Annotated in this window: 80 protein-coding genes and 3 pseudogenes (1 of these 83 only partly in view); 27 read left to right on the top strand and 56 right to left on the bottom strand. The window is 60.7% G+C overall.

Annotated elements, in window-relative coordinates; genetic code table 11:
* The first annotated feature begins 65 nt into the window (after positions 1-65).
* Positions 66-752 (top strand): response regulator, encoded by a 687-nt coding sequence (locus QEN71_RS35065; RefSeq protein WP_201651968.1) that lies wholly within the window; start codon positions 66-68, stop codon positions 750-752.
* Between the two features lie 2 nt (positions 753-754).
* Positions 755-1,846, top strand: coding sequence for an ATP-binding protein (locus QEN71_RS35060; RefSeq protein WP_201651970.1), 1,092 nt, complete (start codon positions 755-757; stop codon positions 1,844-1,846).
* Between the two features lie 64 nt (positions 1,847-1,910).
* On the opposite strand, the gene QEN71_RS35055 is transcribed toward QEN71_RS35060, so the two are convergent.
* The 8 genes from QEN71_RS35055 to QEN71_RS35020 form a co-directional block, all read right to left on the bottom strand.
* The gene (locus tag QEN71_RS35055; protein WP_201652043.1) at positions 1,911-2,888 is read right to left on the bottom strand and encodes a lysylphosphatidylglycerol synthase domain-containing protein; all 978 of its coding nucleotides are present in this window, start codon (positions 2,886-2,888) and stop codon (positions 1,911-1,913) included.
* 20 nt (positions 2,889-2,908) lie between these two features.
* Positions 2,909-3,763 (bottom strand): hopanoid biosynthesis-associated protein HpnK, encoded by an 855-nt coding sequence (gene hpnK, locus QEN71_RS35050; RefSeq protein ID WP_201651972.1) that lies wholly within the window; start codon positions 3,761-3,763, stop codon positions 2,909-2,911.
* Entirely contained in the window at positions 3,760-5,184 is a 1,425-nt protein-coding gene (gene hpnJ / locus QEN71_RS35045; protein WP_201651974.1) for a hopanoid biosynthesis associated radical SAM protein HpnJ, read from the bottom strand. Before hpnJ ends, hpnK begins: the two co-directional genes overlap by 4 nt.
* Positions 5,185-5,229: 45 nt before the next feature.
* Entirely contained in the window at positions 5,230-6,468 is a 1,239-nt protein-coding gene (hpnI, locus tag QEN71_RS35040; RefSeq protein ID WP_201651976.1) for a bacteriohopanetetrol glucosamine biosynthesis glycosyltransferase HpnI, read from the bottom strand.
* A 449-nt stretch (positions 6,469-6,917) separates the two neighbouring features.
* On the bottom strand, positions 6,918-9,221 hold the full coding sequence (bamA, locus tag QEN71_RS35035; RefSeq protein WP_201651978.1) for an outer membrane protein assembly factor BamA: 2,304 nt from the start codon (positions 9,219-9,221) through the stop codon (positions 6,918-6,920).
* A gap of 715 nt (positions 9,222-9,936) precedes the next feature.
* Entirely contained in the window at positions 9,937-11,592 is a 1,656-nt protein-coding gene (locus tag QEN71_RS35030; protein ID WP_233471920.1) for an efflux transporter outer membrane subunit, read from the bottom strand.
* An 8-nt stretch (positions 11,593-11,600) separates the two neighbouring features.
* On the bottom strand, positions 11,601-14,798 hold the full coding sequence (locus QEN71_RS35025; protein ID WP_201651980.1) for an efflux RND transporter permease subunit: 3,198 nt from the start codon (positions 14,796-14,798) through the stop codon (positions 11,601-11,603).
* An 8-nt stretch (positions 14,799-14,806) separates the two neighbouring features.
* Positions 14,807-16,099, bottom strand: coding sequence for an efflux RND transporter periplasmic adaptor subunit (locus tag QEN71_RS35020; RefSeq protein ID WP_201651982.1), 1,293 nt, complete (start codon positions 16,097-16,099; stop codon positions 14,807-14,809).
* 1,038 nt (positions 16,100-17,137) lie between these two features.
* Here QEN71_RS35020 and QEN71_RS35015 point away from each other — a divergent pair.
* From QEN71_RS35015 to QEN71_RS35005, 3 genes are all read left to right on the top strand, one after another.
* The gene (locus QEN71_RS35015; RefSeq protein WP_201651984.1) at positions 17,138-17,608 is read left to right on the top strand and encodes a hypothetical protein; all 471 of its coding nucleotides are present in this window, start codon (positions 17,138-17,140) and stop codon (positions 17,606-17,608) included.
* A gap of 414 nt (positions 17,609-18,022) precedes the next feature.
* A complete protein-coding gene (locus tag QEN71_RS35010; protein ID WP_201651986.1) occupies positions 18,023-18,730 on the top strand; it encodes a response regulator in 708 nt (235 codons plus the stop codon).
* A gap of 79 nt (positions 18,731-18,809) precedes the next feature.
* Entirely contained in the window at positions 18,810-19,952 is a 1,143-nt protein-coding gene (locus tag QEN71_RS35005) for an ATP-binding protein (protein ID WP_201651988.1), read from the top strand.
* 184 nt (positions 19,953-20,136) lie between these two features.
* On the opposite strand, the gene QEN71_RS35000 is transcribed toward QEN71_RS35005, so the two are convergent.
* The 3 genes from QEN71_RS35000 to QEN71_RS34990 form a co-directional block, all read right to left on the bottom strand.
* Positions 20,137-21,087, bottom strand: a complete 951-nt coding sequence (locus QEN71_RS35000; protein WP_201651990.1) for a hypothetical protein — start codon at positions 21,085-21,087, stop codon at positions 20,137-20,139.
* A gap of 40 nt (positions 21,088-21,127) precedes the next feature.
* On the bottom strand, positions 21,128-23,461 hold the full coding sequence (locus QEN71_RS34995; RefSeq protein WP_201651992.1) for a patatin-like phospholipase family protein: 2,334 nt from the start codon (positions 23,459-23,461) through the stop codon (positions 21,128-21,130).
* A 287-nt stretch (positions 23,462-23,748) separates the two neighbouring features.
* Positions 23,749-23,988 (bottom strand): hypothetical protein, encoded by a 240-nt coding sequence (locus QEN71_RS34990; protein WP_233471922.1) that lies wholly within the window; start codon positions 23,986-23,988, stop codon positions 23,749-23,751.
* Between the two features lie 477 nt (positions 23,989-24,465).
* Here QEN71_RS34990 and QEN71_RS34985 point away from each other — a divergent pair, with 477 nt between their 5' ends.
* Genes QEN71_RS34985 through QEN71_RS34975 form a run of 3 tightly spaced genes read left to right on the top strand, consistent with a single transcriptional unit; the run spans position 24,466 to position 25,598 of the window.
* Positions 24,466-24,690 (top strand): hypothetical protein, encoded by a 225-nt coding sequence (locus tag QEN71_RS34985; protein ID WP_201651996.1) that lies wholly within the window; start codon positions 24,466-24,468, stop codon positions 24,688-24,690.
* Between the two features lie 9 nt (positions 24,691-24,699).
* Complete coding sequence (locus QEN71_RS34980; RefSeq protein WP_201651998.1) at positions 24,700-25,236, top strand: glycoside hydrolase family 73 protein; 537 nt, start codon at positions 24,700-24,702, stop codon at positions 25,234-25,236.
* The gene (locus tag QEN71_RS34975) at positions 25,233-25,598 is read left to right on the top strand and encodes a hypothetical protein (RefSeq protein WP_201652000.1); all 366 of its coding nucleotides are present in this window, start codon (positions 25,233-25,235) and stop codon (positions 25,596-25,598) included. The genes QEN71_RS34980 and QEN71_RS34975 overlap by 4 nt, the downstream gene beginning before the upstream one ends.
* Here the strand turns inward: QEN71_RS34975 and QEN71_RS34970 are convergent.
* The 3 genes from QEN71_RS34970 to QEN71_RS34960 form a co-directional block, all read right to left on the bottom strand.
* Positions 25,595-27,145, bottom strand: coding sequence for a class I tRNA ligase family protein (locus tag QEN71_RS34970; RefSeq protein WP_201652002.1), 1,551 nt, complete (start codon positions 27,143-27,145; stop codon positions 25,595-25,597). The two genes, QEN71_RS34975 and QEN71_RS34970, sit on opposite strands and share 4 nt — an antisense overlap.
* Positions 27,146-27,367: 222 nt before the next feature.
* Complete coding sequence (locus QEN71_RS34965) at positions 27,368-27,712, bottom strand: antitoxin Xre/MbcA/ParS toxin-binding domain-containing protein (protein WP_201652004.1); 345 nt, start codon at positions 27,710-27,712, stop codon at positions 27,368-27,370.
* 20 nt (positions 27,713-27,732) lie between these two features.
* A complete protein-coding gene (locus QEN71_RS34960) occupies positions 27,733-28,386 on the bottom strand; it encodes a hypothetical protein (protein ID WP_233471923.1) in 654 nt (217 codons plus the stop codon).
* 170 nt (positions 28,387-28,556) lie between these two features.
* Here QEN71_RS34960 and QEN71_RS34955 point away from each other — a divergent pair, with 170 nt between their 5' ends.
* Together QEN71_RS34955 and QEN71_RS34950 are read left to right on the top strand one after the other, a co-directional pair.
* On the top strand, positions 28,557-29,465 hold the full coding sequence (locus QEN71_RS34955; RefSeq protein WP_201652006.1) for a hypothetical protein: 909 nt from the start codon (positions 28,557-28,559) through the stop codon (positions 29,463-29,465).
* A gap of 200 nt (positions 29,466-29,665) precedes the next feature.
* Positions 29,666-30,658, top strand: a complete 993-nt coding sequence (locus QEN71_RS34950) for a collagen-like triple helix repeat-containing protein (protein WP_201652008.1) — start codon at positions 29,666-29,668, stop codon at positions 30,656-30,658.
* A gap of 143 nt (positions 30,659-30,801) precedes the next feature.
* Here the strand turns inward: QEN71_RS34950 and QEN71_RS34945 are convergent, their stop codons facing one another.
* The 3 genes from QEN71_RS34945 to gcvA form a co-directional block, all read right to left on the bottom strand.
* On the bottom strand, positions 30,802-31,266 hold the full coding sequence (locus QEN71_RS34945; RefSeq protein ID WP_233471924.1) for a hypothetical protein: 465 nt from the start codon (positions 31,264-31,266) through the stop codon (positions 30,802-30,804).
* Positions 31,267-31,419: 153 nt separating this feature from the next.
* Positions 31,420-31,956 (bottom strand): lecithin retinol acyltransferase family protein, encoded by a 537-nt coding sequence (locus QEN71_RS34940; RefSeq protein WP_201652010.1) that lies wholly within the window; start codon positions 31,954-31,956, stop codon positions 31,420-31,422.
* A gap of 739 nt (positions 31,957-32,695) precedes the next feature.
* Positions 32,696-33,604 (bottom strand): transcriptional regulator GcvA, encoded by a 909-nt coding sequence (gene gcvA / locus QEN71_RS34935; RefSeq protein ID WP_201652012.1) that lies wholly within the window; start codon positions 33,602-33,604, stop codon positions 32,696-32,698.
* A gap of 131 nt (positions 33,605-33,735) precedes the next feature.
* Here gcvA and QEN71_RS34930 point away from each other — a divergent pair, with 131 nt between their 5' ends.
* Positions 33,736-34,347 (top strand): LysE family translocator, encoded by a 612-nt coding sequence (locus tag QEN71_RS34930; RefSeq protein ID WP_201652014.1) that lies wholly within the window; start codon positions 33,736-33,738, stop codon positions 34,345-34,347.
* 24 nt (positions 34,348-34,371) lie between these two features.
* Positions 34,372-35,313, top strand: coding sequence for a DMT family transporter (locus tag QEN71_RS34925; protein ID WP_233471929.1), 942 nt, complete (start codon positions 34,372-34,374; stop codon positions 35,311-35,313).
* Positions 35,314-35,427: 114 nt separating this feature from the next.
* On the opposite strand, the gene QEN71_RS34920 is transcribed toward QEN71_RS34925, so the two are convergent.
* The 6 genes from QEN71_RS34920 to QEN71_RS34895 form a co-directional block, all read right to left on the bottom strand.
* A complete protein-coding gene (locus QEN71_RS34920; RefSeq protein ID WP_201652016.1) occupies positions 35,428-35,706 on the bottom strand; it encodes a hypothetical protein in 279 nt (92 codons plus the stop codon).
* 202 nt (positions 35,707-35,908) lie between these two features.
* Positions 35,909-37,354: an IS1182 family transposase gene (locus QEN71_RS34915; protein WP_290468256.1), complete on the bottom strand. Its 1,446-nt coding sequence runs from the start codon at positions 37,352-37,354 to the stop codon at positions 35,909-35,911.
* A gap of 153 nt (positions 37,355-37,507) precedes the next feature.
* A complete protein-coding gene (locus QEN71_RS34910) occupies positions 37,508-38,377 on the bottom strand; it encodes a peptidylprolyl isomerase (RefSeq protein ID WP_201647992.1) in 870 nt (289 codons plus the stop codon).
* 7 nt (positions 38,378-38,384) lie between these two features.
* Entirely contained in the window at positions 38,385-40,214 is a 1,830-nt protein-coding gene (locus QEN71_RS34905; protein ID WP_201647989.1) for a ShlB/FhaC/HecB family hemolysin secretion/activation protein, read from the bottom strand.
* Positions 40,214-42,250: a two-partner secretion domain-containing protein gene (locus tag QEN71_RS34900; protein ID WP_201647987.1), complete on the bottom strand. Its 2,037-nt coding sequence runs from the start codon at positions 42,248-42,250 to the stop codon at positions 40,214-40,216. The genes QEN71_RS34905 and QEN71_RS34900 overlap by 1 nt, the downstream gene beginning before the upstream one ends.
* A 544-nt stretch (positions 42,251-42,794) precedes the next feature.
* Positions 42,795-50,834 carry a two-partner secretion domain-containing protein gene (locus QEN71_RS34895; RefSeq protein WP_201647985.1) on the bottom strand — a complete coding sequence of 2,680 codons (8,040 nt, stop codon included), beginning with the start codon at positions 50,832-50,834 and terminating at the stop codon, positions 42,795-42,797.
* A 644-nt stretch (positions 50,835-51,478) separates the two neighbouring features.
* Here QEN71_RS34895 and QEN71_RS44700 point away from each other — a divergent pair.
* Complete coding sequence (locus tag QEN71_RS44700; protein WP_201648109.1) at positions 51,479-51,928, top strand: ester cyclase; 450 nt, start codon at positions 51,479-51,481, stop codon at positions 51,926-51,928.
* Between the two features lie 379 nt (positions 51,929-52,307).
* On the opposite strand, the pseudogene QEN71_RS34885 reads toward QEN71_RS44700, so the two are convergent.
* From QEN71_RS34885 to QEN71_RS34855, 7 genes and pseudogenes are all read right to left on the bottom strand, one after another.
* A pseudogene (locus QEN71_RS34885) lies at positions 52,308-52,751 on the bottom strand (TIGR02594 family protein).
* Positions 52,748-53,431, bottom strand: a complete 684-nt coding sequence (locus QEN71_RS34880) for a M15 family metallopeptidase (RefSeq protein ID WP_233471655.1) — start codon at positions 53,429-53,431, stop codon at positions 52,748-52,750. The pseudogene QEN71_RS34885 and the gene QEN71_RS34880 overlap by 4 nt, the downstream one beginning before the upstream one ends.
* Positions 53,432-53,637: 206 nt before the next feature.
* Positions 53,638-56,421 carry an AAA family ATPase gene (locus QEN71_RS34875; RefSeq protein ID WP_201647983.1) on the bottom strand — a complete coding sequence of 928 codons (2,784 nt, stop codon included), beginning with the start codon at positions 56,419-56,421 and terminating at the stop codon, positions 53,638-53,640.
* Between the two features lie 164 nt (positions 56,422-56,585).
* Positions 56,586-58,436, bottom strand: coding sequence for a DUF3732 domain-containing protein (locus QEN71_RS34870; protein WP_201647981.1), 1,851 nt, complete (start codon positions 58,434-58,436; stop codon positions 56,586-56,588).
* A complete protein-coding gene (locus QEN71_RS34865) occupies positions 58,433-58,888 on the bottom strand; it encodes a three component ABC system middle component (protein WP_201647979.1) in 456 nt (151 codons plus the stop codon). The genes QEN71_RS34870 and QEN71_RS34865 overlap by 4 nt, the downstream gene beginning before the upstream one ends.
* Positions 58,885-60,081: a hypothetical protein gene (locus QEN71_RS34860; RefSeq protein ID WP_233471654.1), complete on the bottom strand. Its 1,197-nt coding sequence runs from the start codon at positions 60,079-60,081 to the stop codon at positions 58,885-58,887. The genes QEN71_RS34865 and QEN71_RS34860 overlap by 4 nt, the downstream gene beginning before the upstream one ends.
* A gap of 183 nt (positions 60,082-60,264) precedes the next feature.
* Positions 60,265-60,816 (bottom strand): hypothetical protein, encoded by a 552-nt coding sequence (locus QEN71_RS34855; protein ID WP_201647978.1) that lies wholly within the window; start codon positions 60,814-60,816, stop codon positions 60,265-60,267.
* Between the two features lie 799 nt (positions 60,817-61,615).
* On the opposite strand from QEN71_RS34855, the gene QEN71_RS34850 reads away from it, so the two are divergent.
* On the top strand, positions 61,616-62,209 hold the full coding sequence (locus QEN71_RS34850) for a hypothetical protein (protein ID WP_201647976.1): 594 nt from the start codon (positions 61,616-61,618) through the stop codon (positions 62,207-62,209).
* Positions 62,210-62,269: 60 nt separating this feature from the next.
* Positions 62,270-63,310, top strand: coding sequence for an HNH endonuclease (locus QEN71_RS34845; protein ID WP_201647974.1), 1,041 nt, complete (start codon positions 62,270-62,272; stop codon positions 63,308-63,310).
* A gap of 289 nt (positions 63,311-63,599) precedes the next feature.
* Here the strand turns inward: QEN71_RS34845 and QEN71_RS34840 are convergent, their stop codons facing one another.
* The 3 genes from QEN71_RS34840 to QEN71_RS34830 all read right to left on the bottom strand — a co-directional run bounded on the left by QEN71_RS34840 (position 63,600) and on the right by QEN71_RS34830 (position 68,641).
* Positions 63,600-64,121: a hypothetical protein gene (locus QEN71_RS34840; protein WP_201647972.1), complete on the bottom strand. Its 522-nt coding sequence runs from the start codon at positions 64,119-64,121 to the stop codon at positions 63,600-63,602.
* 180 nt (positions 64,122-64,301) lie between these two features.
* Positions 64,302-66,734 carry a hypothetical protein gene (locus QEN71_RS34835; protein WP_201647970.1) on the bottom strand — a complete coding sequence of 811 codons (2,433 nt, stop codon included), beginning with the start codon at positions 66,732-66,734 and terminating at the stop codon, positions 64,302-64,304.
* A gap of 179 nt (positions 66,735-66,913) precedes the next feature.
* The gene (locus QEN71_RS34830) at positions 66,914-68,641 is read right to left on the bottom strand and encodes a peroxidase family protein (RefSeq protein WP_201647968.1); all 1,728 of its coding nucleotides are present in this window, start codon (positions 68,639-68,641) and stop codon (positions 66,914-66,916) included.
* A 656-nt stretch (positions 68,642-69,297) separates the two neighbouring features.
* Between QEN71_RS34830 and QEN71_RS34825 the strand changes: the two genes are divergently transcribed.
* From QEN71_RS34825 to QEN71_RS34815, 3 genes are read left to right on the top strand one after another with little or no spacing between them, the layout of a single operon-like run.
* Positions 69,298-69,762: a hypothetical protein gene (locus QEN71_RS34825; protein WP_201647966.1), complete on the top strand. Its 465-nt coding sequence runs from the start codon at positions 69,298-69,300 to the stop codon at positions 69,760-69,762.
* Positions 69,762-71,600, top strand: a complete 1,839-nt coding sequence (locus QEN71_RS34820; protein ID WP_201647964.1) for an alpha-amylase family glycosyl hydrolase — start codon at positions 69,762-69,764, stop codon at positions 71,598-71,600. Before QEN71_RS34825 ends, QEN71_RS34820 begins: the two co-directional genes overlap by 1 nt.
* Positions 71,597-74,335 carry an L-type lectin family protein gene (locus tag QEN71_RS34815; protein WP_201647963.1) on the top strand — a complete coding sequence of 913 codons (2,739 nt, stop codon included), beginning with the start codon at positions 71,597-71,599 and terminating at the stop codon, positions 74,333-74,335. The genes QEN71_RS34820 and QEN71_RS34815 overlap by 4 nt, the downstream gene beginning before the upstream one ends.
* Before the next feature lie 126 nt (positions 74,336-74,461).
* On the opposite strand, the gene QEN71_RS34810 is transcribed toward QEN71_RS34815, so the two are convergent.
* On the bottom strand, positions 74,462-75,499 hold the full coding sequence (locus tag QEN71_RS34810) for an extracellular catalytic domain type 2 short-chain-length polyhydroxyalkanoate depolymerase (protein WP_201648105.1): 1,038 nt from the start codon (positions 75,497-75,499) through the stop codon (positions 74,462-74,464).
* 613 nt (positions 75,500-76,112) lie between these two features.
* Here QEN71_RS34810 and QEN71_RS34805 point away from each other — a divergent pair.
* Both QEN71_RS34805 and thrS read left to right on the top strand, forming a co-directional pair.
* Positions 76,113-76,361 carry a hypothetical protein gene (locus QEN71_RS34805; protein WP_233471670.1) on the top strand — a complete coding sequence of 83 codons (249 nt, stop codon included), beginning with the start codon at positions 76,113-76,115 and terminating at the stop codon, positions 76,359-76,361.
* The gene (thrS, locus tag QEN71_RS34800; protein ID WP_233471668.1) at positions 76,249-77,388 is read left to right on the top strand and encodes a threonine--tRNA ligase; all 1,140 of its coding nucleotides are present in this window, start codon (positions 76,249-76,251) and stop codon (positions 77,386-77,388) included. The genes QEN71_RS34805 and thrS overlap by 113 nt, the downstream gene beginning before the upstream one ends.
* A 171-nt stretch (positions 77,389-77,559) precedes the next feature.
* Here the strand turns inward: thrS and QEN71_RS34795 are convergent, their stop codons facing one another.
* From QEN71_RS34795 to QEN71_RS34770, 6 genes are all read right to left on the bottom strand, one after another.
* Positions 77,560-79,008, bottom strand: a complete 1,449-nt coding sequence (locus tag QEN71_RS34795) for a TniQ family protein (RefSeq protein ID WP_201647961.1) — start codon at positions 79,006-79,008, stop codon at positions 77,560-77,562.
* Positions 79,009-79,600: 592 nt separating this feature from the next.
* Positions 79,601-79,993 (bottom strand): hypothetical protein, encoded by a 393-nt coding sequence (locus tag QEN71_RS34790; protein ID WP_233471652.1) that lies wholly within the window; start codon positions 79,991-79,993, stop codon positions 79,601-79,603.
* Positions 79,993-80,547, bottom strand: a complete 555-nt coding sequence (locus QEN71_RS34785; RefSeq protein WP_201647959.1) for an HAD domain-containing protein — start codon at positions 80,545-80,547, stop codon at positions 79,993-79,995. The genes QEN71_RS34790 and QEN71_RS34785 overlap by 1 nt, the downstream gene beginning before the upstream one ends.
* 195 nt (positions 80,548-80,742) lie before the next feature.
* Positions 80,743-81,219: an HAD domain-containing protein gene (locus QEN71_RS34780; protein WP_201647957.1), complete on the bottom strand. Its 477-nt coding sequence runs from the start codon at positions 81,217-81,219 to the stop codon at positions 80,743-80,745.
* A 205-nt stretch (positions 81,220-81,424) separates the two neighbouring features.
* A complete protein-coding gene (locus tag QEN71_RS34775; protein WP_201647955.1) occupies positions 81,425-81,784 on the bottom strand; it encodes a hypothetical protein in 360 nt (119 codons plus the stop codon).
* A gap of 1,022 nt (positions 81,785-82,806) precedes the next feature.
* Complete coding sequence (locus tag QEN71_RS34770; protein ID WP_201647953.1) at positions 82,807-83,304, bottom strand: hypothetical protein; 498 nt, start codon at positions 83,302-83,304, stop codon at positions 82,807-82,809.
* A 469-nt stretch (positions 83,305-83,773) separates the two neighbouring features.
* Between QEN71_RS34770 and QEN71_RS34765 the strand changes: the two genes are divergently transcribed.
* A complete protein-coding gene (locus tag QEN71_RS34765; protein ID WP_201647951.1) occupies positions 83,774-84,019 on the top strand; it encodes a helix-turn-helix domain-containing protein in 246 nt (81 codons plus the stop codon).
* An 833-nt stretch (positions 84,020-84,852) separates the two neighbouring features.
* Here the strand turns inward: QEN71_RS34765 and QEN71_RS34760 are convergent.
* The 3 genes from QEN71_RS34760 to QEN71_RS34750 form a co-directional block, all read right to left on the bottom strand.
* Positions 84,853-86,883, bottom strand: coding sequence for a phage integrase family protein (locus tag QEN71_RS34760; protein WP_201647949.1), 2,031 nt, complete (start codon positions 86,881-86,883; stop codon positions 84,853-84,855).
* Positions 86,884-86,927: 44 nt separating this feature from the next.
* Positions 86,928-87,905: an ATP-binding protein gene (locus tag QEN71_RS34755; protein WP_201647947.1), complete on the bottom strand. Its 978-nt coding sequence runs from the start codon at positions 87,903-87,905 to the stop codon at positions 86,928-86,930.
* A 101-nt stretch (positions 87,906-88,006) separates the two neighbouring features.
* A complete protein-coding gene (locus QEN71_RS34750) occupies positions 88,007-90,832 on the bottom strand; it encodes a hypothetical protein (RefSeq protein WP_201647945.1) in 2,826 nt (941 codons plus the stop codon).
* On the opposite strand from QEN71_RS34750, the gene QEN71_RS34745 reads away from it, so the two are divergent.
* The gene (locus tag QEN71_RS34745; RefSeq protein ID WP_201647943.1) at positions 90,831-91,043 is read left to right on the top strand and encodes a hypothetical protein; all 213 of its coding nucleotides are present in this window, start codon (positions 90,831-90,833) and stop codon (positions 91,041-91,043) included. The two genes, QEN71_RS34750 and QEN71_RS34745, sit on opposite strands and share 2 nt — an antisense overlap.
* Before the next feature lie 754 nt (positions 91,044-91,797).
* On the opposite strand, the gene QEN71_RS34740 is transcribed toward QEN71_RS34745, so the two are convergent.
* A complete protein-coding gene (locus tag QEN71_RS34740; protein WP_201647941.1) occupies positions 91,798-93,267 on the bottom strand; it encodes a TniQ family protein in 1,470 nt (489 codons plus the stop codon).
* 552 nt (positions 93,268-93,819) lie between these two features.
* On the opposite strand from QEN71_RS34740, the gene QEN71_RS34735 reads away from it, so the two are divergent.
* From QEN71_RS34735 to QEN71_RS34725, 3 genes are all read left to right on the top strand, one after another.
* A complete protein-coding gene (locus tag QEN71_RS34735) occupies positions 93,820-94,890 on the top strand; it encodes a hypothetical protein (protein WP_201647939.1) in 1,071 nt (356 codons plus the stop codon).
* Between the two features lie 814 nt (positions 94,891-95,704).
* On the top strand, positions 95,705-96,841 hold the full coding sequence (locus tag QEN71_RS34730; RefSeq protein ID WP_201647937.1) for a hypothetical protein: 1,137 nt from the start codon (positions 95,705-95,707) through the stop codon (positions 96,839-96,841).
* Positions 96,842-97,065: 224 nt separating this feature from the next.
* Complete coding sequence (locus QEN71_RS34725) at positions 97,066-98,778, top strand: GmrSD restriction endonuclease domain-containing protein (protein WP_201647934.1); 1,713 nt, start codon at positions 97,066-97,068, stop codon at positions 98,776-98,778.
* Positions 98,779-98,964: 186 nt separating this feature from the next.
* On the opposite strand, the gene QEN71_RS34720 is transcribed toward QEN71_RS34725, so the two are convergent.
* From QEN71_RS34720 to QEN71_RS34665, 12 genes and pseudogenes are all read right to left on the bottom strand, one after another.
* On the bottom strand, positions 98,965-100,368 hold the full coding sequence (locus QEN71_RS34720) for a DUF1254 domain-containing protein (RefSeq protein WP_201647932.1): 1,404 nt from the start codon (positions 100,366-100,368) through the stop codon (positions 98,965-98,967).
* Positions 100,369-101,015: 647 nt separating this feature from the next.
* A complete protein-coding gene (locus QEN71_RS34715; protein WP_201647930.1) occupies positions 101,016-102,131 on the bottom strand; it encodes a zinc ribbon domain-containing protein in 1,116 nt (371 codons plus the stop codon).
* A gap of 43 nt (positions 102,132-102,174) precedes the next feature.
* Positions 102,175-102,447: a hypothetical protein gene (locus tag QEN71_RS34710; RefSeq protein WP_201647928.1), complete on the bottom strand. Its 273-nt coding sequence runs from the start codon at positions 102,445-102,447 to the stop codon at positions 102,175-102,177.
* A gap of 483 nt (positions 102,448-102,930) precedes the next feature.
* Positions 102,931-103,188 (bottom strand): hypothetical protein, encoded by a 258-nt coding sequence (locus tag QEN71_RS34705; RefSeq protein WP_201647925.1) that lies wholly within the window; start codon positions 103,186-103,188, stop codon positions 102,931-102,933.
* A 195-nt stretch (positions 103,189-103,383) separates the two neighbouring features.
* Positions 103,384-103,638 (bottom strand): PAAR domain-containing protein, encoded by a 255-nt coding sequence (locus tag QEN71_RS34700; protein WP_201647923.1) that lies wholly within the window; start codon positions 103,636-103,638, stop codon positions 103,384-103,386.
* Between the two features lie 15 nt (positions 103,639-103,653).
* On the bottom strand, positions 103,654-104,505 hold the full coding sequence (locus QEN71_RS34695) for a hypothetical protein (RefSeq protein WP_201647921.1): 852 nt from the start codon (positions 104,503-104,505) through the stop codon (positions 103,654-103,656).
* Between the two features lie 109 nt (positions 104,506-104,614).
* Entirely contained in the window at positions 104,615-107,128 is a 2,514-nt protein-coding gene (locus tag QEN71_RS34690) for a hypothetical protein (RefSeq protein ID WP_201647919.1), read from the bottom strand.
* 42 nt (positions 107,129-107,170) lie between these two features.
* Positions 107,171-109,348 (bottom strand): type VI secretion system Vgr family protein, encoded by a 2,178-nt coding sequence (locus tag QEN71_RS34685; RefSeq protein ID WP_201647917.1) that lies wholly within the window; start codon positions 109,346-109,348, stop codon positions 107,171-107,173.
* Positions 109,349-109,798: 450 nt separating this feature from the next.
* Positions 109,799-110,710, bottom strand: a complete 912-nt coding sequence (locus QEN71_RS34680) for a proline dehydrogenase family protein (RefSeq protein WP_201647908.1) — start codon at positions 110,708-110,710, stop codon at positions 109,799-109,801.
* A 389-nt stretch (positions 110,711-111,099) separates the two neighbouring features.
* Positions 111,100-111,168, bottom strand: a pseudogene (locus QEN71_RS34675) (barstar family protein); the annotation flags it as partial.
* Between the two features lie 151 nt (positions 111,169-111,319).
* Positions 111,320-112,024, bottom strand: a complete 705-nt coding sequence (locus QEN71_RS34670; protein WP_201647906.1) for a hypothetical protein — start codon at positions 112,022-112,024, stop codon at positions 111,320-111,322.
* 185 nt (positions 112,025-112,209) lie between these two features.
* Complete coding sequence (locus QEN71_RS34665) at positions 112,210-112,593, bottom strand: hypothetical protein (RefSeq protein ID WP_233471651.1); 384 nt, start codon at positions 112,591-112,593, stop codon at positions 112,210-112,212.
* A gap of 530 nt (positions 112,594-113,123) precedes the next feature.
* Between QEN71_RS34665 and QEN71_RS34660 the strand changes: the two genes are divergently transcribed.
* Both QEN71_RS34660 and QEN71_RS34655 read left to right on the top strand, forming a co-directional pair.
* Positions 113,124-114,314 carry a sterol desaturase family protein gene (locus QEN71_RS34660; RefSeq protein WP_201647904.1) on the top strand — a complete coding sequence of 397 codons (1,191 nt, stop codon included), beginning with the start codon at positions 113,124-113,126 and terminating at the stop codon, positions 114,312-114,314.
* A gap of 19 nt (positions 114,315-114,333) precedes the next feature.
* A pseudogene (locus QEN71_RS34655) lies at positions 114,334-115,343 on the top strand (cytochrome P450); it runs 375 nt beyond the window's last position.

Here is a 115,343-nt window from a genome sequence, read left to right as displayed (position 1 = left end):
GATCTGGGCGCGTCATCACACCAGGATGGCGATGTTCTGAACATCGCGTCGAAATATCCCGCTCCATGAATGCTCTCATCCTGATCGCCGAAGACGAACCGGAAATCGCCGAAATCCTCGATGCCTATCTCACCCGTGAGGGATTTCGCACCTATCGCGTCGGCAACGGTCAGTCGGCTCTGGACGTCGAGCCCGTACTGAAGCCGGATCTGATCCTGCTGGATATCAAGATGCCCGGTAAGGACGGATGGGAAGTGCTCACGGAACTGCGCCGTCGTAGCGACACGCCCGTGATGCTGATCACGGCGCTCGACAAGGATATCGATCGCCTGCAGGGCCTGCGCATCGGCGCCGACGACTATATCGCCAAGCCATTCAATCCCGTTGAGGTCGTCGCACGCGTTCACGCGATCCTCAGACGCACGGGGATGCATGGCGCTCGCAGCGTAATCAGGGTCGGGCGACTGCAGGTCGATACGGAAAGCTATGTCGCGCAGATCAGCGACAGCGATGCAAACACGACTGTCCTTCCGCTGACCCTGACCGAGTTCCGGCTGCTCGCGCATATGGCGAGGTCACCCAACCGGGTATTTACGCGCAGCGAACTGGTCGACGCATGCCTGCGCGGGGGCGACGCCCTTGAGCGTACCGTGGACAGTCACATCAGCAACCTGCGAAAGAAACTGGCGCGCGCGGGCGCGCCCGAGATCGTCGCGGTCGTACGCGGTGTCGGTTACCGCCTGGAAGAGTGACCATGAGCAGGCGCGCACGCCTCAGTTTCCAGATCGTCGTCTCGATGGGCCTGGTATCGGTGATTACGATGCTGATCGCGTTCGTGATCGGCCTCATCTTTTATGGCCTTTACTACACGTTCTGGCCACAGTTCACCGAGCCGGCCGTCCCGGAGAATCCCTACATCCCGGACCCCGCCGACTATCTGTTCCTGCTGATATCCGTGCTGTTTGGTCTGGTGGTTGCCGTGATCGTGGCGTTGCGCCTGGCCAAGCGGATACTGGTGCCACTCAATTCGCTCGCCGAGAACGCCCGTCGCATCGCCACGGGAGATCTGACCGCGCGTTCGGTGCCAGGCGATCGATCGCTCGGCGAGACGGCGCTGCTCGTCGACGATTTCAACGCAATGGCCGAGCGGCTCGAAGGCATGACGAGCGAAATGACCGCCTGGAATGCTGCGATCGCCCATGAATTGCGCACCCCCCTGACGATTCTGAGGGGGCGGCTGCAAGGCCTGCGCGATGGCGTGTTTGCACCCAGTGAAGCGCTTTTCGCAGGTCTGCTCGATCAGGTCGAAGGGCTGTCCCGGCTGGTCGACGATCTGCATATCGTGACCCTGAACGACGTCGGTCGACTCGAACTGCACCTCGAACCGACCCGGATCGACGTCACTGTCCAGCAGGCCGTGCTATCGGTTGAAAACGCGCTGCGCGACGCGGGCTTTAACATCCAGGTCGTCACCGTCCCGCTTCATCTGTATTGCGACGCGGCGCGCATCCGGCAGACGTTGCTCGCGCTGCTGGATAACGCACGCCGCTATGCCGTGCCCGGCGCCGTGCGCGTCGAACTGTCGGCGCACGGGCGCGGATTTCTGCTGGTCGTGGAAGACGAAGGCCCGGGCCTGAACGCCGACTTCGCGCGCCATGTCTTCGAACCCTTTAGCCGCGAGGACGCCTCACGCTCGCGCAGACTCGGCGGCTCGGGGCTGGGCCTGTCCGTGGTCCGGGCGATCGCCCGGGCGCATGGCGGCGAGGCCCGCTATCGTGCTTCGAGCCTGGGCGGCTCGGCGTTTGAGCTTGAGATTCCTGCCACTTTGCCCGGTCCCGTCGTCTAAGCCGTCACGCGCATTGCGCCTGACCATCTTATGCATCGTCTCGCGCGCCGCCCCACTCACCGCCTCACGCGCGCACGGCCCGCTTCGATTCAGCGTATTGCCACGACGCGAGTGCGGCGCAGCCCAACACCAGTTCGCGCCCCCGCCTGACGAGCGCGAGTGAGAGCGCCGCCGCTTCGTCGACGCCGAACAGCCGCGCGAGCAGCACGACAACGGCTTCCTGCACGCCCAGCGCCCCAGGCACGAAGAACGCGGCATGCCGCGCCGCCTGCGCAAGCGCCTCGACGGCAATCGCCCCGCCAGCCGACACGGGATGCCCCAGTATCCATAGCGCGACATACACCTCCGACGCGCCCAGCAGATAGCCCGCGAACTGCCAGACAAACGCCCGCAGCAGCAGGCGTGGCTTACGCACCAGCGCATCGATTGCGGCATCGAACCGAGCGCCGTCGATCCGAAGAGGCCAGCGCCCGCCCATCGGCAGAAGTTTGCACCAGCGCACGGCCCCCCGTTCGAGCGCGTGAAACAGCCCGCCACGCCGCAACACCACGAAGCCGACGACAGGTAGCGGCAACGACAGGACGAGCGCTGCGCCTACTGTCACGAGGAGCGCGTTGTGCCCCGTCTGGGCGACGATGATCACGAGGCCGAGCGCGGCGAACACGTACTGGACCGCCATCGTGACAAGGACTTCGACGATCACCGACGCGCCCACCACACCCGTGTCGTCGATCTTCCACCGCGCGAGCCGCACGCCGACGAATTCGCCGCCGACGCTCGCCACGGGCAACAGTCGGCTGACGGCTTCGCGCACCGTCGCCACCCACCACAGATACGTGAGTGAAACGCGCGAGCCGAGCAGCAGCCGCCACGCGTGCGCATCAGGCAGCAGCGTCATCGCGTGCAGTGGCACAAGCCACAGTAGCGCGAAACCCGCCGCGCCGATCGCATGCTGCACATCGCGCATGCCGGCGTGCAGCGCGAGCGCGACCAGCAGTGCGATACCCGCGGGCAGGCCCAGTCGCGTCAGCCACGTGGTCAGCCTGGGCCACTTCAGCCACTTCAACCGTCCTCTCCCCACTGTGCGAACACGTCCGCAAAGCCGCCCATGAACACCCCACTCGCAGCCATCGCCGAAGCAACGCGCCTGGAGCGGAGCGCAGCGAGTTCATCACCGTGACGGTATCGGGTCATGGTAGACGTGATTGGCCCGACGCCCGGCACGGCGGGATGGCAGTATATTTCGCCGACGCCCGGCGGCATCCGCGCGAGCGCGGTGAGTAGCGCCTGTTCGTCGAGGCGTCCCGTCTGCGACAGGCCGATCACGTAGTCGTTGTGCGCGATCCCCGCCTCATCGAGCTGCCGGCCTACGCCCGTTATCCACGGCCTGAGCCACATGGGCGCGCCGGGTTCATAGGGCAGCCGCATCGCCTTCATGCCGAAGTCGCGGCCCGTCTCGATAATCAGCGCCAGCACGGTCGGATGCAGATGAAAGTGCTTGTGCGTGTTCACGTGATCGAGCCGCAACCCCGTACGTGCGAACGCTTCAAACTGGGCGCGGATTTCAGCCTTCAGTTGCCGCCGCACTTCAGGCACGAGAAAGCGGAAGCTATCGCGCACCATCCTGTCGCCCAGGCGCCCGCGCCCGTCTACGAGCGCGGGGACCAGGTGTTTCGCCAGCATCGGCGAGCCATCAGTGAGCACGAGATGTAGACCGACGCGCAGCGTGGGCAGGCGCTGTGCGCACCGGATCGCTTCGGCGGCTGCAGGCGCCGCGACCATCAGGCTTGCCGCTGTGAGCACGCCATCCTGATGCGCACGTTCGACAGCTTCATTGATACGTGTATGCAGGCCGAAGTCGTCAGCGGTGACAATCAGTGCGCGTGCCGGCCTCGTTCGGGTCGCACGTTGCATCATGCCTCATGAGCCCGCAGGAAGCGGAAAAATTCGACGCCTTCGCGCAGACGGCGCTTCATCATCTCCCAGCTCACCAGCATCTCGCGCACGATTTCCCAGATCTTCGACGGGCGGAAATAGAACTGCCGGTAGAACTGTTCGAGGTGGTGATAGATCTCTTCGCGCGACAGATGCGGATAGCCGATCGCCGCCAGCTGCACGCCTTCCTTGCTGACGAGATTGATCACCTTGTTCTCTTCGAGCCAGCCGTTGTCGACGGCCTGCTTGTAGAGCGTCGTGCCCGGATAAGGCGCGGCGAGCGACACCTGGATGGTGTGCGGATTGATGTCCTTCGCGTACTCGATGGTCTTCGCGATCGTCTCTTTCGTTTCGCCCGGCAGGCCGAGAATGAACGTGCCGTGAATCTTGATGCCGAGCTTGCGACAGTCTTCGGAAAAGCGTCGCGCGATATCCGTGCGCAAGCCCTTCTTGATGTTCAGCAGGATCTGGTCGTCGCCCGATTCATAGCCGACCAGCAGCAGACGCAGCCCGTTTTCCTTCATGATCTTGAGCGTCGCGTACGGCACGTTCGCCTTCGCATTGCACGACCACGTCACGCCGAGCTTGCCGAGACCGCGCGCGATTTCCTCAACGCGTGGCTTGAAGTCGGTGAAGGTGTCGTCGTCGAACATGATCTCCTTCACTTCGGGCATGTTGTCACGAATCCACTTCACCTCTTCGAGCACGTTCTCGACGGAGCGCGTGCGATAGCGATGCCCGCCCACCGTCTGCGGCCACAGGCAGAATGTGCAGCGCGAACGGCAGCCGCGTCCCGTGTAGATCGACACATACGGATGCTTCAGATAGCCGATGAAATAGTTGTCGATCTTCAGATCGCGCTTGTAAACGGGCGCGACGAACGGCAACTCGTCCATGGTTTCGAGGATCGGGCGCGCTTCGATGTGTTCGATCGAACCGTCGGCGGCGCGATAGCTCAAGCCCTTGATCTGCGCGAACGGCAACCCTTCGGCGATTTCCTTGCACGTGAAGTCGAATTCCTCGCGGCAGACGAAATCGATCGCGTCGCTCGCCGTCAGCGAGTTATGCGGATCGACGGCGACTTTGGCGCCGACCATGCCGACCAGCACCTTCGGCGCGCGCGCTTTCAACTGCTCGGCGAAGAGCGCGTCCGTCGGAAACGATGGCGTGCTCGTGTGGATCACGACCACTTCATATTCCTGCGCGATGGCGAGCGATGCGTCGACGGACAAACCGTCGGCGGGCGCATCGAGCACACGGCTGTCGGGCACCAGCGCAGCGGGTTGCGCGAGCCACGTCGGATACCAGAACGAGCGGATCTCGCGCCTGGCCTGATAACGCGACCCCGCGCCGCCGTCGAAACCGTCATACGACGGCGCCTGCAAAAATAGCGTCTTCTTCATCTTCTTCCTGCACGGTTTATCGTCATCCGGACGCGGGCCGTGCCGTCACGGCCCGCGTCGGGCGTCTCCATCGACTATGCCGGGCACATCAGTGAGCCCGGACCGGAAACGGGTCGTCGGTCGCTGAGCTCCGTCGACACTCATGCGCACACCCCGCCACCTGACGGTGGAACCGGACAGTCCGGCGAGCCATTCCCCAACCAGCAGCAGGTCACGCACGGGCATCAACGCCAGCCCTGTCCAGAACGCCCTCCGTCCCGCGACGGTTAACGAGTGCAATGCGATGCGTGCCGACACGCCCATCGCCAGTGCGAAGGCAAGCGCAACCTGCAGACCGTAATAGAGACCGTCACCCAGCCAAACGGCAAGCCAGGCGCCACACAGGATCCAGGGCAGCGTGATGGTCACGAACAGGAACGAGAAACCCGCGCGGTTCACCGAGCGGATGGTGCGCAGCCAGCGCGTCTCCCGATCCCATAGCGCCGGGAGCGTGTCTTCTGTGACGTCCGTTTCTACGATAACGGGCGACAGCACTGTCTTCAGGCCCAGTTCCCGTACGTGTGCGGCAAGCCGGTAATCGTCGGCCAGCGTGTTCCTTAAGCGCTCGAATCCTCCTGCGCGCTCGAGCGATGCACGCCTGAGCGCGAGCGTCGCGCCGAAGCCAAAGCGCGTCGATCCGAACAGGTGGGCAACGCGGACGGACGGAACGAACCACGCGTTAATGAACTGCGCGCCCACCTGAGACCAGAACCCTGCAATGCCGTTCGCGCGATAAAGACACGTGACGACGCCAACCCGCGGATCGGCGAGCGGCGCGCAGATCCGCTCCAGATAATCGCGTCCAACGGCCACATCGCTGTCGGCGATCACGATGGTGTCGTAGCGCGCCGAACGCTGCAGGTTGATCAGGTTGCTCACCTTCCGGTTTGAGCCGTGAATGCATGGATCGATCACGAGCACGATGCGATGGCGGGGATACGTCGCCTGTAACCGCACGACTGCCGCCACGGCGGGATCGTCCGGGCTGCATACCCCGCAGATCAGTTCGAAACACGGATGCGTCTGCTCGCAGAATGTTGCGAGATTCTCGAAGAGTCGCGGTTCGTCGCCGCATAGCGGCTTGAGCACGCTAACCGCCGCACCGACGGGCACGCTGGTTCGCGCCTGCGCATTGTGACGCGCCGCGGCCGCGATGCGTGAACGCCACACAATCACCGCTACGACCGCGATGACGGCATACAGCGCAGCGCCCGATACGAGCGTCGTCAGTAACCAGATATGCATGGGTGGATATCCGTTCATGGTCAGTACTGTCTGTGGATGGCTAACGGGTGCCTGCGATCCAGCACCTGCGACCCGCCTCGCGAACCTTTGCTTGCCGAGCGTACGCGAGCCATGTAGATGTCGAATGGAGAACCCGCGGATAAATCAACGCCATCATCCATGCGCCTGACCGCCCGCATCACCCGATATCTGCCCAGGCGAAAAGGTCGTGCTGCAGTAAAAAAGCCGACCCGGGTCGGGTCGGCAAACTGACTCCAATCAGGGGAAGTCGAAGTCAAACGACACGTGCAGCAAGGCACCTTCTGGCGCTGAGCCTCACCACCACTGCATGGTGATCCGTCTGTGTCCAGCAACCATCGAGCTGGCGTCGAGATCTGATGGACGTGGCCGGCACCCGCACCATCTGTTCAACGCCCCGCTCGCACACACACCTTGCGGCAGCGCGCAGATCAGAACGCGGTGCCAATCTGAAACTGGAACTTCTGATACCGGTCGCCTGCATGCTTGACAAGCGGAAAGCCCAGACTCAGCTTGAGCGGACCGATGGGCGAAATCCATGCGAGGCCCAGGCCGTAGCCGTATCGCAACCCGTTTGCGCCGATGCTGTTGCCTTCGGTCCCCCAGACGTTGCCTGCGTCGAGAAATGTGAACACCCGCAGCGTACGGTCATAGCCCGTGCCGGGTAACGGAAAGGACAACTCGACGTTGCCGACGACCAGCTTCGAACCGCCGATCGGGTCACCCGACTTCGCGTCGCGCGGACCGAGTGAACCCGGTTCATAACCGCGCACAGAACCGATCCCGCCCGCGAAGTAGTTCTTGAAAATCGGGAACGGCTTGCCGCCCAGCCCCCCGCCGTAGCTGCCCTGCAGATTGAGGCCCAGCACAAAGCCACGTGCGAACGAGTAGTAGTACTGGGCCTGCAGGTCCGCCTTGTAGTACTGCGTGCCGGCGATGGGCGTGCCGTACTCGGCGTTCGCCTGTGCGAGGTAACCGCGGCCGGGTACGAGCGCACTGTCGCGCGAGTCACGCGACCAGCCCACCGTCACCGGCACGTTGTTCGACACGCGGCCGAAGCTCTTCACATAGTCAAGATAGCTTTGCGGCGTCCTGCTGTTCACGTCGAGCGTGTTCTGCTCGAAGCCCAGCCCGAAGTACACCGTGTCCACTTCGGAGAACGGGATGCCGAACTTCAGGTCGCCACCCAGCTTGACGATCCGGAAGGTTGAATCGCTCGCGGAAATCAGCGGCTGGTACGTACGGTAGTAGACGTCGGTAATACGCTTGATGCCGTCGACCGTGAAGTACGGGTCGACCTGCGTGACCGTCAGCGTGCGGTACGTCTTCGCGGTGTTCACGTTCACCGACAGGCTCGTACCCGAACCGAACACGTTGTCCTGCGACACGCCCGCCGACAGCACCACCTTGTCCGTCGACGAGAAGCCCGCGCCCAGCGTAATCGCGCCCGTCGGCTTTTCTGCGACCTTGACGTCGACGTCCACCTGGTCCGGCGTGCCTTCGACAGGCGCCGTCGTCACGTCGACGTCCGTGAAGTAGCCGAGACGGTTGATACGGTCCTTTGACAGCGCGAGGCGGTTCGAATCGAACCACGCGCTTTCGAACTGGCGCATTTCACGACGTACGACCTCGTCGCGCGTGCGCGTGTTGCCGCCCACGTTGATACGGCGCACGTACACACGCCGTCCCGGACTGACCTGCAGCGTCAGGTCAACCTCGTGACGTTGCGGGTCAATCTGCGGCTGCGCGTTCACCGTGGCGAATGCATAGCCGTATTCGCCCAGCCTGTCGACGATGGCTCTCGTCGTCGCCTGCAGCTTCTCCGCCGAAAAGCGCTCGCCCGGTTTGATCCCGACCAGCTTGTTCAGCTCGGCCTCACGCTCGAGCACGTCGCCGGCGAGCCGGATGCTTCTGATCGTGTACGGCTCGCCTTCGTGCAGCTTCACCGTCAGGTACATGTCCCTCTTGTCCGGCGTGATCGACACCTGGGTCGACTCGATGCTGAACTCGAGATAACCACGGTTCAGATAGTACGAGCGGACGTTCTCGAGGTCGCCGGTGAGCTTCTCTTTCGAATACAGGTCGTTCTTCGTGTACCACGAGAACCAGTTCGGCGTGGACAGCTGCATTTCGTCGCGCAGCGTGCCCGTGCTGACCGCCTGGTTGCCGATGAAGTTGATCTGACGGATCTTTGCGTTCGGTCCTTCGATCACGGCGAACAGGACGGCAACACGGTTGCGGTCGATCGGCGTGACCGTCGTCGTGACTTCAGCGGCGTAGAAGCCGCGTGTCAGATACTGATGCTTCAGTTGCTGTTCGGCCTTCCCGACCAGCGCCCTGTCAAAGTACCGGCCCTGGGACAGACCGACGGCGCGAAGCGCCTTGATCAGGTTGTCCTTCTCGAACTCGTGCAGGCCGGAAAACTCGATCGCGCCGATGGCGGGACGCTCGAGCACCTGAACGATCACCACGTCGCCTTCTGTGGCGATCTTCACGTCGTTGAAGAAGCCGGTTGCATACAACGCCCGGATGGCCCCAGACGCCTTCTCGTCGGTAAACGTATCGCCCTGCCTGATGGGAAGATAGGAAAACACCGTGCCGGGTTCGACCCGTCTGAGCCCTTCGATCCTGATGTCTCTTACGACGAACGGCGCGGTTGCATAAGCGACGGGGCCATGTGCGGCGACTGCCGCGGCCAGAACGATCTTGAAAACAAGGCGATGAAGTTTAAACAACGTATGTCCTCTGTGTTATGGCTGCATCGGGCCGGGCATTCGGCCGCGTGGACGTCGCCGGGCAAATCAGGTCGCGTCATCACGGGTAGGCTGGCCACGTTTGCTGGCCAAGTTTGCTGGCCACGGCTGAGTGGCGTTGAATTGCGTCCGGACGCAGTGCGACGGCAGGGAAAGCCTGGTCGGCAGGCGCACGCCGCACTCCCCGACGTCGCCGGGCAGCTCGCCCGTAGTCCCGGTCAGTGGACCGGGCAGAAACTGATCAGTACTCCGCCATGAAAGAAGGCGGCGGCAGGGCGTGTGGCCAGACGCCAGGCGCTACGATAGTGGGGGGGATTGGAGGATTACTGGAGATTTCTCGGGCGAATGATGAAGCCGGTCGGGCCGTCGCGCCCTGCATGCGGCACGAAGCCCGTCGGCCCTGTCGGGACGATGCGTGCGTGGCTGGACGCGTTCGCGAGGGCGCAGGGCTGGTAGAGAACGGTTGAAGGAGAACATGCGATCCCAGACGGATTCGCGTACGATCCATGCCAGCCGTTTGAGGCTCCTGATCGAGGGTGACGTCGGCGTTCCCGAGGTGAGTTCAGACCGGCGATCCCATCAGTCGTACGGTCACGCGCCGTCCGTCTGATGGGGATAACTGATCGGGTTAGGTGTTGGCGTCCGGCAGGCGGGACTCAGCCAACGGGGTATCGTGAGGCCGTATCTTCCACCATCATCATTCTGCAGTCCTGTGCACGTGGGGCCCGGTATGCGAGTCGATGACTTCGGGCGTGACGGTATCGATCTGTCCATCCCAGCCGCCGCCCAGCGCCTTGTTCAGCGCGATGTAGTCCGTCGTCACCGCGACCCGGCTCATCACCATCGCGTCTTCCGCCGAGTACAGCGAGCGCTCCGCCGTGAGCACCTCAAGAAAGCCCGTCGAGCCCGCGCCATACAGGGCGCGGGCGATGGTCAGCGCCTGCCGGTACGCATCGACCGACGCCTGCAGCGCCTGCCCCCTGTCCGTCTCCCGGGACAGCGCGACCGTCGCATTCTCGACGTCCTTCAGCGCCGTCAGCACGGCGGACTGGTACGCGATGAAATACTGGTCGCGCACGGCCTGCGCGACCTCGACCGCGGCCTTGAGCCTGCCGCCGTTGAAAAGCGGGATGGTGACGGACGGGCCGAACGACCAGCCGATCGACGAACGTCTTGCCAGATCGCCGAACTGCGTGCCCGAGGTCGTCACCGTGCCCGTGAGGCTCACGCTCGGGTAGCGGGCCGCCTCCGCCTGTCCCACCTTCGCGGTGTACTGCGCGTACTGGCGCTCGGCGAGTCGCACGTCCGGGCGCGCCAGCAGCACATCGGCCGGCACGCCGACGGGAATCGGCAGCGCGGGCGTGGGAATCTGTTCCACCCTGCTCATCTGTTCGAGCAGCGCTTCAGGTGTGCGCCCCGTCAGCACGGACAGGCTGTGCACCGCCTGCAGGTACGAGGTTTCGAGCGCGGGTATGGTGGCGAGCGTAGTCTGCGCCTGGCCCTCGGCGTTGGCGGGATCCAGCGCCGAGGACACGCCCGCTTCGTATTTCATGCGCGTGATCTTCGCGGTCTGCTCCTGGGAGGCGGCCGTGCCGCGTGCGAGCGCAATGCGCGCCTGATAGCCGCGCGCCTGGACATAGTAGGACGTCACATCGCCGACCAGCGTCAGCAGCGTTGCGCGCAGACTCCATTGCGCCGCATCCAGTCCATAGCCGGCCGACTCGAGCGCGCGGCGGTTCGCGCCGAACAGATCGAGCTCCCAGCTCGCATCCAGCCCGGCCTGGAAGATGTTGGCGGGACTCTGCGTCGACAGGGTCCGCGACGACGTCGTTCCGCCCGCGCTGCTGGAGCTGCTGGAGCCACTGGCGCCGCTCGAAAGCGCGTTCGAGCCGCTGCCCGAGCGCAAGGCGCTGCCCGTGGCCCGCAGCACCGGGTAGAGCGAACCGCCCGCCTGCTGGTAGGAGGCGCGCGCCTCGCGCACTTTTGCCCTGGCGGTCGCGACGTCGAGATTGCCGCTGACCGCCTCGTTCACGAGCGCGTTGAGCACCGGGTCGTTCAGCCGCTCCCACCACCGGGTCAGCTCCGGACGGGCCGTACGTTGCACGTTGTCCGCCGCGGTCCAGTTCCCGGGCACGTGCGCCGCCGGCTTCACAAAATCCGGACCCACCGCACAGCCGCCCAGCACCATCACACCGATGGCCGCACCGACTGTCGCGACCACGACCTTGACCCGTTCTATCCGCTTGATCTGCTTTATTCGCTTTATCGACTTCACCCGATTCACCATGAGATGTCCGTTCTGTTTGTCGCGCGTTTCCGGCTTCGCCCCCGCGCGTTTCACGATGCTTTGCATACCTGAGTTCATGACCGGCCGTCTGCGCCATCCGGCCGCGTTCGCGCGACGTCGCCATTGAAAGGGCCTGCTCCGGATTCCGTCTCATCACGGTCGGGCGACTTCCCCGGAAAGAGGCGGCGCACGGCGACAAACAGCAGGGGCACGAAAAACACTCCCAGCAGCGTGGCGGCGATCATCCCGCCCATCACCCCGATGCCGATCGCGTTCTGCGCACCGGAGCCCGGCCCCGTGGCCATCGCCAGCGGCGCGACGCCGAGGATGAACGCGAACGACGTCATCAGGATCGGGCGCAGCCGCTGTCGCGCCGCGTCGAGCGTCGCGTCAAGCAGGCCCGCGCCGTGCGCGATGCGCTCGAGCGCGAACTCGACGATCAGGATCGCGTTCTTGGCCGCAAGCCCGATGGTGGTCAGCAGACCCACCTTGAAATAGACGTCGTTGGCCTGCCCGAAGAGCAGCGCCGCGAGCAGCGCGCCCGCGATGCCCACGGGCACCGACAGCATCACGGCGAGCGGAATGGACCAGCTCTCGTAGAGCGCCGCGAGGCACAGGAAGACGACAAGCACCGAGATCGCGTACAGCGCCGCGGCCTGGTTGCCCGAGAGCCGCTCCTGGAAAGAGAGACCCGTCCATTCATGACTGAAACCCACCGGCAGCTTCGAGACGAGCTCGTCGATGCCGTCCATCGCCGCGCCCGAACTGGTGCCAGGCGCGCTCTCGCCCTGGATCTGGACGGCCGCCATGCCGTTGTAGCGTTCGAGGCGCGCCGGGCCGTACGTCCACCTGCCGCTCGCGAACGACGAGAACGGGACCATCGTGCCCGTCGCATTGCGCACGTACCACCCGTCAAGATCCTGCGGCTGCATCCGGAAGCGCGCATCCGACTGCACGTAGACTTTCTTGACGCGGCCGCGGTCGATGAAGTCGTTGACATAGTCACTGCCCCATGCGACCGACAGGGTCGTGTTCACGTCGGAGAGGTTCAGCCCGAGCGCGCTGGCTCTGCCCTGATCGATGTCGATTGCGAACTGCGGCGTGTATTCCTGGCCATTGGGCCGTGTGTTGGCCAGGCGCCCGTCGCCCGAGGCGGCACGCAGCAGTGCATCGCGCGCCGCCATCAGTTTTGCGCGCCCCAGCCCCGTCGCATCTTCCAGAAAGAAGTCAAAGCCGCTGGAGGTGCCCATCCCTTCGATGGCGGGCGGCAGCAGCGCGAAAACCTGTGCGTCCCGGATGCCGGCGAACGCCGCCGACGCGCGTTGCGCCACGGCCCCCGCCGACAGGCGCGAGGCGCGACGCGATCCGAAATCCTTCAGGCGGATGAAGGCCATGCCGACGTTCTGCCCGGAGCCACCGAAGCCGAAGCCCGACACCGTCATGACACCCTCGACGGCCTCCTTCTCCTGATCGAGGTAGTAACGGGTGACCTGCTCAAGAACGCGCTCGGTGCGCTCATGCATGGCGCCCGGTGGCAACTGCACCACGGTGACCAGGATGCCCTGATCCTCGGTGGGCAGGAACGATCCGGGCAGACGCGCGAACATCCACACGGTGGCCGCGACCAGCACGGCAAAGAGCATCAGGAAGCGGCGGCTGCGCGCAATGAGCGTACCGACACCCGTGCGATAGCGCGCCGAGTAACGGTTGAACGTGCGATTGAACCAGCCCGAAAAACCGTGCGTGCTGCCGTGGCCGCGCGCGTGATGGTCCGGGCGCTTCAGGATGGTTGCGCACAGGGCGGGCGTCAGGATGAGCGCGACCATCACGGACAGCAGCATCGCTGTGACGATCGTGACCGAGAACTGCCGGTAGATAACGCCCGTCGCACCGGAGAAGAACGCCATCGGCACGAACACGGCCGACAGCACGGTCGCAATCCCGATCAGCGCACCCGTGATCTCGCGCATCGATTTGCGCGTGGCCTCGCGTGGCGACAGGTTCTCTTCGGCCATCACGCGCTCAACGTTCTCCACCACCACAATGGCGTCATCCACCAGCAGGCCGATGGCCAGCACCATCGCGAACATCGTGAGCGTATTGATCGAATAGCCGAACGCCGCCAGCACGCCCAGCGTGCCGAGCAGCACGACGGGAATCGCCAGCGCCGGAACCAGCGTCGCGCGCACGTTCTGCAGGAACACCAGCATCACGACGAACACCAGCACGATCGCCTCGATCAGCGTCTTGACCACCTCATGGATCGAGAGCGTCACGAAGGGCGTCGTGTCGTACGGGTAGAAGACCTTCACGCCCGGGGGCAGCGTTCCCGAGAGCCTGTCGATGGCCTGCCTGACGGCGGTGGCCGTCGCGATCGCATTGGCGCCCGTCGCGAGATTGACGCCCAGACCCGAGGCCGGCATGCCGTTGTAGCGCGACACGAAAGTGTAGTTCTCCGCGCCCAGCTCGATGCGCGCCACATCCTTCAGGCGCACGACGGCGCCGTCGGTCGAGCTCTTGACGATCACCTCGCCAAACTGCGCGGTCGTCTGCAGACGGCCCTGCGCGATGACGGTGGCGTTCATCTGCTGGCCACCCGCCGCCGGTTGCGCGCCCAGTTGCCCGGCCGCGATCTGCACGTTCTGCGCTTTCAGGGCGGACTGCACGTCGCCCGGCATCAGCGAATACTGGGCAAGCCGCTCGGGATCCAGCCAGATCCGCATCGCGTAGCCGGCGCCGAACAGCTGCGTGTTGCCCACGCCCGGCGTTCGCTTGATCGTGTCGTTGAGCGTGCTGTTGACGTAGTCATCGAGATCGGTCGGCGTGAGCTTGCCATCCGTCGACGCAATGCCGATCACCATCAGGAAGCTCGACGAGGACTTCGTCACGGTCAGGCCCGTGCTCTGCACAATCGTCGGCAGTTGCGACGTCACCAGTTGCAGCTTGTTCTGCACCTGCATCTGGGCGACGTCCGCGTTGGCCGCATTGGTGAAAGTCAGCGCAATCTGCACCTCGCCCGTGGAACTGGAGCTCGCGCTCATGTACTGGAGATTGTCGAGTCCCGTCATGCCCTGCTCGATGATGCGGGTGACGGAATTCTCAACGGTCTGGGCGTCCGCCCCCGGATAGGTGGCCATCACCGAAATCGCGGTCGGTGCGATCTCCGGATACTGGGCAACGGAAAGCGTACGCAGCGCGAGCAGCCCCCCGAGCATGACGACGATCGCGATCACCCAGGCGAAGACGGGCCGTCTGATAAAGAATTCGGACATCGCGGCGCTCAGCTCCCGTGCTTCTGGTGATCAACGGGCGCCGACGACGACTTCTGTACGGGCGGCCTCGCGCCCGGGGTCGCCGGGAGCGCTGGCGTGGCTGGCGTGGCTTGGGCAGCCGGCGTTGGCTGGGCTGCCGGCAGCGCCCGTACGCTGCCCGTCTCGCTATCCACCGCGACCCTGACGGGGGTGACGGCATCGCCCTGGCGCACCTGCTGCGCGCCTTCCACAATGATCTGGTCGCCGTCTGTCAGCCCCGTCTGGACCAGCCAGTCATTGCCTACCGGCCGGGCGTCCGGCAGCACACGCTCCACCACCTTGCCGTTGCCCACCAGCAGCGCGGTGGCTTCTCCCTGCGCATTGCGGCTCACGGCCCTTTGCGGAACCAGAAACCCGTGCGGCACGATGCCCTCCTCGATGCGCGCGCGCACGTACATGCCAGGCAACAGCAGCCGCGCCGGGTTACGCAGCACGGCGCGCAGGGTGTAGGTGCCCGTCACCGCATTCACGGTGGACTCGGAGAACGCGAGGCTCCCCGCGAGCGGATACTCGGTTCCGTTCTCGAGTTTGAGCTTCACGCTGACGGTCCCGCCCGCCGTACGCAGCCGGCCGGCCTCGATGGCCTGACGCAGGCTGATCAGGCTCGCGCTCGATTGCGTCAGATCCACATACACGGTGTCGATCTGCTGGATGGTGGCGAGCGCCGTCGTCTGGCTCGCGGTCACGAGCGCGCCGGGCGTGAGCGATGAGCGTCCGATGCGCCCGGAAATGGGCGCGCGCACGGTGGTGAATTCGAGATTGATCCGCGCGGTCTCGACAGCCGCTTTCGCGACGGCGACGTTAGCCCGCGCCTGCGCCAGCGTATCCTTTGCGTCTTCAAAGTCCTGCCGGCTCACGGCGTTGTGCGTGACGAGATCCCCATAACGCGAGACCTTCGATTCGGCGCCCGGCACGGCGGCAAGCGCCTTCACCAGATTCGCCTGTGCGCTCTCGTACGCGGCCTCATAGGTGGCGGGATCGATCCGGTAGAGCGGCTGCCCCGCCCTGACCTCACTGCCCTCCTCAAAAAGCCGCTTCTGGATGAGGCCTGCAACCTGCGGCCGCACTTCGGCCTCAAGCGAAGCCACCACCCGTCCGGGCAACACCGTCGACACCGGCACGGGCCGGGCCTGCAGCGTGACGACGCTCACGGGCACGCCGGGCGCTACATTCGCTTCACTGCTTCCAGCCTTTCCCTTGCAGGCCGCGAGCGCCAGCACCATCGCCGCAGCCAGTCCTGTCATCTTTCCGTCGATTTTCATGTCGCTTTGTCTGTTGTCGGTCACCACCGCCGGCAACGGGTTTGTCGCGGATACGACGGGTCAGCCCGGCCAGCGTCGCCATCTTCGTCGTTGGCAATCCAGTGAATATCCAGAACATGTCGCGATTGGATGGAGCGTCTTTTCGCATGCCTTACAGAAATTATTGAGATCGCGTGCAGATACTGAAAGCATCGCGCCGATGGCGAGCGGCCACAGCGTGACGAGGGGCATGAAGGGGGCATGGAAGGTACGTGGCGCGGGTGCATGACGCAAACGCAGGGCGCAGATGTACGGCGCAGATGTACCGCCCTGATCTACGACGCACGGGCAGCAAATAAAAAACCGACCCCTGAGAGAGGGTCGGCAAACAGGCTACAGTCCGTTATCGCGCGCCGCTGAAGCCCCCAGGTTCACGGCGCACACACCGGTCCCTACTTCGGACCGTCGCCTGGACGGGTTATCCGCTGGCGCCTGACGACCTGGTCGTTTCTCATCCAGGAAACGCCCAGGGCGTGCGTGATGGTCTGGTCCATCACGTCCCTTCGGTCCTCAGGCGTCGCAACGGCCCACGTGTTGCCGCTGGCATCCCGCCAGCGGCTGGTCTCCCGGCTTCAACCACCAAGGCTGATCGACCTCTCGATCCTGCTTCAGAAAACACACGCGCCTTTCCCGCGGACGGGCCGCGTCCCGATGCTGTTTGCCGCGCGACCTCACGGATGCGGTCATCGCGGACATTGCTGTCATCTCCCTGGTACACCTGCCTGTCGTTGCGGCCCGTTGTTGCTGCCCGCGCCTGCTGCCTGTCGCGGGAAGCGGCACGGCGTTCACTCTGGCGCGAAAACATCCAGATCCCGTGGACGGACTGTGCAGACACGATCGAGTCACATGACGCACCCCTGCCGTGTTGATCGGGCCTTGATATGTTTAGCGGGCGCGCATACGCCGACGACAAAACACGACAATTCTCGAAATATCTCTACCCCACACGACGTAGCGCGCGGCTAGCATTGTCTGTCGCCATGCCTGTCGGAGCTCCACGTGACCGCACAACGAATCGACATGACCCGGGCCTTTCCGCCGTGGTTCATGAACATCGACCACGAAACCCGCTCACGCGAGGCGAGACAACCCGAAGGCCGTAACGGTGGCAATCGTGCCGGTGATGGCGATGGTGCTGGTCATGGCGATGATGGATCCCTTCTTCCACCATGCGGCGCCGTTCCGCTGCTCACGCAGGCCGGACTGGGCCGACGCCTTGCGCTGTCGATGTGCCTGGTGTCAGTGATCAGCGCGTTGCTCGCATTTTTTGCGCTCTCCTTCATGCACGGACAGTGCCATCGGCGCACGTCGCCTGCAGCGACGTCCTCCGTGCCGCCTTCAGCGACGTCCTCGGTGCCGACATCCGTGATGTCATCCGTCACGATCAGCAGCCCGAAGTCTTCGCCCGTCCCGTGCCCCGGTCAGCTCCGTCCGGTCCCGGCGCAGTGTCAGGTGGCTGGATCGCGCTGAACTGTCAAGGCCCTGAATTGTCGAGTTTTGTCGCGCCGTGTGGAGAACGCGCCACGGATCGGCTATGCTTGCGACCCGGCGCGCTGCATCGGGCGGCGTGCCGCACAATCCGTCTTCGCTGGCGGATCGCCGGGGGATCGCCTCACGCGCGCGCACGCGCTCCACGCGCGCGACACGGGCTGTATCATCGCCACAGGATTCCTGACCGATCGCTAAACGGTCCCTGCACGGCCGATGTGGCCGGCGTATATCCGGACCGGCCGCGGGACGGCGATCCCATACAGAAGTCACCATACAGAAGTCACCATACAGAAGTCACCATACAGAAGTCACCGTACAGAATTCAACGTACAGAACTCAACGTACAGAACTCAACGTACAGAACTCAACGTGCCCCGCCCAGGGCGATTCACCATGACTTTCCGGATCCTCCTCGTCGAAGACGATATCCGCCTCTCCGCGCTCGTCGCCGGCTACCTGCGCAAACACGACTATGAGGTCGACACCGTCCTGCACGGCAATGAGGCGGTGCCGGCAATCCTGAAGGGGCGACCGGACCTCGTGATTCTCGACGTCAACCTGCCAGGCAAGGATGGCTTCCAGATCTGCCGCGAGGCGCGTGAACGATACAGCGGCGTGATCATCATGGTCACCGCCCGCGACGAGCAGTTCGACGAGGTGCTGGGTCTTGAATTCGGCGCCGACGACTACGTTCACAAACCCGTCGAACCCCGGGTGCTGCTCGCACGGATCAAGGCCCAGTTGCGCCGTGCGGCGGCCCGCAACGCCGACGCGCCCGACGGGCAGGAGCGCTACAGGTTCGGCGGCTTCGAGATCAATCGCGTCACGCGCACCGTCACGCTGCCGGACGCAAGCCAGCCCGAACTGACCTCCGCCGAATTCGATCTGCTGTGGGCGCTGGCGAGTTGCGCGGGCGAAGTCGTCAGCCGCGACGAGCTGATGCGCCGGTTGCGCGGGATCGAATTCGACGGAATGGATCGCGCGATCGACGGCGGCATCTCGAAGCTGCGCAGAAAACTGCGCGACGATTGCGGTGGCCCGCAGCACATCAAGACAATACGCGGCAAGGGCTACCTCTTCAGCAAGCTGGCCTGGGAATGAACGCGTCCCTTCCGATGGCGTCCATCCTGAACGCGTCGGCCCGAGGGCGGACGCCGCGCCTCTGTGGCGACACACCGACATGACCACCACCGCGCAAAGACTGACTGTATTTCGCTACTGCAGATGGCGCTTTCTGCGCTTTCGCCGTTCATGGACCGACACGCGCGCCGACCGCGTGCCCAGCTGGTCCCGGCTCTATCTGCGCGTCTACCTGCGCCTGCTGTTCCTGGTGCTGCTGACGGCCGCCGTCCCGCTGCTTGCGCTGTGCTGGGCGCTATCGTTCGCGGTCGTCCTGCATGCGTTGAGCCCGGCCGTTCACGTCGCGCCGGTGCTCGGCGTCCTGGGCGTGCTTCTGGGCGCGCCGGCACTGGCCGCCTGGGGGTGGATGCGGCCTGTCTGGCTGGATCTCGTCATGGTGCGCGAGCGCGCGATCGATTTCACGGGCGGGCGCTTTAACACGCGCGCACGCGAATCGCACAGCGTCATCATCGGTCCGCTCGCACGGACGCTGAACGCCCTCGCCCAGCGCATGGAACGACTGATCGCAGCACAGCGCGATCTCACCAACGGCATTTCACATGAGCTGCGCACGCCGCTCGCGCGCATCCGCTTTGCACTGGAAAGTCTGCGCGAACCGTCATCCGCGCAAGAGCACGCCAGCGCGCTCGAGAGTATCGGTGCCGATGTGACGGAGCTCGACGAACTGATCGACATGAGCCTGACCTATGCGCGGCTTGAATACAGTTCGCTGCAATCGAATCTCGAACCAACCACGGTGGCCACCTGGTTCGACTCGCAGGTTCGCGACGCGACGCTCCTCTACGATGACAGGGAGATTGTCCGGCAGGTGAACATCGATCCCTCCCTGCGCGTGATCATGGACCGGCGGCTCATGTCCTACGCGATGCGCAACCTGCTGCGCAACGCAAGCCGGTACGCCCGCGCGCGCATCGTGGTGGGACTGTCGGTACGACACGGCAACGTCCACATCTTTGTCGAGGACGACGGCGATGGCGTGCCGGAAAGTGAGCGCCTGCGGATCTTCGACGCATTCGTGCGGCTCGACCGGAACACGGGCGGATATGGCCTGGGCCTCGCGATCACGCAACAGGTGTTGCGCGCCCACAAGGGGCGCATCGAGGCAACGGAACCCCAGATCCTGGGCGGCGCACGGTTCGAACTGAGCTGGCCCGCAAAGGGCGTCGTGGAGCGCGGGCGATGATCACGATGTGAAGATCGCGATGTGAAGACAGGGATATGAAACACGGACCGGACATTCATCGTCTCCCGTCACGGATTCATCGCCCACGTGATGCACGCTCAGGCAATCCCCTGCACGCTGTCAGGCTCCGATGTCAAGGCGCGCGGGGCCGCTGCCGTGTCGCCCGTATCGCAGCACGACGGGATTACTGATCCAGTTTTCTCAGCATGAATCCCGAGGACCACACGGGCGCCCAGTGGACGATCGCCTCCCACTGTTCGTTCGAGACCAGATTCTTGCTGACGATGGCCGAAACCAGCCCACCGTCAGGATGGAACACCAGTGGATGACCGTCGAGGCTGTGGATGAGAATCACCTGCGGCAGGCTACGGTCCTGCAGGTAACGGGGGTTCCGGCAAAGCACGACTTCTGACGCGTGCAGGTTGTCGCTGTTCGACAGGCGACGCGCGACGTTATCACCCGGGTATCCGCAGTCATCGAGTTGATAGAACCGCACGTTGTCCCCGTCGTACATCCTGACCCGTGCGGAGGTCTTGCCGTGTTCGTCGACAGGCAGGAACCGGATGTCGATGCGCGTCGAGTGTGTGTTCGGGTAGGAAAACTGGTCCACCACGCTGTAGCTGCCACTCATCTGCGACAGCACGGCTGGGTCCGAGGGGACGATGGCGCATCCAGCGAGGCTGGCAAGGCTGGCGAGGGCGCCAACGACAGATGCAAGGCGCGTCACATTCCGTATCTTCAAGGTCTTTTCCTGCGCAACGGGGATTTTTTCTGCGGAACGGGGATGCCCGGATCTGCAACCGGCTTGATGCCCCGGGACAGACAGGTGCCGGCGCTGGCTTTGCCCGGATTCTTTCGTCCCGGGTATCGTGCAGCGGACTCGCCGCGGCCCCGCTCCCTGAAGCCATGACATCGGCATGCGGGAGAAAAAATTCAGGCTGTTGCGGAAAAAAAACTGACATGCGGGTCGCCATCGATGCGCGGCTACCCCGAACATCGCCGGCGTACCCTCAGTCGACAGTTCCAGCCACATCCCCTCGCGAAGACTGCCGGCGACTGCGAGGCGCTCTTTGCCGGAACGTTGCCGGCCAGCCTGCGCCGATCCGAGACCCGGTGACACGTCGCGCGCTGCCATTGATCCCGTTCGCGCCACGATTCGCGCGCCAGTCCACGCGTCAGTACGTGTGCCCCAGCTGGATATAGAAATTGTTGCGCCCGCCCGGTGCAAACGCCGCCCCCACGTAGACGGGTCCAAACGAGGTCGTCGCGCTCATAAAAAAGGTGATGCTGCGCTTGAGCGGGCCGCCGCCATTCTGGATGTTGCCTTGCCAGACATTGCCCGCCTCGAGGCTCATCCCCGCAAACAGGCCGCGGATCGGCGAGGCGTCGAAGACGGCCAGCCGGTTCATGTAGGTGACCTGTCCGTATAGCATCGAATTACCCGCGAGCTGATCGGTCGCATACGCCGACAGGTGCTGGAACCCACCGAGGGTGAAGCCGAACGGATTGATGGGATTCACGCTGCCAAAGTCGTTCCCCGCCTCGATGCCCGCTGTGATGCTATGACGCCCGTAGCTCGCGGCAACAAGGCCTTTACCATACGCCTCCGTAAAGCTGTTGGTCTGCGTGAAGAGTGAGCGCTCCACCCGCAGTTCCGCAAAATAGCCCCTGCGCGGAAAGAGCGAATCGTCGAGCTGGTCGATCACGAGTCTCGCCCGCGCCGTCAGCTGGCGGCCATAGATATCCGGAAACAGCAGCGAGGTCGTCCCGTCGTCGTTCTCCTGCAGCGTGTTGTACTGCGGAGAGGAATAACCGTGCGCGTAGGCCAGCCCGATGCGGAAGTCACCCAGGTTCGACAGCGGCAATCCGAAATCGAGCCCCGCGCGCTCGGTCTGCTGCCGGTACTGGGTCAGCTTGACCCACGGATCGTCCTGGTAGATGTTGACGTAGCGGCGCTCGAACTCCACGTAGGGCGCAACGTAGTAGCCAAACGCCCCTGACAACGGTTGCCGCAGTTCTGCGTGCAGGCTGAGCCGGTCGCTGCCGAGCGTGGTGTCGATGCGCCCCTCGAGACCCGACGCGGTGAGCCACGGGCGGCGATAGCCGAGATGCAGCCGGAAGCTGCCGTCATCCGTCGAGCCCGTCGACAGGCCGAGTCCGAACAGCAGGAAATTCGGCCCCCATGATTTCTCGCGCGCGTCGATCACCAGTGTGTTGTCCGCGCCGTCGCTGACGAGCTTCTGTGTCACGGTGTCGAAGTCCCCCGACGTCGTGAGCGCGAGCAGATCCCGGTTGAGCGCGGTCGAATCGTACACGTCGCCCGCACGAACCGGCAACGCGTCGAGAATGCGCTGTTTCGGCACGGCGCCGTGGCCGCGAATCTCGATACGCGTGATGTGGATCTGGCGGCTGCCAGGCGAGCCATGCGCCGCGCGCCATGCGGCGTATTGCGCAGGCTGCAATGCCAGGCGCTGAAGCCTGGGCAGCGCCGCGCGCGCCGCGGCCTCGCCCGCTGCAATGGCCTGGTTTGCGTGCGCGAAATCGGTAAACGTCAGCGTGCCGAGCGCCGGTTCGATCAGCACGTCGCCTCGCGTGAGTTCCTTGCGCTGGCGTGCGACGTTCTGGTGAATCAGGATGCCGATCATCTGCTGCATCACGTCCGCAGGCGAGGCCATCGCATCGAGGGGCCGCAGCGGCGAGCCGATGTCCACGGCAATGATCGTTTTTGCGCCCATGCCGCGCGCCGTTTCGACGGGCAGGTTGCTCACGATGCCGCCATCGATGAGCGTGCGGCCATCGACCTCTGTCGGCGCAAAGAGTCCGGGCAGCGCGATGCTGGCGCGAATGGCCTGCGACAGCGAGCCGCGATCGAGCACGACCTTCTGTCCGGTCTGCAGATCGGTGGCGATCGCACGATAGGGAATCGGCAATCTGTCGAAGGACAGATCGCCCGGCACATCCGACGTCCAGTCCTGCAGCAGCGACTGCAGACGGTTGCCCTGCACGAGACCGGCCGGCAGCCGCAGACCATTGCTGCCGAAGCCGAGCGTCAGGCTGTTCACGTAGAGGCGTTCGTCCTCGCGCTGCTTTTGCGACAGGTCCGCGCGCTCGGTGACGTCAAACGCGATATCCGCGAGATTGATCCCTGCGAGATGATGTTCGATGTCCGTCGCCGTCATCCCGCTGGCGTACAGCCCGCCCACCACCGAGCCCATGCTCGTGGCCGCGATGCAATCGACGGGAATGCGGTTTTCCTCCAGCACCTTGAGCACGCCAAGATGCGCGTAACCGCGCGCGCCGCCGCCGGAGAGAACCAGACCGACCGACGGACGACCGGGCTCCGCCGTGCAGGCTGCTGCTCCGTTCGCGTTCGCATGCGCGCACAGCGTCAGGAGCAACCATACGGGGAGTTGCGTTGCACAGCGCAGCCGGGTGGCCAGTCGCGTCGTCAGTCGGGTGGTGAGTCCATGCCGCCTGGCAGGCCGCCTCCGGGCTCCTTGTTGTCGCATCGCCGCTGGCCACATCGGTCTTCTGGTTTTGAGAAAAGGTGGAAGTCTATACAGTTTGTGTGACCCGCGGAAGGCTCAGACGGGTCCGCAACAGGGCTGCCTGAGGGACCGCGCCAGCATGGCTGGTCACCATCCTTTCATTTGCCGCGGCAGATGACTTACAGGTTGATTCAGATTGGATTCCTATGTAATCCATCGGCCTCGCGTCAAGTGAACAGGTCGCGCCCGCCAGAAATAAAATTTCAACTCCGGGAGGTCGGCGAAGATGCCCACGCACACAGCGCACCCTATGGTGAATCCGAGCCCGGCCGCGCCGGCGGTGGCTGCTCCGGCTGTTCCGCGGCAGGCTCGTAACGGTCCCTGAAGTCCCGATCCTTCATCGGCCACGCCACGCCCGACACGTCCGTGACAATCCAGTCGCCGGGTTCCACCTCGCGCCACCCCTCAGGCGTCGCCATGACCCACCGGTTGTCCCGGCGCTCGACCAGCGCATGGTCGCCGGGCACGAGCCACCGGGTCGCATCCACCTCCGCACTCCGTTTCCGAAAACGCATTCCCTTTTCCCACACAAGCGGCCAGACGGCTTCCTGCCATGTTTGCCCCGATTCAGCTCGGGCATCGTGTTTCCCAGCACGCCAGACCGTCACGACCGGCGGCGCCACGCGCACTTTGTCGCGACTCCGTCCAGAATGTGTTGATTTATTGTGCAGATATGATGGAGTGGGGCCGCTGTCCGGGCCCCCCGCCCGGCCAGCGGCGGGCGATCCGCTCGCCTTTCCGTTCTATTGAAATGTTTTCAGCAGGACTCCTGCCGTTTAACACTTCGCGACCACGTGCCGGTGTGGCTCTGTCCAGCATTCGTCCAGAATGCGTTTAGCATTTGTGGACGCATTGTGTGCATCCGATGGAGTTGCTCCAGCGCCGCGTTCGTGGGCAGTTTCGCTCTTGCCTGCTGCGTTGGGATTGTGGCAATCTTGACTATCTTCTGACGATATGCGCCACGCATGAACCATCTCGCCACCCTGCCACCCAAACAACGCTTCCTCGCCGCGCTCGTCTGCCTGCCGCTCATGTACCTCGTCGTCAAGGCGCTCGCATTGGGACTGACCTGGGCCGCCACCCGCGACAGCATCCTGCCCGTTGTCCTGGTGGGCGTCGCGGGCATCCTCGCGCTCGTGAACGCGCAGCGCATCGCCGCGTCGATCGTCACGCTGTTCCAGCGTCAGTAGGCCCTCGCCATGCCGCCGCCGTCAACACCCCGTCATCACGCGAGCGCTCATCCGCCCCGCCATCCCCGGCAGCGTCGCGACCCGCCCGTCTACGTGCAGTCCTTTATCGACACGCATCTGGAGGCGGCGCAGTCCATCCAGCGCCGGTACCAGGTGCCCGCCGGCGTCCTGCTCGCGCAGGCAGCGCTCGAAAGTAACTGGGGCCGCTCGGTGGTGGGCAACGCGTATTTCGGCGTAAAAGGCCAGGCGCCTTCCGGCGCGAGCACAACCTTCACGACGCACGAGGTCGTCAACGGCCGCGCCATCACGATCAACGACGCGTTTCGCGCCTACGGCAGCTTCGAAGAGGCCGCCGAAGACTACGCAAAAATGCTCCGCAACAATCCCGCTTTCCGCACGTGCTTCCTGTACACCAGCAGTTCACAGTTTGCCGTGGCCGTCGCGCGCAACGGCTATGCGACAGACCCCGCCTACCGTGCCAAACTTAACGCCATCATCCGCGCGCACGACCTCGATCAGTACGACAACCGCCGGGCGGACCGATGATACGTCGCGCACTTGACGCCGCACGCGCGGCCGCACTTTTTGCGTTGCTGGCAGGCGCGCACGTCTGGGCGGCCGGCACCGCCATCGATTCGGGCGATGCCGCCGCCACCCGGGCCGCTGACATCACGCGCGACTACGGTCTGTCGAAGGACAAGACCGAATGTCTGCTGTTCGACACGGCCGACAAGGGACGCTACTTCCTTGTCCGCGTGCGCGAGAATCATTCCGCATCCTGTGGCGGTGAGCCGGGTGTGTCGCCAGTGCTGTTCTTCCTCAGGATTCGCAAGCGCGATGGCTACACCGTCACCACGGCCTATGACGGTGAGCGGTATCGACCGCTGAAGGCGCGCAGCAACGACTAGCGCGACATCGTCGGGCCAGCGACGCCCGCCTCGCGTCGCTTCGGAAACAGGATCCCCTGTCTCACGCCGGCGCCCGCGGTCACACCCTCGCCCCAAGGTACGTTCCACCCCGGTTCACCGCCATCGCCCAGCAGCGCACGCAGTTGCCCCATGCTCGCCGGCATCACCGGCGACAGCAGGCTGGACACCGCGTGCAGCCCCTCGAGCAGCGTATGCAGTACGGTATCCAGCCGCTTCGCGAGCGCTGGATCTTTCGCCAGCGTCCACGGCGCGCTGGTCGCGACATAGCCGTTCAGCGCCGTCACAAACGCCATCACCTGCTCGACGGCGCGCCCCAGCTTCATCTCTTCGACCAGCATCAGCACGACCTCAGGCAGCGACGCCGCGCGGGCCATGATCGCCTCTTCGCCCGCCGTGTATGCGCCTGGCGCAGGCACAATTCCGGCGCGATACCGATGCACCATCGCGAGCGTCCGGCTCACGAGGTTACCCAGATCGTCCGCCAGATCCCGGTTCAGGCGCTGTTCAATAACCTCGTTGGTGATGATGCCGTCGAAGCCGAAACTGACTTCGCGCACGAGTGCGTAGCGCAGCGCGTCCACGCCAAAGGTCTGCGCCGCCGCCAGCGGATCGACGCCGTTGCCCAGCGACTTGCTCATCTTGCGCCCGTCCGCGCCGAGCAGGTGTCCCGACACCAGCAGACGCCGGTACGGCGTGATCCCCAGCGCGTGCGTCATGGCCAGCCAGAACAGCGTGTGCGTGCGCAGGATGTCCTTGCCGATCACATGCGTGGCCGACGGCCAGTAGTGCGTAAAATCCGCGCCGTCCGGGTAGCCCAGCGGTGACACGTAGCTGAGCAGCGCATCGAACCAGACGTAGGTCACGTGCGAAGCATCCCACGGAATCGGGATGCCCCATGCGAGTCGCTCTACCGGTCGCGAGATGCTCAGATCACCGATCGGCTCCTCTAGCAACCTCAGGATTTCGTGACGGTATTGCGCGGGCTGGATAAGGTCCGGCGTGTCCCGCAAGAGCCGCCTCATCCACTCGCGATGCACCTCCATCCGGAAAAAGTAATTCGACTCGCGACGCACAACGGGCGGCTCACGGTCCTCGGGCAGTTTGCCGTTCACCAGTTCCTTCTCTGTCACGAACCGCTCCTGGCCCACCGAGTACAGCCCTTCGTAGTCAGCCAGATAGATCTCGCCCGCCTCGTACAACCGGGTCAGACACGCCGACACCACCCGCGAGTGCGCCGCGGAACTCGTGCGCACAAACACATCCGACCCCACCGCCAGGCGCCGCCATGCGTCTTCAAAGCTGCGTGCATGGCGTTGCGCGAATGCGTCCGGCGCCTCGTTCGCCTGCATCGCCGCCTTCGCGATCTTCTCGCCGTGTTCGTCGGCACCTGTGAGCAGCACAACCTGATGGCCCGCCGCACGCAGGTAGCGCGCCATGATGTCGGCGTGGATGCTCGCGTACGCGTGTCCCAGGTGCGGCCGGTCGTTCACGTAGTAGATCGGCGTCGTGATGTAACGATACGTCATGACGTTTTCCCCTCATCAAGCAAAAAGGGACGCCCCGTGGCGTCCCTTTTATGGATAAACAAAGCCCTCAGCGCCCGGGTGGTGATCCTGCCTGGGGCATGCGCATCGACTGAACGGATGAAACGGAAAGATTGCGGGCAGACATGGTGAACGATCTCTACTCGTTGTCGAAATGGTGATTAATCAGGACTGCGTACAGGATGTCAATTAAACGGATATCAGTCAGGCATACGCGCCGCTCTGCGCCCGCATGATCAGCGCGCGCAGCACATCGGGGCCGCCGGCGCGTCCCAGCCAGGCAGATGGCAATTCTCCCCCGAGCGCGGGATTCGGTTGTTGCAGCCACCCTTCCAGCCACGCCGCAGCGTCGAACGCTTTCGCCATCGCCGGATCCCCCGATTCGTCGACGATCGTCCGCACCAGTCGCACCAGCGCCGCGATCTCCCGTTCCCGTCGGCCCTGCGCGGCGCGTGCACCGGATGGCCGCGCACGGTCCCCGTCCCCGGCGCTCGCGGTGTCACGGATTGACTCGCGCGCCATCACCTTCCTTCTGAACGAAATGTGCACACCACCATGCTCCGCGCGCCTCACCATGCCTCATCCCGCGGCTGCCTGAACTCCTCAACCGCGAGATCGATCACCCGCTGCGGACTGACGGCAAATACCTCAGCCGGCTTTTCTCCGCCCAGCTTCCTGTGCGGCCAGTAAAGCCATCCCGCTCGGTCCCAGCCCCCTTTATGCCACCCGCCGTCAGGCAGGATCGCGAGCAGCCGGGCGACCACGGGATACGGACGTCCCGCGCGGTCGAACTGGAAGTCGGGATACACATAACGGTCGCGCGACGAACTCCACACGCCCAGGATCAGGCCGTCCGCGCGCAGGCGGTACACATACGCCGGCGCCTCCTCCGGCGACACCCCCAGACGCGCCGCGACCCGCGTACTGTCAGGCCAGCGCCTCGCAAGCAGGTCCGCGTTGAAGCCCGATCTGGACGCGCGCACATCGTCCTCCGTCGGCCGATCAGAAATCTTCAGCCATGCCCCCAGCACATCGCGCACGCAGTGCTGGCACAGGTCGATCCGCACGTTCTTCCTGTCGCCGAATACGGAATGCGCTCCCGTGCGCCACGCCAGCGACTGCTTCTCCGCATGGCCGGGATCGTCACCGGGAACGCGCTGCCCGCACCGGTCACAGGTGAAGACGGGAATCCCGCCAGCACCGGCGTTCTCGTAGTCCAGCATCGATGATGTCTCCCGCGCGAACACGGCCGCCCCGCTTTCAGCACCCGGCGTCCACCGCTCACGTTGCCGACACGGCCGGCAGAACACCGGATCATGGTCTCAGACCAGAAGACCTGAAATGGGTCGTAAATGCCGTGGCCCGAAAAGCATCATACCGTGACGATCCACACATGCAAAGCGTTTCTGACGAGCGGGACAAAGCTCGCGGCGGTGATTGCTGCGGTGATTACGGCGATACGCGCCTGCTGTCTGCGAAAAGGATTCGCCGCAGGCGCCCGCTGACCAGCGCGGCGTCGATCGCTCCCACATGGCATCCAGGCAGCGTGGTTTGCCCAACATCGCGGCCCGGTACAATTTCACTTGACACGTATTCAGGGAGACGCCTCAACATGGTTCTTCGACTTGTTGCGACTTCGTTCATGGTCTTCTGCTGCTTCGCATCGACCGCGAATGCCGCGGGCCGGCACGACGCCGCACCACCCTCGGCACTCCCGGGATCCCAGTCGTCGTACACCCCATCGAAAGAATCGCTCCAGCTCGAGCGCGAGAAATTCGAGTACAACAGGCAGATCGAGGAGGAAAAGCTGGCGTTCAATAGACAGCTTGAGGCTCAGAAGCTGGAAGTCGAGAAAACGAAAGCGCAGTATTCGGCCCTGGCGATCTTCGTTCCACTGGCGCTTGGTTTTGCTACCCTGTTTTGGCAAACCCGCACTGCCAACCAGTCAAGGGAACGCGAAGCGGAAGATCTTTTTGAGCTGAAGGCTGCCGAGATCCTCTTTGAATGCGATACCACGCGCGCCATAAAAGGTAGACTGATCGCACTGAAGCAGATATTTCCCGAGAGATTCGATCAGAAATTTGGAACAGCCTTCGACAGGATAGAGGTAGGAAGCGTCAAGTATGACCCGCTTCTTGAGGTGTTCAAGGCTGCATGCGCCAAAGTCTCATCGCCCGAAGAGGTCTATAAGGTCTGGGCGGATATGTATCCGGCCGATAAATGGCTTGAGCGGGTGATTCCCGGGTACGTGGTGCCTGATGCAAATCGTCAGTCAGCAACGGGCAAACCGCCGGCCTCCTGACCAGCGGGCCATCCAGGACATCGAGCTCAGCGGAGCTTTTCCGGGCCGTTCCATCGTCGATCGTGAACGATCATTCCGCCACTGTACGCAGTTGAACCAGATGATATCTTCCAGCGTGTTTTCAGCACGGCAGGACAGAGCGGCTGAAATGGCGCGATACGCTCGATGAACGGCTCATAGGGCTTCATTTCGGAGGAGCTATGCGCAAGCTGCTGGTTGTCCTGTGCATTGTGCAGTGCCTCGCTTCCTGTGCGTCGCGTACTTCCGGCGCTTCCGCCGCCTCCGATGCCGCTGAGGCTCTTGCTGACCCAACTTCCCCTGCGTCCAATGTTCCCCGTCCTGTGGATCCCGTTGGCGCTTCCGGTCCTCGTGGCGCTTCCGGTCCTCGCGGTGCTTCCGGTCCTCGCGGTGCTTCTGGTCCTCGCGGTGCTTCCGGTCCAGAGGGCCCAGTAGGTCCTGCCGGCCCTGCTGGCCCTGCTGTTCCCGCCAGTCCGGTCATCCCTGCAAGCCCCGTTGTTCCCGTCAGTGCCCCATCCCCCTGCGAAAACGCGAAAGAGAAAACGCAATACTGGTCGTTCCTGACATGGTGCATCCCGAAACCCACCTCGTCAGGTGACTGGGGGACGTGGGTGCAGGCACTGGGATCATTACTCGCCATCCTCGTCGCGGGCGCGATTGTCTTTTTACAGATGCACCTGTCGACCTGCCAAACCAGAAAACTAAAGCGACTGGAAGACGTGGACAGAATAATTGCGCTGCAAAACATTGTGGAAGAAGCGGCGAAGGTCCAGGTGCAGCTTCTGAACAGACTGGGCACACGCACCGCGCTCGACAACGCTACGAAGGATTACCGCGTCATGCCGGAAGTACTCGAACTCGAGAAAGCATTAGACAGGATAGAGCGTCATCTGCTTCCACCCAAGGTATTGGTCGATCTGTATATCGTCACACTTGAATTCGCGAAATTCCGGATTGTTCTCGAAAATGCACTGAAAAATTCCCACTCGCTGAATGAAAGCACGTTCCAGAAGTTTCGTTCTGACATGAAAGAAACGAGTGACAACATGGCGGGCATGCCCGCGCTATTACAGTACTATATCGACTGCCCCCGCGAGCTTTACAGAAAAGCCAGAAGCAAAGAGTTCTGGGCCCGCCATATGGCTTCCCGGAACAGAGATCCTGACTTTGATTGAAGCTGGCACGCTCACGGCCATGCCGACAGGCAGTATCGAGATTTACTATTGTTGCCATACGCGTGACACGACATCGCCAGGCATTCACATTGATGGCCTGACAATCTGCACGCGCGAACCTCGGGGCCTGTCATCCAGCTTCGTCAGCCTGGTTCGCCCAGAAAGCCGTCGGCCCAGCGGTCCCAGAAGCCAGGCTCATCATGGTGCCGGTTTTCCATCGCCCGCCCAAGAGGCACCACCCAGAACATCACGTTCTCCAAACGCATCGAGCCGTCAGGATATTCCAGGAATGCCTGGACCCGCTGGTACACGGGATCGTTCCCGTCAAACGGGATATCGAGATAGATCTGTCCTGCGTACGCGTACATTGCAGTCTCATCGGCAAACGCCGCGCACTCAGTCCACTGCACGTGGTTTGCTTCGAGCCATTCGATTATTTCGCACCGCGTCTGCACCTCTTCGTACAGCAGCGGATCGTCGCACCGCTCGGCCTGCGGAAAGGACAGGAAAAGCACGTCGCGCTGCTTTTTGCGCGCGATCGCATCAATGTGTTCCATCAGCGTTTTCAGTATCTGGTAACTTGCCTGCGACTGGCGGGGCGTCATCATCGCCCCGGCGACCTCAACCTGTCGGAGACTCAAGGCCCGGGAATGGACCACTAGCGATAGACGGCCCCTTCAGTGAGCACCGCCAGGATCTCCCGTACCTGTTCTGACTCGTGCACATCCGTCGCACACCACACGGCGAAGTGCTCACAGTTGTTATAAAACCAGGTTGTAGTCGCCCCTGTTCAACTGGCCGAGCGCGCGCTGCGCGATTTCATCGGGTGAGAATTCCCTGTACCGGTGCGCGTTCGGACTAACTGGCCTGCGCCTGGGGAGCAGCGTTGCGCCGGTCGACGGCGCGCGGTAGACCTCGAAACTGCGCGCCTCGTCGGGAGAACGCGGAAACCGCACCGTCCTGACCTCGCCTGCACCGTCCAGGCACACCCGCATCGTGGTCTCGGTGATCCGGTTACTGCCCGACATGTCGGCGCCACTGCCAGGGTTGTGGTAGTGGATGACCGAGTCTTCCGAAATGTAGATCCCGTAGTGGTCGTAGGGAAATGGCAGATACCGGGCTACCTTGATGACCGAGCCACGTGGAAGATCTTTGATCGTCGCCGGCGGCATCGATACCTTTGGCACCTTCGACGGCGTCATCACCAGCGCGTGCGGATCCCGCATGATCTCGGGAAAGCTGCGAACTGCGTCCTTGACGTTTTCAAAAGTATCGACAATCGAGTCCCAGATCGACATGGCGGGTCCGTCAGTATGGTTAGCTGCTTATCGGCCGTCTGGCGAGAATCTTTATGCGTCTGCCACGCATCACGCTTCATGCACAACAGGTTTGAAACGAATTTCCGTTACGCCTGCCCGCTCCAGGCTCCGTTTAATTCGTTCAGAGCAGACAAGCGCAATCTCCCAACCCTTAACGCGAAACAGGTCGTGACCTCTTGCCAGTGTCGGATCGTCTCTGGAGAGCATTCGGCCCGGCGAACCGAGTGCCCGCTATGGTTGAACGTCGCCGGCAAGCCCTCGCTTTTTATCCGGACCATCAACGGATGCCCGTCAGACCACGGCAAGCAACGCCAGAATGCGCCCGGCAGCACAGCTTTTCCATCTTCAGTCATGGGTTGACCCAAATATCATCGCGTGGAATCGTCAAAGTCCAAGCCTATTTCAAAAAAGTATTCGCTCATTTTTTCGTTGCAAGTTTGTTCAACTGTGTTCCCGGCGTCGAAACGTCTTTGGCAATTTGCCCCACTTCGTTGCGCAACGCTTTCTGATACTCAGGGGTATGGGAGTCAAATCCCGCACAGCGCCGCTAAAGCGATCGAATACGAGACCCGTGAAAGGAAAGCTCCCTGGTCGGACTTCCTCAACGCTGTCGTCAATCCCTTGGATGCCTCAAACCGACCCGAAAGGGACATCGCAAGCACTCTTCCATCGCGGCTGCTTGACGCCCCAAAACGGCCGTTGCTAGACCCGGATAGTCTCAGCCAGGGTTCGCTAAAAAACGATGCACTTCCGCGGAAAGCCAGTCGCGGAGCGCGTTCACCTTCGGGTTGTTCTGACTGCCGACGCGATACACGAGGTCGTATCCGCGTTCGGCCTTGAGACTGATTTGCGGGAAGAGCGCTACCAGTCGTCCCGCCATGAGGTCGTCCCGCACCAGCACACTGCGCCCCAACGCGACACCTTCATCTCGTATGGCTGCTTCAATCGCCATGCTACCGTGACTGTAGGCCGGTCCGCGAACGCTGCGGCGCCTATCCACCCCTGCAAATGCAAACCATTGATCCCAGTTCGCAAGCATTCGCGCTTCGTGGAGCAGCGTGCAACGCGTGAGGCTGGCTGGATCCGGCAGCCCACCCATCTCGTCGCGATAACGGGGACTGCAAACGGGGGTAACGAATTCTTCGAGTATCCGCTCGCTTTGCGCCCCGACATAACGCCCCCCGCCGTAGCGCACCGCTACATCGACCAGCCCGTCTTCCAGATCGACGTTCAGATCGGTCACATCGAGATGAACGTCTAGTTCGGGGTGCAGAGCCTTCAAGTTATGCAGGCGAGACGCCAGCCACTTGCTTGCGAAGGATACGCTGGTGCTGATTGTCATCCGTGACGCGGAATCATTGCCGCGCAGGCGTTCGGCCTCCCGCGTCAGTTCCCCAAGCAGTCGGGCTACAGCTGCATGAAATTCCGCGCCCTGATCGGTCAGCACGATCCGTCTGGTCAATCGCCGGAACAGTGGCACGCCCAAGTGCGTTTCGAGCGTCTTCACATGTCGACTGACCGCCCCATGCGTGACGTGAAGTTCCTCAGCCGCTAGTGTCATGCTCAGCAGCCTTGCTGTTGCTTCAAACGCTCGCAGAGTCTGCAAAGGAGGAAGTCGATCGAACATAAGTCGCTACGTGTGAGTTTCGCTCACGCATTATATGACGACAAATGGTTTGTCATCGGCTTGGCACTGCCGCAAGATCCCTTCGTCTACTGCGTCCGTGGCGAGTCCGCGAACTACTCAACGAGGTACTGATGGCATTCCATACCTGGCTCATTTTCCTCGCGACGTCGATCGGTATGTCGCTGGCTCCGGGCCCGAACGGGCTGCTCGCGATGACACACGGCGCGATGTACGGGAGCCGTAAGACCCTTTTCACCATCGGGGGAGCGTTGTTGGGTTTTGTCGGCGTCATAGCGCTGTGCATGTTCGGTATCGGTGCGCTCGTCCGGGCGTCGGTGCTCTGGCTGATGGCGCTCAAACTGATCGGGGGTGCCTATCTCATCTATCTCGGCGTGCAAGTGTGGCGGTCTCCGCCGATTGCGGTCGAGATGGGCAATGCGCCGGCACGCGCCAGAGGCTGGGCGCTGTTCCGGCTCGGGCTTCTGTCTTCCGCAACGAATCCGAAAGGGCTGCTCTTCTTCAGCGCTTTACTGCCCCAGTTCATCGATCCACAACGTACTCTCGCAACTCAATTTGCCGCGATCGCCGTCACTTACGTCGCGACCGAGTTTGTTGCCGAATATGCCGTAGCCTGCGCGGCCAACCGGATTCGCCCGTGGCTTTCACGAGTTGGTCAACGATTCAATCGGGTCTGCGGCGGCATCTTTGTCGCGATCGGCGGGCTGTTGCCTCTGCATGTCTAAACCGGATTCGCGGCGAAACCGTCAATGTCGAGTCAAAACGTCGTCACTGAAGTGACCATTAACGACGCAACCCGTTCGCCGCTCACACTTCGCAATCTGGGCGCGCTGCTGTTGCTTGCCGTTATGTGGGGCTTGTCGATTCCGGTAACGAAGCTAGGTCTTCAGACGTTGCCGCCTCTGACACTCACCGCAATGCGCTTCGGCGTCGCCGCTCCGCTGCTGCTGATCTTTGTCATTGTGGGTCGGCATTCGATGCCGTGGCGCGCGTTGCCTCGTGTCGCTGCGCTCGGCGTGCTCGGCATAGGCGTCGGCCAGGTCTCGCAGACCTTCGGTGTGGCCGGCACGTCCGCGTCGGTCGGTACGATCATCTCCGCGACAATTCCTATCTTCATTGTTTTTTTCGCTGCGCTCCGGCTGCGACAGCCGGTGTCTGGAGTCCAGCAGATCGGGGTGCTTGCGGCCTTCGCAGGAATCGCACTTGTGGCGCTCGGGCACGAAGGCCCGACGACAAGCTCTCAGACGACGGTCGGCGGAGCCACGTGGGTTCTGCTGTCGGCGCTCGCGATTGCGTTCTACTACGTGTGGAGCGTCGAATTGACCACTGCCTACGGTACCGCCACCGTAGCGGCATGGAGCACGTTATTTGGTTTCATCGCACTGATACCGTGGACTGCACGAGAGCTGTGTAGCATTTCGTCGTTTCACGTCACAGCGCAAGGGTTCTTTGCCGCCGTGTATCTTGGTGTGGTCGTGACAGTTGCGGGACTTTTCATATGGTTGAGCCTGCTGCGGGTCGTTCCCGCCCGCGTCGCCGCAAGTGTGCAATACCTGCAACCTGTGGTCGGTGTCGTGATCGCATCGGCATTGTTCGGGGATCAGATAGGAGCAACGTTTGTCTTGGGCGTCGCACTGGTGCTGGCCGGTCTGGCCTTGACCATGACGTCCCGCCGCCCAGCCAGGAAGTGACTCACCGACTAGGGCCGTTGTGCGCGGGTTAGCCGACATCTGCAGTCGCTACCCCAAGGACCGTTCGTGGCCCGCACTGCGTCGCGCAACCGAGGGCGACGGTCATTCTCGTTTTCAGCAAGCGGCTTGGCGTTCATACATAGCTTGCGAATAGGGAAGCAGTTCGTCGTCGTAGCGGGCGCTATATTTTCCGTAGCCGACGAACTCGTAGTAAATGTTCATCGCTTGGATATGTGACGATGCCCAGAACGTCCATACCCATTCACTGCCTGGCTCGTTGAGCCGCCGAGCGGCGTCTCCGTCCGGTCCATGCGGGATGCATGCAGGAAGATAATTGCCACGCTCGTCCGGGCAATACCAAACTTCATGAAGGTAGCCTAACGCCCTCGTCATCCAATACCGTCCTTCCGGCCATTTCTTTCGGTTCGCGAATTGTTGACGATTTTACGCGAGGCGTCGAGTGGCCGTTCCTGGCCGAGGTTGTGTGGAAACGACTTTTTTCGCGTTAAGGCGAGTTTGCCTGCCGTGCTGGAGCGCGTTTTGTAGACCCGGCGATCTTCTCGACATCGCCGGTCGCAAGAAGGCCCTCAGGGCCTCAGCTTCCAGCCATCCTCATCGCCTTCATCGTCCTCGCAACCCCAAGTATATTCATGACTCGCTTTAGGTTGTAGGCCAGTACCTGGAGACTCATTTCGGTACTCACCCGCCCAAGCGTGCGGGTCAGGAAGTGTGTGGAACCCATCCAGTACTTGAGCGTTCCGAAGACATGCTCGACAGTACTTCTGCGTACGGTCATTGCCTCAGGACTTCGGTCCAACCGGCGCTGCATAGCTTCCAGTACATGTTCGTGCTCCCATCGTCGGATGCGGCGATAGTCGCTGGGCGAACAGCGCGCCTTGAGAGGGCAGCGCGGGCAAGCGCTGGGCCAGTACACCCGCAGATTCATTTCATTTTCGACGGTGTTGAATCGATGAATGGCGCGTTCGCCGGCCGGGCATCGGTACACGTCGTCTTTTGCAACGTAGACGAAGTCGCGCTTTGTAAAGAGGCCCTTCTTCCTGGACGCCGAGGTCAGTGGTTTGGGGACATACGCCGTGATGCCGGCCAGATCGCACGAGCGGATCTCAGGACCGCTGTAGTAGCCTCGATCAGCCAGCACCTTCAGTCCTGGTTTGCCCATCGCCTCCTTCGCTGAGACGGCTATCTTGCTGAGTTGACCACGATCGTTTCCGACGTTGGTCACCTCGTGCTCGACAATCAGATGATGCTTCGTGTCCACAACAGTCTGAACGTTGTAGCCGACCGTTCCGGTTCGCCTGCCGTCACTGGTCATGGAACGGGAGTCCGGATCCGTGAGCGACAACTGTTTGTCGGGCTGGTTTTTCAACTGCGCTCTGATCTGCTCGAGTTCACGCATCTGCTGGCGCAAACGGGCGATCTTCTCGTAAAGCCGCACAGTCTTCACATCGAAACCAATCGGGCTGGTTCGGTCTGCGGTTTCAATCGCGTCGAGGTATCGCTGAACGCTTTCCTCAATCTGCTGCTGACGCTTGTCGATTTTGCCCGCCGTGTAATTCCTGTCCCGGCTGTTCACAGCCTTGAACTTGCTGCCGTCGATGGCCACCGTATCGGCAGATAGCAGTTTCAGACCGCGGCATAGTTCGACGAAACGCCGGCATACGTTCCGTATTGCCGCGCCGTTGTCGCGGCGAAAGTCTGCGATCGTCTTGAAGTCTGGTGTCAGACGTCCTGTCAGCCACATCATTTCGATATTGCGCTGGCATTCGCGCTCAAGACGCCGACTGGAAGGTACCCGGTTCAGGTAGCCATAAATGTAGACCTTGAGCATCATGCCCGGGTGGTAGGACGGACGCCCTGTGACTGCCGGCGTAGCGCCGTTGAAGCCAAGTTCCGCAAGGTCCAGTTCGTCGACGAAGACATCTATGATTCTGACCGGATTGTCCTGTCCTATGTAGTCGTCGACGCATTCGGGAAGTAGTGCGACCTGCTTGCGGTCATCGCCTTCAACGAATCGCTTCATGAGTCACCCGCTCTCAATGAGTTGATTCAGTTTAGGCGATCGATGCGTTTTCACACACCCTCGGCCGAACTCTGCCTCATCGCTTTACTTCATGACGCGTGCGTTCGACAGAGGCTGCTCGCCAATACGAATGCCGTGACCACGGACCCATCGTCATTGCTGGATTGTCGCTGCCTTCATCAGATCGGACGTGAACCGGGCGGCAGCTTTTTGCAGCGCCAGCACTTTCAGCTGCTGCTCAATGACGGGTTTCGCCTGACTCAACGTCGGAACCTGAGTTGACCGCTTTGTATCAAGCTTCAGGATGACGTATTGCGTTGCGTTGCCGACCTTCACCGGTATGGCCTCCGCCGTGATACCGCCCACAGGCAACGTGGTGATTGCCTGCGCCACGGCAAGGGGCATCCCCTGGGTGTGACCATCCACAACCGGTGTCCTGAAACTCAGCCATGGCAGCTCGCCGCCCTTCTCACGCGTGGGCGCGATACTGTATTGACGGGCCAGCAGATCAAACGGTCTGCCCGCTTTCAGCTCGCTGTTGACAGTCGCGGCTGTCGCCACATCCGCCACGGTGATGATTCGCGCACGATACTCATCCTTACCTAGCGACCCCACGATTTCATTGTAACGCGCCTTGATCTGCGCATCGGTGACAGGTTCAGCCCTGATCCTGTCTTTGAGGTACAGCTGCGTTTCGGCGGCGACTTTCGCCGTCTGCATCGCCTGCTGCACCTCCGGCCTGGCGTCGTAATGCGCCTGCTCGGCCGACTGACGAAACAGCTCACGGGCAATCAGCGAATCCTTCAACGCCTGACGAAGCTGCGGCGTGTCAGGCTGACCGGCAGTCGTGACAGCATCATCCAGCATGGACTGGGGTAGCGCGACGCCATTCACGGTCGCCATCGTTCCTGCAGGAAGCGATGCAGCCGTGGCGGATGTGCCCTCTGCCGATGCACCAGTTGTCGTTGCGAAGAGCGTCACGATTGCTACGATCAGCAGGCTATTGCGATTGGTCCGTTTCATTTCTTCGTCAATATGTCCAGTTAATTGTGGCAAGTGCCAGAGTCGACTTTGGTCCCAGCGCGGCGGGCTGCGTCAGCGCGCGTCCAACAAGCAATTCCCCCGAAAGCTGCTGTCGGTGCCACTGCCATTGCGCGCGCACGCCCGCGCCTGTGCCAACCAGCGACGGAAAGCCCGGTACCGCGATGAGGCTTACCTTCCCGGCATCCAGAAACATGTATGGCTCTACCCTGCCGTCCTGCCAGGCCGGCGCATTTACCCACGCCAGTTCATTACGCGTGTAAAACCCGCGGTCGCCGGCAATCTCTCCCGAGCGAAAACCGCGTACGTTGTCCATGCCGCCAAGAAAGAGCTGCTCGCTGCCGTACAGCGCGACATTGACGTACTGGAGCCCGAGGACACCGCGATACGCGAACTGCGCGCGTCCGATCTTCGGCAGTGGCAATGTATAGCTGGCAGTTGCATCCAGCTTGGTGAACTGACCGTGCGCGTCAGCACGGGCGATATCGTGAGCGTCGTGATCGGCCTCCAGCCACGGCAGCCCTTCCGATACGCCGGCATCAAGCGTCAGGAAGCCCTGCGCGTCGTTCAGCACGAACCGATGCAGCCAGTTGCCGCCAATGCGAAGCACGGCAATGTGCTGCGGGTTCAGATCGATATCGTTGACCTCCCGGTCCGTCCGTCGCCAGGAGAGCGTCGCGTCGAGATTGGCAATGTTCGCCTGCGACCGGCTCGCGGTGTAATTCCAGCCCAGGATATGACTGAGCGTGCGGCCGTACAGCAGTGCCGTCGTTCCGATGACCTGCTGATACTCGGAGTCGGACAGCGTATAGCTGAACGTATGACGGCCATACGGGATCGCGAACGAACCAACGAAGGCATTGCTCTCCGTGCTGTCGATGACGCTCAGACTGATCGACTCCTGCAGACCGATCAGATTGTCCGCTTCAATGGCGGCCCTGTATCGGGTGATACCCGTCGCTTCACTGCCATAGTTGTCGACCCCAAGCGAGTAATAGAGGCGATCGCCGGACCGGTTGTTGACAGCTACGATCGAATCGCCCGGACTCTGTCCTGGCAAAATCTGGACTTCAGCCTGATTGCGACGCAGACGGTTAATCTGCGAAACGCCCTGGTCGATGTCGCCGAGTCGCAAGGCATCGCCGGGCGACGCCGGGAACGCGTTCGCGTATCCCGCATCCGTGAGCCACCCTCCGCCAGCCGATGGCTCGTCTTTCTTCAGCCGGTGAATTGACATGCCGTTCACGGTGAAGGCCTGGATGCGGCCGATCTCGATCGTGACCGTCAGCGTGCCCGAACCGAGATTCTGCGGACCCAGCAGCGCGCGCGTCGTCACGTAGCCTGCGTCGACGAACACATCGGTGAGTCTTTTCAGGAGTACGTTGATTCGATTGGTCCCGAGTTTGTGGCCTTCAAACTCCGACGCGATTCCCCGCAGTCTCGCTGTGGATACCCCATCAGGCAGCACGACCGTTGCACGGCGAGGGCCAGCCATGACGATATGCTGAACGGAGAACGAAGGACCTGGCTCAGGAATGTCATCCACGGGCGTACCGGGGGCCACATTCAGTACCGAGCCAGCCGCCGGCGTCTGCACAGAAACAGACGCTGGCGGCTGGGTGATCTGCCGCTCGCGCGCCCGTTCACGCTGCTCGTCGATCAGTTGCTGGCCGGGATCCTGAACGGGGCGTACCTGCGGAATAAAGGGAACCGGTCCGGGCGCCCCGGGCGGCGGAGCCGTTTGAGCGAAGACGGATTGCACCGCTATCAGAATACCCAATGCAGCCTTGCCGGGAATACGAATTCGAATTGCCGACATCAATACCCCAGCCAGGAAGAAAGACCGAGGTGCTGACCGATCTGCACCGGTGTGCGCATGGGCGGGCGCACGGTCGTCATGCCCCCTGCTGCGGACGCGCCTTTCCCGCCACTCACCGATCCGCCGTCAATAACGGCGCTGCCCGTGAACGAGACCGAGCCGTTCGCCACGAAGTCTCCGCCGACGTCCATCGCGATGATCTGTGCCCAGGTGCTGCCAAAGAACGCCTTGAAGCCCCTGTCCTGATTGATCGCCGAGTAACCGGTCACGCCCTGCGCGTAGGTGATGGGTGCGCTGACCTTGATATCGCCCAGCGCAAAAACGTTGCCTCCGATGTTGCGCGCAACGCTCCCTGCCGTGATCGACAGATCCTTGCCCGACTGGATCGTTCCACCATAGGGGGTGACCGTGCTCGATGCGCTTGCGTGACAGAAAATCCAGCATCCACGCGAGTAGCTGGCCTGTCCGGCAAACACGGCTGCATTCGTAAAAGTGTCGCGCGCGGTAATCGTGATCGGGCCGTTGCTCGACTGGATGATGCCGCCCGAGTTCGTCACGTTGGTGCCGGTAATCGACACCGCGCCGCCTGTCGAAGCGATGTAGGCGAGTTGCGTGGGCTGGCTTACCGTACCGTAGTCGACGTCGAATCCACTCGACGTATGCGTGAGGAAAAGGAAGCTGCCGCCCTGGTGCGAATAGGCGACAGGTGATCCCGCGTTGACGCCGGTCGTGTGGTCGATAACGTTGTCCACATCGCCCTCTGCGGCAAGCGTCACCGCGCCGTTGGAAAGCATCCGTGCGTTGTCGTTGACGATATTGCCCTTCGCATTCAGGGTCGTTGCGCCATTGGCCGAGAAGATCACGCCAAGGTTTGCAGGTGTCGAGCCGTTCGTGATAGTGCCGCCTGAGGTCAGGACTACGTCGCCACCCGCGGATGTTCCGTCCGCCGTCACACCGCCTGCCTGAATTGCGCTACCCGTGTTCGTGATGTCGCCAGTCGCCGTGAGCTTCACTGATCCGACAGTCGCGCTCAAGGTTGACGGGCCAGCGCTCGAATCTGACAGCGCGATCGTCCCCGCATTGATTGTCGCGTTGTTCGCAGCTGCGGCCTGCGTGTTCTGCATCGAGACGTTGCCGCTCGTGGTCACCGAAATATCGTGCTCCGAACGGATCGATGCGCCGGTTGTCGTGATATCGCCGTTCGTACCGACGATCACATCGCCTGCGCTGCCGTAAAGCTTCCCGAGACTGCGCACGCCTGCGCCCTGATCGGTGACGACAAGTTGAACCCTACCGCCCGTAAGACCGCCCGCCGACGTGATGTCAATCGCGAAGCCCGCGGCAGATGCATGTGGATTCGTCGTCGATGAGAGCCAGTCGTGGCTGTTGTCTGATGGTGAAAAGCTCGTGTCCCATGTGGTTGTGCTGCTGCCGATCGTTGCACGCACGCCGCCCACGGACGTCGTGAAATCGTTGGTCACTGGCCCATTGACCGCGAGCTGCTTCGAGACGAGATCGAGATTGACGAGTGTGCCCGACAGTCCGCCCGGTCCGATCGTAATCGCACCGCCATTTGTGGTGAGCACGACATTGCGCTGAACGATACCCGGCGCAAGCGCGATGTCATTGAAGCTGACCTGCCCTGTCGTAAGGACAACGTGCCCCGCATTCTGGAAGCTGCCGCCATCGACAGTCACGCCGTTCGGATTAGCCAGAATAACGTTCGCTCGCGGCCCCAGAATGTTGATGGCACCCTGGATCAATGAAGGGTTGGTGCTCGTAACTTCGTTGACAATCGTCTTCGCATTGACCCCGACATTGTTCAGATCAGCGCCGGCTTTCGAAACGCTGAACGACGTGTAGGTGTTGTGCGAGACCCCGCCGACAGTCGGTGCAATATTGACGACCTGATGGCCGGATGCCGAAGTCAATACTGACGTGGCCGTACTGCCATCCGTAGCAATGCCAGCCGAGAATGCGACGTTCGTAGCAGCCGCCGATATGACGATCAATAGCGGCCCTATCTTTTGCTTCATGCTGTGAAACCCCGTACCACAATAGTATTTATTTAGACCTTCAGATCATAGGCCTGTAGTCATTGGCATTTTGATAGCGCCATAGTTCGTCCGCCTGCAGCAACAATCCAGGGACGCTGGATTCGCTGTCCAGATCGCTGGCCCGTCACCGGATGGGTCGTCACAAAAATGCACCGTGCACTCAGTTTTCTGGACCCGTGAAGACGCAGTCGCGTCGATTCCGGATCATATTTCTCACTTGATCGGCCCGAAGTATTCTGACCCATTTTGTCGCTCGCGATCAGCTTTAGCAGATCATGAGGCTCTGCGTTGCATTCGTTACTCCGGCCGACCACCAGCCAGCGGTCTGCTCATCGTCGCTCCAACGGCATCGCCGATGTCCTGATACATCTGGTTCCAGGCGAAGATTCCCCTACCAGTTAAAAATATTCTTCAAAACCACATAGGCGATAAATCCTATTATTGCTGTGAAAGCAATAACGAACGCTACTCGACTGCGACGATTTCTCGGACCAGACGAAAACGGGAAGCTAGGCATAGTTCCTCACCATTTGATACCTGTTTTTCCTAGATCGACGGAGTATCCGCCACCAACGGTTCCAATATTTGTGGTCTTTCCGAGGTTCACTCCGGCACCAACCCCGACTACAGTTGCGCTCCCATTCCCCGGGGAGTACATGATTCCTCCGCCCACCAGGTCGTACGCGCCACTCACCCCACCAGCATAACCACCTGCAAAATTATTTGTCTGCCCCGGTGCCACCGTCAGGGTATTTAACCATCCTGCAGAAACGCCGAAGCCAGCATTGACTGTATTGGGCAATGCCATGTTCAACCCACCCCCGACGAAGAAGTTTCCATCACGCGTAAAAGTGCCCCACACGCTGCCAACGTAATAGTCCAACTGGAAGTTGATGAGGTCTGGACCGCGCAGGTAACTCAGTGCGTTCTTCGCCAGTTGCGCGCAGCTTTCAGGGTGACCCAGGCAGTTGTTTATAGCTTCGTTTTGCGCCGCAAGCGCACCTGCCGCTGCGTTTTGGCCCGCCAATCCAGCTGCTGCGCCGCCAGCGAACGTCGCGAAGGCCGCAATCGCCGCCGCCTGGTCTGGTGTCACCTTAGGATTGCCACCAGTGATGGCATCGGCAGCGAACGGCGTCAGCGCCGCGCTTGCGGCCGCCCCAATAGCGCCACCAGCACACCCAGTCCCATTGGCCGCACTTGCCGCACATCCCAGCAGTGCGTGTGCTGCGATGTACTCTGCATCGTTCAGACTCCCTTGCGCCTCGCCAATGTCGAAAGCGCCCGCAGCTGCAGCGTCGCTTATCGCGCTGTTTCGCAGATTCGTCAGGAAGCTGCCACCGCCGATTGCCGTTTGAACACCAGCCTGCACCGTTGCTTCTGCGCCGATCGCAAGCGCCTGCTGCGGCAGGTTAGCGGCCAGCGACGAGCCAGCTTGAGGAACCGTTGTTCCGACGCCTGGGCTCACGCCCGCAAGCTGTCCGAGGGTGCTAACTCCGGAAGGAAGCGCATTGACGTTCTGCGTAAGACTGAAATCAAACGAACCTGTATTGCTGTTATATGTGACGCCGTTGGTAATGCCCGCGGTGATCGTCGCAATCGCAACGGATTCAGCGATACTCTTGAGGTCAAATTGCCCGTTCATGACCTGACCGGCCATTGAACTTACGAGAGCTGCAAACGCAGCATTGGCGGCGGCGGCTTCAGCCGTACCCGCCGTGAAGCCTGCGATCGCTGCGCCTGTACCTGCTCCCGCCGTGACAACCGAGATAGCAACCAGCATAACCATCTGGAACGCGATCAACGGCCCCATGCCGCCATCGGCAATCAGCGAGGTATCCAGTTGATTACTAACGGTGGACTGTGTGAACTGATTGCCAAGCTGACTTTTCAGACCGGCTAGCATCGCCTGCGTACCGGCCGCATCGACACTACCGTCTGCATTAACCTTCTGCAGCGTCCCGCCGATCTGGTTCAGGCTCTGCACCTGCAGGTCATAGTTCATCGCCGACATGAACCCGCCCTGCTGCACCACCGTGCCGGTAGTCTTTTCTACGCCACCGCTGACATCCTGATAGATCGTGCCAATGTTGGTCGAGCGCTGCTCGTTAGTGAGCGTTCCGGTGTTGACTGTCAGGTTCTGCGCGGAAACAGAGCCCGTGTTCAGGATGCTGTTCGCGTAGTTGAGCGTGACATTGGTGCCAGTGATCTCCCCGTCCGCGTTGACCACAGCAAAGTTCTGCGGGAGCAGTACTTCTGGCACGAGCGCCTGAACGGTCGGGCACGCGCCATTACCGGTGGCGGTACATCCCGGCTCGGGCACCGTCTCTTCGACGTACCAGAGCATCGGCGCATTCACCAGCGCAAGCTGTGCGTCGCTCAACTGTGTGCCAAGCGCAATGTTGTTCTGCTTCGCGTATTCCAGCGCCGCGCCATAAAGCGCGGCCTTGTCCTGATAGGCGATCGACGACTGGCTGGTGCTGTCCGTTGCACTGGTCGTGCTGTAGAAACTCGACTTGCCGGATGCCTGCAGCGCAGCCTGTTCGACCTGACGGTCCTCGGTGTACGGGTCGTAATAGAACGGCACATTGCCCGGTTGCAGGTTTGCAGGCAACGCAGCCAGCAGCGACGCCGGCGTCAGATCGCCCATCACCTGCGCCGCAGGATTGCTCGACAGGTAGCTCACCGACACAGACTGACCATCGACGGTTTTCACGGTCGATCCCGACGGCGTTGTCGCTGCCGTCACGGCGGGCGCAGACGGTTTTCCAACGGTCGTCACCCCGATCGGCGCGTTCGAAGGCAGTCCCGCGGCGCCCGTCACGGATGTGGGACTACCGCTCAACGTGGTGACCAGTCCCGCACGATTGACAGTCGTCGTCGCGCCCGAAGGTATCGACGGCGGACCAAGCGTGATCACCTGTCCGGAGACTGCGGGCGGAGGGGTATAGACATTGGGGTTCGTCAGGCCGTTGACGAGCTGGGATCCGCTCAACGAGACGGTCTGGCCGACGACATTGCCGCTGTTCGTGAGCGTAGGCGAATGAATCGACAGCGTGTTGCCCGCCTGGATCGTCGCCGGCACGAAGTCCGGCAGTCCGACGGAAGACGGCAGGCCCGCGGGATCCTGACTCGCGCCACCGTCATACGCGCCGCCATAGAGCGATGCGCATAATGATGGATTGTTCGCACAGCCCCATGTTGCATACGGTTTGCCGTAGTGGGTGAAGCCACTGCTCCAGTACGCAGACTCATACTGGTTTCCTGTGCTTGCCGACCCCGAAGCGTTGATCGTGACGTTGTTCAGCCCGGTAATCAGGCTGCCCGTGTTGCTGAAGTTACCAGCCGACAGATTGACGTCGTGATTCGCCGTGATCGTCGCGGGGTTGGCCGACTGCACGTCAACGTAGGCCTCGCAGTTACTCGTGCAGCCGGTGAAGGGTGTTCCGCTCCCATAGTTCTGGTGTACCTGTACCGGCGCGGCAATGGTGTTGGTCAGTGTCGCCGCATTGATGTCGACGTTATAACCGGCGCTGATCGAGCCCGATGTGTTGGTCACACTGCCGGCCTGCGTCAGGGCAGCCGGATCTGTCGAACCATCGATGGCACTGGTGCCCGCTCCGCCAATCACAACGTTGCGACGTGCGACCAGATCGCCATACGTGTTGTTGACGGTATTCGCCGCAATCACGAGATCGTTGCCCGCAGCGACTGTTGCGTTGATCTGCTGGTAGCTGTAACTCTGCGAATTCGGGTTTGTCGTCGCGCCAGCCGTGCAGCCCGAAAAGCCTGACGCACAACCGGCCGTGGTCGTCATCGTCCCCGTATTGGTGCCCTGGTTCGTGAAGCTCGATGCCGTGATATGGACATCATTTCCCGCGACCAGTGAACCGCCATTGGTGAGATTGCCGCCCGACAGGTTCAGATTGTGACCAGCCACAATCTGGCCGGACTGTCCCTGAACGCTGATGGTCGATGACACCGACGGGATCGATGCGGTGCCCGGCGCGTTGAAGACAAAGGTCGTCGCGTCATTCGGTGCCCCTGTCGTCGGCAGGTTTCCCGATGTGGCGAGAATCAGGTCGTTGAACCAGCCCATCGGTGCATTCACACCGCCGCTGTTCAGCACCGACACGCCACCGGACTGCTGCATGGTCTGCAGTGCAGACAGGAAAGCATTCAGCGACGATGCGTCGACACTATCGGTCACCGTCGAGGTGAATGTCGGACCTCCGTTGGACAGCGCCTGGATATTCAACGTCGCATCGTTGCCCGCGCTGACCGTCCCTCCCTGGTTATTGAGGCTGTTTGCGGTGAGATTCAGATTATGGCCAGCCGCAATCACACTGCTCGCGCCGCCCATTGCGCCTGTTACGGTCGTCGTCTCGGTGACAGTGGGCAGAGCGAAAGTCATCGTCGGGCCGGTAGGCGTCGTTCCCGGCGGCACGATGACCCATCCGGCTGCCGTGGTCTCGTTGGTGTTCGAGTCAATCGTGGTAAAGCTCTCGTACGCGAACGTGACCGTGCCGGAGCTGACCACCGCAGGAGAAAGGGATTTGTCGCCGACAACCGACAAGAGGTCGCCCAGTGTCGCGGGCATGGCCTCATAGGCTGTCTGGATCGTGCCCCCGTCCCCGAGGTTGATGTTGTTGAACGTGTGGTAGCGCGTTTCGGTGCCGATATTCGTCGATGTCACCAGCGCCCCGTTCACCACGGTGGTCGAGGTCGACGTCGAGGAAGAACCCGAAGTCGCGGTATTGATGACATTGTTTGCCGAGATCGCCAGATCGTTCGTTGCCGCCAGGGTCCCACCCGCGTTGCGCAGGTCGCCACTCAGGCTGATCGTCATGTTGCCGGCACCGCCGGCGCCATTGCCCGCCTTCGTGGTGCCGTTCGAGTTGTCATAGCTGGAGCCGTTGATGTTGAGCGCATTGACCGCCTCAACGGTGCCGGCATTGACGCCTGCGCCGTTAAGCGTGAAAACACCGCTCGCCTGCACAGTGGCGCCAGCCTGGTTCACCAGCGACCCATTGACCGTCAGGCCATACGCGTTGATCGTGCCCGCGTTACTGACTGCACCATTGAGCGCGAGCGTGCCAGCGCCCTGGTTGATCGAACCGTGGTTATAGATGCCCTGCGTGGCGGACACGCTGACGGTCGTACCCGGCAGAACCCAGGTGCCCGAGTTACTGATCGACTGTGCGGACAGGTTGAGTCCGTAGCCACCATTGACCGTCCCGTACGTGAGCGCAGATGGATCGAGCGCCTGGTAGGGCAACGCGAGCGTCGCCACGTTCTGCGCCAGAATCTGGCCGGCCGTATTGTTGAAACTGCCGTTGCCGCCCGTCACCTTCACGGACGTGCTCCCTGTGGCGGTTGTGGGGTTGTTCACATCGCCGGAAAAGATCAGTCCGCCGCTATTGTTGAGGGACGTCGTGGACAGCGTCAGCGTATCCGTTCCGAGCAGCCCGCCCGAATTGGTCGTGTTGCCGGCTATCGCGAGAACGTTGGTCGGGCCGTAGATCGTGCCGGAATTGTTCAGGTTCGCCGCACTCACTGACGTTGCGGCAAGCGACGACAACGAACCCTGATTCGTTACGTTCGCCCCACTGACCGACAGATTTCCCTTCGCCATCTGCTGGCCGACATTCATCACCTTACTACCTGTGAGCGTCGCATCGCCCTGATAGGCGGCCGTTCCTCCCGTCGTGAGCGAAGTCGTGCCCGTTGCAGCGTATTCGCCGCCAACCACTGCATTGGCGGTCGTAACGTTTGCTCCGAGAAGCGTGGCGTTACCCGCGACGGTCAGCGCGGGCGCCGCAGAGCTGTAGGCAGCATTGAGCTGCCCGGCGGACGTATCCAGGCCCTGTGTCGCCGTTGCTTTCAGATTGCCGCCAACCGACACGCCCTGCGTCGTGATGTTCGTGGCCGCCAGTGTCGCGTCGTTCGAGACTGTCGTCTGGCCGTTGAGCGCAAGCGTGCCGCTGGCGTTAAGCGTCGCATTGCCCGCTGTTGACACTGAACTGGCCGCGACAAGGTCGCCACCGTTCGCGTTCAGGTTCAGATCGCCGAGACTCTTGACGCTACCCTGTGCGGAGATGCCTTTGCCCGCTGTCACGGTGAGAGCACCACCCGAAAGCGCATCCCCGCCAAGCGTCGCACTTCCACCTGTGGCTGCGAGCGTTTCCGTGCCCACCGCTGTCGTTGCGCCGACCGACAGATTGTTGCCAGCTGTCGCTGCGAGCCTGTTCCCGGTCGCAATGGCGCCTGACATGCTGACGTTTCGGGTCGCAGTCAGCGTCGTGTCGTTCGCAACGCTCAGTGCCCCGTTGCCATTGATGTCGCGTCCGGCCTGAATGGTTGCGTCGCCCGTTCCGTTGACGCTCAGATCACCGTTGAGACTGGCGTCACGCGCAGCGGCGATGGCCACATTCCGGCTACTCTGCACGCTGCCCGCGACCGTCGCGTCCTGTCCGGCGTTGACCGTCACCGAGCCAGCCGTGGACAGACTCCCACCGAGGGTGACATTGCCGGCCGATGATCCAATGCTTACGTCGCCCTGGCTCGTTACATTGCCTCCGAGACTGACGCCCTGCACACCAGCCACGGTGAGCGTGCCCGTCGTGGTCGTCGTTCCCGTCGTCGACAACGATCCGCCGCTCGACGCCAGGCTCATGTTGCCGACAGACGCGGCAGAACCATTGACCGTCAGATTGCCACCCGATGTCACCGTCAGCGCATCACCGCTCGTGACACTACCGCCGATTGTCGTCGCGCCGATCGCCGCTATCGAGACGACGCCAGGGGCCGTGACGGCTCCGCCGAGCGACGCGCTGCCGCCCGCCGTCACCGCGACGGTCTTGCCTGCCCCGATGGAGCCCGTCAACCCGATATCGGTGCCAGCCTGCAACGTGACCGCGTCCTGCGACGACGCAATACTTCCCTGTCCAGTGATCGCGCCGGACTGCGCAGCGATGGATACCGAACCCTGGGCCTGAGCGCTCCCACCAAGGGTCGTACCTTGCGAGGACGACACCGTAAGCGCGCCATTGGTACGAACGTCGCCGGCTACGCTCGCCGTTCCCGACTGTGCGACGATGGTGGTGTCGCCTACGCCAGAGACCGCGCCATTGATGGCAGCATTACGTGTAGCCGTCATCGTGACGGTGCTGCCGCCCTGTCCCGCACCATTGACGGTCAGGTCGCGCCCCGCAACAGCCGTGATCGTGCCCGGCGCACCGAGTGCTGAATTGACGGTCAGATCGCCGGCCATGGCATGCAGCACAAGCGTCTGGCCCGTCACGGAACCGAGCGTCATCGAGTTCGCCGCCGTGAGCGTCGAGTTGCCGTTCGACGCAACGGACGCGGCGTTGAGATTGCCGCCCGACGTCATGACGGCATCCTGGCCCGCAGAGACAGCGCCCGTCGACGAGATATCGCCACCCGCGTTGACTGTGTAGTTCTGGTTCGCGAGTCCGGTGCCTGAGATTGACGTGTTGCCGGTACTCGTCAAACCGACATTCTGATTCGCGAATGTGCCGGCAACCGACACATCGCCATTCGCGTTGACGACAACGTTTCCGGTCGTCGCCATCAGCGAGCCCTGCATGTTGACGCCAAGTCCCGCCGCAGTGCCCACGATGTAAACCTGACCCGCCGTCACCGAACCGAACCGGCTGGCGTCAATCGCGTAACTGCCCGCAGGCAGCCCGGCCGAGGACGCAGTATTGGCCGAACCGTTCGAGGACAGCGTGTATCCCGTGCCCGTCGCGTCTGACGAGATGGGAGAAACGAGCTGGTTCCCCGTGATGATGTTGACGCGCTGGCTCGCGTTAAGCGGCGCGTTGAGATTCACGGTCTGCGCGATGAGATCAAGGTTACCCACTGTGCCCGCGATACCGACACCGGGTGTGCCATCACTGCCCGGCGGGCCGTTGATCGAGATGTTCCCTGAGTTCACGCTGTAGGCGAGCGCCCCGGCGTGCGCGAAATCGGTCGAACTGCCGCCCACGCCCGTGACAAATTGTGGCGTGCCCGTCGTGAGGGTGAGATTTGAAATGTTCGTGAGCGCAGTACCGCCCGGTATCGAGATGCCGTTCGGGTTCGCAATGATGAGCGCTGCAGTGTTCCCAAAAATCTCAAGCGGGCCTGCGATCACGGAGGCATATTGCGACCCGGTCGAAGTCACCTGGGCAAGGATCGTCGAGGCGGTGCGCCCGCCGAGATTCGGATTCGCTCCGATCTGCCCGCCGTTCAGCGACGTGCCGCTGATCAGACTGTTATTGAAGATCAGGCCTTCGGGGCCGGCCGAGAGCGTCTGAAACTGCGAGACCGACAACCCCTGCGCGTTTGGCGCGGCAATATTGATGACAGGTACGCCGGCTGAGCTTTGCGTAACGGTCGGCTGGAATGGAATCGGGGCCCGGGGATCGACAATGGGCGCCGCATGCGCCGTCGCATCGGCGAGAAACACGGCGGGCGCGAAATACATCACCACGACCATGATCGCGGCGCTCGCGCGCATCCACAGCGAGTAACACCTGGGTCCAGCATGGACGCCGACCATCAGGCGCCTGCTCTCGCGTATTACCGTTCGTTGTGCTAATCGGTTGAAGATCTCTCGGCTCGGTCGGCGCATGGAATACCGCTGCTATTTTTGTTTGTCGTCGCGAGAGATCGCGCAGCCGTACCACGCCTGTATTGCTTGCGCACCACGGTTTCCCGAACCGGTGCCGACACACCTGCCCTACGCCCCGTTGCCACCCAGGCGTTGCTGGACATACAGAACCGCCCGCCCCCGGACGGCTGCCGCTACTGGCGGCTGCCTGATTCTCTCGTTTCTGGTCATTCGAGTTTTGCGCAATGTACCAGAAACAATTTGTAACAACTATTCGTAAGATCAAAGTCGATGCGGCAAAACAACACGCATGCAAAAAGCATCGATCAGTGCTGCCGGACGCCGCGCCATTTAACAGTCGCGCCGCGCCTGCCCGGATTCAGACGAAGCGACCTCGCAAGATCCCTGTGCCCCGTTCAGGCAGATTGCCGAATTCCGCGTGTGTTTTCTCCGTCACCACAGGTCGCGTGTCGTCGCCTGATTTGAGTATTGCAGCAAGAAACGGATGGCAGATGACTCCTTGCGTCGATAAGGTTCAGTCAGAGGGCAGCAATTCCGCTCCCCCTCCAACTCAAGTCAATGAGGAGTCCATCATGTCAATGGAAGATGACAACAAATCCATCGTGGCGCGCTGGTTCAACAGTTTCTGGGGCAAGACATGCAATCTCGACATCGTCGATGAGCTCGCCGCGCCAGACATGCTTCTTCGATACTCGTTGCACGAACCGCGCTCTGGGCGCAAGGACATCAAGGCGTTCATGACCAGCTTCCGCGAAGCGTTTCCGGATCTCAACTTCTGGGGCGTCGCTGATCTTATCGCCGAGAAAGACTATGTCGTCGGTCGCTGGGAGGGCGGCGGCACACATACCGGCCCGGCATTCAGCGATTTTCTCATTGGGTCGCTACCCGCTGCGACCGGCCGGAAAATGCACTTCACAGGCACGACGGTACTTCGACTCAAAGACGGCAGGATTGTCGAAGAGATCGGACTGGATGACGGCGTGACTGCGTTGCAGCAGCTCGGACTCATCAAGGTCGCATAGTCGGAGGCACCGCGATTTCGCGGTGCCAGTGCAACGCGGTGCGCATCTGACGCCGCCCCCCAAGGGCGCAAGCCGGCCTGTTCCATCAGCATGACGCAAACTGTAAAAGCCATGATCGCGAGGCTCATCGCTTCTAAGAGTGCAGCTTTCCCAGGATACGCTGGACGCTCCGCCCGTAACCGGACATGGCGCGACCACACCAGCTTTACGGTAATTGCGCGTGAAACTCGAAAGGGCGACTGAACGACTGCGCACGGAGTGTCTCTGACCTCTAAATGTCCGGCCAACGCTTCTTGCGAACCGCGCTTCCCGGCCGGTCACTGTCCGAGGCGAGCTCGACGCAGACGAACAGCCGATGGCAGGCGAACACGGAACCTCGCTACGGCCAGCGATATGCCAATACCCGATGGAGCGGATATTCAAGTTCGCGAACTTCTTCGAGCTGGTTGCCGCCGAACAGGTAGACGTTGCGGGCGTCCCGTCGGAGAAAGAGTCCAGCATGCCCCTTCCAGTCGACCGCATCATCCGCAGTCAGAAATTGCAATGCAACCGTATCCTTCCTCAAGTGGCCGGCCCCAGGTAAGCCAGGACCGGGCTAACGCAGAAGCCGTCCCCTGAATACCCGCCTGCTTCATGCACCAGTTGAGGAACGATGAACACCACGCGATCTTGTCGTCGTACCCCGCAAGTTGCGTGCAATTGTTGTATTCAGCGATTCGCGGATTGCACGCTCCCGCACCGTAACGCTTCACGCCTTTTCCCTGAATGCGACCTCCAGCGAGACGGGTGTGGGTATGGCCGCTGCCCGTACGCCTCCCATCATCCGCGTGTTCCCTCCTCCAGTTGTTCCTCTTTCACTGGACCATAGAGCGCATGCTGCTGCCCCGCAACCGCTGCCCAGTATCGATCGCCGTATGACCAGTGCCACCACTCTGACGGATAGTTGACGAAGCCCGCGCGCTCCATCGCGCCTGCCATCAGTTGCCGGTTATCTCGCGCCTGCCGGCTGATGAACTGACATGCCGTATAGCATGCACCTGACGATTCCTCGTCGGTGGCGTTCAACACGCTTCCCATGTCCAGTTCGACGCCCCCGGAGGTCGCTACTGTCAGATCAACAGCCGCACCCGTGGGATGCGCAGCGACTTCGGGTGGAGCGGCATAAAGACTTGCCAGTTCGATCAAACGATCTTCCGGTGCCGAAGGATAGTGGGCTCGAAGCTCCGACAGACGACGCTCGAAATACTCCCGTTGGAGTGAAAGCGGCCGGTACCCTTCCCTGACGAGCAGGCGTAGGCCTCCAAGCGAAAGCGATCGCGATGCACGCGTCAACCGGTCAGCTACACCTGCTCTGACTTTAAGGAAATGCCTGCTCGGGTTGGATACGACTTTGCGTGTGCGGTCCACCAGGATGAGGGCGCCGATCTCACCAAGATCGACAAAGTGTTCACCCGTCTCAACGAGTCTGGTTAATCTGACAAGAGGATCGGCAAGTGTGATCACAAGGGTGCCTACCAGGGTCGGGTGAAACCGGTCATCGGCAAGATTTCAAAGTGTCAACGATCTGCGGGCTATAGTCGAGCGGCCCGCTTTTTGTTGACGTTCCGATGTCCAGCCTGGCGCGTTCGCGAGCATCGCCCGGCGGTCGAACCCGGGTCGACGGCGAACGCGGCCTTCCCTTCCAGTTGGACGCTACATAGTGCATGCGGTCATCGAAGAAAATCCGTCAGCCGCACGGCCTCCATCTGCTCGTCATCGCGCAGGGAACTGACAAAGGGATCGGCGGTCTTCAGCACGTCCCGCGCGGCAGCCAACTGCCCCATTTTTCCCAATACATGCGCATGAAGAAAGCGCAACGGAATCACGTGACGTGACAGATCATGAACCCGCACAAGTTCGGGCAGCGTTTCGCTGACCAGTTTCAAGGCCTGCGCAAGCTCACTGCGCTCCAGGTGCTGGTACACGAGATCGATGCCGACCCGTGCGGCCGAGTCCCATGAGCCTGAGAGCTCAAAGAGACGAACGGCAAACTTCCGATAAGCGGGTTGTGCCCGCCCCAATTCTTCCAGAACCCGGGCAAGTACGTCAAAGCAGTCTGCCAGATGCCTGCAATCGGTTCCGTATTCGCCGCCTGCTCGCACCCTTGCCATATATGAATCCGGGTTCGACGTGAGTTCGACGACGTCGATCGACAGGGCGGCAAGATATTCACGCACCAGTGCATCAAGCAATCTTTCGGCGTCCTCCGGTCTCGACATCATCCAGAACGCAAGCGCCGCAGTGTACGTTAGAACCCGGCGATACGATGCCTTCTCGGGCAGCAACGCCTGCATTTTTGCGAGCATGTCCGTGACCCGGTATTCATTGCCCTGGTCAGCCCAATAGACCATGCTCTTTTGCAGGAACACGAGACGCGGACGATCCTCCTCCAGGCCGCCATCGATCAGCGCCTCCATCCGGTCCAGCAGGGGTGCTATGGCCTCCTGAGGTCCATGTTTCTGCCGGTGGTACAACAGCGCATCGAGGCAGTCAAACCGGACTTCGTCGCTCAAGGTGAGGTCACTGGCGGCTTCCTCCAGTACCGACCACACCTGCGGATATTCGGGGCCTTCGTGAAATGCTTCTTCGGTACCCAGGTCGGCCAGCGTAGCCACATCACGAAGGTCGATCAGCAGCCTGACGAACAGGGGGAAACGTTCCGTTTCCCCGTCTTCCCTGAGAGACGTCTCGACCAGTTTGACCAGGCAGGCCCTGGCATGTCGACCGGCTTCGGGTTCGTCGACCAGATGTTCGAGCGCAATCGGCCGCATCGCGTCATGCACCTTGCTGCGCTGGCTTCCATAGGCCTGCAACAGGCCGCGGGCCCGCAGCGAACGAAGTTTGCGCACAACCGTCAGCCGGTCAAGCGAGAAAGCCTCCACTACCACACCTGCAATTTCCTCGGCCGCGAGTGGGACGTCGGAGAGGCTGGCGCATGCGAGAACTTGCCTGGACGGTAAATCGAGCCCGTTAAAAACCACTGTCAGCAGTGTGCGTTGTCTCGTATCGATGCTCAGCGACTGGCCCTCGAACGCCTCGCAGAAGGCCTCCAGATCCGAGCCGTATTCGTTCCTGGCGACGGAGATGGCGCTGCGCACATAGAGCGGGAGCCCGCCAGTGAGTGCCCGGACGCGAACGGCTGTAGCCACGCTTGCCGGGCATGCTTGCGCGGCAGCTTCGTAGCCGATGGAGTCGCCCCCCCAACCCTGCAGCGTTTCTGGCTCGACGTCCAGGGCGCAACTCAGTTGGCCCAGCTCCGCGGTGGGCTGCGCCAGAAAGACCAGCCGCAAGCTCTGCCGCCCCGCGACAATCGCTCGCGCATCATCGATCTGTAACCGGTGTGCGTTATCGACCACCACCGTGTGCGACTGGTTTTGTTCCTCCAGAATTGAGCTCACCAGATGCAGTGCCTCCACGCCCGACAGCGCTTCGCCTGCAACAGCCTGCCTTCCGCGTGGGCTATCGCTGAGCCAGCGTGCAGCAAGCTCCCTTGCCAGTGAACGTGCTACGGATGAACTGGGAAGGTCCGCAATATCGAAATACGCGTGTGGCTGCGCATCGGCCAGCGCGGCCTGCGCCGCCCACGACGTTTTGCCTGCGCCAGAGAAGCCTACGATCAGCCGGACAGGTACATCGGCGGCGAGCGATGGTTCGTTATCCTGTGGCCGGTAGTCTAGTGGCGCAGCCGGGAATTCGTGGACCTGCTGCACGAACTGCCGGAGCATTCCGGCCGCGTGCGCGACTTCGATTTCGTGCCGGGCAAACTCAGCCTGGCCGGCAGCCATTCGCATCATGGTGCCTGCCAGACTTTGCACAAGTACATCGGGCGCCACCATGACAAAGGGCAACCTCTCCGCTCTTTCGACACACCAGCGGAATGCCTCTTCGTTGTCCGCCCATACCGGGGGGAGACCCGCGATTGTCTGACCCGGCAGCAGGAAGCGTACGTCCTTCGGGAATTCGCCAGCAGCGACGCGCCTGCCCAGCTTCGGTCCTGGATCCCGGTTCAGGGCCAGCACGAACTCCGGTCGCCCTGGCCTGCCTCCGGGAACGTGAAGAGCGCGGTACTGTTCAAATCGATCCAGAGCTGATCCGATGTCGGAAAACTGTATGAGGTCCGAGCGCGACTTGACTTGCACATAGACGTAGCGACCGCCGAATTCCAGCTCGAGATCCTCGTCCGCCTCCACCCGCATGCGCGTCCAGCCCATCTGATCAGCCGCGAGCAGACATGCCACGCAATAGAGGTGCTGGTAAAGAAAGCCGTTATGCGTTGCCTCGATCCGGCGCAGCTGGGCCCTGTCGACTACGTCTATCGTTTCTGTTGTGAATTGATCCTGGGCCATGCCTGTGAATGTCGGGGTGTCCATCGGTGAGAGGTGCCGCGCCATCTGGCGACGGCCTGTACAGTCCGGCTGATGATCCCCAGAAGCGTCGCGGGAGTCCGGCGGCATCAGCGTCCGCCTTGAACGTGCGCACTCGCCTGAGCCGCTTCACCGGGAGTTTCATGCCAACTCATAAGGCGAATCCGGAGTGGTCCATTGAAGCTGCAGTTGGCGCCGGTCGCATCCGCAGCGAACAGTCTGGCGCCACTCATCGGTCTGACCACCCCGAACGATCAGTCCCTGGCGGGCGCAGCGGGGCCGCTGAGGATCAGTCCATAACCCTCGCGCAGCTCGCGATCAACCAGATGGAATCGCTCCAGCCCGAGGCCGGTCCAATGTGTCTCTTCGATGTGTTCCAGCACGATTATCTGAAAGCCACCGTGCGCGTCCATTTCCTGGACGAAACCGTTGAGTTCCCTTAGCACGACGTCCAGGCTCAGGATATCGTCGGTCGGCTTCCCGTCGGTCCAGTACGGCGTGCTGGGCTGGTCCAGCACCAGAAACGATGGCATCCAGGGCACGCGTTGAAGTCGGGCGATTTCGTGCAGTGCCAGAAAATAGGCGACGTGCAGGTAGAGATAGTTCGACGCGCTGCCGATGTCCGGCATTTTCTCCGTCTGCGAGAGATCCGGGGAGTACAAGGTGAGCAAGCGGTCCCGCTCGCCAAAATGCGCGGAAAAGCCCTCGTAACCCTTGAGCTTCAGACGCGTTAACCGCGCATTGATGCGCCGGTTGAGTTCCTCCTTCGTGTGGGCGGTCTTCTGTCGGTTAGCATCGACCGCTGCCTGCAGTTCACGGATCGGCGCATCGAGGTCGTCCTCGACGACTGGCTGGCGCAGGTCGTCGCTTCTGGCATAGAGCTCAAGCTTCGACTCGAGCCGGCCAAGATACCGATGATAGCTCTGCGGACTCTGGCGCATCGCCTGACTGTTCTGTAAATCCGCCTGTGTGGCGCGCAGATCGACGATGCGCTTCTCGTTCTCATCGATCAGCGTTTGCACCTCCTTGAGGAACGGGAACGTGTCGCGGCTGCGGATGGCCTGCTGGATTTCGTCCAGTTCCATCCTGAGGCGCGACACCACCTGGTGGGCCAGGAAAGAAGGAAACACCTGCTCCGGGTCCGCGTCGAACAGGCTGGCCGGTTTCAGCGCATCGGCCATGTTGCGCAGCGCTCCCTTATGGTGGTCTCCGCTTTCTACGAAAGCCATCAGGCGGCGGTTCTTCGCGCGCAGTTCAAAAATCTCGGCTTCGATCCGGTCCGCCGCCTCGATCTGTGCCGGCAGGATGTCGGCGGCGTCAAGGGCCAGCCGCAGTGCCGTAACCTGTTCCGTGGGCTTGTCCGGGAAGCTGTCGATCAGGCCGAACGTCGTCGCGTCCCGCCCGAGCTGCCCAAGCTCGTCGGAGAACGCGTGGGCTGTCTTGTCATAAACCTGCTGCTTTCTCGCCTGCGCAGCCTTCTTGCGCTCGAGTTCAGTCAGTTGACTGCGCGCGAGCGCCGTCTTGACGTTCTCTGCACCGATGGCCATGCGAAAGGTCCGCTCGATCCCCTCCTGGTATCGTCCGTCACCCGGACGGATGTACAGATAATCCGGTGCGATGATCGTCGTCTGATCCTGATAGCAATGCGCCAGGAAGTTGCGAAACGACACCTTCTGGTTCGCCTGGATGAACTTGCCACCGTAGGGAACCCTCAACTCGGGATCGATCCCGAAAGCCTTGTTGAGAACCCGCTTGAGGTTGTCGATGCGGATATTGGGCGACGGCCGCTCCGGGATGATTCCATCCTCACTGAAGTAGGCGCGCTCGCTGTCCTGTTGCGACTCCGAGGGACGCGCGATGACCAGTTCCTTGCCGTCGATGCTCAGCCTTACGCCGTACCAGTCGACCTTCGAGTCGATATTGGTCTTCGATATGCCCTTGGTTTCGCTGGCCAGCAGGCAATAATCGATAATGAAGAGGATGGACGATTTGCCCTTGCCGGCGTCCCCCGTAATGACGTTGACGTGGTTGTGCCGGAATTCGAGATTCCTCAGCTGCTGGTCTTTTTGCCACAGGAGAATGTTTGATATCTGAATGTTGCTCACAGCGCAATCCGGAAGGTTTGATAGAGATCAACGGCGGGTTCACGCAGTAGCGTGGCGAGATGCGGACCGGCGCCCATGATATCGCTGGCGGTCTTGCCGATGCGTGCCGGCCTGCTATCGTCGAAAATGACTTTCTCGAGCACAACGTCACCGTCGACCAGTTGCGCCATGCCCATCTCGCAGGCAAGCAGGATAGTGTTCAGTGAGGTCAGAGACAGATCGCTGAAGCGTGTGCCGACCGCGGTGAAGGCTTCAGGGCGCGACAGGATCAGATCCTTGCTGCTCACCACGACGCTGCGCCGGTTCTTGAGCGTGCCGCGAATACTCCCGTCGAACAGCAGAGGCAGGACGAGGAACGCCTTGGAAAGTGGCAGTCGCCTGTCCGGTGCGTGCTGCAGCGCCGTCTGCAGCGCAACGGTACCGAGCAGCTCGTTAGTGGTCAGGGCATTCATGGTTTGAATTTCGCTTCCCAATCCTTCACCCAGCCGATTCTCGGCTGATCTGACAGGCTGATGAATTTGCCCCGGCTCATAGCGATCGGCAGCGCATTCTGGTTGGCAGTCAGCGGTTCCTTGATGGTCTGTTTGTAGCAGGCATAGGCCGCCTTGCGATGTGCAGCCTCATCGGCGTGCGCCTCGTGGTGGGTATCACGGTGGATCTCTGTCCAGATGCTGTGCGCACTGTTTTCCAGCCGGAGGTTTTCGATTTGCCCAAAAAGCCCCCGCTCCCGCAATTCCTCGATGAAGTCTTCGGCGACCTTCATCTCAATGCCTCGATCGATGATTTCGTCGCGTGTGACTTCAAGCTCGGCGAGCTGCGCCTGGAACCTGCTGTTCAAAAACGACAGGTCTTGCGGACGAAGATATGCATAATGGCGATCCACAAACTCCTCAAAGTTCGCTTCGTCAGCCCTCGCGGCCGCAAGGATCAGCGCAAACCCCATTCTGTTGCGGAAATCTTCGAAGGAAACGTTGACCTTTTCTTTCGCACAGATGGTCTTGAACTTGTACTCCTTGAAGGCTCCGATCAAGGCGTGGCGGGCCGCTGGAAGCCGGCTGGGCGGCACCGAGAAGTAGGTCAGCAGCGTGTCGATACGCGCAAGGATTCCGCTGTTGTCCGCATGGAACTCGAAGCGTTCAAAAAGAAAGCGCAGGTCGATATCGGATGCCTGCGCCAGCGTCCTGGCGTGGCTTGCGATCGGATTAGGCGATGCATCGGGGGCTTTCTTCGCGTCGGTAGCAGCGATGTCATCGTGCGTCTCACGGATATGTGTGATGATCGCCTCGATGTCTTTCCCGGGCGCCTTGAGCAGACTGACAAGTTTCTGGCTGTTCAGCGCCTTGTTCGTATAAAGCCGAAAGCCGACCTCGCGGTGCCGCGGCAATTCGTGTAACGCTTTAAGCCAGTTGGCGAGCGTTTTCCACAGGTCAGAGTCGCGGTCCGTAACGTTGCCGCCGCACAGGCTATGCTTGACCTGATACAGGAGAACCTTGCTGGTTATTGTCTCGAGGTGGATATCGTCAAAGACTTCGAGCCCGAGTGATTCGCCAGGCTTGAGTTCCAGGAGCTTTTCGATAAACACCAGATCCTGGAATTCAAAGCCGAGCGATGTCTTGTCTGCCGCAACTGCCTCTAGTTGGCCCATGATTGTTATATCGTTGTACCCGATTTTAATGAACGGCGCCCACGCAGCGAATGCAGGCACCATGTCACGCGCCTGGTCATAACGCCCGAATCGACGCGCAACTATGCCAGACGACGGTGTGTGACGCGCTACGGCTGGGGCCGGCCGGTCGGCCCGGAAGCGCAATGACCCGGGCGCGGGCCTCTAGGGCGCAGCTTTCTTCGCCAGCACGAGGTAATGTGACCGGCCACTCATCTCTTCGGAGTATTCGAGAAGGAGATCGCCAATCGGGATCTGCATGTCCGCGAATCCTTTGATGACGCCACCGTCCCTGACTGTGCGGTCCAGATCCGTGACTGATCCCAGACTGTAGTAGTTGATCCCGTAGGCCGGTGCGTCGCACATGACGGATGCGTATGACCGCCCCCTCACGACGTAGCCGCGACACTTCCTTCCGGCGCGCAATGCGGCAGAACCGGAGGACGCGTCCATCATCGTCACGTCCGGACCGTAGGCGCCTGCCGATTTCCGGACTACCACGCTCGTGAAGTGACGATCGTTCCGACGGCTGTCGACTACTTCATAAGTGCCCACCAATGCGTCTGTCGCAGCGTGCAGATCGGACTTCTGCTGTTCGGCGGTACGGGTGTCATGCACGCTCACACAACCGGCCAGAAGACAGGCTGCGCATACGACAGTTGGATAACGAAGAGTCATGATATTCATTGCGTGGCTGGCTGGCGTCAGCGCGTTCATTCTGGATCCCGTCTCGCGCCTTGCCCTGGTTGTTGAAAGTTGAAACGCTGCGACCGGCAGCACACACAGAAGTCAGTTCGAAATATTCCTCAGGACCCGGGGAAAGCTCAAACGTTCCCGACAGTGGCTCGCATGTTAATCGCCGACGCCCTTCTATCCGGAACTCAGGCTCGCAAGAGCCGGAGCGAGGACGGCCTCCGGCTTGCCTGATTGCAACGCCCGCGAGTCGCCCCATGCCGTCTGCTGCTCGAGAAGCAGATGTAGCGGTCCGCACCTTCGAAATCCGGGCCAGCGACCGAAACGTTCCCTTCGATGTAGTCGCTACCGGAAAGGACGCCGGCTAGTCGCGCGGCCGGCCATGATGCCCGCGCACTCGCTTACGCGTTATCGGCACCAATGTAGACAAGCTTTAACCCGGCAAGCCTGGCGGCCAGCGCTCCCTGATACAGAACTACCCGGTGCACACACGCGGAAGGAGGCACGCCTTGTTTTCAGTAATCCTGGCGCGACATCCAACAGCGACTCGTGGCCGCGCCCAATCTCAAACGCTGCAATCGACGCGCACCCGTAGCAGCCTGGAGGCCGGCAGACACCGCGCAACCCCGGGCTCAAGTAGCTGCGTTGCGACGAGCGTTGAAAGTCCGAAGCTCGCGGTCGGCGATCAGATCTGGAACGACATTCAAGGCGACCGGACTTTTGCCGTTATTTCAGGAAGATGATCACCGGTCGCTGTTCCCGTGTTCGCGGGCCGCGTGGGCGCACAGCAACGCGAAAACTGACCCTACAGGACAATGCATCAATGGCGCGACGAGCTAAGCTGGCGGATCACCTGATTCAGGCGTGGCGGCGAACTGTGCAAACTGACTACTGCAATGGCCATATCAATTCTGAGCGCAGTCTTCAGGCTCTGCTCGTCGCGAACCTCAGAGCGGCATTCGAGGAAGCCCGTTCTGCGCGGAGGATATTTGTCGAGCCCACCGTACAGTTGCCCAAAGGACGCCTCATCAGACCGGACGTGGTGATATGCAATGCACGGGAAGCAATCTGCTTTCTCGAATTGAAGTATGTACCGCGCGGCAGGCCCTGTACGGCAAAAGATATGCAAAGCATATCGTCAATCGCCCGCGCCGAAGGCATTACCGTCAAGCTTGATCGATATCGTGGTCCCGATCTGCCGTCGATGTCGTTCAACGTATCGAAAACAGCCCTTTTTGCGTGGGCGGCCATCCACAGCGGAGACACGGTCCCTTCCGGGATGTGGACGACAGAGCCCGCTTTTAATGGCCATGTTTTCCTCGAGATGCATGCCGCGACGATCCATGGTCAAAATCCCAGCGAGCAATACCACACGAATGCTGGTCGAGTGAAATACAGTGAGTCCGTTGCCGCCTGACGGGTGCGTTTCAGGGACTCGTCCTGAGTCCCGGTCTGGCTAACGGAAAGAGAGGATTTTATGGCTATCCCAGTGAGTCTGCTGACAGTTGAAAACGTCAGGAAGGCCGCCGCAATCTGGCGGCGCGAATCTGGTTACGGCCGCTTCGGCAACGGACAACGCTACGAAGTTAAAGTCGGTCGCGCACTGTACCCGGTCAAGGCGATCGCCGCTATCGCGCTTAAGCTGGCCGGCCATCCCCCTCTAACACCCGACGATTTTCCCAGTCGCAAAAACGGGACCTTGCATAACGCGTTCGAGAAACTCGGATTCACAATCCATGACATGGGCGAGCAGAATCGCGAATTACCCGAGCCCTGCCCCATTACCGTCGCCGGGTTGCTTGAAATCATCACCGGACTCGGCGCCGATATAGTGATCACAAAAAACAAAAAGCATCAGTCTGAGTCGAACTTTCGCATTGACGCGTCCAACCCGAATCAGTGGCTCGACGGCAACTGGACAGGACTACCCGTCCAGATCGAACCCGACGAGGCCTTCGTGCTGCACTGGGTCGTTCACAAATCACTGGTTTGCATCGGTTGCTACCGCGGCACCATACCTGCAGCGACGGGCGGAAATTGCCTCATTCTGGACAAAGCGCACTTCTACTTCATTACTGACATAAAGGGCAACTCGGGCGCCCACGAGACACTCCGCGGCATCCTGAAGCAGAACGGCCCTGTCACCTACTCGTACTTTCGGCCGATGGCTGATTCAACACCGAAGGGAACACCAGAGCAGCGTTTTCGCATCGCTCAGGCGCGGCTGGAACAGCCTGCGTTTCATAGGGCCGTGATGGCGCACTACGGCAACCGGTGTGTCGTCAGCAAGTGCACAACGGCCGATCTGCTGGATGCGGCACATCTGCCTGGCCGCGATTGGCGCAAAGGGCATAACAAGGCCTCAGACGGGATTGCCTTGCGGGTCGACCTGCATCGCGCGCTGGACCGCAAGCTGATCAAGCTCGATAAGGATCATCAGCTTATCTGGGTCAGTCCGAGTCTTAACGGCCTGTACGACGAGTATCTCTTCACGGCCAGGCGTGCCAAACGCGCGTGAGGCGGATCGCATCCGACACCTGAACGTCGAAGCGACCGCCTCAGCAGTGGGCAGGATCGACGTAGCGACACGACAACGAAGGGAATTTCCCAGCTTCGGGCGACCACAGCAACCCGCAGTCCATCAGGCGATTGCGCGGGCCGCACGCTTGTCATGTCGGACGGCTTCCATGCGAGCCGAGATGCACACGGCCAGCTTCGTCGGAAAACCAGCCACTTACCTCAACACGCATACGCCCCTCCCAGTCCGAAGATCCAGGCCAGATTCAAACGGAAGATAAAGCGATAGCCTACCCCTCGGGCGAACTACGCTCGTGTTCATCCAGATGCGCGTTCAAGCGATCCTCGAATTGACGCCTGGCGAATCTGAACGCTTCCTCGACGTCTCCGTGAGCAATCGCATTGTGTCGAACAAATTCCGGAGTGCATCTGTTCGTCGCGATGGCTTGCAGCACATTGTTGTAATAGTGATAAAAAGCGCCGATGGGAGGGAGTGCCCCATGCTGACCCCGTCCCTCCGCCTGCTTCAACTTGTCCGCAAAGTCCCGGTCGGCCAGCTCTACCGCAAGGCGGGTAAGATTGCGTCGGCTTTCGAACCATTCTCTTATCCACGCGCTGCCGAAACCCGCAAGCGCGCCGATCGCTGCGCCCGCAAGCGCAGCCGTTCCGGCGCCGACATCGCCCCCGATTGCCTTGATCGGGTGTGACGGGGTGGCGCACTCCCCTGCGAAAATATGAGCGCAGAACGACATGCAGTAGATCGCGAGTAATGTCCTTACCAGATGCGCAATGACAGCTTTCCAGTACGCCATGTCCACACCTCCTGGGTCACACGCAAGTCGTGATCTGCGATAGCTGGATGTCCGATCATCAACAAGCGACACCTGGCACCGCCTGCTGCGTCACGCGACAATTCACAGCCCGCTACACGAACTGGCCGTTCGCTGTGACCGTCCCGATGCGGCTACCGATCAAAGGCTGATGTGCGCCGGTCATTGCGTGGTCGACCTCACGCGACAGTTGCGAATTCCTGCGAGGTCGCAAACCTGTTGAACCGTGATGTCCGACGATCGCCTGAGCATGACAGAGGACGCGGAACTCGTGTACCAGCCAAGTGGCGCAAGCTGGGCGTTCCTGACTTCGTCGCAATGCGGGTCATCGGCCGTCACGACGCCATAAACCTTCTCGAGATCAAACTGCACCGGGTGCAGACATGCCTGCGACGCTTCACCAGGCGCGCAAAGGCCTATCTGCCTGGACAACCGCACAACCCCATCCAGCGCATGTGCCGAGCGCGCACTGAGCAACGCCAGGAGCGACGTGGGCACGTGGGACGGCGCCGGCTGTTTGTGCCGGCACACGCGTGTCACGTAAGGGTCATCCGCGGCCTCCGGCGGATTGCCGTTAATGTCCAGCATGACTTTCGGCGCACTGCCGGTGTCCCATAAACGTGATTCATCAAGCAGCGTCTGCGCGCCCGAATTGTCGGCGTAGCCTCCATCGACCAGCCGGCGGGGAAGAACCTTTTCTCGCTGGTAGTCAGGGGGAAATGCGCCCGCGGGCGAGATCACGGGAAAACGTGCGCTATCGAGGACGGCCTCGCCAACGGTCACCCCGGACCATTCCAAGGCCGTCACGTTTCCGCCACTTGTGCTTTCAGCGTTGGGCGAGAAATTCGAAAACCAGCGCCGCGCGCCCGAATCCGCATCGGTCGTATTGAAGTACACGCGGGGAGGCGGCAATATGGCGCCACCCAGCTGCCCCAGGCGCACCGCGAGCGTGACGCGCGGCGCGTAAGCCTTGTCTCCCCTTACGGGCGGCGCGTTCTTCAGCGCGCCGACGAGCGCGTCGTTCCAGCTGTCAAGCATCGCCATGCCCCGCTGCGGTGGAACCAGCGGCAACAGGTCCACACTCAGCATTCTCGCAATGGACGGCGAGAGATGGTCCTGCACCAGTGCTTCCGTCACCACGTCAGTAAGCGGTGTGCTGAGGGGATGCGCATCGCTTCCGGCAACGCATCCCTCCCAGAGCCTGAGCGGTTTGAGTTCCTGACGCGCGGCCAGATAGACCGCAATGCCCAGGCTGCCACCTGATACGCCGCTCATCGCCTGGATGTGCTCGCCAAACTCGCCGCATGAAGCATCGTCGGCAAGCGCCAGCACCTGCGCGGTGAAGATCGCGGCTCGCAGACCGCCACCGTACGCATTCACGATGATGCGTGGTCCCGGCGTCACAGTGCCGTTTCCGGCGATGGCTGGCGCATCGCGTGGATCGAGTGTTTCCTTCCCAAGCGGTTCGCGGCCGAAGTAGCTTGCGATCAGAAACAGGATGATTGCGACAAGTGAGGTGAACCCGGGCACCGCGCGCGAGATCCACCGCAGAACGAGTTGTATGCCGCAAAAGAAAAAGACAGCGGCGGCGAGAAACAGCATCACCGTCGCTGCCGATCCGATCCCCCGGATAATCACGGTCGGACCCGCGGCGAGGCCAGCGAGCGCGGCGAATCCAAGCACAACGAACGCCACAACCTGAACGATGACCTCGGTGAAGTGCAGGCCGTCGTCCGCCTGGGGCAAGTCCCATGAGAACAGGTACCTGACCAGCGCGCGTCGCGTGACCAGCAGATAGAGCAGCACGCCCGGGAGAAGCGCCCATACTGCGCAAAGCAGGGCAACCGGCCACGCACTGCTGGATCTGACTAATGCGAATGACGCACAGGCATACACTGCGAAGCCCGTGATCACCTGCGCGATGGATCCAAACCTGAAGAAGGACTGCCTCTCCCCTCGCCTGTCCGGCCGCGCTGCGCGATGCCTCAAAAGCCTCAACAGACCCACCGTCGCTAGCAGCGGCCCACCGAGGATGACTATCACCAGCAGGACGCCGGCGCTTGCGCGCCACTGCGGCTCAAGATGCGCAAATGCCAGTGCGCCTGCAGTTGTCGCGAGCGTCCCCACCCCATACGCTCGAGGCATCCACCTGATCGCTTTCCTCACGCGCACGTCGTCACGGGGAATCTTCTGCGCCTCCCCAAGCTCCGCCTGTCGCGTTCCGAAGTGGTGGACTTCCCACGCCATTGGCATGCCGAGCCACGCCTCCACCGTGCACAGAAGCCGTGCGCAATACCAGACGGCGAGTGAAACCAGGATCGAACTGACCAGGTATGACGCCAGACCCGTCCAGTTCCATACGATCAGCGCATCCTGCGCGACATATTCCGCCAGCCCGATGAGCACGTCCTGACTCTGGGGCACGAGATAAAAGAGCACGGCCAGCGCGAGGATGCACAGCGTAGGAATAAGCGCGCGCCTCAGGGCGAGAAAGACCCAGGGCATGATCCATGCGATGGCGCGGCTCACCGGACCGTAGTCGATACCAGACGGCTTTGCGTCGGACTCCTCTTTTCTTCTGTTCAGCGTGGCCACGATGCCCTCGTCAACATAGCCGGTCCGGGCGCGCGCGATCGCTCACCCTGTCGATTTATTGCGCGACCGTAGCGCCTGCAGAGACCCCTGCGAATGCAGGCGTCCCTGCTCAGGTTCCACGATCTGATCGCGCGTCCGGACAGCACGTCAGTTTTCCTTACACGCGCGCCATCCGTGGCTCACTTCGCGTTCAGAAAGCTCATCGTGCCGCCCGTCGTCCAGTGGATAAGCTGATACATGTCGGTAATCGGCTCGCCCGGCGCGAAGCCGCTACGCGCCGCTTCGTCAGCCGGCGTCCAGGTGCTGTCCTGATAAAGATACGAACTGTGATCGTTCAGCGCGATGCCGACAATGACCTCCGAAACGATGCGCCCACCCACCGGTCCGAGATGATGACCACCCAGTGTGTCTGTGATTTCGCCAGACTGCGCGCTCGCCCGTGTCAGTTCCGCCTCTTTCAGCACGTAGTACCAGAGCGGCGCGCGATACGCGAATGGGTTCGTCTTCGAATCTTTCAGCGTCTCACTGTTGATATCGCCCCAGAGTTTGTCCTCCGGCAACACGGGCAACTCGAGCGCGCGCGCAACGTTTTGCCCGGACGGAAGTTCAAAGGCGCTTCCGCGCAGCAGGTTGCGGTAAGCGAGAACGGGAATGCCGTCCGGCTCGTTACCGCTCTTCGCAACCGTAGGCGGAAGCATCGCGAGCGGGTCGACGAGCTTCGTGTCGATCCGGTAGCCGGGTTGCGTCACATGATCCTGCGCCTGGGGCTTGACCTGGCGCTTTCCATCTTCGACGAGTTCGGTTGGCAGCACGCCCTTCGCGAAGAACATGTTCCAGTCGATCTCCCAGTTCGGCGGCAGCGGCGCAAAACCGTGCAGGTTGGTGGCAGGCGTAGTGCCGTCGGAAGAGAACAGCGGGATGCGATGAAACGCTTTCGAGAAGGATTTCGCAGGATCGCCGCCCACCGTGCTGTCGTTCGGGCGCAAGGCATAGCTCGGCCGTATCATCGAATGCCCGAAGCGGAACGCCGCGACAGAAAATTCCACGGGCATGTAGGCCTGGCCATTCTTGGGACGATAGAACTTCAGATGCGGATGCGGCGGATGCGTAGCCGATGCGTTGACGCCCTGAAACACTTCATGCCACGTTTTATCGCCGACGATTCGCCTCAGATAATCGTTGAGGACGATGTACTGATAGTGCCATCGCACGATGCGCTGCGCCTCGACAAAGCACGCATGGTGATCGGCTGCCAGTTGCGGGCGCACCTGTTCAAGCGTATCGATCACACGGTTATGAAAGTTGAGAAAAACCGCCTGCAACTGACAGATGATCGCGTTCTCGTCATTGCGCGGGTCTCCAATCAGGGCGCGTCCGTCGATATTGCGCTGAAGTTCTCCCGGTCGGTCAGCACTGCCATCAGGTGTGCGGCCGAGCCTGAAGCGAATGCCACCGCCGCTTTCTGGCGAATCCTGATAGAGATAGGGCTGGTCGTCGGGCCCACGTCCATAGAGTGAATCCAGATCAAAGCGCGGTGTTCTGAAGTCGTCGAGTCCATCCGGGTCATTCTGCTTTTGTAATGAGCTGTTTGGATCGAAGGTCAGATCATGATCGATGAACTGACCAAAGTATGTGTAGCCCGCAGGAATAAACGGATTTTCGTCATCGGGCTCCGGCGAGCCGAAGACGGTGTCGAGCAGATCACCCGCATGCTCGCCTACCTGAGGAAATGGCTGGATCACATCGGGGCCTTCAGCCGGCGGCTTGTGATCTGCCGGTATTTCAATGTCCGGCGGAACGTCGACATCGGGCCCGATGATCACGGCCGTTTCCGCCTGAATCATGCTCTTGGCAAGAAGCGTCAGGTCGCCTTTCGAATAGGTCTCGCCCGGCAGCCATCGAAACATGCGGCCAAATCGCCCACCGCTGATACTCGACCGGCTGACGTTACTCAGCCCTCTGATACCACCATGAATGCCAGCCATATGCCCTCCAGATTGTGACGGGTGACGCCATCACCCGATTTGAAAAAGCGCTTTCGTTAGCACAGAAATTTTTTCGTGACGAATAGAAGTCCGCCGCCCCGTGGCGGGCGTCTCATTGTCAATTGGCGTGAGAAGAAGTTATTTAATTCGTTGCTTATCGACTGCGCCTCGTGCTTTCTGGTTTTGATTTTTACTGGCGGCCGACAAGAAGGATGAAAGTCGATAAACGCAAAGATGTAAACCCGAATTTGCGAATGCCAGTGTGATCGAACGCACACAATGAAACCGGCGGAGTACTTTTCCGTTATTCGGATCGAAGGGTACGACGGGAGGTAAGCAGGCTTATTGCGCGTTCAAGGATCTGGCGTTTCGCCCGTTGCACCTGTCTTGTCCGTTCCGCCCATTGCTTCATTGACTTCGCGGTGGGAATTGCCTTTACTGAAGCGGTCAATTGCATGCGAGGCACGAACCCCCGTGCTCTCGCGACAGCCGGTCGCTCCACACTCCACCCGTGTGTTCCAGCAGTCCGGCTCCTGTGAAATTCCCCCTGATACAGCGAACAGTTCGAGAGGTCAGTCATGACTATCCTGGGACCTACTTTCGCGCTCGAAGCCCTGCAATATGGCTGGGACAGTCTCTTTGCCGGCGCCGTGCTCGGTTTTGCGATTTCTCGCTGGCGGGGCCGACTCGCCATGGCGGTACTGTTTGGCGTCTGTGATGGCGGCGCGACGCTACTCGGCGACGTCGTGTCCCATCGCGCAATCGATATGCCGGACGCCGCCCCTTTCATATTCCTGTTCATTGTGCTCGCGCTCGCGATCCGTGGCCGGCGCAACTGGTTGTGGATGTCGCCCCTGCTGTTTTCCGTCGACAACTTCTTTTCGATGGCGCCGCCCGGCGATGTGCCATGGCTGACCTGCTCAAGTGCATTCCTCGCCTGGACTGGCCTTTCATTGAGTGGACTGCTCATGCGCACAGGCCGGGCGCTGTACCTGTCACGTTCGTGTGATGTCAACGCTGACCGGAAAGCGGAGCGAGCCTGATGCTGCCACGCATCCTCCTGCAAGGCTTCTACAAACGCGGCAAGTTCGTTGCCGTCCCCGCCCCATCCGATCCTCACGATCCGCGCGATTCGCCGTGGTGGTGGGATCACCTGGCGGATAACGCAGCAGATCTGGCGCACGCGGGCGTGACATCCGTCTGGCTTCCCCCTGTCACGAAGGCCCTGCAAGGTAGCGAGGCCGCAGCGCTCGGCTATAGCGTTTTCGATGACTACGATATCGGATCCAAAGAGCAGATGGGCACGGTCCACACGCGATACGGCACACGGGAACAACTGACACGTCTCGCGGCGATCCTGCGGGCAAACGGCCTCGACATCGTGCTCGATCTGCAACTGAACCATCGCAAGGGCGGCACGGGCCCGGACGGGCTGACATTCGGGTATCGCGACGCTTTTGGCAACAAAAGCGGTGGACGTTTCCAGAAAAACGCCACGTGCTTTCACTCGCGCTATCCGGCTGATCCCGTTCCCCCCGGCTTTCATCCCGACATACCGCAGGATCCCGCCGTACCGGATGGCATCGGTGAATTGCAGATCGGCTCCAAAGTGTTCTTCGGTCCGGACCTCGCGCACATCAACGCGCGACCTGAAGGCTATGTGTCGAACGGACTGATCGCAGCCGTGAACTGGGTGACCCGCGCCCTCGACGCACAGGCCTACCGCCTGGATCATGTTCAGGGCGTCTCTGCCGTTTTCCTGCGCGCGCTGCTCAACGCCGAAGGCGCGGCGGGCAAGTTCGCCGTGGGCGAGTACTGGGACGGCGATGCGGAAAAAATCAACGACTGGATCACTGCCGGACACTGGATGGCCAGTCGTTGCAGCGCATTCGACTTCCCGCTCTACTTCACGCTGCTCGGCATGTCCCACGACCCGAACTTCGACATGGCCTCGCTCGATCATGCGGGACTGGCCGGCATCAATCCCTTTCACGCCGTGACGTTTGTCGAAAATCACGACACCGAGTCACGCCGCGATCTCGTTGCCCACAACATCCAGCCCGATGAGAAGCCGCTTGCGTATGCGTACATCCTGACATCCGAAGGGTTGCCGTGCGTATTCTTCAAGGACTTCAGCAGGGCACCCGGATGCCTCGGCGACCGGCTCCGGCCGGTGCTCGTCAACCTGATGTGGATCCACCAGAACATCGCGGAAGGCCCCGCCGAACAGCGCTGGAAGGACCGCGAGGTCTTCGTCTTCGAGCGCACTGGTGGGGCTCGCCTGCTGGTTGGTCTCAACCGTCACAGGACACGCACCCGGCATCTGGACAATGTCGTCACGGGCTTCGGCCCGGAACAGGCGCTGCACGATTACACCGGCCATTCGCCCGATATCCGCACCGACCAGCAGGGCCGCGTGCAACTCACGATTCCGGCAAACGATCGTGGCCTGGGCTATGTGTGTTATTCGGTTCCAGGCATCGGCGAACGTGAGCCGCCCGAGGGGCAGGACGCGCAACAGGTCTTCGAGGGCGCGGCAGATCTCGATATCCCCTGCGCCCAGGCGGGCAAGACCATCGACATCGCACGCATCTATTGCGCGCCGTGCTCCGCCGTGCACGCTTCCCTGCAGTTTGATCCGCGCGACTGGATGCCGGGCACGGCGCTCACGCTCACCCTCGTCGCACCGGACGGCGCACATGTCGCGTCGCGGACCTTCTCCCGCACCGACGCGGGTATGGCCATCGATGCGACAGCGACCGTAACGGGCTTCCATCGCTGGCGCATTCACGCGGACGATCCGCGTGCGGGCTTCACCGCGTCGTTCAGCCTTGCGACACGGTATCGCGCGCCGACGACACTCCAGGATCCGGACAAATGAACGTACTGACACAGCGCAATGACCCGGGACGCACGGGTGTGAACGCCAGCGAGACGCACCTGAATCCGGGCAACGTCAATCTGAATTCCTTCGGGCTTGTCCGGAAGGTGACACTGGGCCATGGCGCGATTTACGCGCAGCCGCTTTATGTTGGCAAGCTGAAATTCCCCGACGGTCACGAGCACGATACCGTGTTCGTCGCAACCATGGGCAATGTCGTCATCGCCATCGATGCCAATACGGGAGCCTCGCTCGCCGAAGCGCACTTCCCGGAACACCCGCCCGTCGATTCGCATCGCTGGTTTAGCGACAGGTACCAGGATATCGTCGGCTCGGACGCCGAGCATCCCACCATTGGCATATTGGGCACGCCTGTGATTGATCTGGCGCGGCATGAACTCTATCTCGTTCTCTTTACCGTCGATCCCGGCCAGGCCGAAAACCGGGGCGCCTCCGACGACCAGCGCGCTGACGCATTCCGGTTCATCCTTTACGCGCTCGATCTGACCACGCTGCAAAAGAAACGCAACACGGTGATCGGCGGATCGGTCTCCGGAACGGGCTACGCTTCGTCGAAGCGTCCCGCAGCCGACGACGCATTGCGCGGCAAGGTGGTACAGCGTGGCGGCAATGTGTTCGTCACCACCAGGCTCGGTGTTCTCCATCCCCATGCAGCCGTCGACACACTGTCGCTCACGGACGCGACCGGGATCAACACGCCGGATCCGCGCGTTCGTTTCATCGCGTTGAACCTGCTTCAGCGCCCCGCCCTGTTACTGGCGGACGGGACAATCTGGATCGCATTTGGATCGCGAGGCGACAACAATCCGTGGCATGGGTGGATCTTCGCGTATCGCGCGGAGGATCTCGCACGCATCGATCTGCTGTGCACGACGCCCAACGGCGCGCAGGGTGGCATCTGGCAGGCCGGACAGGGCTTGCTGGGAGATGGAAACGGCCATGTCTACGCGGCTACGGGCAATGGCGACTCCGGTCAGGTCGACCATCGCCCGGGCACACCAAACATGGGCGAGAGCTTCGTTAAGGTGCGCCTGAACAAAGGACGTATCGAAGTCGCTGGCTGGTACAACGCATTCAACGATCTCGACTACAGTCCCGGGAAGAACACGGGCGATGAGCAGGATGCGGAGGAGATCGATGCGAAAGATGATGACCTTGGCGCGTCAGCACCTGTGTTGCTTCCGGACGGGCGCATCGCCGGCGGCGGCAAGGATGGCTACTTTTATCTGATTGACGCGACCCAGCTCGTCGGCGACGCCGCGGCCCGGCAGGTCGCGCCCAAGGCCGATAACGTCGTATTGCAGTACTTCCTCGCCTCCTACAACTTCGGCCGCGGAACACACGGCGTCGCACCCAACGTCAACCCCGGCCAGAACCAGGCGGACAGTACGCACCATATCCACGGCGCGCCCCTGGTCTGGCATGGCGATTCCGAGCACACGCTCGTGTACGTCTGGGGCGAGAACGACGTGGCGCGCGCCTACCGCTATGCGCTGCGTCCCACGGGGCAACCGCTCGGCGGCGGCTTCGTCGATCAGGGTTCCATCGCCGTCGCACCGCTTGTGACGGCCGACTGGCGACGCGTGCTTCCGAAGCATGGTGTAGAAGCAGCGCGAAGCATGACCCTCGCATCGAACGAATGTCCGGGCCGCGATGGCATGCCAGGCGGCTTCCTGTCACTCTCCTGGAGTGGGAAGGACCGGTCCAGCGCCATTCTCTGGGGCCTGTTTCCGCCGTTCAAGAACGGCAATCACTATCGGGTCGATGGCGAACTCATTGCGTTCGACGCCTCGAACTTCGATCCGCAGAAGAAGTTCTCGCGGATGAATTCAATCTGGCGCAGCCGCCAGGATCCGGCAGGCGCCTTCACGCTACCCAAGTTCTGCTGCCCGACGATTGCCGATGGCAAGGTGTTCGTGCCGGCGGGAGACGGCGCATCGCTTCTGATCTATGGCTTAAGGCAACAGGGTGGCGGCTATGAACTGTCACCTGGTGCAGGAACGCCAGGCTTCGGCGGGAACAACGGCCTGACCTTCAACGGCGCCGCCCGGGTGAGCGCGCAAAAGACGATCCAGTTGACGGACAACGCGGTGGCGACCAACCCGCAGCACGACAACGATAGTGTCCCACGCGTGTTCGTGCCCACGTTTCACAGCGGCAGCGTCTTTAGCACACAACGGGTTGACATCACGAATCTGGCGACCCGCTTCACGATCTGCCTCAAGGGCATCGACGTGACCAACATGGCGGACGGTCTCACCTTCACCGTGCAGACGGCCGGCGCGCGCGCGCTGGGCAGCGCCGGTAGCGGACTCGGGTATGCGCAAGATCCGTTTGACACGACGCAAACCACGGCGAGCATTGCACCGAGCCTTGCTGTGGCGTTCAACGTGGTGGACAACAGCATGAGCATCTGGCGCGATGGCGTGAAAAACAACCTGTGGACGCATGACCTTGGCAGCGATCACATTGCGCTTAACAGCGGTCACAGGTTGCGCGTCAGTGTCGTCTTCTCACACGCAGCACACACACTGGTACTCACCGTGGACGACCAGGATGCGCCCAACGTCAGGAGCGGTCCGTTGACGATCAACGACATCGACCTCGACGCCTTCCTGAAACCCGGCAACCCGCCGCTTGCACATATCGGCTTCACCGGGGGAACGGGCGGAAAAAGCGCGGCGCAATTCGTTCTGGACTGGACCGTGCCCTGAGACCCGGCTTCTCGCCAGGGTTCACTGCGGTGGACACCGACGTGCCCACTGCGGTGTCCACCGCAGTGTCCGGACGCAGTCATCTGGCGACGGCTTCGCGCCCTCGCGGCCGGCTCTGTGTGTGATTTAGCGGCGCGACGTCAACCTGTTGACCATCGCGCGCACCGCCTGCAGTTGCTGTCCCGTCTTCCATGCGTAGTCCGCTCCCGTGTAGCCATACCAGTCCCAGCAGCCCGAGGGCGCGCTCGACCCGGATACCTGGGGATAGACGACCACGATCCGGTTCTGGTCTGCCCAGTTGTCGTAGGTCGTATTTTTGCGGACCTGTTCTGCCGACTGGAGACATCCATGAAAAACGACATGGATCCGACAGCCCGGGTTCTGGCTGCAGTACTGGGGAACGTATGCAATGCCCTCGCTGCTCATCGCGGCGAAAGTACCTGCGAACTCGGTCTGATCAAACGTGATGAGGCTGCCTGTCAGGCTGTCAGTGGGGCTGCCAGTCAGACTACCAGCGGGAGGTCTGATCCCTTCATAAATGAAGGCGAGCAAGGCGCCCGCCTGATCGTAGGGTTCATTGCCAACCTTGCAATGGCTGACGTACGGTGATGCGTTCGCCGAACACGCATTCGTCGTTGACTGTAGCGGAGAGATAAACGCGTGACCGGCCGCAACCGTATTCACATAGGTCAGATTCGCCGCAGGCACCCCAAGCTGCCTGAAAAATTCAACGGTCGCATCGACGGCCGGCTGACGCACAACCATATCGTCATTCCCGCTAAAGACATAGATCTTCTCGCGTTGCAGATTGACCAATGGATCAATCGCGCCAGATTCGCCGAAGTCGTGCGCGAACTGCGCCATGAACGCGGGATTCGGTCCGCCCCACATTGACTGGCCCATACAGACGCCAATGTTGAGCGGGTTTCCCGCTGCGCAATAGTACGGTCCGCCCGCAATAATGCCGGCGCCGATAACGGATTTCGAGTAGGCAACCGCGTACTGGACCGCCATGAACGCGCCCGCAGACAGACCGGATACGGACACCTGCGAACTATCTGCACCTAATGCGGGCAATCTGTCGGCAGCCTTCGCCTGACCGGGCAAGAGACAGGAAAACGCAACTGCGAGCGCGTTGAGACAGGAAGACAGACGCCTGAACATAGCGGCTCCTCGAGCACGAATACGCGCGATGTCTGAAGCTGTTTTTCCAGCGGGAACGATGACGTGAACTGTTTCCTGCATCGTCCGCGACGCAGGGAAAACCGCCAATCCAGCGTAGTTCAGATACCCGGAGACCGCAATCTGGCGCGCCCGGTTTTGTACTGTTCATGGCTTTGATCTGTGGTCCTCGGCCGCGATCAGGTCCCTGACCTGGACGATGCCGTCCTGATGTAATCGTCTCCGGCTTGCCTCTTCCTCCCGTCTGAACCGATGACGTATGTGGTTGTACAGGCATGCGATGACCGCATGTTGCAGGTGCCGTCATGTACCGAAGCGCATCGTCGATCAAGGGATACGAAAGCGACCAGAAGCGACAGCAATGCAATTGACGCAACCCGCCCGAATGCCTTATCGTGGTGTCATGGAACGCAATCTGATTTCCCTCGCGAGCATCACCACCACGACGACCACATGCAACGGCGGGTCGTCTGGAGGGTGCGCGCGGTAACCATCGCAGTTGCGTACCCACCAAGGGCCCCGCCGGCAACGGACGGGGCCCTTGGCGTTTACGGCTCCTTGTGTGTTGCCGGCATCACACCAACATGGAGTCAACGTGAACGAAATCGATCATCGCATTCTGGGCAGCAAACTCGACCTCTTCCATCAGCAGGAAGAAGGCCCCGGCATGGTGTTCTGGCATCCTCGCGGCTGGGCGCTATACCGCGTGCTGGAAGACTATGTGCGCGCGCATGCGACGCGCGGGCTTCAAGGAAATCCGCACGCCGCAACTGCTGGCGCGCTCGTTGTGGGAGCGCAGTGGCCATTGGGACAAGTTTGGCGCGCAGATGTATGCACTGCCTGAAGGATCATTAGGATCATCGATCGGATCGTCGGTCCCGTCGTCGAACAACCCATCGCCAGGCCTCCGTCACGATGAAGCACAGACGCTCTGTCTGAAACCGATGAGCTGTCCGTGTCACGTGCAGGTGTTCAATCAGGGCGTGCGCTCCTGGCGTGAATTGCCCATCCGCTACAGCGAGTTTGGCGCCTGTCATCGCGACGAGCCGTCGGGCTCGCTCGAGGGGCTCAAACGCACGCGCGCGTTCGTGCAGGACGACGCGCATGTGTTCTGTATGCAATCGCAGATCGAACACGAAGTCGCGCGCTTTTGCGAATTGCTGCGCGCCGTCTATGCGGACCTCGGTTTTTCCTCAGTCACGGTCGCGCTGGCGACGCGACCTGCTCAGCGGGCCGGAGATGACGCGGTGTGGGATCGCGCTGAAGCATCGCTTGCGGCGGCCGCGCGCGCAGCGGATCTGCAATTCGATATCCTGGAAGGAGAAGGCGCGTTCTACGGACCCAAGCTCGAGTTCCAGCTTGCCGACAGTCGTGGCCGCAAATGGCAATGTGGGACGATCCAGCTCGATTTCGTGCTGCCCGAACGGTTGGGCGCCCGCTTCGTCAATGACAGGAACGAGTACGAGTCGCCCGTCATGGTGCATCACGCAGTGCTTGGCAGCATGGAGCGTTTCATCGCGATACTGCTCGAGCACTACGCGGGCTGGTTGCCCGTCTGGCTTGCGCCCGAGCAGGTCGTGGTGGCGAGCATCAGTGACCCCTATGCGCCTTACGCGATGCGGGTAGTCGGCATGCTCGACGACGCGGGGTTGCGCATCACTGCGGATTGCCGCGCGGAGCGGCTGGAACGAAAAATCGTTGATGCGCGTGAAGCGCAGATACCGTTGATGATCGTCGTGGGCGCACGCGACGATCGCGATCAGACGGTAAGCATCCGCAAACGCAACGGCGAGCAGGCAACGCTACGGCTCGAAGAGGCCGTCGCGGCGCTATTGCATGAGGCCCGGTTGCCCGATCGCCAGATCGGCTAGCAATCTTTCCTTTTCGCGTCTCCGGGCAGAGCGCTATGGCGTCGGGAAGACGACAGGATGAGCCGGATCCCGGTCCTGAACTGCGACTATCCGCGCAGCGGCTGCGCGGATAGTCGCAGGGTACGCAGCAGATGCGTTGAATCAAAACCAGGAGAAGTAACGGGAGCTCCTTCAACAGACATGACGGCGCAGGTTCCGAGTGTTGATGAAGACTTCCTGACGACTGCGCCCCTCCAGGTACGTCGCCAGGAGCCGCTCGAACGACCGCAGAGGCGCCGGCCCCTCCGCTCGCAGCCCTTCGGTGGGCAACCACGGCACGTCTGGAAAGATGACAAAGCCGCAATCCGCCCCTTTGTGACGGTCGATACAGTAGCAGACCAGAGCGTCGATATCAGCGCGAAGCGAGTCCAGAGTCAGATCGCCACGCGCCCGGGCACGCTGCACAAAACCGAGTATCCCGGCGTATGCAGCCAGTACAAATGCGCGGACACAGCGCCGGCTCACCCGGTCTCCGATGTATCCCGTCGCGATCGGTTCACGCGACAGCGACACATGATCGGAACGCCAGTCAAACCTTGAGGTGCGCTCGAAGAAGAAACGAAGAAGAAAATACGCCAGCACATACGAATGCAGGTCGAATCGCCCAGGCACAAACCTGCCCGCAAGATCCAGCGCGAGATCACTGTCGACGCCACCGACTTCAGCGTCGATCGCCGTTCGAAGCACGCGCAGCGTCGCACGATACACGCGCTGTGTCTGTTCGTGGTGTGACCAGTCCCTTCGCCAGGAAGGAACATCCGGTGACCGTCGCACCGGGTCCGATGTCAACACGTCCCAGGTCAGAATGGTGATGTGCTCGTCGCAGGTTAAGTCGTCCATCCACGGATGAACGGCCAACATCGCATGTCTCAGGAGACGTCGCGTGTAGCCTGCTGGCATGACTGACTTCGACTGTCGATGCGCAAGCTGTTGTAGCCAGCCGCACCGGTCGACTGCTGCTTCAAACCACCGCTGGACGCGATGCAGCCGGGCGTTAATGAGCGGCGTAGTGGACCGGATTTCCAGGTGCTCTTTCATGTCGAATCCGGCGCCCGCCACGGGTCCTCGACAGCTCCAGCAGGCATAGGCATCGCCAAAGAGTGCTGATGAGAACCCGTACTCCCGGCTTGGCGCGCCGCAAGTCTGGCAGCGCGTCACCAGCTCGCATCCATGAAAAGGGCAAACGGACAGGAGTTCGCACTGATACCAAGCGCAGTGCAATCCGGCTTCCAGGCAGACGGGACAATGGCGCAGCACCGGACTCCACACACTACCGGCGAGCACGGCTGAAACGGACTCAAGCCTGGCTTCGTGAGACGCCCAGTTCCAGCCCGTCAATCCGTTCAGCGCGCGTTCGATCGGCAACGAAGATTCATAGAACGAGTCTTCCCGGCGCCCCGATACATGCACCTGTAAAGCCGCTCTCAACGTCTTGAAGTCCAGCGCATTTCTCTGGGCGAACCGGGAAAGCACGCTATAGACCGATTCATGCAACATCGGCGAGAGATCGAGCCCTGCCCACCGTCCGCAAAAGCGACGAGCCGATGTATTTGCCACGCGTGCTCTGACCTGCATTGTCATCGGATCATTCTCATGTCGACTTCAATGGGTCGTAAATGCCGTGGTCTTAAATGCAAGGTAACACAGAAATGGTTGTTGCCGTGAGGTCGGGAAGTCCCGGTAGGTCCGGGTTGAAGGCGCCGCAGCTTCGGGCTATGTCGATGTGGTCAGCTGCCAGCCACCGCCAATTGTCGCGGCCGTGTGTCCAGGCCCGTCAGGGTCGATACGGTGAGCTTCGGCATGGCGGGCGGAGCCATTCGTGAGAGGGGTGCCCCACCCCATGCCGTACCAAACGGAAACCTTCAGGTCAGTCGCCGCCGTCCGGATCCAGACCGAACCGCGCCAATGTCAGCTGGATCAGATTCTTGTCCACGGCGAACGCGCCATGCCGATAAGATGCGAACTTTCGCCCGACCATCGACCCTGATGCCCTTCGTCAGCCACGGCCCCGACGTCATCCGACTTGTCGTGCACCCCGCCTTGCAATCCGCTGTGTGGCTGGATGTACTGGAACCGGATTGCCTCGCGTCTCAGCCTTGAACTTCTTAACCCAAAACGCTGTGCCCTGGATCATCTCTGACTCGAGCGTAAGTAACTCTTGTGTAATTGCCAGTCACCATTCGAGCAAAGACCTAAGACGCTTCATAAGCCAGTCCGTCTCCATTACACTTGTCCACAGCTTGTCCTCAATTCCACGTCTCACACGCTCCAGAGTCACCTCGCGAGAATTCTCTGGATGTTTCGATGCGTCCTTGCGTGCAACTCCAACCAGCTGTTGCGCCAGATCTTCGCATATGTCCCATCGCTCAAACCGTTCCTCTTCCGTCATACCGACGACGAACTTGCCGTCAATAACCCGCCCGGCGAGCTTTGGATGAGCGCCCGCCAGTGATGCTGGCGTGACGTCTCGAGGAAAATCTTCTGGTACATGTCGGCTCATCTTAGATAGGCGATAACGCGTTTGTGGGTGAACAAAGTTCGTATCCTTGCGAAAGCTCGATCCCATTACCCGTCCCCGTCCGTTTCATACAGTTTCTCTTTCAACTGCGCCAGCACCCCGGGCGCACTGATCCCCAGGATCGGGTCTGTGCGCACCAGACGGTCTTCACACCAACGCGGCCAGTTCTCGCAGTCATCATCGAGCGCAAGCCATGCCTCCGGCTGACGGCGAAGGACATCGGACCACACCTGAAAACCTCGCGGCGCGTCCGCAAATATGCTGAGGTCCATGCGACTGTGGAAGGTGGCGCCGACAACTCTTTCCCTCAATGCCGGAGTCAGTCCGCGCGACACGCGGCGGATGCTTCCACGGTAACGCCGCACCCATGACGTGCTGAGCACGATGCGCACTCGCGGGTACGAGGCCAGCGCATCCTCAAGCAGCCGTGCATGCTCGAAAAGCCTATGATCTGGATAGCCAAAAATAAACGGCCCCAAGCCAGGCTTTTCGTATACCGCGTCGGGATGCAGGCAACCGTCGAGATCGAGATAAAGGACACGACCGCCCATCCGGCGCGGTGGCGGAACGGCAAAAGCGGGGCCCGGCAGTCCTGTCAGCATCGTGCGTATCGCCTACTGGGTAAGAATCTCAAGGTCATGTTTCCGGACAGGGTCGATAGGATCATCGCGTTCTTCCATGGAGAATGACCTCCATTACCAACGGCACGCCAGCAAGGCAAAGAAGCTCAACCCGATCGCGCCTAGGCCCGATGTGGCGCCGCGATCTTCTGAAACCAGCGGTGGACGCGTAAAAAATCAAATCCCGTCGACCGGCAGGCGGGCCAGCCTCAGGCTGACAGTTCGTTGTACGTCAACCGAGCTCACCCCGGTGGCAGGCTCACATGCGATGAATCGTGCGTCACCGGCCTGTGCGGCGATGACGCTGGGGTGATCATCCAGCACCACCCATCCCTTTAGCCCCCGCCGTTTCACCTCAGCGAGTATTCCCTCAGACCGGAACGACCCGTAGCATTCAACTACCCCGACAAAGCGCGCAGCCAACGGGCCAAGTAGCCGGAGAAGCGTGGCGTTATCGAAGAGCCGACGCCAGTCCGAGCTGACGATGATCCCGACCGTGGGGTACGGTGCAAGCAACCGTTCGAGAATCGGACGCCACACAAACAGATCCGGATTATCGATCAGGCGAAACTCCTCATCTATCGCCGGCACACCAACGGGATGCAGCACACCATCGAAGTCCAGAAATACGACTGCTCTATCAGTGGGACGCATGGTCCTTTCTACCTTGTCCTCAAACAAGTCGCGGTGGATTCACGTTCGCGTGTGAACCCGTACGGTGTTCGTCAGATCGCTTGCGGCTCATGCCGCACGGATGAACGGCAGGGTGCGAAAAGCGCTGGACTGAGCGGGCTTTTGCCGCTTACGCGATCGTGTCCGTCCATGCCACACAGACCCAGGACGCGCGGGCCCGTTCCTGTCACCATCCGACGTCTGGCGATACATTGAATTCCGCCTTTGCCACCTCCAGTATCTTCAGCGGATCAAGAGCAAAGATAGATGAAGGCGCACTTCCCTCAAGCAGCGCGTGCGGTGAATATAGCCAGAACGCACGTCTCCATCCTGCACCGTCCCCCCCGGCGGGCAGCATCCGCAGGAGCAGGGACACTTCAGGGATGAGCCGTCCATCATCGTCAAACTGGAAGTCCGGGTAGAGAAAGCGCTCGCGCTGTGCCTCCCACACACCCAGCAACATCCCGCTGCATCGCATGCCGGTGAGGGCATGTTTTCGCGTCGATCCGAGGCTGTACTCCCACCCGCTCTGCCACCACGGTGTCATCGGGCCAGTCATTCACTAGCAGCCAATCACGGAATGCGGCGGCTGCTTCATGCAAGCGGATTTCGTTGCCCAGCGCGAACCGCTCCCGGGATGCTGTCGTCCGCCTGCTTTCATCGAAGATCGTGGTCACGACGCCACCTGCGTTACTTTCAGGTCTCTAAGGGCGAGAGCGTCCGTCGACGATGCGCATTGAAGAGGATCGATACTGTCTTCCAGATTCACATTCCGTCCATACCCCCGCCTACGATTCAATCGGCTCATGTCCTGACTCCATCTAAGCGATCACCTTCAGCTCCCGCCGTTGCGAGGTACAGTTGGAGAGAAGCGATCGGGTGCATCGAGCGCGTCTCCCCTTGGATCGACTTCGTCCTCTTCGTTCGGGTGTGGATCGTTAGCGAATCGGGCCAATGTTGCACGTCGTCGCGATTCACTCAACGATTTAGGATCGACTGGCTTGATTGTGAATCGCGCGGAATCGAGCGGCCCATCAAGCTTCTTCCCGGTGGCATGCCCACTGGCCAATACGCCAATACCCCCGGGCAGTCCCGTTTTCGGAGCGGCCCATTCACACGTGCACTCGACAAGTCCGTCTGGACGATTCTCGTCAGCCTGTGCCGTGTCGTTGACTACGCGGCGTGCGCGCAGACTGGATTTCTTTCGCTTCCCGACTTTCCATGTCATTGACGCCTCCGGGCTTTCCGTAAAGGACCCCCAGCACCGTCACACCTTCGGGAGCGTTGATCGCACCCGGCGCACGGCCTGCTCTCGTGTGAGCTGGGCGGACGTGCGCAACCGTGCGCGCAGTTCTTCCGTCGTTTCGACGGGTGGATCGTTAGAAGCTAGCGCCCTTTTCCGCTTCGCCCTGTTCATACCGACTCCGTTGAGTGCTCTACCGATCCATGACAGCAAAGACATCGCTAAGCCAGCACATCCGCTACCGACGGTGCGGCTGAGTTCCGGCCTGGAAAGGTCTAGTGCAGGATTTCCAGGCGCAGATCCGTGGTCATCCGAACGCGGGTGCGTTAAGGCGAACCAGCGACGTTGTCGGCCGTGAGCGGCCGGGCAGTTTTCACGGAACGCACGGATTTGGTTCCGTAAATGAGCTTGCCGCGAGAATGCTTCTCGGCGATAGCGATGGGCATCGAAAACTCCCGCCCCTCGATCGTCGTGTAGTGCACAAATGAGACTAGCGGATGCTTGTCATCGAAGGCGCGCGTCGCCCCCAGATGGATTTCGCTGAGCGGCTCCAGACTCCACTGTCCGCACTCATGCTGTGGCTTGGCGCTCAGCACCGCCGCACCGCGCACCACGTGGCCGTCCGACGCAAGCTTTTCAAGCGTCACCGCGCCCGAGGACAGGTCCACCATCGCAACCCGGGGCAGCCCACGCTTCGTGGCCGCAAACTGGAGGATGAGTACATCCGCACCACCCCACATCTCGATAATGCCCCACAGCGCTGCACCTGTTCCTGCCAACGCTGCTCCCGCTGGCAGACGGTTCTGCTCAGAACTCAAAAACATACGATCACTCTTAAAACGACATATCGGCGTTGCACGCGAGTTCGTCGCGCGCAGGTCACCCGCTTGCTGGGATGCACGCTCAAGGCTCACGCTCCAATCCAAACCGGGTCGTAAATACCGTGGACATAAACGTATCATACCCCGGCGGAGCACACACGCAAAGGGTTTCTCGGAGCCGGACAAGTCGCTCGACCAGATCAGGACCCTTCGCCAGACGCTTCCGTATGAGATCTACAACATCGTTCGCGTGGCAAAGCCGCCATCGAATATGGCGCGCACCTTCAAGTCGCAATCTCTCCCGCTTTTTAACGTCGATTGTGGGGTCCAAGTTAACGAGCCACCCGACTGCAGCAAGGACCGACGTCATGTCTGCGCGATGGCGCGTTTCCACGCAAGAATTCGGGAAAATCACACGAAATGGGTCGTAAATGCCGTGGCTTAAAATGAACCATACCGCGACCATCCTGGCATGCCAAGAGTTTCTGCCAAACAGGATGATGATGGGTACTTGTCCGCGATCGGCGCGGCCGTTCGTACCTACCGCCTGAAACACGGGATTTCACAGGAAGAACTCGCCTACATATGCGGCATTGATCGGAGCCATATGGGCAAGATCGAGCGCGGAGAGCGGAACGTAACCATTCTGAACCTCCTGCGTATTGCGAATGCACTGAACTGCAAACCCTCTCGACTGTTGCGAATCGCCGGTCTCTGAAATAGGCCAAGCAGTCTGTTTGTGGCGTTAATTCCTGCATTCGTTGCGATTGCAGCCCGCCCCACGAATGAGTCGTGCTCTTCACACCGGTTTCGGACGTCGCTCAGATTTCACCGAAGCCACCCCGGCAGAGTTAGCGTGGCCAGATTCGAGTGCCGAACTCGCGCTGTTGCTTGAGGCGCGGCTTCTGGAAAGATGACAAACCCGCGAGCCGAAGTATTTGCCGCGCGGGCTCTCATCTGGATTGTCATCGGATCGTTCGCGTATCGATTCTAGTGGGTCGTAAATGCCGTGGCTTTAAATGCAAGGTAACACAGAAACGGTTGTTACCGTGAGGTCGGGATGTCCCGGAAGGTCTGGGTTGAAGGCGCCGCAGCTCCGGGCAATATCGATGTGGACAGCGATGAGCGAGCGTCAATGGCCGCGGCCGTGCCTCTGTGAGCGTCAGGGTCAATACTGTGAGCTTCGGCGTGCCGGGGAGCATTCGTGAGAGGGGCGTCTCATGCCGCATGAGACGAACCTTCAGCGACTCGTGAAGTGTTTTGGGATCAACGGGCCCGGGCGCGGTCAAGCGGCCCGTCGAGCCGCTTGACCGGCTCGGCGCGCGGGCTGGCTTCCTCACCTGCCTTCGATCTGGCGCTGCTGACCGGCGCGTTTTCCGGGGACAATCCGTCCGATGGGAGCGGTCTGCGTCGCAAATCGGTTCTGACAGCGGGTAGATCCGCACAACAGTCTAGCTGCAGGCGCGTCGCACGAACAAGCTCTGCGGACAGCACTACTGGCGCCTCTTCTCTTCCATCTCCCCCAAATCGGGCGCGCTCTCGCACGTCGCGCTACGAGTCCCCGTCGTCGGCGCCGGATCCGCGATGCGTATCGGCATCGGGGGCCGACGCCTGTGCCTCATCGGCCTGTGCCTCATCGCTGACCTGACGGCTCGCCCGCGCTTGCGCCGCGCGGATCGACTCACTGAAAAAACGGTTCCAGTTCCGCATACTCGCCGCGTGGTCCACCGGCGGGCTCTCGAAATGTTCGAAGGTATGGACGCTTGCATAGCCGAGCCGATCCGAGAGTGCGACAAACGATACCCCGCGCGCCATCCCATGGCGCGCGAGCGACGCCCTGAGCCACAGGCCGCTGGCGCGCGTAATCTGCCCCGCCCATTCAGGATGCGCGGTCGACGCGGCTGCCGCTGCCCGCCCAAAGAAGCGCCTCATGCTCCGGTCAATGCTGCCGAGCGAGGCCGCCTCACCCGTCTCCCTTCCGCGCCCCGTGGCAAGCTGGCCGACCAGCGGCGCCTCGGAATGCCATGCGGCGGGCTCAGCCGGATGCCCCCGCTCGACCATGTAATTGCGCAGCATGACAAACGCAGGTTCAGGTATGACGGCCGCGCGTACGAGCTCGCGGGGGCCGACGACCTTGAGCGCCCATCCCTTCGATCCATCGCAGGCAGGAGGGATCAGATGCATCACCCGCCGGCCCTGCAGCTCGCTGAACCGCAGCCCCACGTAATAGCAGAACCGCAGCATGAAAGCAGCGCGCTTCTCATGAGGGTAGACGCTGGAGCGGGCAGCAAACTGCAACAGGAAGGACCACTGTTCTGCCGTGAATGTGCGCGTGGGATCCGTCGAAAGCCAGAAGGCCTGGGCGTTCAGTCCGCTCGCGGCTCGCGCCTCGGCGTGTGCGCCGCCGTCGATGTCGGACAGCCGGATCTCGCGCATGGGGTTGCTGTCGAGATAACGCCACGTATAGAGGCCGGCAAAGAGCGTGCGCATGCAGGAAAAGTGATTCTCCAGTGAAGTGGGACCGACAGCTGAGCCGAACGGGCGCCAGCCCTCGGCAACGTGACGCGGCGTACCTCGCGGCGCATGGTGCACCCAGTCTTCAGGCAGATCGCGCAGGAACGCGAAATAGGCGATGCAATCTTCCGCTGTCAGGCTGGAAAAAGCCTTGCTTCGAACCAGCACCGCCCAAAGCCAGATCCGCTCTACCATCCGGCGATAGCTCACGAACGTTTGCTCATTGCCGCGATACTGGTCGAGCCACGCGGTCAGTGCGGCCCGGTCGTCGTCGCACACGGGAGCCCATTCGGGCCGGTGCGGGCGCCAGTACCGGTCGCGGTTGCTGCCCTCGCGACCGTCAAGATCGGGCACCACCGCGAATCTGTCAAACGGCTGCAGCAGGCCCGGTGCCGGCGGGCGCTGCCGCTGCGCATGCGCGAGCGTCTCGCTGGCCAGCAGGTCCGGCGCACGCTGCTGCAGCCACGCCTCGAGCCGCTTCCCACGGCGGGTGCCGAGGCCGGGCACCGCATGCGACCAACGCCACCCGCCGCTGGCGATCAGGCGTGCGAGCTCGCCGACAGTCGCAACGCCGTACGCGGCGAGACAGCCAGTGACGCGAGCACAAAGCCAGTCGGTCAGCATCTCCGTGGCGCAGGGGCCATCCCCCGTCCATCTGATCACTTCGTCAAGCGCCTGGCGGCGCAGCCATGCGCCGCGCTCCCCGCCCGGTAGGGGCGAAGGCGGAGGACGGGAGCGCGACCGCCCCCGCTTGCCCCCGACCGACTCAACGCGCCCACTCTCTGCATTGTGATGAAAAACCGCACGGACATGATCCAGGATGGCCACGGTGCGCCCGGCATGGTGGCGTCTGGCCGCAACCAGCAACGCTTCGGTAATCTCGTCAAAGACGACACCGGGTTCGCGTGTTTCCGTCTCCGCGTCCAGGTACCAGGCCGCGGCGTCTGCGCCACCCATCCCATCGACGCAGGCACGGTAGAACGACGCATGGCACAGTCCAACGCGCCGGCCTGTCACGACGAGATGTCCGTCGCCTTTCCGTTGCGTGGCCTTCTTCTTCGCGACCATCTTCTGTCCACCCATCGCGTGCAGAGAAACCGGGCTACCTCCAGTCAGATCCTCAGCGTCCAGTCGTGAGCGCTGTTCTTGTCGAAGACGGCCACAGCCTCTGCCACCCCTGCCCATCGCACGGCAGTTTCCCAGTCCGTCTGGGTGAACGTCAGGCCAGCCGCATCCTTCTTTCCATGCATGCCGACGAACGCGCGAATCGCGTTAAACGTGGCTCGCGTCGGAATCTCGGACGCATTGCCGCGCGTCTCGCGCGTCACGCACGCAAAAAAGTTCTCTGCCTGACTGGCCAGCCGGAAACCGGCGGCACAGGCCGCGGGAAACAGCGTGCTGGTCCACGTCTGGTCGCTGCCGACAGAGAACGTCGCGACATCGATCTCGTGAAGGACGCGTTCCACATCCTTCACGTTCCTGATCCCGCGAAGTACCGTCTTGTGCCCGACGAACCTTGCCCTGACGGAATCGGACCAGGTTTCCACCCTGTGCGGGAACTGGGGCATTTCACCAAACATGAACGTCAGCAGGCGCACACGCGCAATCTGGAGTTCATTGAAAACGTCCTTGAGAAAACCGACATCGTCCGCGCTCATCATCTGCGCCTCGTCGACCATCAGGATCACGATGGAGGTGCCGCCCTGACGGGCGAGATCGATGATGAAATTGACGACACGACTGCGCAGCCGCCCCGTTTCGCCCGACAGTACTGCATGGCCCAGCGACTCGAGAAAATGGATGAAAAAGCCGCGGACCGACGTCGCCTGGAAATTCAGCGTGTTGTAGAGAATCACGGGCACGTTCGGATAGGCCGTTCCCAGTTCGGCCGTCAGGCGCTGGATCGCGCAGGTTTTCCCCGCGCCGGTCGGGGCAGCCACGACAACGGACTTGGATCCGGTGTCAATGGCCAGGCACAGCAATGTGTACAGTTCGTCCAGCGCGTTGGTTCCGATGGCGTCAACGTCCTTGAAAAGTGGATGAAGATGATTAGGAATGCGTTCGCTTTTTGCCGCTTCGATATGTGACAATTTTGCCTCCGTTTGACTGTCAGGGAGCCGCCAGCGACACACGCCTGGCGGGACATGCCGGGCGGCCCGTGCTTTCCGCCCCTAAAACTGCGCCGGAAGGCCTACTTCCGGCCCTTGCCTGAGACCACTTTCAGTGGAATGCCGAAAGTGGCACGTGTGTCACCGGCGTTCTGCCACGCTGCCTGTGACTGTGCGGGTGGTGGATCGTCCTTGTGGTCGAGTTGCCGCTTCGCCGCAGCAAGCGCCGCCTCGCTGGTCTTTGCAGCCTTCGGCTTCGGATTCGACCTGGACCTTGACTTCGATCCTGGCGTCGGCTTCGCTTTTGGCTGCTTCGTTCTCGCCGCCTGCGCCAGTTCCTCGCGCAGGGTGGTCGCCGCGGATACGCGGTGACCGTGCCGGGCACGAATGTGCCGCCTGCGCTTGAACGCGACGGCCTCAGTCCACGTAAGCCTGCCTTCCTCGAACCGCCCTTCCGCCGCCAACTCGCCGATGTATACGCCCGTGTCTGCCAGTACACCGATAGCCTGTCTGACGTCCCTGCGGTTGATATAGACAAGCAGATACTTGCCGACCAGCCAGTCGCTCTCAGCCAGATATGGATTGCGATACCGGCAGTCGATCGCAGCCACGCGCGCGCAGGGACGCGCGCCAGAGCGGTCACGACTTATCCGGATACGCTCGAGATGTGAAAAGAGCGCCCAGTCGTGCCGTTTGTCCCGCGCAAGCGGCTGGGGCATATAGGGCGACTCAGGATGCGCCAGGGCCGCCTGCATGACTTCGAGCGGACTTGCCTCATGCCCGCCGGCGCGGCCTTCCGTATTGAACCGGTTAATCTCGCCGGCGACGACGGCGAGTATGTCGCTCACCATGACCCTGTACCGGATGGCTTCTTCCGCGGGCCGGTCCTTGCGCACGTCCTGCGGACCGGATCCCAGCGTCGAGGGGATGCGTTGCAGCCCTCTGCTCGTCAGGATTCCGAAGATGCGTTCAATGAGCGGGCGAACCCACCATGACCGGGACGGTCCGAAATGGAGCGCGCAACCGAGCTCGCTCATGATGTTGTTGGTCACGTCCTTGGCAATATTCGACCAGCCCCGGTCCATCCTCAGCATGCAGAATCCGTGGCGTCCGAGCTCCGGGATGAACGAGTTCATCAGGAACTTGCCGTCCGGCGTGAACCTGAGATGCGGATCGTCCTCGGCGAAAGCCCGGGGATAGAGCGCGCTTTCCACGACATCAAGAACACTGTCGGTGCTGGGCTGGACCTGCAGCACATAGTGAAACCCGAGGATTGAACCCGTGTCTTCGTCGATCAGCAGACCGATGTAGAACCGCTTGACGGGCAGTTCATGCTCGACGCCGTCCCTGTCCACCAGGACGACAATCCCGATCGCATCGGTGTAGTGGAAATCGAGCTGGGCGATCGACATTGGCCTGCGAGCCCGGATTCGCGGGCGCGGGCCACGCCCGTCTCGACGCCTGCCCGCGTCCTTGCCCTCGCGAGCGGTGCGGCTGCGCGCCGGATTGCTCTGTTCCAGTTCTTTGCAGAAGCGATAAAGAGACTGAAAGCCGGCATCGTCTGTTTTCAACGGGTAGTCGTCATCCGTCAGACCGGCGTCCCGGAGGTCGCGAATGAAGATCTCGTGAATCGCCGTGTAAGGCATCCGCGTTTCAGGAACGCAGGCGGGGTCCTCGCCAAAGAGCAGGTTCTCGATGCGCTCGGCGATTTCGGGATGCTCAGACAGCAACTGGCCGAATTTGCCGGCGTACCCCGCTGATCCCGAGCCCTGCGTACCCTCGTGAGGCTCGGTGCGGTTGTACCCTTTGCGTGCGCCGCCGGGCACGAGCGCCGGAAAGCCAACGATTCCCCCCGCGCCGTCCGGAAGCAGGCAACGCTTGACCCAGTGCGGCACCATGGCCTGGGTGATACCCGACGATTTTTCGATATCAGACAAGGTCGAGTTCTGATCCAGGTACATCTGCACGGCCTTGTAGCGCTTTCTGAACGGCGAGGCAACAGTCTCACCACGCACGAGCTGCAATGCCTTGGCGTCGACCTGTACCCACTTCCGGTAGTCCATGTGTTCGAGTGGCACCAGCGTACGTGGCCGCCCGCGGTTCGGCGGCGGTTCCCCGGGCGCAGACGTCTCTTCTTCCTCATCCAGCATCGCGGCCTGGTCCGCACTGATGCTGGCCAGCACATCCGCGAGCGGGGTAAGCGGAGTCGGCAGCGCACTTTCGTCGCGGCGGATCACGGACGTGCGGCCAAACAGCCGCATGTCGATGTCGGTGCTGACCGATCCGTTGAGCACACGCAGCGCGATCACCCCCAGCATGCACGCGGGATCGATGCCATCCAGCCGAAGGAGCTCGGCAACCGTAGCCTCGCCGTTTGCAATGAGGAACTCGTCAAGGTGGCGCGCTTCGTTCCACACATCGCAGCCACGCGCCCGATTGAACATTGAGCACAACATAAGAATGTTGTCGACACGCCGCACCTGGCGACGCAGCGCGACAATCCCTCTGGTGACGGTGAGACCGTCAATGGTCGGCTGGGACGCGTCGCCTGACGACGTGGCGGCGGCCTTGCCCTTGCCCCTGCTCTTGTCCTGACCGCTCACCTTTTCGTCATTGGCGAACCGCCATGTCCGCGACTGGCCGTTGAGATAGCAGACCTTCATCTGCGGTGACCGCCCCGCCGTTTCGCTACCCTCCTCAGGCAGGAAAAAGTAAGCGCTGATCGACGGATCGGCCTCCGCCAGCAGCGCATACATGAAAGGAATGTCGCCAACGATCACCAGGCGCTCGCCGAGCTTGGGCGAATCGAAGACGTACACGCTTGAAGTAATAGCCGCGCGCAAGGGCTTGTAAACGGATACGCGCCGGCGGACTTTCGGCAGCAACGCGGACGCGGGGGCCTGTCCCATGAGTAGCCTCGACGGTCAAGGGAAATGTCAGATCGTGCGAAAAAAAACTTCCCTTGACTTCGGCGCGCGCAGCGACCAAAATCAGACTGACATCAGAAGGGAAGTCACATCGGGTGGGCGGCGCGCCAACGCCACCTTCCCGGAAATTTTGCTAGATCATGGTTTCTCCGAACGACGGTGCACGCAGGTGCGCCGTTTTTTTATGTACTAACGGGTCAATAGGACTCCTTACCGGCGTCTACCGGCAAGGCCACGGTCTGTTCGTTCTGCATCCCACACATGTCCTGCAACGCTGTGTGGTAACCCAAAGCTGCCCTGTCCTTTCAGCGGCGTGTGCACGCACGGTAATCCCCAGTCCGGATTACGAACCGGCAGCGCCTTGTTGCGTGTATCAACAACAGCACCCTGCAAATTTCACCAGGAAGGGTGCTGTCATTATTGGGCAGGCAATATCAGAACACAAGAAGCTTTTATGGCGCCCTTCAATTAGCAGAGACGTTCGACTAGATGGCGTTACCAAAAACGTTCACCTTTGGCATTTGACCTTTACCAGAAGCATTCGCCTAAAGGCGTGAGTGACGAGGCGTTTTCCTGGCAGGACGAGGGCTCTCGCAAAATCGTTCATGGCCCCGCCCAGCCTGATGCTCACGAAGGACTACCGGGCATTTTGCGGCGAGGTCCGCCCTGACAAGTCATACTTCATACAATCTGTCTGGAAGACCCCGTCAGTAATGAGTGCATGTAGTCTTCAGCTTAAAGACTACGTCAGTAATGAGTGCCGTAGTCTTCAGCTTAAAGACTACGTCAGTAATGAGTGCCGTAGTCTTCAGCTTAAAGACTACGCCAGTAAAGAGTGCCGTAGTCTTTTCAGGTTTTAATCGGGTTTCTGATTACCGGTTGAAAAGCCCCCGTGATTATCGGGACGTAGTCTTTTCGCTGTTTTCCCGCGTTCTGTCCGGACGCTCCTAACGGATTTCAGAGGAAGGAGTAATCCTTATGGGCCGAAGGTACCAGTGCAGCGGCACATCCCAGCACTCGCGCGTGAGCTCGGCATCGCTCGGCGCGGAGGTGGGATCAAAGAGGAGCCGTTCGTACATGCGAAGCGGCGAACTGGCCACGGCCGTCGACTGCGTGAATATCGCCATTCCCGTAATCCACCCCGCCTGCCGCGATTGCGTGAATCCGACGCCCTGGCCAGCAGCGAGCAGTCCGCGTGGCGACACCTCCCCCGTCTGATGCAGGGCGGCGACTGCAACATCCAGGAACGCAGCGTACAGTGCGCTGACATAGGCTTGAACCTCGATGCGCAGGTACCGCCCGATGCCCGAGTCCGAAAACGGCATCGGCCGTGAGAGCAATGCCTCTCTGGCGTCCGTGCAGCGCGACACGTACCACAGTTCACCCTCGATCCAGTGCCGGGTTAATGCGAGGGCGACCAGCGGCGCGCCGAGCGCCCTGACATTCAGGGGCTGGCGCGCCGCAATCCGGCTGCCCGCCTCCCGTAGGCGGCTGCCATCCGAGTGACGCACGCCGTAGTGCCGCAGCAGCTTGTGGAGCGCGTTCCTGTACGCCCCAAGCGCCGAGCGGCGCGTGTGGAACTCGTGCCGCATCACATATCGCCGGTATGGCAGGATCTGCCAGATAAACATTTGAACGCGACGACCATCACCCAGTCTGAACCTGTCAGTAGGCGCGAACTGGTCGATCAGCCTGTACACGAGGTCATGGAAAGCAGACGGTTCGGCTGCGGACCAGCCACTGGGCCGGTACAGTTGACCAGCCAGGTCCAGCAGCTCGTGGTTCTGCATTATCCATCGCTGATAGCCGTCAAGACGTTCGCGCATCACGGCCGACTGGTCCCTTAGATCCAGATGCGAATCGAGGTCGGGCGCTGCCCCCGCCAGATACTCGCCACAGCTCTTGCAACCGAACGGCGCCAGGCGGCAATTCAGATACTCGGATACCTTAGCGCAGGGATGCCCGCAAACCGAGCAGCAAGACATCAGCGGCACATCATGAAGCGGACAGCTGTGTACCGGCACAAACTGATGCCAGACGCTGTGATAGCAGCATTCGAGACAGACGGGACAGTACCGCAAGCCCCCGTCAAACAGCAGTTCGCGTGAAGGAAGCCTGTCGATCCGGACTTCAACGACCTGGGGACATCTCCAGCCGGTGATAGCCTTTAATTGTGGCCAGTCGATCGTTTGGCCGGACGAAGCAAACCAGTCGCGGATGTCCTCCGGGTCCAGCGCGTTGCGCCAGCAGAACCTCCAGAAAATGGTCAGCGCTGACTCGTGCGGCAGTGGACCAAGGTCCCTTCCCGCCCACTGTCCCCACTGCCTCGATTGTTCCCGCTGCCCCCATTCTTCCCACTTCCCCTTCTGCGCCCACATGAGGTCTTCCTGTGGAAACATCACTGCGAGTTCGTTCATCCTGAGCTCATATCAGGGCATGCAGCGCGCGCGTTCAGGGCACGGGCCGGCCAGTATGTTGATCGTCCGCTGACGGGATCACGACATCTTGTCATGGACGGGCCTGACCGGTTGCTGTTGCATACTGGCTTGCCGCCCGCGGCCCCATTGTGAATCCCATGCGTCATTGCCGGAGTTTGACAGGCATTGCGCATTCCGTGTTCGCCGCTGAAAGACCCATGCTGCGCGCGTCATTTCAGGATGATTCTTGTCATCACGCTGGCGCTCAACTCGCGCCATTAATCAGCACTGGCCTCGTACGGCGACGAACTCTTCGGTTAGAACGGAATCTGCATTTCCGGATGAATGATGTCATTGATTCGATTGGCAGTGCTTATGTCATGTTTACTCTTCTCCCGCAGAGCCGCTATGATGCTCTGTGGCCGCCCAGGCCAGCTGGTGCACCCGCCTCGATGGCGGACGGTAAACCGGGCCTTTCCTATCTTTCGCCTTCCCTTTTTTCCGACATCAGGATGTGAACGTGCACACACCTCCTGTCGGTTGGAGACAGGCATGGGCCCTATCAGCATCGAATACGGTGGTGACGCATTCTGGGAAGGAATAGCCGTACGTGTGGGCCCGTATCTGGGCGATGTCGCCGATACCTTCGGACCATCGTGGCGGGACCGGTTCGAAGGCTGTTTCACCAAGGCTGACTTTGCAGTGTTTCAGGCGGCCGGACATTTTGCCGGCAAGGTGCCGCGATGGCATGTTGCGCAACTTGATGACAGATCGCGCGGCTCCGGATTCCAGGCACTTCGGGCCGGAGCATCACACGCCCATTGCGTTGCCTTGATGCAGGACCAGTTTCAGAACGCGGGGGCGGCGCCAGGGCTTTTTTACGATGAACAGAATAACCGCACCATGTTTCTGCTCGAAGGTGCCGTGCTGGCCGTCATTGCTCCCGTAACGGATGAGAGGCGGATTGACGGCGCCCTCCGCTCCCGTGTCGAAAGCACCCTGACGGGACTTCGCACTAGCGACTGCATACAGGCGCAGTTCGCAAAGCGGCTGTCGCACTGGCCGAAACTGCATGTCGTTCGCCGGCATGAGGCGACGGGCGCGATGCGCGAGCTACATTTTCCGTGCGCATACGAATGGCTCCGGTCGGCGAAAAGGCTGCTGCTGGAGGCAGGTCGCGAAGTGAGCTCGGCGACGACACAGGCGCTCACAGCAGCCATCTTTGGCATGAAGACATGGAACCACCTTTGTGCCAACCTTCCCAAAGCGGAGAAATCAGACTGGTGGGCGCTCTATTCCCCTTTTGTTGTGCGCAGCGAGGGGCCGGGGTTGGCAACGGGTATCCAGCTCTTCGCGCACCCGGTTGCAGCCTTCCTCGAATTTCACGCGCGCGCGGTTGACTCGATGAAAACCGGCCAGCAGCTCGAGTCGGAGATCCTCAGTGATGATGCAGGCTTTCCCGTCTTACGCGTAAGATCGGCGGACCGAGACGAATCGTCCGATCGGCCGCCAGCGTCGACCATCACGCTTGAGCCAGTCATCCAACCACGTATCGATCCCGTCCGCGTGGGAAGTGCCCACCCTAACCGGCCGACGCATGCGATGAACGGTGTCAGGCGATGACGAGAATATGACAGTCGCCAGCAGTTCATCTGGTCAATGGTCGGGTGGTCCAGTAAAAAGGTGAGCTTTTGCAGGATCAGCCGCCGGCTGTTTTGGGCAGCAGATCAACTGCGGTTCGAGACGGGGAGCGGAGAAGACATCAGTGCTGGTGCTAGCGAAGGGCACCGATCCGTAGGTTGACTTGATGCAATAGGCAAGGCTGTCAAAAGGCGGCGCTGGATGCGTCTCCCCTCCCGGTAAAGACTGCGACTTCACGACGACCTGGTGGACTCGCAGTTATCGCGCTACACAGCGACGCAAATCCTTCGGCGTGTCGATTCTGGCGTTCATTTGCCTTGAACGCCTCCCCGCCAATCCCTTACAGACATCATTTTTGATTCCGCAAAGCCGGCTCGCCGATGTCAGGCACGGCGCGTATGCGTCTGCTTCCGGTAAGCAGATAAACGGGGGCAGCCCTTGCCCTTGTGTTGTTTGGCGATTAGGCGACGGCGCGCACGTACAACGTCGCTTCGCGCTGTTTCTTGATCAATGTTGTTATCGGTACGCGTCTGGAATTCACCCCTCGCATTTCTGAATGATTTGCGTTAAAACCGGGCACAGAACGCGGTCTCGGCGTATTTCTCGCTCGAAATCATCACGAAACTTGTGTCAGGGAGAACGGCGGTCAGGAGCGGGGGAGCCTTATTGGATGCGGCTTTGCGGGGCGTGCATTTTAAAAACGATTTCTGTTAATGCACTCCGTGACCAACTTCGACTCGCGAATTACTCGCAACGATTGGCGCGAAAGTCGCCCCATCTCCCTTAAAGTTCACCGATGTTCAATCGCGTACTCTTCGTTAGTATCGCTGCCGCATTGCCGGCCCTGGTTGCCGCAGCCCCATCCCCGATCAAGGTCAGGACGGTCACGTACGGAGGCTCGCTGCCCTACGTCGAATCCGACGACGCCAGGCGCGATGCCCGCATCAACAATCAGGTTTTCCTCGATATGGCCGAGCAGCCGGCCCCAGCCCGGTATCCCGGTAAAATCGAAGAACCCAAGGTACACGATGGACCACCTCAAGACATCTCAGACTTCAGCTTCTCGGTGTTGCGCAACGATGATCGAATACTGGCACTGGAAGTCGACGCCGAAGGTTGTGGCGCCTATTGCGAGCAATACTCCCGGCAGTACAACTTCGATGCAGCGACCGGGCGAGCGCTTTTTGCTTCGGACTTGTTCGCGCCCGCAGGTGGCACGGCGTTACTGAGGCAGAACCTCGCGGAACGCCTGACCGAGTACAGGAGAGCCATTGCTAGTCTGAACAGGGATGCCGTAGCTAACCGTAAAAAGAATGGCATCGCGACACCCTGGCCGCAGCCGAGGCTTGACGGCAAGCAGGATCAGGAAGAAGAGCGCGTTGCGTCGACCGTTAGTATGTACGAACGGTGTATGGAGCCGATGCAATCACCCGATTATGCGAAGTACTACACGTTGGCGAATACCTCTCTGGAAATCGGACGTGAGTCCGTCACCTTTGTGTATGGTCGCTGCAGCAACCACGCCGAACTTGCGCTCGACGATGTGGGCGACCAGAAGGTCGCGTACAGGATCGCGGATCTGGCGCCGTATTTCAGCGCCTACGGCAAGTACCTGCTAATGAGCGGGCCGCAGCAGGCAGCGCCGCCAACTGAACCGTATCAGCAAATTCTGCAAGGTCGAGTGGGACAGGCGGCAATCACACTGCGCCTGTCCGAGCACTACGGCGACGACTCGCTATCCGGTAGCTACTTCTACGACAAGTACCGCGAGCCCATTGCGCTGAACGGCAAGGTGAATGGTAATGTCATCGAGCTCACCGAGTACGAAAGCAGCGATACACCTAAACCGCTGATTCGCGCAACAATCAGGAGCGACAGGCTCGAAGGTCAATGGATTGGCAAGAGGACCCTCGATTTCCGGGCCGCGCCCTGATTACAGGATCCGCACGTCTTATTGCTACCGCATGGAAGTGCCGCTGGCCCGCTTGGGGCCAGCGGCTTTTTTTGCTCCAAATCAAGTTGGCTGCAGGCAGCCGTCGGTGTATCACATCACGCTCTTTTGCGATTGTGCAAGAGTTGCAAGCTCGCTCGAACGCCACTCCCCCACGGCGATTCACTTGGATTACATTATCGGCTCCACAAAACGAGGGACGGGGAATGGCCAAGGCTGAAGCGTCGGTAGAGGAACTGGTGGCAATGATCGAACGGGGTGACTTGCGTCTACCCGAGATGCAACGGCAGTACGTGTGGCGATCCACGCGTGTGCGCGATCTCCTTGATTCTCTCTATCGAGGATATCCATCCGGCGCGATCCTGCTGTGGGAAACCGACGAAGAAGTGCCTGAACGGAAATTCTCCGTTTCGCAGGGGAAGACGCCCTACAAAAGCACCCGTTTGCTACTGGACGGGCAACAGCGACTGACGTCGCTGTCGGCTGTGATTCGCGGCGAACCGGTCACCGTCCGTGGACGCCAGAAACCCATTGAACTTCTCTTCAATCTTGAACACCCGGACCGGCTGGCCTTTGTAATGGAGGTTAACGAGGATGAGGAGGACGAGGACGAAGACGACGGCATCATTCAACTGAAGGACGTCGACGATTCGACAGAAGACGAGTTGCAGAAACGTATCAACCAAATGCTGTTCGTTGTCGCCACCAAGAAGATCGCGGCATTGCCACAGTGGGTCAAAGTCTCTGACGTGTTCAGGGCGGACAGCGATGCGGAGTTCCTGTTGGCCGCAGGCGTCCAGGGATTTGACGATCCTCGCTACAAGAAGTACAGCGAGCGGCTGGCCAAACTTCGCGCCATCCGGAAATACGCTTACCGGATGGACGTGCTTGGCCGCGATCTCTCGTACGATGAGGTAACCGAAATCTTCGTTCGTGTGAACTCCCTCGGTGCGAAGTTGCGAAGCTCTGACCTCGCGTTGGCGCAAATCACGGCGAGGTGGCGCAACTCCCTGGAGCTATTCCTCAAATTTCAGCAATCATGCAAGGGGCATGGATTCGACCTGGATTTGGGCCTCCACCTGCGCAACCTCATGGTATTTGCCAGTGGGCAGTCGCGTTTTCTTACCGTCGGACGTTACGACGCCGCTGCCCTGCAGCTTGCCTGGAAAGAATGTTGCAAGGGCATGGAGTACGCGATGAACTTTCTCCGGAGCAATGTCGGTATCGATAGTCCGGCATTACTTGCATCGCCATTCCTGATGATTGTTGTCGCGTATTTCGGACATGTCCGCAAATACAAGGTCGGGGTCAAGGAGTCCAAACAGCTTCGCTACTGGGTCCTGGCCGCCAACGCCAAAGGCCGTTTTTCGCGTGGATCCAGCGAAACGCTGCTCGATCAGGATATCGCGACGTTACGCGATGGCGGCAAAGTTGACGAGCTAGTCGACCGGCTGCGTCTGCAGGTGGGCCGCCTGGATATCACTTCAGGCGAGCTCGAAGGTCGCAATCAGCGAAGTGCATTGTTCAAGACGATGTTCCTCGCCTTCCGCGCGAGTGGTGCGAAGGACTGGCTTTCCGACCTCGCCATCGAAATCGACCACACAGGCGCCCAGCATCGTCTGCAGTTCCACCATATCTTTCCGAAGGTCCAGCTGAAAAACCACTATTCGGTCCGTGAAGTGGACGACATCGCCAACCTCGCATTCATTGGTGGAAAGACCAATCGTGTCATTCTGGACAAGCCACCCGTCAAGTACTTGCCGTCATTGATTGAGCAGCGCGGCAAGTCGACCTTCGAGGCACAATCGATTCCCCTGAAAGCAAATCTGCTCGAGATCGAGAGCTATAGGGACTTCCTGTCGGCCCGACGCACGAAGATCGCTGCGACACTCAACGCATTCCTCGACGGCGAATTGTAAATGGCTGTCCCCGTCGACGCGCGACGCCAGCGGGTCGGCGCCGTCCCACACGCCCAACACCATGGCCTAGAGGCAGCTCTGATAGCTGCCATATGTGTCAATTCAGATCGGCTCGCTTAGGCCTGACGCGATAGCGCGTCTCGCCATTGGGCAGATATCCGTGACGAGCTGCTCGCATTTCGTGCGTTACATCACTTCCTCGATGTCGCCCATACGCCATGTTTTATCGTACAGAGACTTCTTCGGTCCATAAATCCGGAACATGACTTCGAACTTGCCATCCGATCGCGTAGGGATCCAGTTGCTTTCCTTGCCGGCCGGCGCATGGGCGCCAAAATAGAGTTCGACGGACCCATCCGGCTCCCTGCGCACTTTTTCGTCGTTAGACGCGCGGCTGGACCATGCGGCTTCGCGGCGAAATGCATGTGTGTTCCGGTCGTAGACGCTCGCGGACCAGTATTGACTGGCGGGTGCATGTGCGGGCACGCGCAGGCGGTACGACTTGCTGCCATCGAGTTCTTTGCCTTTGCCGTCGCGCGTCGTCACCAGATAGAACTGTCCCGCGCCGAGCCTTTTAGCGCTGAAAAAGCCGACCGTGTACGTTACGCCTCTTGCATCCACGGGATATTGGTCAGGATCAGAAAAGTTGTCGCCCAAGCCTTTGACAAGTTCCACCGAAACCGGCAGCGCCCATCGCTCGCCGTCATAGTAGGCGTTGGAAAACTGTGCGTCGTATTGAGCACTGAGCCACGCGTGTGCCTCGTCCATTGCAGTGCGAAGAAGCGCCTGCCTCGCTCCATCTGGCGTGAACGGCTTCCCCTTCTCGATCCCGAGGCTCTTCAACGAATCTATCATCACCTTGTCCCGGGTGAGCCAGGGCTCGCTCTGAACAACGCGATTGAGTGAGACGAAGAACCGTTCATCATAAGGAATGGTCGCGTCGAACAATGAATTGACGACATCGACGTATCTGGTCGGCCGGGGCGCGTCCGCTTCAGACAGTGGATACAGACGCATGCGTTTGCCGTACCTTACTGCACGAGCGATGTCGGTGTCGTTACGACTTCTGAGGTTGGAACGGATGAGTGCGAAGCCAGCGTATGTGCTCGACCGGAGCACGATGAAGCCTTTCGGCACCGCTTTTTGATAGCCGGGAGGTACGATCAGGTAGCGTCCACCCCGGCCTTTGTCGGCGCCCGCAGGCCCAACGTCTTCGAGAGCTGTTTGCCACGCGTCATCAATGGATCCTACCAGTGTGCCCTCACCTTCGGCTGGGACATCAAGGACGACAGGTCCTGATCGCCTGGTGTCAAAGAAAGGCATGAAGTAAATCGTATCCCGATTGGGCGTGAGCGTCTGATTTCTCCAGGTTCCGGGACGCGACCAATACACGATCTTGTTGCTGGCGGTATTGCCGCCCTCTGCACGTACCATGGCCTCGTACATCAAATCGTAGTTGACTGCCGGCATGGCCCAGATCGCCGCCTCCACACCGCGCCTCTGGATGGCACGCCGCTGCGGTTCGTCATCGGCGGCACTGGATAACCCAACTGTACAGATAGTGACAACACAAATGATCAGTTGAGCCAATCTTCGATTCATTTTTGCGCTCCAGCGATTAAGCGCCGTCGGGAAAAGTTAGACGACGAGCGCGATACCTTTCGGGACGCAAGCCTGCGGATTCCCGGTAGTATTCACCAGCCACAATTCGACGAGTTTACAAACATCCAGTGGTCCGGATCCCTGCTATGCGCGGGGAAGCGGCTGAACCATCGCCCGTGATCGCTTCCCGTGCTTGATTTGCAACGACAGATACTGCTTTATGCCCGCCGCCGCAAGTCCTGACTCACTGCCGTGCAGGATGTCGATAACCTCATGGATTGACTCGGCGCCCCGTATGAAACATATCACCTGAGCGGAATCCTCGGATACACATGCCCAAGAGCAGGGCAAGTGTGGCCCTTGAACAATATTTCGATCAGTTCCGCATCGAAATGGATTCTCGATCGCGGACCGTAGAGCTCTCCGTTATCCCGAATGTCTTCCGCCTCCCAGTCGACCATCAAAGCCTCGCAGTTCCCAGACCGGTAGCGGATGCACCCATGACCGATAAGCAGACGGTCCTCGCGTGCGAGAGATCTCACCGCAGCGAATGCTTCTTTGAGGTCCATGTTGGCTCACCCGCGGCGGAGACGATTCTCCTTATTAAATACCTCAATCGCTCGAATGGCCAGATTTCATGATCGTGTGGCCGGATGCTCGTCAGATCCTGCGGTACCGGGTTGGGCCGTCTCCCTAACCGGCTCGCCGCACTGGTTGCAGAAAGGGAAGAAGGCGAAATTTCGGCCACCGCAGGCACAGACCCTGAAAAGATTTAACCCGCAATGGATGCAGTACGAGGCCTGCTCGCCACCAAGATGCCACGGTTTATCGCACGACGGGCATACCTTCTTCGGGTATGTGCTGAGCGCCTTTTCGTAATCGACACCCTGTGCGCGTTCCGTCTGGCTCTGTTCGAGTTCCGCGCGCTTTCGCTCGACATATTTCTGGAACGCGCGCAGTGTATAGATGCCGGCGAAGACGGTAAGCGCGACACCCACAAGTACGCGTATATACCCTCCGAAACTGGGCAGGTACGGGACAAGCTCCACGAAGAACGCTGTCGACGCGAAGAGGCCAAAGCCGTACACGAACGGCCAGTACCGGCTTTTGCGAAACCGGATGAACAGCCATACGGCAACGACAAGCAGCGGGAGCGTCAACGCGAGCCGCCACCCGAACACGACGAGTTCGTAATGACGGGTCGCCGCCTCGTAGCGCTTGTTGGTGGCCTGACTCGCGTTCGCGATCTCAATGCGTAACTGGGCCAGATGCGCATCGATCGGCCGAGCCTCGTCAGAGAGTGCATTCTGCTTCCGTTGCCAATCTGCAGCGCTTGCCTGAAGATCGTCAAGTCTCTTTGTCCGTGCAAGCAGCTCGGGATCGTTGCGGCTGTCCCCTGTGGCCTGTCTGGTCGCGATCCAGTTCCTGAAGCTGTCACGCGCCTCCATGTACAGCTTGTCCGCCCGCTCGTGAGCAATTCGGGTGTTCTCGATTCTGTCGTCGAGTGCGTCCCGTTGAAGCTGCACCTCATGCATCTGCGCATGGAGCTGTGCGGTCGCCGCGTCGCTGAACTGCGAGGGATCGGGCGGCGGCCCGCCATGCGGCGCGTACATCAGATCGCGTATCACCAGCGAGCCCAACATATTCAGAAAGATTGCGAAGGCGATCGCAATGATCCAGGAAGCGATTCTTAGCAGACGCGCCGGTCGCGAATATGCCTGGTTTGTTCTGGCAGCAATTCCGTTACTCATGAGTGGCGCCTCCTATCCTTTTATTGTGGAACTCCGACATCGCTCAGAGCTCCCACCGCATTCTTCCCTTCGACACGAAGTACGGGATCTGACAGGCCGCGTCCTGGATTAGCAACACACCATTGATCGTGCAAGTGTAGTCACATTCGACGCCGTGAGGTACCGAACCCGGTAACTCGTCCATCAGCGCCTTGTAATGCTCGGGATGCAGTGCGAGTTTGTCGGGGGACTCACCATCGTGCACTTCTTGATAGCGTTCCAGTCCATCCATGACAAACACGACCACCGGCAAGCCAGGCCTTCGATGCAGGTCCATACCTCACACTCCATGCTTTTTAGCTGACGCTGACCCATCCGAACCACCACGCGGAATCTAGCGAATTACGCTCGCAAGCCGAATGGTTAGGATACCTGCCGGATTATCGCCGCCTTTCCAGCAGTATGGACAAGAATATTGGGAGGTACACATAGGAGCGGTCACGGATAGCCGTTGGCGAACTCATTTACGATCTGGTCCGGCTTCGCGACTTCGAAGGAATGGTTGCGAAACGCAAAACGTCGACGTATTTGCGTGGCAGATCCCGGAACTGGATCAAGGTGAAGAATGCCGGCTACAGCCGCCCGGCCGCGCTCGGCTTTGGCCGAAAGCTCGCCTAGGCTGGAGTCCGTACGTGTCAGGCTTTACGGTGAAATCGATCAGGATACCGGAACGCATACGACTAACGTCCGTGTATGATCGTAGGCTGCAGCGACGCTGCAAGTTTGGGCCATGTTTTGATTTCGTTGAACTTCATCCGAACTACCGTACGGGGTTGACCGCGGCTGCATCGACGGTCAACTGGTCGGCGACTTCCACCCGGCGCAGACCCAGCGCGCGCACTCCGGCCACAACCGCCGGATACACGATGTCCTTTCCGGTAGGTACAAAGTTGTGGCCGCTGGTGTGAAATTCGACATGCAGGGTCCACAGGCCGCGATGAATACCGTAGTGGCGGATCAGCAGGGTCGTGAGTTCTAGCGGCTCGAGGGAAGGAAACGGCTGCGAGGCGTTCGGCATCGTGTGGTGTGGAACGAATGGTGGAGGATTGGTGACATAGGTGGCGCGAGTTGTCCCCAGTTTCTGTGGGCAGCTTTGTGGATAACCTGAAGGTGATCGAAGCTAACACGCCTGATTTTAGGAGATCGCCGTCTTTCCTGTCGGTTATGAGGAATGGGAGGAGAGCCCGGCCACCCCCTCTCGACAGCTACCCCCTCATTCGATCAACCAGCCACTATCGCCTTCAACGAGCGTACCGCCATGGCTGGTCGTGTCGCCCATCCGTGCAATACCCGCCCCGTCGAACTGTGACGTCGAGCCTGAAGTAATGATGGCTCCGCAACCGGTTACATCGCCAATACGGGCGGCAGCACGACCGCCGATGATCACTCCACTTGTACCCGTCATGACTGTTCCCATCCCATGAATCGGGCACATGTGGCGATGACCTACCAGAACAACCGCACGCATTGATGTTCTCCGCTATCAAGGTTGCTGGCCTGATGCTCGGCTATGTTCGCCGGCATACTTCCATTCGAAGCTGAACGGGTCCACGCCGACCTTACCCGGCAGGTTCGGCATGGAATCGCCTTCCTTGACGAGCACCTCGTGGTAACCACCGATCAGGTCGATGGTCTGCCCCACTGCAGACCAGTAGCCGGTTCGCGGCGAGAAATCGCCGGGGCGGGCACGAGGGAACGACGGTGCCTGGGTACGGGCATCGACCTCACCCAGGAACTCAATTCTGTGACCCTTCGCAGCCTCCTCTTCAGTCGGCTTGTAGACCTTGAAGTACAGGCGGTTCGACGGCGCGTTGTCGGTTATCGGGTAGACCATGCGGCCCTTGCCCTGCGCGTCGGTACGCGCCAGGACTTCGCGCACATCGATCCAGTCAAGCTGGCTTTGCCAGTAGACCATTTCATAAATGTGCGTGCCCGGCAGCAACTGGCTGTTCCTGATCACGAAATAGTCAGTTCCCCCATCGTATCGTTCCCTGGCTGATATCACGTAGCGATATTTTCTGATTTCATCGTCACGAGGCGGGGCCTTGATCGCCGCGACGCCGTCGTCGGTTGGAGGCCAAGGATCGATCTGCTTCCCTTCGCAATAGAGTTGCACTGGATTGCTACTCGGTGTTGGCATGCCAGTCGCATTGACGTCCTTATCGGTCGGATTGGTAACCGATTTGCCAAAGCGAACCTTCAGGCTGTCCTCCCGCACCGCGCCGTCAACGAATTTGATTTGAGTGACCAAGGGGTTTTTAGTCCAGTTGATCCGGGTGTCTGGAATACCGATCCTGTCCGCAGTGGTACCAGAAGCGGGTTGAGTAGCTGTCATTGTCATATTCCTATTACCGTTACCATCGTGGAATGTCGAAAGATGTGTGGTACATGCGGCTAAGATGGTCAAGCCCATGAACGCGACAACATACCGTCCCTGCCAGCGATCACACTGTGATATCGGCTTCATGTTTCGCACTCTCGATGAAAAATGCAATGTTCTCCGCATTAGCCAGCGCCTGGTTTGACGCGAACTCGGCCAGCACGCGCGCCGCAAGTGCGCCATAGCCCGTTTGCCCATTAAACTTGTTTGGATCGCTGGTTCCGGCAGGCAGTGCAATGATCTGATCTTTTGCGTGGGCGGTGTTGCGCAGATGCGCCACCTCATGCAGTTGCACTTCCATCCGGTTCTGGTCCACGGCAGCCGTATTGTTGAACGCCCTAAAGAACAGGCCATACTGGCAGCCGATGTTGATGCATTCCATCTGGAACCCTGTCTGTGCCGGAACCAGCGGCCTCGCCGGATAGGTTGCCGGATGCACCCACGCCCCTGCCTCGAAACCCAACGCTCCCTTCACGACACGCTGCAGCGACACATGGCGAAAGAACTCTCGCATCCCTTTCAGATAGAGATATACATGATGTCCAGCCGGTGCGGGCGGAAGCGCTCCATGTAGTGTTATCGGCGTAGCAACCGTATTAGGATCAACACCAAACCAGTAGATAAAGTTCTCCCACAGTTTCGTATGTGTAACGTTGTGAATGTTTTGGGTCGTTGCATATTCACGCGCAATAACCGGCATAGCGGCAGGTGGCGACGGCAGGGCCGCATTCGCATCCTTCCACGGATCGAGCTGCTTTAGCCGCTTGTCGATCAGCTTCAGCCCGGTATTCCAGCTGCTGCGGATTTCCTTCTCGAACGCTTCTTCCGAAAGATGCACGTCGGTCGTCAGGCATTCACGCATCTGTGCCAGAAATCCGAGTGGATGGTAGTGCCAGCTTTTCGGGCTCATCTTCGTGGATATGGCCGTCAGAGCTGGACCGTTCACCCCATCGGTCTCAACGTGCGCTTCCGCCCAGAACTGCTGCTTTTCCACATCCTGCAAGAACGCACTGAACTGCGCGTCGGTCATTTGCGGCAACGGCGGATGCTCGCCCGTCTTCAGCTTCTGGTAGCGCGTCGCGTTATGGTCCTTGTCCCATTCGGTATGGAAGCGCACTGCCGTGTGGCGCAGGATTGCATCGACACCTTCACTGTGCAGATCGTTCAGGTTCAAAGCGGTTGGAAGCTTGCATGCGGCATCGAGTATCTGCTGCATTACAGCATCGTCATCTTCGACGAACGCATCGTCGGTAGTGTTCAGCTCCTTGTCTTCGCACGCTTGCCAGCCACGTGCAGTCCAGTCACTGTCGGTGGTTAGCGTAACCCAGAGGTCCGTAACAAATGCGCGTCCGTCGGCCGCGGCATCCGCTTGAGAAGCGTACGCGTAGTAACTGTTTCCACCGAGGTCGTATAACTTGAAGCAGACCAAATCTGGTAGCGCGTCGGACTTACCCTTTGCATTACAAGGCATTGAGGCAACGAAGCAGGAACCGGCAGCGAATTTAATGACATCGCTGGCTGTCGGTAGAGGATCGGACATGGGTGCTCTTGCTAAAAGGTCCGCATTCCTCGTCAACCACACCTTCCCCATGCCATCGCTCCTGCTGCTGTCTGCATAGTCCTGGTGCGACGTTCCGGGGTCAACAATATTACGCGGTTCAAGTGACTTCATCGGCTTCAACAGCGTCTTGTCGGCCGTAAAAATCTCGAAGTGGAAACTATCATCCAAGACGCCGGATTGGCTGTCGGTTTTTCCCGGGTAGCCAATCACCTCACCGGTGCGAACTGGATGACCGATAACCTTCACGGTATCAAGCGTGCGCCACTTCCGCTCTGACGGATGACACGCATAAAGTGCAGCGATCGGATAACTGAGTCTGACTTTTGCGGACACTGCTGGCGGTACTGTCGGGTCCATGTCGAGAAACATATACTCGATCCAGCCGTCGATCGTACTTTTAGTGTTGATATCCGTCGCGCGCACCTTCGCCATCTGGTGACCGTCGCCATTCACGGCCAGCACCGTTACCTCATCACCACGCAACGCACTAACGGGCAGGATGCTCTCACCCGTCGTCACGAATGGCGGCAACAGAGCCTTGTCATGCAGTTGCTTCGCTGGCATCAGGTTCGCGTATAGCGAATAGAAATGTGCGCCCGTGTAGCGGTTGACGTTCAGCGTGTTTGCACCATTGTTCTTCTCGCACTCGTGCCGGATCAGCACGAAGCTCCCGCTAAGTTGCCGTGGTGGCTTCGGCTTCGATTGCGGCGAGGATGGCGCGCTGCCATTTACCAACGTATCAAGCGCACTGACGGTGTAATCCGTGTCCAGACGATACGCGACGATCGTTCCGTCAGCCACCGCCCTCACCGGCTTCGTGCCCTTCAGGTGGACGCCGCCGTGCCAGAAGCGGTTCATGCCGACCGGGAAGACGCCGCCCGCAACGCTTCTCGCAAGGTCGAAGTACTTCTTTGCAAGGGCCGGGGTCGTCGACGCCGCAGAGTTCGACGTCGTGTAGGAGACGGGCTGCGGCGTGCTGTAGTAAGGGTCGTCTTCGAACGGGAAGGTAATGATCATCGGTTAATTGTTCTGTGCGGTGTTGCCGGAAGGTCGCGGAGACTAGCCGGAGAAAGGAAAAGACCCGGCGTCGAAGGGATCGCCGTCACGAACGTCTGAGCGCAGTTCCAGTGCGTTCTTTACCCATCCGCTACTTGACTGGATTGGCCCCTTGAAGGTGATCCGCGTGGCTTCCAGGGTGATGCCATTGCCGTCAAGCGTGATAGTCCCCGCCGGACCGGAAATCTTTGCCACGTCGCCCGCCTGGAGTTGGACCACCCGGCTCTTCAGGCCGGCCTGTTGCCCCGCCTCCAGCTGGTAATGTCCCTGTACCGTATGTTCCGCATGACCACCAATCTCCACCAGATGGTTCGCCGTGATCTGGTCCTTCCGGTGGTTCCCGATCTTCTCGATGCGGTCCTTGCCGACCTGCAACGTGTGGTTGTGCCCGACTTCGAGAAATGCATCCTCGCCGACACGATGACGCCGGTCGCGGTGGATCTCCACCTGTTCGTCGTGTCCCACTGTCTCGGAACGGTCGTGACCGATGGTGGAGCTTTCGTCGTTCTCGATGGTCTTCAGCCGGTCATGCCGGACGGCATGAGACTCGTCGTTCTCAACCTCGGTACGCATGTTGCGCTCAGCCTGCAACCACAGTTCTTCCGCGCCCCTCTTGTCCTCGAAGCGGATCGCGTTCGCGTTGCCGTAGCCACCGTCCTTCGACGTGCGTGTGAGAAAGCCGCTCTGCGTCGCGTTGCCGGGCAGATCCCACGGCGGCATCGTCATCGCGTTGTAGACACGTCCGGTCACGATTGGCCGGTCCGGGTCGCCGTTCTCGAAATCAACGATCACTTCGGTGCCGACGCGCGGAATGTGGATGCCGCCGAAGTTGCTGCCCGCCCACGGATATGACACACGTATCCAGCACGAAGAGTTGTGGTCTTTCGAGCCATGACGGTCCCAGTGAAAGCTCAGCTTCACGCGGCCATACTGGTCGGTCCAGATTTCCTGCCCGGCGGGGCCCGTGACAATCGCCGTCTGGGGACCGCTCGTGCGTGGCTTGGTGTACTTCCTTTCGCGCCGGAATACGTTGGTGGCGGGCTGCACGTCGAATGTGGTGGTGATGCGGTATTGGGCTCCGCTGCCGCTCGCTTCGCCAGTTTCTTCGGCTTCCAGCGCTGCTCTCAGCACCAGGTATTCGCGGTTCGCGCCCGCCTGCGGATGGCCAGCAAGGGTGAAGGTTGTGCCACATACCACTTCGCGTACGTTACCCTTGCCAGAGGCGCGTTCTCCATGGGCATACAGTTCCTCCATCCGCACGCGCGCGAACCGTTCACCATCGTCGCGTTCGGTGTAGTCGCCGGGCCATTCGTAGCGTTCGAAGTCGTTATGTGCCGTCTCCTGCGGCAGTTCGTTCTGCGCCTGAAGCTGCGCCTTCGGCTTCTTGAAGTGGTAGTCGCTCGTGGTCCAGATGCCGGTCTGGACACGTTCGGTCGTATCGAAGTGATCGATGTATTCGCGGTCGATCTTGTGTCCGGGCGGGTAGTACCACAGTGTCTGGTACGCAGCACTCTCGACAGGCTTGTGCGCGCCAAGATGATCAACCAGTACCATCCGGTGAAAGGTATCCGAGTGTTCGATGAACCAGTAGATGCCGTGCTCGGCCATCAGACGCTGGATAAAATGCAGGTCGGTTTCTCCGTACTGAACCTGGTAGTCCAGCGCTGGATACTTGCCGCTCAGGCGGAAGTCGTACGAGTACATGTAGTTCCCGAACACTTCCTCGATTATTTCCACTACGCTCTTGCGCTGGAATATCTTGAAGTCTGAGCGCAGACCCATGAGGGCAGGCCAGGGCTGCATAAGCACCCTGTAGCGATACTGGCGATTCAGTTGGCCAACGAAGCTGGCCTCCATCACAAGGCCGCTGATCTCGCGCGTACCGGCGCCGATATTGGCTGCACCTGCCAAGCCCTGGACTCCCGGCATGAAGGTGCCCATTCCTTCAAGCTGGATTGTGACGGTGAGTTCTGTACCAGCCAGCGCCTTCAGGTCGATAGCTGATGCCTTGTCATCCGCCATGTCAAGAGCCGTGGTAAGGAAGAGCTCATAGCCAAAGACCGTCGAGAGAGATTCCTCGCCCCTGATCGCGTTCAGCAGTAACGTGGGGGTGCCATCCGGCAATTGGGGCAGTGCGGGCCCGCTTATCGTCAGTGTGCGACTCCTTGAAAACATAAGCATGACTAATCTACCTTCTGATTGGTTTTTCTTTGATTGGAACGGAGGTGATTTGAAAGTGGAAGCAGAATTATCCGAAAATTGCCGGGGCGAGCGACAATTTTGCCAACCGCATCAGGATGCGGATTCACCCCGCGTGGTCCTGCGAGAGCAACCACGCGTTTATGGCCAGATGGGAGGCTCTCGCTATATGTAGCCTGGAGAATCTGACGGAATTACGCGGGTGGGGCTGAAAAAATTAACGGTGTGACGGAGTCGTAGGGGAATGAGGGTTGCTTGCACCGGGTGTGCAGCAGACTTCAGGAGACGGTCGATCGCAGCCAGTGGTGTGACGTGCTTCAAGCGACACAGCCCCATTTCTCCATCTCCTCCCAGCTGGCAGACCGAAAAATAGACGGCATTCACTTCTGTGGCCTCTCGGTCTCACGCTGGGAAATTACTCAGGAGGATTGCTCAGCCGGCGCGCAGCAATGCGCGCAGAACGTAGCCTGCGATGCGTGGGTTTTCCTTGATTCGTCGCGTGCTATACCCGTACCAGTCGTGACCATAAGGAACATACACGCGCACCTGAAATCCCATGGCACGCAATCGCTCGCGCAGTGGTTCGCACACACCGAGCAACATCTGAAACTCAAAGCGGGTCGACTCAATCTGCTCGCGCTGGATCCACGAAATCAATGTATTGATCAATGCTTCGTCATGCGTCGCGATGCCGACGAACGATCCGGCCTGCAACGCGCCTGTTACATGTTGCGCGAAGTGCCTGTTGATAGCGGTCCGGTCTAGTGATGCGCCCGGTACAAGATGCTCATCTGCTTCCGCGTAAATGCCTTTGCAGATTCGTAGTCTGCTCGACCGGCGTTGAAGTGCCGCGATGTCGCTGTACGTGCGTCTCAGATACGCCTGTAATGCAATGCCTACATCCACGCCAGCCGCCTCCACCTCTGCGAAAAGATCGAGCGTCCTTTGGGTGCAGGTCACATCCTCCATGTCGATGCAGGCGGTCACGCGTTGCGCGGTCGCCGCATTGAGGATTTGCAGGACATGCCGCTTGCAGACGGCTTCGTCAAAAAGCAAGCCGAACGCTGAGGGCTTGATCGACAGCTCTGCGGGCAAACAGCGGGCGTGTAGTGCCTCGATCAGGGTCTTGTACTCGCCAGCCAGTGTTTCGACTTCTGCTGGTGAGGAAGCTGTTTCACCCAGTACATCCAGGGTCACACGGTAGCCTGCCTCATCCAGGGAGCGCACACAGTCAAGCGCGTCGGTGAGTGTCGCGCCCGCAATATAGCGGTGCGAGATTTTACGGATGAGAGAACGGGGAATGAACGGGATGGCGCGTGCCGCTACCGTATTGAGAATACGCATGGTGGTCTCACGAAAAAGCCGTCGTGCGATGCCTGACAGGTTGGTGGGATCGCGAACGACATTGCCGGATCGCCTGACGCGAGTCCGGAACGAATAGCCACGTCAGTGCATTGACGGAGGCTCTTCAGCGCTATTTCAAGGGGGGCCAGGCTGCTGCGTACATTCCGGGATGGGTGCGAGTAATGTTATTACACCGTGGATGAAAGCCACGAGACGAGCGTTTTGGCGCTCCTCCGTGGACAATCGGTTGATCATAGCACGGTCAGTAATCCGATCCTTCCGTCACCGCAGTCGCGAGATTATTGAACCGCGGGAGCGGGATCGTGCATGTCGCCTTGCGATCAAAGTAAATCCGATAGTGCAAGAACAGGCAGGAAAATGCGGAACTGCTACGCTGGTTCATCGATGGAACTCAAACAGTCAATCAAGGCGTCCATGTTGTTGCCGTAAAACGCCGGAAACTAAAGATATCTGAGAAAACCCGATGAACGGAAGGGCAATCTGTGCTTTCAGCCGTATCTACGAACACCGTCGTCATCTCTCCTGGAAGCCAATCGTCGTGATCGGTGCCATGCACGCCCAAGTCAACATAGATAGCTCACTCCAGTCTCATTCTCTGTGCACTCGATCTACCAATGCCTGCGCCTGCTGGATCAGGCGTGCATAACCCGCCTGTTTCGGCAACTCCCGTCCGTAGCAACGCTCGAAAATCAATTCGCTTGCCTGTTTTCTTTCATAGAGCGTCTTGCAAACCGGAATCGCAGCCACGTTAACTGGCTGAACGAGGATGTAGACACGGCCACCTTGCATGACGGCCGCGCCGAGTTGATCGGGCGGGTTAGGCGCGACTTCGTCTTGCCCCTGCTCGAACAAAATCACCTTCGCTATGCTGTTCGACATGTGCGATTTGACAGGCAATTCGGCAAACTTCTCAGCGGCGGCGTCGTTGTTCAGCGCGCCGGAGTACAGGATCTCGTCACTGAGCGCCTCTATCGTATTCTCACGCATGTGGAGCGGTTTGCCCTGCCTGCCCTGCGCTTCGCTTTCCAGGCGCAACCAGGCTTCCAGCAAAGGGCGCGTGGTAACGACTAGCTGGGTCTGGCTACCGTCTGATGCCCGATAGGCGAGTCCGTCCAGGGGGTGATAAGTGGGCCAGCCATCAAGGTACGTAAAGGTCAAACGGCCCGGAGCGGAAACGCCATCGACATGAATCGGGCCGACAAGCCGCTGCATCATCTGTTCGAGCTTCGAGGTAGATTTTCTACTCTGGTCCTCAAGCTGAGCCGATTGTGTACCGTTGTTCGCGTGGGACACTGCATCCTCCCGCGCTCGCAGATAGGCACGAGTTCCGGTTTGCACTTCACCGGCTCGTGTGTTTAGTGATATGGCCAACAGCGCACATGCACAGGCTAGATAAATATTTTTGCTTCTCATCTTTTCGATCCCTGACGGACTTCACATACCACCCAATAACCGGGAGCACATTCTCCGATGCACGATTACTCGTTGCGGAGCATAAGTAGCCGGATCAAAAAGATAACTCCTGCGGTGGCTATGCCAATCATAACGGCAGCAGCAAAGCAGTTGTATGCCTCAAGAATCCTGCGGGCGTCTTCGCTGGGAGTCGAGGTTGATGTCAGCAAATCAAGGTTATCGACGACTTTGATGAAGTAGATATAGGGACTGTTGGCAGCGACCGTGTCACTTGCATACCAGAACTTTAGATATGCGGTGGGCGCAGTGATGACGAATGCTGCTACGCCATATAGCAGGGAGCTAAAAATTTTGCACTTCGTTTTCATGATGGCTGACGGGAATTGCGAGATCGGTATGCGTGACGAGCAAGGCCCCAACGCAACGAGGCCCGAGGTCTTGATGCCCATAGGCTTACCTCGCAGGATACGGTCGATGCCGATAATGCACCCAATCGGGTGTCGGCAAGGAGACGCGCGATGCTCTCCTCGACCGTCGCATACGTCAGCACCATCGAAACTTGCCATTATGAAAACGCGGTACAGCGAGTAGGATTTGCTGCATCGAAGCGGCGGAGGATGTAAGCGGCAGAACAAAGGATTGCACATTAGCATAACGTAATATCGAGATACATCAGCAACCTGCCTGTCGGATAAAATCCAGGATTGGTCAGTGGGTGAAAAAGCAGCATCAATTCCCGCTACTCAATACTGGCCACCTGCTCATCGAGCTTCGCAGGCCCACCCCACTGCTAGCGGAAGCGAGTCGATTATGACGGCAGGCAAGCGATCAGAAACGCACGAGAGTACTTGAGACCCTAATGTTGGGCATACTCCCTGTCCGATTCAGCAAGTACTCTGGCGCTCGAATAGGTTTTCAGGATGCATTCGACCTCTTTCCGCGTGGCGTCCAGATCAGCTGAAACCAGACCGTCTTCCCGATGTTCGCGAGCCTGTTTTCAATGTACGCAGTCCCTGCATTGTCGGGAGAAAACCAGAAATTGCCCAGTATGAGTCCATACGCCATTGCTTGTGCCGTGGGCGGCGGCCTGATTTTCGCAGAAGCGGCCCTGCTAAAGATCCTGCGCCGCGAACGCACCGCCTGGATGGAGCTCGTCTTCAATCTGAACTCCGGTCATATCGTGATGTGGGCGTTCCGTGGTGTCGAAATCGCGGCGTATGCTGCCGTGTTCAGGCATCTGAACCTACACTCGGTCGACCGCCTGCCGCGTGCGGCACAATGGATCTTTGGGCTGTTCGCCTGGGACTTCTGCTTCTACTGGAGGCATCGGGCCCACCATCGATTGGGTCTGCTTTGGGCGGTGCATGTTGTTCATCATCAGGGAGAGCGCTTCAACCTGTCGCTGTGCAACCGCAATTCCTGGTACGCGTCGCTTACCGACTTCCCGTTTTCCGGCGTGCTAGCCGTCTTGGGCCTGCCGCTCGATGTCTACGTCACCGTTTCGTCGTTTCACTATGCCATCCAGTTCTTCAACCATTGTGGACTCATCCAGTCGGCGGGCGTCCTGGACCGCTTTCTGGTTACGCCGCGCCATCACCGCGTGCATCATCGTGCCGAACCACAGTTCTTCAATCGCAATTTTGGCGGTAGCTTTCTCCTTTGGGACAAACTCTTCGGTACCTTCGCGCAAACTACAGACCATGCCGACGCCCGTTACGGTGTGGATGGCATTGCCAACAGCCGCAACCCGCTGCGCGCAAGTCACGAACCGCTACTGCATTGCGTGGGCGGCAGTTGGCCTAACGGTTCATTTTCTCCGCCACAGCAAATGAATTCCACCTTCGTGGCCCTCCGCGGCTTGCTTCTTTATGGCTTACTCATTTGCTGGCTGGATACGCAACAGGGCGTCCACTCGAACCCACATTGGTTACTGATGGTCTGCTCGCTGACCGGGACCATTGCGCTCGGCGCGCATTGCGATGGCGAACGCTGGGGCACGCTCGGCTGGAGCGCGTTAGCCATCGCGATGCCTGCGCTGCTCGCTAGCGATCGTGCGGCAAGTGGTACCGTGCCCACCGTACTCCTCGTACTGTTCGCCATGCACGGCATCTTCGGCATGATCCAGTTCGCCCGCATCGCTCCATCGGCCTCCCGGCTGCCACCGCGCTAAAGACATTTGCCCTCCGTACATGGACCTGCTTCAACCTGTGCTGTTCCACCCGCCTGCGCCCGCGCCGCACAAGTCACCTCTCGGCCGCCTCGCGCTGCTGTTGACGATTCGCCGGAATCCACTCGAGATATGGTGCGAAGACGACTTCCGTCTGCCAATCCAGCTTCGCAAGTCCATCGTCGATCACCGTGCGCTGGTCAACGACCCCGCAGCAATCCGCCATATCTTTGTCGACAACGCGCGCAACTACGAGAAAAACGAGTTGCAACTTCGCCTGCTGCGTCCAGCTCTGGGTGTCGGCATCATCACGTCAAATGGAGATGCCTGGCGCCGGCAACGCCAGATGATGGCGCCGCTCTTCACGCCACAGTGGGTAAAGACGTTTGCTGTCGGACAGGCAGAGGCTGCGCGGCAATGCGCGGAGCGCATCACTCGCTCCATGCGCGCATGCGGTGAACACACACTCGATATCGCCGCGGAAATGGGCCGCCTCACGCTCGAGATCCTGGAGCACACGCTGTTCAGCCATGGACTCGCGTGCGAACCTTCGGTGTTCCAGCAGGCCATTGCGCGCTACCTCGAAACGCGCGGACGGCTCGACTACCTTGATCTCGTCGGCTTGCCGGACTGGCTGCCGCGCCTCAATCGCCTCAAGGGCCGCAAGTCATTGCAGCACGCCACGCGCGTCGTCAACGAGATGATTGCGCAGCGGCGTGCATTGCTCGAATGCGGCGGCCCGGCGCCGCAGGATCTGCTCACGCTGCTGCTGAGTGCACGCGACGCGGAGGGGCAGCCGCTTAGCGAGCGCGAACTGCGCGACGATATCGTCACGTTCATCGGCGCGGGCCACGAAACAAGCGCCAATGCCCTGACGTGGACACTGTATCTGCTCTCGCAATCGCACGTGTGGCGCGCACGTGTGGAAGCTGAAATCGATGCGCACGCGCATGAAGCCCCGACGTTCGTTGACCTGCCGGTGACGCGTGCCGTGATCGAGGAGTCCCTGCGCCTATACCCCCCCATTTCCAT

This window comes from Paraburkholderia sabiae, from assembly GCF_030412785.1.
Taxonomy (GTDB): domain Bacteria; phylum Pseudomonadota; class Gammaproteobacteria; order Burkholderiales; family Burkholderiaceae; genus Paraburkholderia; species Paraburkholderia sabiae.
Note: the sequence above shows the minus strand (reverse complement) of the source record. Positions and strands in the feature narration are given on the sequence as shown.

Excerpts from the sequence above, each read along its gene's own strand:
- hpnK (WP_201651972.1), bottom strand. The coding sequence starts at position 3,763 with ATGATGCAACGTGCGACCCGAACGAGGCCGGCACGCGCACTGATTGTC.
- QEN71_RS34820 (WP_201647964.1), top strand. The coding sequence starts at position 69,762 with ATGCTGCCACGCATCCTCCTGCAAGGCTTCTACAAACGCGGCAAGTTC.
- QEN71_RS34975 (WP_201652000.1), top strand. The coding sequence starts at position 25,233 with ATGATACGTCGCGCACTTGACGCCGCACGCGCGGCCGCACTTTTTGCG.
- QEN71_RS34695 (WP_201647921.1), bottom strand. The coding sequence starts at position 104,505 with ATGACAGCTACTCAACCCGCTTCTGGTACCACTGCGGACAGGATCGGT.
- QEN71_RS34845 (WP_201647974.1), top strand. The coding sequence starts at position 62,270 with ATGGCTATCCCAGTGAGTCTGCTGACAGTTGAAAACGTCAGGAAGGCC.
- QEN71_RS34865 (WP_201647979.1), bottom strand. The coding sequence starts at position 58,888 with ATGAATGCCCTGACCACTAACGAGCTGCTCGGTACCGTTGCGCTGCAG.
- QEN71_RS34810 (WP_201648105.1), bottom strand. The coding sequence starts at position 75,499 with ATGTTCAGGCGTCTGTCTTCCTGTCTCAACGCGCTCGCAGTTGCGTTT.
- QEN71_RS34910 (WP_201647992.1), bottom strand. The coding sequence starts at position 38,377 with ATGAAACGGACCAATCGCAATAGCCTGCTGATCGTAGCAATCGTGACG.
- QEN71_RS35030 (WP_233471920.1), bottom strand. The coding sequence starts at position 11,592 with ATGCAAAGCATCGTGAAACGCGCGGGGGCGAAGCCGGAAACGCGCGAC.
- QEN71_RS34680 (WP_201647908.1), bottom strand. The coding sequence starts at position 110,710 with ATGCGTATTCTCAATACGGTAGCGGCACGCGCCATCCCGTTCATTCCC.
- QEN71_RS34860 (WP_233471654.1), bottom strand. The coding sequence starts at position 60,081 with ATGGGCCAACTAGAGGCAGTTGCGGCAGACAAGACATCGCTCGGCTTT.
- QEN71_RS34815 (WP_201647963.1), top strand. The coding sequence starts at position 71,597 with ATGAACGTACTGACACAGCGCAATGACCCGGGACGCACGGGTGTGAAC.
- hpnJ (WP_201651974.1), bottom strand. The coding sequence starts at position 5,184 with ATGAAGAAGACGCTATTTTTGCAGGCGCCGTCGTATGACGGTTTCGAC.
- QEN71_RS34930 (WP_201652014.1), top strand. The coding sequence starts at position 33,736 with ATGGCATTCCATACCTGGCTCATTTTCCTCGCGACGTCGATCGGTATG.
- QEN71_RS34715 (WP_201647930.1), bottom strand. The coding sequence starts at position 102,131 with ATGAGTAACGGAATTGCTGCCAGAACAAACCAGGCATATTCGCGACCG.
- QEN71_RS34945 (WP_233471924.1), bottom strand. The coding sequence starts at position 31,266 with ATGATGACGCCCCGCCAGTCGCAGGCAAGTTACCAGATACTGAAAACG.
- QEN71_RS34895 (WP_201647985.1), bottom strand. The coding sequence starts at position 50,834 with ATGGTCGGCGTCCATGCTGGACCCAGGTGTTACTCGCTGTGGATGCGC.
- QEN71_RS34940 (WP_201652010.1), bottom strand. The coding sequence starts at position 31,956 with ATGTCGATCTGGGACTCGATTGTCGATACTTTTGAAAACGTCAAGGAC.
- hpnI (WP_201651976.1), bottom strand. The coding sequence starts at position 6,468 with ATGCATATCTGGTTACTGACGACGCTCGTATCGGGCGCTGCGCTGTAT.
- QEN71_RS35020 (WP_201651982.1), bottom strand. The coding sequence starts at position 16,099 with ATGAAAATCGACGGAAAGATGACAGGACTGGCTGCGGCGATGGTGCTG.
- QEN71_RS34825 (WP_201647966.1), top strand. The coding sequence starts at position 69,298 with ATGACTATCCTGGGACCTACTTTCGCGCTCGAAGCCCTGCAATATGGC.
- QEN71_RS34770 (WP_201647953.1), bottom strand. The coding sequence starts at position 83,304 with ATGTTTTTGAGTTCTGAGCAGAACCGTCTGCCAGCGGGAGCAGCGTTG.
- QEN71_RS34705 (WP_201647925.1), bottom strand. The coding sequence starts at position 103,188 with ATGCCGAACGCCTCGCAGCCGTTTCCTTCCCTCGAGCCGCTAGAACTC.
- QEN71_RS34710 (WP_201647928.1), bottom strand. The coding sequence starts at position 102,447 with ATGGACCTGCATCGAAGGCCTGGCTTGCCGGTGGTCGTGTTTGTCATG.
- QEN71_RS35025 (WP_201651980.1), bottom strand. The coding sequence starts at position 14,798 with ATGTCCGAATTCTTTATCAGACGGCCCGTCTTCGCCTGGGTGATCGCG.
- QEN71_RS34960 (WP_233471923.1), bottom strand. The coding sequence starts at position 28,386 with ATGCTGGACTACGAGAACGCCGGTGCTGGCGGGATTCCCGTCTTCACC.
- QEN71_RS34840 (WP_201647972.1), bottom strand. The coding sequence starts at position 64,121 with ATGGCGTACTGGAAAGCTGTCATTGCGCATCTGGTAAGGACATTACTC.
- QEN71_RS34850 (WP_201647976.1), top strand. The coding sequence starts at position 61,616 with ATGGCGCGACGAGCTAAGCTGGCGGATCACCTGATTCAGGCGTGGCGG.
- QEN71_RS34875 (WP_201647983.1), bottom strand. The coding sequence starts at position 56,421 with ATGCCGCCGGACTCCCGCGACGCTTCTGGGGATCATCAGCCGGACTGT.
- QEN71_RS34970 (WP_201652002.1), bottom strand. The coding sequence starts at position 27,145 with ATGACGTATCGTTACATCACGACGCCGATCTACTACGTGAACGACCGG.
- QEN71_RS34995 (WP_201651992.1), bottom strand. The coding sequence starts at position 23,461 with ATGCGACAACAAGGAGCCCGGAGGCGGCCTGCCAGGCGGCATGGACTC.
- QEN71_RS34660 (WP_201647904.1), top strand. The coding sequence starts at position 113,124 with ATGTTCGCGAGCCTGTTTTCAATGTACGCAGTCCCTGCATTGTCGGGA.
- QEN71_RS35000 (WP_201651990.1), bottom strand. The coding sequence starts at position 21,087 with ATGGCAGCGCGCGACGTGTCACCGGGTCTCGGATCGGCGCAGGCTGGC.
- QEN71_RS34730 (WP_201647937.1), top strand. The coding sequence starts at position 95,705 with ATGTTCAATCGCGTACTCTTCGTTAGTATCGCTGCCGCATTGCCGGCC.
- QEN71_RS34765 (WP_201647951.1), top strand. The coding sequence starts at position 83,774 with ATGCCAAGAGTTTCTGCCAAACAGGATGATGATGGGTACTTGTCCGCG.
- QEN71_RS44700 (WP_201648109.1), top strand. The coding sequence starts at position 51,479 with ATGTCAATGGAAGATGACAACAAATCCATCGTGGCGCGCTGGTTCAAC.
- QEN71_RS34725 (WP_201647934.1), top strand. The coding sequence starts at position 97,066 with ATGGCCAAGGCTGAAGCGTCGGTAGAGGAACTGGTGGCAATGATCGAA.
- QEN71_RS34665 (WP_233471651.1), bottom strand. The coding sequence starts at position 112,593 with ATGGGCATCAAGACCTCGGGCCTCGTTGCGTTGGGGCCTTGCTCGTCA.
- QEN71_RS35010 (WP_201651986.1), top strand. The coding sequence starts at position 18,023 with ATGACTTTCCGGATCCTCCTCGTCGAAGACGATATCCGCCTCTCCGCG.
- QEN71_RS34905 (WP_201647989.1), bottom strand. The coding sequence starts at position 40,214 with ATGTCGGCAATTCGAATTCGTATTCCCGGCAAGGCTGCATTGGGTATT.
- QEN71_RS35005 (WP_201651988.1), top strand. The coding sequence starts at position 18,810 with ATGACCACCACCGCGCAAAGACTGACTGTATTTCGCTACTGCAGATGG.
- QEN71_RS34745 (WP_201647943.1), top strand. The coding sequence starts at position 90,831 with ATGAGTAGCCTCGACGGTCAAGGGAAATGTCAGATCGTGCGAAAAAAA.
- QEN71_RS34830 (WP_201647968.1), bottom strand. The coding sequence starts at position 68,641 with ATGTTTCGATGGCTGCCGGGCGAGACCTATTCGAAAGGCGACCTGACG.
- QEN71_RS34685 (WP_201647917.1), bottom strand. The coding sequence starts at position 109,348 with ATGCTTATGTTTTCAAGGAGTCGCACACTGACGATAAGCGGGCCCGCA.
- thrS (WP_233471668.1), top strand. The coding sequence starts at position 76,249 with ATGCGACGCGCGGGCTTCAAGGAAATCCGCACGCCGCAACTGCTGGCG.
- QEN71_RS34750 (WP_201647945.1), bottom strand. The coding sequence starts at position 90,832 with ATGGGACAGGCCCCCGCGTCCGCGTTGCTGCCGAAAGTCCGCCGGCGC.
- QEN71_RS34900 (WP_201647987.1), bottom strand. The coding sequence starts at position 42,250 with ATGAAGCAAAAGATAGGGCCGCTATTGATCGTCATATCGGCGGCTGCT.
- QEN71_RS34950 (WP_201652008.1), top strand. The coding sequence starts at position 29,666 with ATGCGCAAGCTGCTGGTTGTCCTGTGCATTGTGCAGTGCCTCGCTTCC.
- QEN71_RS34795 (WP_201647961.1), bottom strand. The coding sequence starts at position 79,008 with ATGACAATGCAGGTCAGAGCACGCGTGGCAAATACATCGGCTCGTCGC.
- QEN71_RS34980 (WP_201651998.1), top strand. The coding sequence starts at position 24,700 with ATGCCGCCGCCGTCAACACCCCGTCATCACGCGAGCGCTCATCCGCCC.
- QEN71_RS34780 (WP_201647957.1), bottom strand. The coding sequence starts at position 81,219 with ATGCGTCCCACTGATAGAGCAGTCGTATTTCTGGACTTCGATGGTGTG.
- QEN71_RS34790 (WP_233471652.1), bottom strand. The coding sequence starts at position 79,993 with ATGGGATCGAGCTTTCGCAAGGATACGAACTTTGTTCACCCACAAACG.
- QEN71_RS34915 (WP_290468256.1), bottom strand. The coding sequence starts at position 37,354 with ATGAAGCGATTCGTTGAAGGCGATGACCGCAAGCAGGTCGCACTACTT.
- QEN71_RS34700 (WP_201647923.1), bottom strand. The coding sequence starts at position 103,638 with ATGCGTGCGGTTGTTCTGGTAGGTCATCGCCACATGTGCCCGATTCAT.
- QEN71_RS34740 (WP_201647941.1), bottom strand. The coding sequence starts at position 93,267 with ATGAACGAACTCGCAGTGATGTTTCCACAGGAAGACCTCATGTGGGCG.
- QEN71_RS35060 (WP_201651970.1), top strand. The coding sequence starts at position 755 with ATGAGCAGGCGCGCACGCCTCAGTTTCCAGATCGTCGTCTCGATGGGC.
- gcvA (WP_201652012.1), bottom strand. The coding sequence starts at position 33,604 with ATGTTCGATCGACTTCCTCCTTTGCAGACTCTGCGAGCGTTTGAAGCA.
- QEN71_RS34735 (WP_201647939.1), top strand. The coding sequence starts at position 93,820 with ATGGGCCCTATCAGCATCGAATACGGTGGTGACGCATTCTGGGAAGGA.
- QEN71_RS34855 (WP_201647978.1), bottom strand. The coding sequence starts at position 60,816 with ATGAACGCGCTGACGCCAGCCAGCCACGCAATGAATATCATGACTCTT.
- QEN71_RS34925 (WP_233471929.1), top strand. The coding sequence starts at position 34,372 with ATGTCGAGTCAAAACGTCGTCACTGAAGTGACCATTAACGACGCAACC.
- QEN71_RS34920 (WP_201652016.1), bottom strand. The coding sequence starts at position 35,706 with ATGACGAGGGCGTTAGGCTACCTTCATGAAGTTTGGTATTGCCCGGAC.
- QEN71_RS34760 (WP_201647949.1), bottom strand. The coding sequence starts at position 86,883 with ATGGTCGCGAAGAAGAAGGCCACGCAACGGAAAGGCGACGGACATCTC.
- QEN71_RS34955 (WP_201652006.1), top strand. The coding sequence starts at position 28,557 with ATGCAAAGCGTTTCTGACGAGCGGGACAAAGCTCGCGGCGGTGATTGC.
- QEN71_RS34985 (WP_201651996.1), top strand. The coding sequence starts at position 24,466 with ATGAACCATCTCGCCACCCTGCCACCCAAACAACGCTTCCTCGCCGCG.
- QEN71_RS35065 (WP_201651968.1), top strand. The coding sequence starts at position 66 with ATGAATGCTCTCATCCTGATCGCCGAAGACGAACCGGAAATCGCCGAA.
- QEN71_RS34785 (WP_201647959.1), bottom strand. The coding sequence starts at position 80,547 with ATGCTGACAGGACTGCCGGGCCCCGCTTTTGCCGTTCCGCCACCGCGC.
- QEN71_RS34775 (WP_201647955.1), bottom strand. The coding sequence starts at position 81,784 with ATGACACCGTGGTGGCAGAGCGGGTGGGAGTACAGCCTCGGATCGACG.
- QEN71_RS34690 (WP_201647919.1), bottom strand. The coding sequence starts at position 107,128 with ATGATCATTACCTTCCCGTTCGAAGACGACCCTTACTACAGCACGCCG.